The following is a 115343-nucleotide window of genomic DNA, read 5'->3' as shown; positions in this document are numbered from 1 at the left end:
GGGGCAGATCGCGTTGATGGCGATGTTCGGCCCGAGTTCCTTCGCGAGTGCCCGGGTCATACCGAGGATGCCCGCCTTGGCGGCGGCATAGGCGAAGCGACTGACCGCGGCGGTGACGCCGCCTGAAAGCGCGTTCAACGACGACATCGAGACGATGCGTCCGCCGCCCTGTTCCAGCATGTGCGGCGCGATGTGCTGGATATAGTTGAAACAGCTTTTCAGGTTGATGGCGATCGCCCGATCGAACTCGTCTACGGAGATGTCGAGAATTCCCTGTGGCGCGGATTTGCCGGCATTGTTGAGCAGGAAGTCGACGCGTCCGAAGCGGGCAATCGTCTGGCTGACGACTTCGCCGGCCCGCTGATGGCTGGCCACATCGGCGACGAAGGTCGCGGCCTCGACGCCCAGTGCCGCGATCTCGCCGGCCGTCGTTTCCAGTTCGTTTTCGAGCAGGTCGACCAAAGCGATGTTGTAGCCCGAGCGAGCCAGATCCAGCGCGCAGGCCTTGCCGATCCCGCGCGCCGCGCCGGTGACAATGGCCGTCTTGTGTTGTGACTGCATTCTTGAAACTGCTCCTTTTCAACGTCTCCCGAGCATGGTATGGCTCCCCTTGTATTCTTCAATAGGAATATGGTTCACATATATGAACAAAAATGGTGATTCCGACGTCAAGTCCGCGGTGCGGGTTCTGGAAATCCTCGAGCTTCTGGCGCGCTCCTCAAAGGCGTTGTCGCTGAAGACGATCGTTGCCGAGCTTGGCTATCCCAAGAGCAGCACCTTCAATCTCCTGGCCACGCTGGTGTCGCGCGCCTACGTCCTGCGCGACGAGGCGGACGCCTACCGCATCCATGATGCCTTCCGAAACGGGCCAGGCTGGTCGAGCGGCAACGAGGCGCAGTTGATCGCCACCGCCCAGCCACTCATGGATGCGTTGCGCGAGACCGAGGGCGAGACCGTCTTTCTCGGCGCGCGCCGCAAGGATGGGCGCGTCAAGCTTTTGGCCAAGAGCGTCAGCCACCGCGCGATCCGCTTCGATTCCGACTTGACCGGCTCCGATCCCGCCTTCTGCACCGCGATGGGGCGGGTGCTTCTGTCGCATTGGCGAGCCGACAAGGTGGCGGCCTATCTGGCGCGCGAGCGCATCGTGCAGATCACCGACCACACTGTGATCGACCGCGTGCAGATCCGCAGGATCATCGAGGCGGCGCGCGACAATGGCTATGCCATCAGCGACCAGGAGGCCATCACCGGCGGATCTGGCGTGGCGGCACCTGTCCGCGACGCCACCGGCGAGGTTGTCGCGGCGCTCAACATCGCCACCATATCGCCCCGCTTCGACGCCTGCCGCGATCGCATGATCGCGGCAGTGATCAGGAACGCGGCCGAGCTCAGCTATCGGCTCGGCTACAAGGAAACGACGACGAAAGATCAATAAAATGGACATTCATTTCGAGGGACAGCGCGTACTGGTAACCGGTGCCGCCCGCGGCATCGGGCGTTCGATCTGTGAAAGCTTTGCCGCCAACGGCGCGGCCGTGCTTGCCACGGACATCAATGAAGAGGCGCTGAAGCCGCTGCTAGACGAGGCAAGGCCGGCGCGTGGCGGCTCTCTTGCCGGCGAACGCATGGATGTCACCGACGAGGCCGATATCGCGGCCGTGGTTGCCCGGCACGCCGGAGACCATGGCTTCGATATCTTCGTGCATGTCGCCGGCGGCGTCCTCGGCCAGGCCCGCAAGCCCGTCGAAGAGGTGCCCGCGCGTGACTGGGATCGTATCTACGACGTCAACGTCCGCGGTGCCTTTCTTGCCGCAAAAGCGGTGGTTCCGGCCATGAAGCGCAGGCGCAACGGCAAGATCGTCCACATATCGAGCGGTGCGGGCCTAGGCGTCAGCCTCACCGGCATCCAGGCCTATGCCAGCGCCAAGGCGGCCCTGATCAGCCTGACACGGCAACTGGCTCATGAACTCGGCCCGTTCGGGATCAACGTCAATGCGGTTGCCCCTGGCTTCCTGCGCACCAGCCCCGACTACGAGCGGCAATGGGCGTCCTACGGCGAAGAGGGACAGCAGGCGATGATCAATTCAATCCCGCTTCGGCGGATCGGATTGCCCGAGGATATTTCCAACGCCGTGCTGTTCCTGGCTTCGCCCCTGGCCAGCTGGATTGCCGGCCAGACCTTGTCCGTCAGCGGAGGACCAAGCCTGTGAGCAGCATGAACGAAACACCGGTCCCGGCCTGGACTTGGCCGGAAGAACGGTTGCAGACGATCATGAACCGCGCCCGTGCCGGGCGGGGCCTCAAACCCGAAAGCTGGCCGCAGGGCGGCGCCTGCGCCGTGGCGCTGTCGTTCGATTCCGACCACGACACCTTCGAGCTGCGCGATGGCGGCCGCTCGATCTCGGCTCTGTCACAAGGCCAATTCGGCCCTAGGCAAGGCATCCCGCGCATCCGTAGCCTGCTGGCACGCGAAAGCATTCCGGCGACATTCTTTGTCCCTGCGGTGTCGGCGATCCATTATCCAGATGAGCAGCGAGACCTCGTCGCCAGCGGTCACGAGATCGGGCTGCATGGCTGGATTCACGAGCGCAACACCTTGCTGGATGCGCAGACGGAGCGTGACTTGCAATTGCGTGCCGCCGACACGCTGGAACAGATCACCGGCGTGCGTCCTGTCGGCATTCGCACCCCCTCATGGGATTTCAGCGATAACACCTTGCGCATCACCGCCGAGATGGGACTGCTCTACGACTCGTCGCTAATGGCCGATGTCGATTGCTATGAGCTTCTGCTGGACGGCAAGCCGAGCGGTGTCATCGAATTGCCGGTGGAATGGATCCGTGACGATGCCGCCTATCTGGTGATGGATCGTTGGGGTGGGCTGCGGCCGCAGATCGCGCCGCATGACATCTTGAAAATCTTCATCGCCGAGTTCGACGCCGCCTTTGACGAGGGCGGCATCTTCCAGCTGACTATGCATCCCGACATCATCGGCCATCGCTCGCGAATCTGGATCATCGAGGCGATGATCGCTCACATGCGCAGCCGCGGCAAGGTCTGGTTCGCCACCCATGCTGATGTCGTGCGCCATGCCAAAGCCGGATGAGCCTGACGAGCGAATATCAAAAAGCTGAATCACGTTCACATACGTGAACATGATTCAGCTTTTCAGACGTTGAAAGGCATATCAAGGTTGGCGTTGAGATTCCCGGTGTTCCTCTCCAGGCGACCGGGGTCCGACTTCAACCTGGGAACGAAAAAGAGAAAACAATGGCCTCAAGATCATCGCTGGCAGCCGCGCTTGCCATCATTGCATTGCCTCTGATGGGCGCCATCGCCACGGCAAAGGACTGGAAATCGGTTACCGTCGGCGTCGAAGGTGCCTTCCCGCCCTTCAACTCCGTAAACGCCAGCGGCGAGGTCGAAGGGCTCGATCTCGACGTCATGAAGGAAGTCTGCAACCGCGCCGCGCTCGATTGCAAGATCGTCGTGCAGGATTGGGACAGCCAGATCCCGTCGCTGCTGGCCGGAAAGTTCGATGTGGTTCTGACCATGGGGCCTAACCCCGAGCGCCGCAAAGTCATCGACTTCTCCGACCCCTACGTCATCACGCCTAACACCTTCCTCGTACCCGCCGATGGCCCGCTCGCCAACCTGCCGCACACGGGAGAGAGATTGTCGACCAATACGCCGGAAGGCCAGAAGGCCGTGGCCGATCTCAAGGAAGCGCTGAAGGGCAAGACGCTTGGCGCCTCCCTGTCCACGAGCCAGTTGCAGTTCGTCGAGGAGAACTTTGCCGGCGCTGTCGAAGTCCGGACCTACAAGTCAGCCGAACAAAGCCATCTCGACCTCGAGGGCGGCCGCATCGACGGCCAATTCGACAATGTCGTGTTCGTCAATGATCGCGCCAAGGGTAGCAACGGCGCGTTGAAGGCGAGCGGTCCTCTGCTGACGGGCGGCATCATGGCCACCAATGTCTGCCTTGGCATCCGCAAGCAGGAGCCTGAGCTCAAGGCAATACTCGATAAGGCAGTCGGGGCAATGCGCGCCGACGGCACGTTGGCCAAAATCTCCGAAAAGTGGTTCTCGATGGATCTAAGCCCACAGAAGTGACGACGGGGATGGTGGTGCACGTGTTTACGTTGAACCACCTGCCTTGATAACCGGCGTGGGGCGGCAGCCTTTTCCACGATCTTCACGAAGACTAAATCGCGCTTGTCGAGGATGCGCGTGGAAATGCGCGTCGGTTTCTTCAGCGAAATGGAGACGGCCGGCGCCTTGACGCCAGGAATGGGCAGGGAGAACTATTGTGAACGCGCTCTACGAAATCCGGTAGGTTGCCGGGCGGCGGTCCTTCAAGGGCGAAACCTCGAATCTCCCGCCTAGACGGTAATCGTCTTGTTGCGCGCGCTCGACGTGGACAACGGCAACCATGACGCCTTTCGAACGTCCGGAATTGCCTATTACGGTGCCGAGCGGATCGACAATCTGGCTGTGGCCGAGGAAGGTGGCGTCGCCCTCGGCGTCGGCCCGGTTGGCAACGAGGGGGTAGATGAAATTCTTCGTCGCGCGGACCCGCGTAAACTGCTCTGCCAAGATCGCCGACTGGACTGGCCAGTTGCTCGGCAAGGCAGCGAAGTTTGCCCCCGCCAGCGCGAGCGAGCCCATGATTTCGGGAAAGCGGATCTCGTAGCGGATTGCCACGCCGACCTTGCCCACGCGTGTTTCGAACAGCGACAATTCGGAGCCTGGCGGCTCGTCGACGAAACGGTCGGCGCCGAGGAACGGGAGGTGGCGCTTGCGGTGTACGCCGATCACGCCGGATGCACCACGACAGCGGCCGAATTGCAGAGCTTGTCCCCACTCGCCTCAAGGAAGCCAACGATGACCTCAACATGGTGCTTGCCGCACAAGGCGACGATCTCGCGTATATAGGAATTGCCGGTCGAGATAGCGCTGGCGCGGTCGGCGAACATGCAGCCTGACAGGTAGCGCACGGCGCTGCTGACCCGTCTGATCGCCCTGTTGGTCGTCGGCGCTAAGCGCGAAATGGCCTCCCTTTTCGCGAGACATGCCTTGCCGGCTTGAAGACCATCCCGGTCTAGTTACGCTCCTGGCGATCCGCTATTGGGCTACGCCAGGTCACCTGATCGAGTGTTGCCTATTAGAACTCAAACAGTTCCGACGCGCCGCAACTCGTTTCGAGAAAACAGCCAGGAACTATCTGGCCGTCGTTACTCTTGCCGCTACAATCCTATGGATCAGACAAGTGCCCACGAATCCTAAGGGTGCGGCAACCCAAAGCCCGGCAGTCTAAATCAGTTATGCTCCCGCAACTTATGCGTGGACTAGCTCACACGTGATTTGCCGCGACTTTTTCTTACCCAAGACACGCGAGAAAAGTCAGCCCGCCTTGATAAGACCGCCAGCAGAACGCTTGCCGGTGTGACGGCCTTGCTCGATCTCGTAATCGATTCTGGGGCGTTCAATGGTTTTCGAAAAAACCACGGTGCTCGGCGGCTGTAATGCAGGCGAAAACGCACCGTCCCCATGGTGCTTGATTGTGCCGTTTTCCGAGCATGGCGTCCATCGTCCTTCCTAATCACAAGCAGAATCTGCCCGGCCTCGGTCGCCAGAGGACCACTCCAGATATTCGCTATTAGGCAATTTTTTATGATAGATAATTCTCATATCCGAAAAATCGGATTGCTATTTTTTATGTGATATGCAATATCAGCTTACCAAAATTATGAGCGGAGCCACGACGTGAAGTCGCGACAGCTAGATCATACGGAAAAGCTCATTGTTCGGCTCTTGCAAGAGGACGGCAGGATGCCGACCGCGGAGATGGCGCGGAAGCTCGGCATCAGCGAGCCAACCGTGCGCAAGAAGCTTGGCCAACTCACTGAGGATGGCAGGGTTCGTATCCGGGCGGCCGCGGATCCAGTGGACCTCGGATATGAAGCATCAGCGTTCATCGGCATCGATGTCGAGCGCGACGCGATAACCAAGGTCGCCGCCGTTCTGCAGAAGTATCCCTTCGTGGACAGCGTCGCCGTCACGACCGGCCCTTACGACCTCATCATAAAGGCCTGCTTCGAGACGCTGCGTGACCTCTACGATTTTATCTTGATCGAACTCGCGACGGTGGAGGGGATCAAGGACTCCAATTCCCTGATGATTCTTCAGAACTTCAAGACTGATGGCCTGATCGGTGTCGCCGGACTGGATGTCGAGGCGATCCACAACACCACCCCTCAAAACCAGCAAAACAAACGTTAGTGGAGTTCAGAATGCCCGCCTTCTCGAAACAGGAAATGACGCGCCGGGTCGATGCCTTTCGGAGGAAGCTCGCCGAAGAGAACATCGACATGGCCTTCCTGCATACGGCCGATAGCGTCTTCTACATGAGTGGAGTCCCGTTGCTCTCGGAATGGGGTCGGCCCATGTGGGCGATCCTGCCAACCTCCGGCCCGAGCGCAGTCTGCGGCGCCGCGATTGAACTCGAGAACATGCAGGAACATAGCTCGTTCGACGAAGTCCTGAGCTACGGCGATGACGAGAACGTTGTCCAGGCGAGCTTGAAGCTTTGTGCGGATTTTATCGCGCGCCTCGGCTCGCCCAAAGTCAGAATTGGCATCGAAGAGGCCGTCCTGCCCGTCGGACTGTTCCGTGCGCTGAAGGACCATTTCCCGCAGGCGGAGCTCGTTGAGGTCGGCCCCAGGCTCGAGGAACTGCGGCTCGTCAAATCGGACGAGGAAATCCGCCTGCTGGAGTTAGGCTCGAGGCTCGCCAAGATTGGAGCGGACGCCTTCCTCGAGGCGATGACCGATAATGTCACCGAACTCACCGTCGCTGCGCACGCGGTTGCCGCGGTCAACAGGGCGATGGGTGCTCTTTCCGATAACGGGCTCACGAGCACTTACGCCTATGCGCAATTCGGCGACCATACCATGGTGCCACATCTCCACCCGACCAGCCGGAGGCTGAAGCGTGGTGATCTGGTCTCATTGAACATCTTCCCGGTGGTCTGGGGTTATTGCGCCGAACTCGAACGCACCTTCGTCTACGGCGATATGACCGACCAGATCAGGCGGCCGCTTGATGCCGTCAACGAGGCTTTCGAAGCCGGTAAAAGCGCACTCAAACCAGGTGTCGCCATGTCCGATATCGATAGGCTGACGCGCGACATTCTGCAGAAATACGATCTGGTTAAATACATCAGACACGGAACGGGCCATGCACACGGCATCATGATCGGCGCTGCCGGCCGTGAAGAAAAAGGCGAACTTCGCCCCTACAACTCCACGAAGCTGCTGCCAAACATGGCGAATTCGGTCGAGCCGGGTGTGTACATTCCGGGTATCGGCGGCTTCCGCCACTCGGATGTGTTGATCGTCACCGAGACCGGCGCCCGTTGCATCACTGATTTTCCGCGCGACATCGGGTTCTAGGGGGCAGATCGCCAATCTTGGCGGCCCACCTTCATACGCTCGCTGCCGTTGATTCAACGCTAAAACAGGGGCACAAAACAATGAACACCAGACATCCAAGCTCTAACTCAGTCAGCCGCCGCACTCTGCTCACCGTTGGTCTCGGCACGCTCGCGGTGGCGATAGCACCCAGCTTCGAGCAAGCATCGGCCCAGGACGGAGAGATCACTGTCGGCGCGCTGATGCCGCTCTCAGGCGCCGGCGGCAATTTCGGCCAGGAAATGCTTGCCTCCGCGAAGGTAGCGCTGGCCGAGATCAATGCAGCCGGAGGTCCGCTCGGCCGCCAGATTCGGCTGGTCGAGGAAAATGACGAGACCAGTCCCGAGGTGGCCGTGCGTGGCGCCCGCAAACTGGTTGACGTCGACAAGGTCGTAGCGATTATCGGAACGTGGGCGAGCAGCGTCACGCTGGCCGTCGCTCCAATAGTTCAGGACAAGGGCTTGATCCAGTTCTCAACCTCGGGAGCAAGCCGGATCACCGAGGCACAGAAGAAGGGGCATCTCTTCCGCACAGAGCCTGACGACCTTTTGTTCGGCAAGGCCTATGCCGAATACGCCAACCAGATGGGTTGGAAGCGTGCCGCCGTGCTCGGCCTCAACGTGCCCTTCACCGAGAAAACTGTTGACGCGTTCCGCCAACGCTTTGTAGAGCGCGGCGGTGAGGTGACGAGCTTCATCACCTATAATGAGGACCAGACCACCTTTCGTACAGAGGTGAGCCGTGCCTTCGCCGACAATCCCGATTTTGTCCACATCTCGGGTTACGAGCCAGACATTACGGCCATCCTCAAGGCGGCGTACCAGTCGGGTCTCACGGGACGCTTCATCGTGCCGGGCTTTGCTGTCAGCCCCGAGTTGATCAAGAATGCCGGTCCCGCCGCTGAAGGCCTTCTCCTTGTAGAAGAAGGCGTCGCCGAGGCTTCGCCTGCCTATCAAAGGCTTTCCAAATCGCTTGGCGGCGACCGCTACTATTCCTTCGGGGCGCAAGCCTATGATCAGATGATCCTGCTTGCGCTGGCGATCGAGACTGCAAAGTCGACCGACGGCACGAAGCTCTCGGATGTGGTAAAGAAGATATCGGCTCCCGGCGGCACCAAGGTCACGTCCTTCGCCGAAGGAATCAAAATTCTCCGCAAGGGTGAAGACATCGATTACGACGGAGCCTCCGGTCCGATCGACTTCGATGCGGATGGCAACATCGTCAAAGCCAACTTCCGGGTCTCGCAGGTGAAGGACGGCAAGATTACGCCCATCGGACAAATCACCGACGTCGCGTTCTGACACGCACTTTCACGCGGCAACCGACCAAGCTGGTGTCCGAACCGCGTCTAACCGGTAAGCAAGATGTTGTTCGACCTGAAAATCTATCTCGTCTCGGCGCTGATCTCGGCTGCAATCTGGAGTCTGCCGGCAGCCGGGATCTCCCTGATCTACGGCGTCCTGCGCTATCCGAATTTCGCAATCCCGGAATTCATGACACTCGGCGCCTATCTCGCACTCTTTCTGTGCGGGTTCTCCCTGCCACTCTGGCTCGCCGCACTTCTCGCGGCCTTGCTGACCGGTCTCATCGCACTCGCCTTCGACCAGACGGTGTTTCGCTTCGTACGCCATGCGGGTACGCTGCCGCCCGTGCTTCTGTCGCTCGGCCTGATGCTCTTCCTACAGAACACGGTACGATTCATCTGGGGCAACGGCGCTCTTCAATATCCGATTGCGCTCTCGCGCCCCTTTGTCTTCGCAGGCTTCGTCGTGACGCCGGTTCAGACCGCGGTCATCGGCGCCGTGATTCTTATCCTTGCGATCATCTTCCTTGCGCTGCGCATGACGAATTTCGGACGCGCCGTGCGAGCCACGTCCACCAATCCCGAGCTGGCGGTCGTTACCGGAGTCCGGCCTGAAGTGGTTTATGGCGGGGTTATCTTCGCCAGCGCCTTCCTCGCAGCGATTGGTGGTGTCGCGCTCGCCACGGAAACCACGCTGACGCCTCTCCTCGGCTGGCGAGTGCTGATCCCACTGTTTGCCGTCTCCATTCTCGGCGGTCTCGGGAGTGTCGTCGGCGCCGGGCTTGCCGCCTTGCTGCTCTCACTCGTGTCTGAATTTAGCCTGCTCGTGCTGCCCACGACCTACAAGACAGCGCTTGCCTTCCTAGTGCTGGCTCTTGTCCTGCTGGTCAGGCCGAGTGGCTTGGTCCGGACGGGAAACTGAGTCATGATCGACTATCTCATCGCGATCCTGATCTTTGCCGCAATTTATGGATTCGTGGCGCTCGGGCTCAACATCCAATGGGGTCTCACAGGCCTGATCAATCTTGGCCAGGTCGCCTTCTTCGCAGTTGGTGCCTACGTCACGGCTCTTGCCACTAAGGCGGGGCTGCCGTTCCTACCAGCGGTTGTCTTGGCCGCTCTCGCCAGTGGCATGCTCGGCGGGGCGGTAGCGCTGTTCACGCCACGGCTGCGGGAAGATTACCTGGCGATCGTGACGCTCGGTCTGAGTGAATTCGTTCGCCTTATCTTCCTGAACGAGAAATGGCTCGCCGGCGGACCGGACGGCGTAGCGGGCATTCCAAGACCAACCAGCATTGCGGGCCTCGGCTCGGAAATGTCCTTTTTGCTTATTGCGGCTGGAGTTCTTGCGCTCGCCTTCTGGTTCAGCCGACGGCTCGAGCGCTTCCCGATTGGCCGTACGCTCCGTGCGATCCGGGAGGACGAGGCGGTCGTCACCTCCGTTGGCAAGGTTACGCTCGCCTACAAGGCGTGGGCTTTCGTGCTGGGGGCTGCGCTTGCGGGGATCGGCGGTGCGTTCTTCGCAAGCTATCTGACCTACATCTCGCCGGACATGTTCGGTCCGAACGTCAGCATATATGTGCTTGCCGCCGTATTGCTTGGTGCCCAAGGCTCCAGTCTCGGCACGCTCGTGGGTACCACAGTCGTCGCAGCACTCCTCGAAGGCACGCGGCTGATCAAGGACTACATCACCATCGTCGACGGGGTGCAACTCGCAGCGCTGCGGCTGCTGGCACTCGGCTTGGCGCTGATGGTGATCGTGGCGATCCGCTACCGACGGAGGAGTGTGGCATGACCGCCATCCTGGACATAAGGGGCCTCAGTCGACGCTTTGGCGGGCTGCAGGCGGTGGATCGCTGCGATCTCTCGGTACAGACGGGATCGATTACCGGGCTGGTCGGCCCAAACGGGGCAGGCAAGTCGACCCTCTTCAACATTGTCAGCGGCTTCACGGCCCCGAACACGGGCGAGATCCATTTCGACGGACAGCGGATCGACGGCATGAGCCCACACCGCATCGCGAGGCTCGGTTTGCGCCGCACCTTCCAGATCCCGCGTGAACTGAAACGGATGTCGGTGCTCGAGAACCTAATGCTGGTGCCGCAAGACCAATACGGCGATCGCGTCCTTGCCCTCATATTGCCAGGCTTACAGGTTCGAAGGGACGAACAAGAGAACGCCAAAGCCGCGCGGAAAGTCCTTGAAACAGTCGGGTTGGGCGAAAAGGCCGACCTGCCTGCTGCACTTCTCTCCGGCGGACAGAAGAAGTTGCTCGAACTTGCTCGCTGTCTGATGAGCCGACCAAAACTGATGTTGCTCGACGAGCCGACGGCAGGTGTCAATCCAACCCTGATCCAACATCTGATGGGCGTAATGAAGGCAGTGCACGCCTCGGGCATCACGCTTCTGATCATCGAGCACAACATGAACGTCATCATGGACCTCTGTGAGCGGGTGATCGTCCTTGATCGGGGGCATGTGATCGCCGCCGGAACACCGGCCGAAATCCAACGGAACGCAAAGGTGCTCGACGCATATCTCGGCGGAGTGGCATCTTGAGCCGGCCTGAGATACTCGCCGCCGAAGGCCTCATTGCGGGCTACGGCGAAATGCAGATCCTGCACGGCGTCAACATTCGTTTGGCGCCTGGCGAGGTCGTCGCGGTGATAGGGCCGAACGGATGCGGGAAGTCGACTCTTCTAAAGACTTTGGCTGGACTGCTCCGCCCGAAGGCAGGCGATATCAGCCTTGCGGGTCAGGACATAACGGGGGCCTCGACGCGCGCTCGTATCCGAGCGGGGCTCGGCTATGTGCCGCAAGTGGGGAATGTTTTTGCGACAATGACGACCGAAGAGAATCTCCGCATGGGGCTGTTCGCCATATCAGGCTCCGTCGAAGAGCGGCAGTCGGCGGTCCGCAAGATCCTTCCGGCCCTCGACGGCTACTGGAATACACGTGCCGGGCGGCTAAGCGGTGGACAGCAGCAGATCGTGGCCATCGGCCGCGCGCTGATGGCTTCGCCCAAGGTTCTGCTCTTGGACGAGCCCAGCGCAGGGCTTTCACCCAAGGCGACGGACGAAGTCTTTCGGCACATCCGCCAGATAAGCAACCGGGAAGCTGTAGCCGTGATCCTGGTTGAACAGAACGCGCATAAGGCGCTTGCGATCTCGGATAGATGCTATGTACTCGCCGAGGGCCGAAACAGGTTGGATGGAACGTCCGCGTCAATCGCGGGTAATCCGGAAGTTGGCCGCATCTATCTCGGCGCGCCAGTAATGGACATTGACAGCAAACCCTGATTGTCAGGAATAACGCGTCACTCGCAAAAACACCCAATCAAATGCTTGAGCATCAGCCTAAATTATCCCCGGCCACCGGGGACTGTCCAATAACTTTGCATCGTTGACGTGTCTGATTTTGGGAGAGACCGGGCAATGAAGTTATCTATCGTAAGTCACAGCTCCTCAACGAGGAAAAATCACACCCAATCTGACAAGCGAGTTGCGCAGATGCGGACAATCTGGAAAACGGACGAGAAGCCCGGCTCCTCATCTCGCTAGCCAGCGTCAGAGTGGCTTGCGTGATATCGCGGCAACCGGTTTCTCCACGGCATTTCCCGTTCCAAGTCGGCCCCTACCGACAGGACGATATAATCTTGCGACGGGTGACCGACCAGTTGCACCCCGATCGGGAGACCAGACGAATGTATCGCAAAAGGCACAGACAACGCCGGTTGTCCGGTCAAGTTGAACGGCGCCAGATACTGAAGCTTTGTTAGCTCGTGCCAGTGAAACTTGTCCGGCGTCAAATCGACTTGCATACCGAACATGCCATGGTCTGGAGCTAGAATTCCAGTCGTCGGCAAGACCAGCAGATCATACGCCTGCATGAAATTGCCAATGTCGCGACGGAAACGGTTCAACTCGAAAATCGCCCTCTGGAAGAGCCCCGGATCCATGGTCCGGGCATACTCATAATAGTTCCAGGTACCGGCTTCGATCGTCGCCGTAGAGACCTTTCGACCAGCGGCTGCAGCAAGCTGATCCAGGAACTGGTCGAAACCGAAGCACCAGAGCGCCATGCAGATATCATCCACGCGCTTCAAGTCGATCGCTACCGGTGCTTCCTCGACGTAGTGGCCAAGCTTTTCGAGAGTCTTTGCCGTTAGCTCGACGGCGGAGGCGATCTCCAGGTCTATGGTCTCCCCTCCTCCGAGAGGTGCTCCTGACCAGCCGATCCTTAGGGGCCGAACCGGCTCGGACGCCAACTGCGCATGAAGTTTGGTCGGCCGTCTGGCAACAAAGGGATCCCCCGGTTTTGGCTGACCGAGGATATCCAGCATAGCGGCAGTATCCCGGATCGTACGTGTTAGAACGAAATGGCTGGTCATGCCGAAAAAGCCCTCCCCGTCCTGTGGTCCGCAGGATACGATGCCCCGTGACGGCTTGAGGCCAACCACGCCGCACCAAGCGGCCGGGCAACGAATGGAGCCGGCGGTGTCTGACCCGTGGGCGATCGGAACAATGCCTGCAGCGACAGCGGCGCCCGCCCCGCCCGACGAACCACCTGCGGATTTTCCCTCCATCCAAGGGTTAGTGGTTCTGCCATAGAGTGCGTTTTCGGCCGATCCGGCCATTGAAAATTCAGGTGCGTTCGTGCGCCCGAGAAAGCGGAAGCCGGCCTGCTGGAGCGCTTCGCCGAAATAGGAGTTGCTTGTGGCGGTGAGCCCCTGTGTCAGCCTGCTGCCGTAGTCCGTCACCATCCCCGCTAAGTGAAATTCGGCATCTTTCATCAGGAAAGGAACCCCGGCGAAGGCACCGCCACCGCTGCGCGACAACTTCGCTTCGCTCGCCTCGTCGAGACAATCGATGACGGCATTCAGCGACGGGTTGAAGGCAGCGATGGCGCTTCGCGCCGCCTTCGACAATTCTTGTCCGGATACTTCGCCTCGTGCCACGAGACCAGCCAGATCGATCCCGTCATACTGCGAATATTCCTTCAGGTTCATACCCTCTCCTTGTTTCGTCCCTTGTCCGACCCGTGCCGGTCACATGATCGTCACGCCACCGTCCACCACCATCACCGACCCAGTCATCATCCGGGCTTCATCGCTGGCGAGATGCAGTGCGGCATGCGCAATCTGCGAAGGGTCTATCATCCCGAAGAGTTGTGTATCGGCCGTCGCCCTAGTGGCTTCGTTCTCGCGCAAAATCTTCTCGACTCGCGGCGTCCGCGTCGCACCGGGCGCGATGGCATTCACTCGCACATTCTTCGAACCATAGGTGACGGCGAGTGAACGGGTCAGTGCAAGTACCCCGCCCTTGGCAGAGGTGTAGCTGTCATAGCCAGGCACCCCCATTAGCGCGAGATCCGAAATCATGTTGATCACAGAGCCGCCGCCATTGCGGACCATTTCGGGAATGGCGAAACGGCAGCCGAGGAATGTGCCGAACAGGTTGAGCCTTATGGCACGCCAGAACTCCTCGATGTCGACATCAACAGCCGAGCCGTCGCGGCTGGACGACCCTCCGGCATTGTTATGCATGATGTTCAGTCGGCCGTAGCGCTTGACAGTCTCCGCTACGAGCGCGCGCACGTCGTTGGGCTCGGTCACATCGACGGCAAGGGCGAAAGCTTCGCCGCCGCTGTTGCAAATCGCCTGCGCAGTCTCAGCGGCCTTCTGCCCGTCGAGGTCGGCGATTACCACAGCCGCGCCTTCGCCCGCGAAAATCTCGGCCGTCGATCGACCTATTCCGCTAGCCCCCCCGGTGATGATGGCCACCTTATCGCCCAATCTGTTCAATGTAGTCTCCGCTAGCCGATCAGCCGATACAAATGTCATGCGTTAACCCGAGTTTAGCTGTCGCTCTTAAGAGAGGGATAGTGGTGTATGAATGGATGTATTGTTCATACTGCATGTAACTAGCCTCGCTCTTTTGCTAGCCGGAAAGCTTCGCGCCCTGCTGACGGACAAGTTCAATCATCCCGTCGCGCTTCACCTAATCCGTCCTTGTCCTGACCAAGCCGAAGGGCCGGCGGGATCGAATATCCGCGCCGACCCTTCGTCATGCCCTGGGAGGAACGGCAGGCGAGCGAGATACCCTTTATTTCTGGATTTGGGTCCAGATCTTCGTGTAGAGCTCACGCGCCTCGGGCGAACACATTTTCTGCAGTTCGCCGCGCGCTTTCATCTCTTCCGGCACATTGATTTCGGGCGCCTGCTGCATGAAATCCGGCATGAATGCCGCCGACCCAGCGATGCCGTTGTTCGCGCCGTGGAATTCAGAAAGCTCTGCCGCGATGTGCGGATCCATTATGAAGTTCTGGAACAGCTTGGCATTCTCGACGTTCTTGGCGTCCTTGAGGACCACCACATTGTCGCTCCAGTAGAAGAAGCCTTCCTTCGGATAGCCGTAGCGCGCGGTCGGCTTGGCCTGACGGATGCGCAGCGCCGTACCGCTCCAGACATTCGTCGCCGAAAAATCGCTAGCCTCCATCTGCGGGATCGTATCGTACTGCATGGACACCCAGTTGTCCTTGGACTTGACAAGCAGGTCACGAACCTTGGCGAGTAGCTTCTTGTCGGTGGTGCACTGCTCTCCTCCGAGATATTTGATCGCCGCATAAATGACGCCGCTCAGTTCCGGAATGACATTCACTTTGCCCTTGAGTTCCGGCGGAGTGTCGAAAATGATACCCCAAGTATTGATATCGCCCTTGTAGACGGCCGTGTCAACGATAACGCCAGCAGTTCCCAGGTCGAAGGGAACTGAATACTTTCGCCCGGGATCGAAATCAGGATTGGCCCATTCCGGCGCAATATATTTGAAATTCTCCATCTTGTAGGGATCGGTTTGGAGGAGAAGGCCCTCCCCTATCCAGATCGGGATCTGGTCATGGGACGGCACGACGATATCGAAGCCGTGGCCACCTGCGCGCACCTTGGCTATGGCGGTGTCGCTGGAATCGAAGTCGGTGAGCGTCACCCTAACGTTGTATTTCTCCTCGAATTTCTTGATGACCGAAGGGCTGGTCAAGTTCCCCCAGTTGTAGATGTTGAGCTCGCCTTGCGCATGAGCAACGCAGGCGGAGGACGAGGTGAGGACCAGGCTCGTCAGGACTGACTTCCAGTTCATTCTGTTCCCTTTCTTTTGGTGGCATTTTTGTTGAGCACGAGCGACGTAGTGACGATCGCGATCGACAGGAGCAGGAAGCCGGTCGAGATCGCGTTAAATTGCGGGCTGGTTCCACGCCGGATCTGGCCGAGCATGTAGGTAGGTAGGGTGTCCTGGCCGCTCGATTTGATGAATTCGGTGATGACCACATCATCAAGCGAAATGACAAAGGCCAGCATCGATCCAGCGAGGATCGCAGGCTTTAACATCGGAAGCGTAACGCAGCGAAGTGTCTGCCAAGGCGTGGCGTAGAGATCAGCCGCCGCTGTTTCAAGAGCCCCGTCCATGGTCTGCAACCGCGCCCGGATCGGCAGGAACGCGAAGGGTATACAGAAGGCCGAATGGGCGGCGATGAGATAGCCGAGACCCGAATAGCCCGTGTAGACCTTGAGGGTGCCGAAGAAGATCAGCAGCGAGACACCAGTGACCACTTCCGGAACCGCGAGCGGCTGGTTGATGATAGCATAGAGCAGACGCAACCCGGAGAAAGGCCGGCCGCGCGTCATGGCGAGCGCCGCCATGGTGGCGAAAATAGTGGAAACCATCGAGGCAACGAATGCGATCCGCAGCGAGCGGCCGGCCGCATCGAGCACCTCCGCATTACGGCTCGCTTCGACGAACCAGCGCAGGGAAAACCCGCCCCAAGCCGAGATGGATGACGAGGCGTTGAAGGAGTAGGCCACCAGCACGAAAACCGGCAAATAGAGCGCCGCGAAGCAGACTGCCGCGATCGCACCGAAACCTGGGATATACCCAACTGAAGACCGCTTAGCCATGCAGCACTTCGTCCGTCCCGGCACTTTTGATGAACAGCGAGAAGGCCACCATGGCGATGGCAACAACCGTCAACGACAGCGCGGCGCCGAGCGGCCAGTTGCGTCCCGCGCCGAACTGCAACTCGATCAGGTTCGAGAGCATCATGTTTTTGCCTCCGCCAAGCACGATCGGCGTGACATAGGCACCGAGCGCGGGAACAAAGACCAAGATGCTGCCAGCAATCAAGCCGGGCTTGACGAGCGGCAGGATGATCCAGCGCAGCACCCGGCCGCGGGTGGCGTAGAGATCATAGGCGGCTTCGAGGAGCCGGAAATCCAGCTTCTCGATAGTGGCATAGAGCGGCAAGACCATAAGCGGCAGGTAGACATAGGTCATACCGAGCAAGATTGCCGTATCGGTATAGAGGATCTGTAAGGGACTGGAGATGATGCCTAGCTTGATCAACAGCACGTTCAGCAGGCCTTCATTGCGAATAATCTGAAGTACCGCGAAGGTGCGGATCAGCAGATTGGTCCAGAAGGGAATGGTGACGAGGAACATCCAGATTTCCCGAGAGTGGGGCGGCCTGGTCGCGATGAAGTAGGCTGTCGGAAAACCAAGGACGAGAGTAAACGCGGTCGTCAGGATGGCGAGTTTGATCGAGCGCCAGAAGATTTCAACATGCGCCCAGGCGAACGAGACGCTGTCATCGAAGATGTCCCGATCAAGAAAGGCGGAAAACCAGGCTTTTCCAGAAAACGTCCAGCTGATACCTCCATAGGGGCCAGGACTGAGGAAAGAATAGACAAGAACGATCAGGAGAGGACCGACGGCAGCAGCCATGATCAGGAGGATGGCAGGCGCAACGAAGAGCAGCCTGCCTGTTATGACACGGCGTTCCTGTCTCGCCGCTTCGCGTGCAATCGCGGACATTGTCTCAATCCCTCAAAATCTGCGCACCGGCGAGCGGCAAGGCAATACCGACGCGACTGCCAGGCATCACCTCCTCTATGTCGCAAGAATTGTTCTGGGCGCGGATCCAAAACACCTGCCCACCCTCGGTCTCCACACAAAGCACAGTGTCCGTGCCTATGAAATCGACATCCCGGACGGCGGCGATGAAAGCCTCGCTGCCGTCGATGGGCACTATCCGCAAATGCTCGGGTCGCAGGAGGACTGTTGCAGTTTCGCACGCCCCGAATCCCTCGGGCAGCGTCGCTGGTATATCGATCCGGTCGAGGATGCGCACGATTGCCCGGTTACCAGAGACCGAAACCAGCTTGCCCTTCACGAAATTCGTATCCCCGATAAAGGAGGCGACGAAGTGGTCCGCCGGGCGGCTGTAGATTTCCTTCGGCCCACCGATCTGGAGGACCTTGCCCGCCGACATGACGGCGATGCGATCCGACATGGCGAGCGCCTCTTCCTGATCATGGGTGACGAAAATGAAGGTGATGCCGGTTTCGTGTTGCAAGCGCTTCAGTTCGGCCTGCATTTCCTTGCGCAACTTGTAGTCCAACGCGGAGAGCGGCTCGTCGAGAAGCAGAAGCTTGGGCTTAGGCGCGAGCGCGCGAGCCAGTGCCACGCGCTGGGCTTGGCCGCCCGAAATCTGGTCCGTGCGACGGTCCCCAAACTGCTCCATCCGGACAAGCCGCAGCACTTCCGTCACACGCTCCTCGACGGCCGCTTTCGGCTGACCTAGCATTTCCAGACCGAAGGCAACGTTCTGCCGGATCGTCATGTGCGGGAAAAGCGCATACGACTGGAAGACCGTATTGACCGGTCGCCGGAAGGGCGGCTGAGCGACAATACTGTGGCCGTAAAGGCGGATATCACCATCTGAGGGAACATCGAAGCCTGCGATCAGACGCAGCAAGGTCGTCTTTCCGCAACCTGACGGTCCAAGGAGCGTGAAAAACTCGTTTTCGCGAATATCGAGTGAAACGCTGTCCAGCGCGAGGTAGGGATTCGATCGGTGACCGTACACTTTGCGAACAGCAGCGATATCAACCGCGATTTTCGGCCATTGTTGAGACAACATACCCCTCCATCGTCGAGGGGACAGCCGCTTGAGGGCACGGCTTTTATCCTCCCTTGGACTGTTCAGGTGATAGTCGGAACTCTCGGCAGCACAAATATTGGGGTGCTCAAGGATATATTTGCCGCAGGGAATGTTAATGGCAACCGAGCGTCTAAACGGGCATTAAGCGCAAAGAGCGACGCTGGCAGTAATGGCCAGAGCCACCTTTCGAAACTCAGGCGCGCCGTACCCATTCAGGATGTCAGCGTCATATTGTTGATCAGGAGTCTGCTAACTATGACATCCGAAGCGCAATTAAGTTGCGGACCAATCAAGATCGATTTCACGTCCCGGTGTCCTCAAAACTGAGCGACAGGCGCGGGTGAAGTAGCAACCCACTAGATAGTCCGTCAGTGCCCGAGAACTGACAAGTTGCGGAACAACTCCAGCGCCTCCGGATTGGCAAGCGCTTCCTTGTTCTTGATGGCGCGCCCATGCACCACGTCGCGCACGGCGAGTTCGGTGATCTTGCCCGATTTGGTGCGGGGAATGTCCGACACGGCGACGATCCTGGCCGGGACATGGCGGGGGCTGGCGCCGCCGCGGATCTTGGCACGAATGCGTTTTTCCAGATCCTCGTCCAACTGGACGCCCGCGGCCAGCCGCACGAACAGCACGACGCGCACATCATTGTCGAAATCCTGTCCGATGCACAGCGCTTCCAGGATTTCCGGCATCTGTTCGACCTGGTTGTAGATCTCCGCCGTGCCGATGCGCACGCCACCCGGGTTGAGCGTGGCGTCGGAACGGCCGTGGATGATCATGCCGCCATGCTCGGTCCATTCGGCGAAATCGCCATGGCACCAGACATTATCGAAACGCTCGAAATAGGCCGCCTGGTATTTCTTGCCGTCGGGGTCGTTCCAGAAACCGATCGGCATGGACGGAAAGGCCTTGGTGCAGACCAGCTCGCCCTTTTCCTGCCGGATCGGCTTGCCGTCGTCATCCCAGACATCGACCGCAAGGCCAAGGCCAGGGCCCTGGATCTCGCCGGTCCAGACCGGTTCGGTCGGCACGCCGAGCACGAAACACGAGACGATGTCGGTGCCGCCGGAAACCGAGGCCAGATGCACGTCCTTCTTGATGCCCTCGTAGACGAAGCGGAAATCCTCGGGCGACAGCGGCGAACCGGTGGAGGATATCGCCCGCACGGTCGACAGATCGTGGCTGCCGATCGGCTTGAGACCGGCCTTGCGCACGGAATCGATAAACTTCGCGGAGGTGCCGAAGAAGGTCATCTTCTCGACGTCGGCGAAGTCGAACAGGACATTGCCGTTGGGGTAGAAGGGCGAACCGTCATAGAGCAGCAGCGTCGCACCGGACGCCAGGCCCGACACCAGCCAGTTCCACATCATCCAACCGCAGGTGGTGAAATAGAAGAAGCGATCGCCGTCGACGAGCCCGGCATGCAGCCGGTGCTCCTTGACATGCTGGATCAACGTCCCGCCGGCCGAATGGACGATGCATTTGGGAATGCCCGTGGTTCCGGATGAAAACAGGATGTAGAGCGGATGCGAAAACGCCAGCCGCTCGAAGGTGACGGGCTTGACGACGAAGGGCGCCAGCGCCTCCTCCATCGCCACGGCCTTGTCGATGATCGCGGCCACGTCGGTCGAGGTGCCAAGATAATCGACGAGCAGAACCTTGCGGACACTGCCGAGCTTGGCCGCGATCGCCGCGACCTTGTCGGCGACCTCGATCGCCTTGCCATTGTACCAATAGCCGTCGGGCGCGATGAAGATGACAGGCTCGATCTGGCCGAAGCGGTCGAGCACGCCCTGCTCGCCGAAATCGGGGGAGCAGGATGACCACACCGCGCCGATCGAGGCCGCCGCCAGCATGGCCGCGACGGTTTCCGGCATGTTGGGCATCATCGCGGCAATGCGGTCGCCCTTCTTAACCTTGAGCGACAGGAAGAGCTGCTGCAGACGCGAGACCAGGCCATGCAGCTCATTCCAGGACAGCCGCCGCTCGACCTTGTCCTCGCCGCGAAAGACAATCGCCTCGCCGGCGCCGGTCTTCTTCAACAGGTTCTCGGCGAAATTCAGCGTCGCGTCGGGGAAGAACGAGGCACCCGGCATTTTGTCGCCATCGGCCAGCACGCGCTCGCCGCCATTGGTCCATTTGTCGCCGACGATGCCGGAAAAGTCCCACATCAGGCTCCAGAACGCCTTGCGATCCTCGATCGACCAGCGGTGAAGGTCGGCATAGGAAGAGAAGGGGTGTCCCGTCCTCGCTGAGGCCTCGATCACAAAGCTCGTCAATGGAGTCTGCGCAATCCGTGCCGGAGTTGGGATCCAGAGCGGCAATGATCGTTTGTCACTCACAGGCATTGCACGGCAAACTTAACATCGCGAAAAAGCAGTCGTGTTGAATTGATAAACGTGGACGCCACTACTCCAACACGCTCATTGCTCCAGAAAACAGCCTCAGCCGCAGACGTCTTGAAAGTTCACTGCATCAAGTTCGCCGTGCGGAGGGGAAACCTTGTTCACCCTCGGCGGCGTCTTTGTCCGCATCTGTGCCCAGGAAGTGCTGGCGATACCAAATCGCGGTATCCGAGATATCACGCAGTAGTGCAGCCTTGGCCGAGTCGGCACGGCCCTGACGAAGACCTACAAGAATTTCACCGTGGCGTAGAACGCCATTTCGAAAAACGACTGGGTCGTAACTGTCTGCCTTGAACGGCATCCGCAGCATCGGACCAGCCCGCACCCATAGGGTTTCGATCATTCCGCAAAGCAGTTGCCCTCCCGCCAGTCGGTACAGCATGAAGTGAAACTCCATGTTGGCATCGGTTACAGCTTCGGCATCACCTCTTTCGACGGCGAGCTCGAACCTTCGATTGGCCAGTTCCAGCTCGTCCAATTTTTGGGGGCGCAGCGGCAATTGAATAAGCCGCATCGCTTCGCCTTCCAGCATGAGACGGATACGAACGAGTTCCTCGAAATCCGGCCAGTCCATTTCAGGGACGCAGGCCGACCGGTTGCCTAACAGTTCCAATGAACGCTCCGCGACAAGACGTTGCAGGGCATCTCGCACCTTCCTGGCAACCTGTTACTGGGCCATCGCTCGAGTCGATTTCACAACGGCGGTCGCCGCGGCGTCCTAATGTGGCTCGGTCGTGCTGCTCATCTTTGTCGTTGGTGACTGGCTGGCGCTCGTCAGATGACAGGCCACCATCGACAATTACGAGTCCGATTGTGTCTCGCGAACATTCGTCCACCATCACGACATGGTGCAGATACCCTGACGAGAAAGGGGCCGAAGGACGTAGATTCATTTGTTGCGGTATGGTGAGCTTGGGCACTGGAACCGGGTCTGTGCTATCGCGAACAATGAACTCGACGGGCAATGCGGCCGTTGAGATCTACCGCCCTCGCCCCCATCGCCACCGCCGGAGTACGAACGGTTGTGATGGCCGGTCGGAAATATCGAGGTCGTTGAAGCCAACTAGAAAGATCCGCAGGGGTTCGCAGGCCGACCTCCATAGCCTGCTGCATCACTGAAGTACGTCAGGAATCAGTTATGGTATTGACGCCTTGGAAGTGCCGAGCTTTGAACTAACTCCTCTGGCAAGAATTACTATTGCGGGCAGCATCACTCACCCTGATGGGTTTCCTTGAGGCGCACCGACCAACATTACGCATTGACCAATCGTAGGCAAGGTGGCGCTGCATCCGCCAGGGAATCGGCGAGACCGATGTCAAGTCGCGGCGCAGGATTTCAGAGATCGAGCACGAGACGCCCCTCGCTCGCGCGCGATACGCAGGCCACAATGGCCTTGCCATCCTGCTTCTGTGATGCGCTGAGAAACTCATCGCGGTGATCGATCTTGCCAGAAAGCACGCGCGTGACGCACGTGCCGCAAATACCCATTTCGCACGAGGTGGTGACACGTACCCCATTCCTCCTCAGCGCTTGCACGATGGTCTCGCCCTGCCCGACCTCGATAACACGCCCGCTTTTCGCCAGTTCGACCAGGAAACCAAATCGGTCAGATTCTAAGGCAACTGTCGCGGCAAAGGCCTCGAAATATACGTTTGCCGTTCCGACCTTGGAGGCGAAACGTTCCACAGAGAAATTCAGGAAGCTTTCTGGACCGCAAAGGTAGATCTTTTCCTGTCCGTTAAGCTCCTGCGCGATCATCGATATCCTGGCCTGCGACCGAATGCCTGACTCTTCCGACGAATATTTGTGCAGCAAGCTGGACCACTCGTCGCAGATCAACTCGTCAAAGGTGTCGATATGGTGCTGGTGCCGGCAGAGATAGTAAAAAACGAACTCTCGACCCTGTTTCGACAGCTCGCGAGCCATCGACAGAAGCGGCGTGATCCCGATGCCGCCTGCGACCAATATCGACTTGTGATCGCCTGAGGCCATCCTGAAGGTGCTGACAGGCGCAGAGATTGAGATTTCTTCGCCTTGTTCAAGCCGATGGACTGCGGCCGAGCCGCCGTAAGATGGCGCGCCAAGGCGCACGGCAATGGTGTATTTTTCGAGATTTGCGTTATCACTTACAATGGAATATTGACGCGCAATGTGATCTGAGAGGAAGAGGGTCACATGGGCGCCAGCGTTAAATGCTGGTAGGAGTTTCCCCTCGGTTGAGACAAGCTCGAGAATCCTTACATCTTCAGCCGGCTGCCAAACGCTGCCTATCCGGACGCTCAATCTGACCGCAGCGGAACTACACATGGCGAATCATGCCAGCTTCAGCAATACGGTTGACAACCAAGCGAGCTCGCTCCGTGAAAGTACGGATACAGGTCGAAGGGAGCGCACCAAGGGCGAACGAAAACTTCGTATCCTGCACGCCGCTTCGGACGAGTTCATACTTCACGGCTTCGAGAAAAGTAAAATTGAAGAAATCGCCAGGAAGGCGGATGTGGCCGCGGGAACCGTCTACAATTACTTTCCAACGAAGGATCTTCTTTTGATGGAACTCGTCTCCTTCCATCGTGAACATTCGCCGAAGGCGCTTGCCAATCTCCTGGCAGATCCGCCTCGCGATCCCGTGAAAGCCTTCGTCGATTTTTACCGAATCATGGTTAGCGAAAGTATGCGCTATCTGGACAAGCCTCTGTGGCGCCACGCCATTGCCGCCTTCACTATCGCCGGATGGAGCGAAGCGTTCGAAAAGCGGCTGAGCCATGAGAAGGATCTGATCATCTACCAGACTTCGATTATGGACAAACTGCAGCATGTGGGCTTGCTTTCCCCAGCCCTGAATGCTGCCGATGTGGTAGAGCTTATACATTCGTGCGGCTATTTCTGGTTTCAGCAATTCCTGGTCGACGACGAGTTCACCTTCGAGGACCTGATCGAGCGCCTGCGCCAGAACATCGAGACCGCCTTAAGGCCTTATGTCGTGACTACCTTGGGCACATCGCGCCAGTAGAATGCGCGCTGGGTGAAGCCGGCAGCGGTATTTTCTTGCCGATGGCCGGAGTCTCCGTGCTGTGCGAAAGCCTGGGCGTTCAGTTCGATTCCGGCGGGAAGCCGCACCGTGACGTCTACGTTGGTCCTGTTGTGCACATCGCTTACCTGTCCGCGCAACATGTCGACCGCCGGCTTTGGTACCGCCGGGCTTTGGCCGTTGGTTATCGAGATCAGCTCGGGACGAAAGCCCAGTTCGAGCATATCGCCCGTGCGGGCGCGACCGAGCCCTAAGTCCAGTTGGACTTTCTGGTCGCCCGCCAACTCCATGGCGCCCCACTGCCCGTCGAAAACCTTGGCCCTCATCCAGATAATTTCGCCCGAGAACTCAGCCCCGAAGCAGGAAAAGGCCCTGTCGTACAGATCCTGGCCGATGCGCGACTGATGGACCCGGGCGAGATCGTACAATGTTCGACCCCGCGGGGTCGAAGCCTCTTCATGGTCATGCGTCACGATCAGCGTCGTGATGCGCACGTCCCGCAACACCTTGCGCAGCTCAAGTCGCAGTTGCGCCCGCACGGCGCTGTCCAGTGCCGACAACGGCTCGTACAACAGCAATATGTCTGGGCTCGGCGCGATTGCCCTGGCAAGCGCGACAAGCCCAGAAGCAAGCGAGAGGAAATAAAAATGCTGGATGCGGCTAGTTCTTGTTTCACGCGTCGGCATTCAGTCAACCAATCCCTCGTGCGACTTACAGCTGTTCTCAGGTTTCCACCAGATCGCCGACCCGCTCGAGGTAGTAGCGCGCGAATGCGTGCACCAAGACCTCCTGCTCCTGGTACAATCCGGGAATGCGCCGGCCATACGTGATGCCGCGCTGCTGGATCTCGGTGATCTCGATGTCCTCCTGGCTGACGATGTCGAAGCGCCTGAAATATCTTTCGGCGATTTCGTCGAAGTCGGGACGCGATGCATACCCGCCCGGGAAAGCATGGTTGACGACCAGCGTGCTGCTATTGACATCCAGGGGATAGAGGGTGATCCACCAGCACGCATCGATCGACATGGTCAACACAGTGTTCGGCAACAGAGTGATCAGCGTGTGCTTGGACGGCGTGTCGAGGCTGAAGCCGTCCATGGGGGGAAAACCGTCCTCGCCTTGTAGCACTCCGAGCCGACCAGCGAATTCCGCCCATTGAAGCAGGTAATTCTCGTGGGGCTCGTTAATCCACGTCGAACCCGGAGCGACCGGCTGCAGGCTCTGCGCGTGGACGCTCGCGACGTGATAAGCCTCGATGGAGTTGTCGATGTAGGACTTCCAGTTGGCTTTGATGGTGTACTGCTTCTGCCGCGCCAACCGCATGTTTTCCAGCTTGTATGGCTTGAGCAGATCCGCGGCGGCGCCAAAGACACCCGACACCGGCGGCGCGCTTGCGTCGAGATTGACGAAGATGAATCCGTTCCACACTTCACAACCCATGCTGACGAGCGGGAAATCCTGCTTGCGAAAGTTAGGGTTTAGGTCCATCTCCGGCGCCCCGATGAGCCGACCGTCAAGCCCGTAGGTCCAGCGGTGATAGGGGCAAACGAAAGCCGCCTTGTTTCCTTCGCCTTCGGCGATTAGCGCCCCGCGGTGACGACAACTGGGCGAGAACGCCCTGATGACTTGGTCACCACCCATCGCGACTAGGACGCATTGCCCGACGATATTCACGGTGAAGAAGTCGCCCTTGTTGGGAATTTGCTCGGAACGTCCGACAACAATCCAGGACTGCTCAAATATCTGCTTCTTTTCGACCGCAAACCATGCCGGGTCGATGTAGGCCTCGCTGGGAAGCATTGTTGCTTTGTGAAAATCGGTCAGGACCGATGAAAACCGGTCCGCGCGCTTCATCTCGACAATCATAGTGAATTTCCTTTGCGATAGATGCTACAGACGAGGAGCAACGTCTGTTTCCAAGCGTTGGCTCCACTCGCTGACTCTGGTCGCGAGATAGGTCTAATTCGGCCGGTATGTGAATTTCTTGGCTTCCTCTTCGGAGAACTTCGCAGGTCCACGCCATCAGCATCGCACCCCGGGCGCTGGCAGGAACCTCGCCGACGGCTTCGCAGTAGGTAGTCAAGTTCTGCGGCTCGAGGTGGAAGTTGAGATATTTCGCCCCCTTTTCCTTGTTCTTGCTCGATGACAGCGCCGCTCATCTGGTTGGAACCAGATAGGTGCTGAACCCACCCGTCTTAGTGATGTGAGCCACGGGCGCGTTCTTCGCGACATTGGTCCTGGCCCGCCAGGTGCCAGACCGAGGTCTCGCCGGCGGAACATTGAGTCCCGGGTCTGCCCGGCGGGGATCTGCTTTAGCGCGTCGACATATGGCCACGCCGCTGAATGCCAGCGACAACCTCGTCCGCCCTTGCCGCGGTCGATATCTCACGCCTTCCCGGCAGCAGCACGACGGCGGCCATCGTCGAAGACGGAAGCATTGATCGTCTGGTGATCGAAATCACGGCTCGCTCCCCCTTTTGTTGGCTCACATGAGTAGCCCACGAGCGTCCGGCAATCAATGCTTTCTGTATTCAACTTCAAATTTTTTTCCTTTATGTTGACGAGTCCTTTGAAAATATGGATTAAATGTTGAAGTCGACTCTAACTATGCGGGAAATGCAATGGCCGAATTTGCCTCGATGGGTGTCTTGGAGCGGCTACGCGCATATCGAACCCCCATCATCTATGATGCCATAGAGCGGTTCGGCGTGCGTCCAAAGGCGGAAGGCTATACGGATCAGTCCATCCGCAGCATCCTCCCCGAGGTCGGCAGTGTCGCCGGGTACGCGGTCACTGCTAAGCTCATCGGGGAATTTCCCCTGGCTGAGCAGGAAAGTCATCTGACCTTTAAACAGGTCTGGAGGCATTTCTCGAACGTTGGCACGACCAGCATAGCGGTGGTCCAGGATCTCGACACTCAGCCTGGACGCGCAGCCGCCTGGGGCGATGTCGCCGCCGCCATATTCAAGCGGTTGGGATGCGCCGCTGTGCTGACAAATGGAGCCGTGAGGGATATCCACGATATAGCGGGCATGGATTTCGGCCTCTTTGCAGCAAGCGTTAGCGTTGGCCATGCCAACGTCCGCTATATTGCCCTGGACACGCCAGTGCGCGTCGCCGGATTGGAAATCAACCCGCGCGACTTGCTTCACATGGACGATCACGGTGCGACAATCGTTCCCAAAGGCATCGATCCGGTGGAACTCATGCGGGTCGCGGATGAGATCATCGCCGAGGAAAACCGAGTCAAGCTCTACTGTCAGTCAGGCAAGTTCGACTTCACCCAACTCGATGCGATGCATGCGGCTTCCATGGGTGAGACGACGGCCAAGGAATAGAACTGGTCCACCCGGGAGATTTCAAATGCGATCAATCGAAGATCGTGATTGGTACGAGACGATCCGTATGGGGGACGGGATCACGCTCATACACGAGCCGTGGATCAAGCCTTTCTTCCGCTGCAACATCTGGCATGTGCGGGGTCGCGATCGCGACTTGCTGTTCGACAGCGGTCTCGGTCACGTCAGCTTGAAAGCCAATGTTGCGCTGACCTGCGAGCGCAAACTCGTCTGCGTGGCCAGCCATACCCATTTCGATCACATAGGCTGTCACCACGAGTTTCCAGACCGCTGCGTGCACCGTGCCGAGGCTGCAATCCTGGCCGACCCGCGCAATGACCGCACGCTCGCCGATCGCTACGCAACGGACGATATGTTCGATGCGAGACCTCGCGGCTGGAGCACGGCGCACTACCGCGTCCAGCCCGCGCCGGCCAATCGTGTGCTGGAAGACAGGGACGTTATCGATCTCGGCGACCGCGCGTTCGAAGTGGTCCACACGCCGGGCCATTCGCCCGGTGGTATCGCGCTGTTTGAGCAAGAAACGGGCATTCTTCTCTCGGGTGACATCATTTATGATGGCCCTCTGATCGATAATGCCTATCATAGCAGCGTGGCCGTCTACGTTGCCACGCTGGAGCGGTTGCGTGACTTGGCGGTCACGGTGGTGCACGGCGGGCACTTTCCCAGCTTCGGCAGAACTCGCTACCGCCAGCTGATCGATGAATACGTTGCCGGAAAGCGCAGGACAGGATGTCACATGCGATTCTAGTCGCTGTCGCAAAGGCTGCATCTGCATGTGGTCTCAACACGGACCATAGCGCGCCGACAGCCTAGAGATCAAACCCGAGCCCGTCTTCGAAAGGAGAGCCAGGTTCCTCCTACACCACGCAGGAATCCGCGCCAAGAGACGCAGCGGACGACCCGACGTTCACCGTCTTGTTGTATCAACACGCGAAAGCCCTGCGTTCATCCGGGCCAGCCTCCCGGTCCTTGGGCTCCACTACCCGTGCAGTTCGGCGATCGTGGCGCCTCTAATTTTGGAGACAGAATGGAGCTCGGCGCGATCGGATACTTCATCCAGACCAAGACCACTCACTTCGCCAGCTGAAGCAATTGTGGCGATCTTTGACCTATCCCCGCGCCGGTTTGCCCATGGTCTCTAGCGGATGCTCGGACGACGCCAGTCCAAAGTCACCATCAAGGGCGAAACGGTCGCCGGGATGGGTGAGATACGCCATGGCAACCGCCTGCTCGCGCTTGTAAACGCGCCTCTCCAGAACAATGCACGCCGCTCCAGGCTGAACCTGCAGCAACTTTGCCAGCGTGTCAGGGGCGTTTACTGCGGTCAGCCGGTGGCGCACCCAAGACCAGATGGCATTTCGAACGAGCCATCGGCTTGGCGGCTCAGCAGAAAAGTCGGCATCGGCGGCATCTGGCAATGCTTCGAGATTGATGAAGCGCCGCTCGTGCTGCGCGACCGTGTTGTCGGCATAGTGGATCACCTCCAGGTACAGGAAGCGAGATGTCGATCCGAGATCTGCCCACTGCAACGGCCCATGTCCGTTCTGGATGACCCTTCGTTCGAGGACAACGTACTCATAGAGCCCTCCGCGATCGATGATCTCGGTAGAGACATCACGCACAGGCATCGCGAAGCGCTCTCGAAAGCTCTTCGAAACGATTGTACCGGCGCGCTTGTTGCGCTCCAGAAGTCCTTGGTTGGCGAGCTCAGAAAGCGCCTTGCTGATGGTTTGGCGTGAGACACCATACTGCTCCATCAGTTCGGCTTCAGGCGGGATTCGGTCTCCAGGACCATAATCGCCGGCGACGATCCGCTGCATGATCTGCCGCTGAAATTGCTTGAAAAGCGGCCCGATGCCGTCGAGGTCGCCGTTGTTTGCCAAAGATCCGCTCCGTCCGTCGTGAAAGCCGTACCATAGCTGCCCTTCAATGGCACTACCAACGCCGTCGACCGCGGCGTACCGACTGCCGAAAATTTCAGCACTTATGTATCAAAATTTCCTCATAATGACCAATCAATAATTCATTTTGTATTTGCATTCTTTTTTGAAATATGGTCTTTTTTAGCTGAAACAGCGGCAAAGAGGGGCTTCATCGCGTATTCGATGTGGAGCATTAACTTATAATGTCTTTATCTTTTAATCTCATGAAGGATCCAGCCTCCCGGGTTCGTCTTGGAATAGGGCTCCGGGCGTTCGCCAATCCGGCAGTGGCAGGCTTGTTGAAGGCGGAAGCTGCGGATTTAGTCGAGATCGATGCCAGAGGGGACTGCACGACTGAAGCCATAGCCTCGTGCGCGATGCTGGCCAGAGCGCTGGGACTGCCCGCGATTGTTGCCATGCCTTCCCACGACCGGACTCTTTTTGGTCCGGTGCTTGAAGGCGGCGCACAGGGATTGCATCTGCCTGCTATCAGAGATGCATCGCAGGCTCAGAGACTCGTTCAGGCAACGAGGTACGCTCCTCTGGGCAGTCGAGGGACATTCGAGCCCGGGCCCCATAATGACTACGCGGACGATCCGCAGGACCTGCTGGCGATAAACGACATGCTGCATGTGGGGGTGGAAGTGGAATTCGGCCTTGATCGCGCCGAAACGGCGATGATCATGAGGGTCGATGGCATCGACGCGTATGCGCTGGCGGAGCCCGGAGCGGGTCGTTCCGAGGCATGGTGGGCAGGCCTAACCGAGCTTAGTGCCCTTGCGGTGTCGCATGGCAGGTCGACCTATGCGCGCACTGACTCGACGGATGACTTTGGTCGCATGCTTCAGTCAGGTGTGGCGACCATCGTGTTCTCGACCGAGGTTGCCGAACTCGCGATGGGCTTGGCTGAAATGTGTGCGACGCCATCTCCCAGGGCATTGTCGTCGCAGGTGATCTCGTGAGCAAGAGTGCTTCAACCTCCCTGCTTTCAAGGCCAAAGGCTCAGCTGGGCACCTGGATCATGATGTTCCGCGAGCGTGCGGCCTTGGCGGCGGCAGCGGATGCAGGATTGGACTTCGTCCGCTTCGACATGGAGCACACGCCGATTACGTGGGACACCGCGGGAGACCTGGCGGACATAACGGAGGAAATCGGCCTCGCCTTTTGGCTTCGACTCCCCGGTTTGAGGCCGCATTACATCGAAAAGGCGGTGAAACTCGGCATTCACAATCTCTATATCCCGCGCGTCGATGCTGCGTCACAGGCATTGGAGGCGGCAGCGGTCGCCCGAGCTTCCTCTTCCCAACCTGAGAAAGTCCATCTCACTGTAATGCTTGAGTCTCGACGAGCATTCGAATGCATCGACGAGATAGCGGCAGTCGACGGCGTCGACTGCCTTGCGATCGGACCAGCCGACCTTGCTCAGGATCTTGGTCTTTACGGGAACGGGTATGCCGACATATCGACGCTGGACTACAAGCTTCGCCTTCGCGACGCGGCGCTGCGGTTTGGCAAACAGTGGGAAATGGGCGCCTGGACACTTGAGGATGTTGCCTTTTGGCAGCGCCAGAACTGCCCACTCCTGACGTTTCAGACGGACACGATGGTCGTAAGACAGCGCTTCCGGCGTGCAAAGCGGGCCCTTGAAAGAGCCGCGCTGCGAGGGGCGGACGAACCAATCCAAGTACTGTGATCTCGTTCACGTGAACGCTCAATCCCACGGAGGAGTACCCATGAGTGAAGCAATTGAAGTGATGCCCAGCGGAGCGGCGCTTGGCGCGGAAATTCGCGGAATCGACCTGTCGCGTGGCCTTGATGAGCCTACTTGTGCTGCTATCAGAGAAGCCTTTCTTCGCCACAAGGTCATCTACTTCCGCGGGCAGTCGCTGGACGACCCACAGCTAATCGAGTTCAGCTCGATCTTCGGGGAAGTGCTGCGAGATGATCGTCCGGTCGACTACCATCGGGAACTGGATACCGACTTTCCAGGCATCGTGGATGTTGTCTCGAACGTCGAGATCGACGGAAAGCCAATTGGTGCCTTGGGTAATGGCGAGGCGATTTGGCACACGGATACGATGCCCATGCCGAATTCGGCGCTGATCCTGCATGGCCTTGAAGTTCCCGAGACGGGATCGAACACCCGCTTTGCGAATACCGCCGCAGCCTATGACACGCTGCCTGACATAATGAAGCAGAAGTTCGACCGCGCTATCCTGGTCCATGGTCGTAAGAACTACAACCTCGTCAAGTCGGATCACGTCGAAAACAATGACCCGTCGCAATCTCCGGGACCTTGGTTTCCGTTGGTCCGGAAACACGGACAAACCAATGAGAAAGCCTTGTTTCTTGGGCGACAGGGCGACGGCTATATCGTCGGGCTCCCGGTCGACGAGAGCAACGAGATTCTCCAGCAGATCTGGGAACATGTGCTCTCTCCAGAGTTCCGATGGGAGCACAGCTGGAAGAAAGGCGATGTGCTTGTCTGGGACAATCGTTGTACCGTCCACAGCCGCGGCGCGGTTACAGCCGGACGACGTCGGATGCACCGAACGACCGTGTCGGGTGAATGGCCATCCTGGTAAAGAGCGCATGCGACCGACAGGAGGCTGTCTGCCGTTCCCCTTAAACCCACCCACCCGAATGAGAAGCTATGTCTAGCCCGATCATAGAGTTCTCCAATGTCTCCAAGTCGTTTGGCGACTTCAAGGTGTTGGACAATCTTTCTCTGAGCGTTCAGCCCAGCGAGAAAGTGGCGTTGATCGGGCCTAGTGGCTCTGGCAAGACCACGATCCTGCGTATCCTGATGACTCTGGAATCCATCGATTCCGGAAGCATCATGGTGGACGGCGAATCCCTCCTGCAGCAGCGTTCGGCGAATGGTTCGTTTCTCCCTGCTGGAAACAAACATCTATCCCGTATGCGTCGTCAGATCGGAATGGTGTTTCAGCAGTTCAATCTGTTTCCGCATTTATCGGTGCTGGAGAATGTCACACTGCCCCAGCGCCTGACACAAAACGCATCCCGCGAGGCCGCCGAGGAACGTGCCATAGAACTTCTCAATCTGGTCGGTCTGCGTGAGAAGGCAGATGCAAAACCAGCTCAACTCTCGGGCGGACAGAAGCAACGAGTGGCGATCGCCCGGGCCTTGGCCTTGCGACCTCGGATAATGCTTTTTGATGAGGTCACTTCGGCGCTTGATCCGGAATTGGTCGAGGAAGTGCTGAGCGTCATGCACAAGCTCGCCGCCGAGACGGACATGACCATGCTGCTGGTCACTCACGAAATGAGCTTCGCTCACTCCTTTGCCGACAGAGTCTTGTTCTTCGAGAAGGGAAGAATCGTCGAGCAAGGCGATCCGGATCAAATATTTCAGGATCCAAAAGAAGAACGGACGCGCGCATTCCTGCGCAAAATCATAGCGGCCGGTCACGCGCTTTAGAGGGAGCGTTGCCGGCTTGGATCAAGAACAATCTCAATGGAAGGACAAACGAAATGCGCATTTCTCACGTTTTACTTGCACTCGCCATCTCCCTTGGATCGGTCGCGGCTCTGCCTTTTGCAGCGTTTTCACAAGACACGCTTGAGAATGCCCGAAAATCGGGTGAAATCAGTATCGCCATTGGGAACGCGCCGCCTTGGGCAGAACTCTCTGCAGACGGCAAGCCTCAGGGGGCGGCGCCCGAAGTGGCAGTCGAAGCGCTCAAGCGGCTCGGCATTCGGAACGTGAAAGCGACGATTGTCGATTACGGTGCAATGATACCAGCCCTGAACGCTGGTCAGTTCGACGTGGTCGCGGCTGGCCTTTATCTGAATCCGCAACGCTGCGCCGCAGTTGTCTTCTCTCAGCCCGATCTATGCGATGCTGCTGCCTTCGTCGTGAAGAAGGGCAATCCGCTCAACCTTCAAACCTACCGAGATGTAGCGGCCAATCCCAAGGCACGCCTTGCGACCTGTGGCGGCTGCGTCGAGGAGACCTATGCGCGCGACGCAGGCATTCCTGACGATCGTTTGGTTCTGATCGGCGACGAGCAAAGTGCAATTGAGCTCTTGCGCACGGGGCGCGTCGATGCCTACGGCTATCCCGCCGTTTCGTCCGTTACACTGGTGCGCAAAAACAAGCTTGAAAGCGAACTCGACATCGTATCGCCGATTAAAGACAAGGCGGTTGGTTGTGGCGGGGCGGTCTTCCGCAAGGCGGACCAGAGCTTCCGCGATGCTTACGACAAAGAGCTTGCCGCTATGAAGACCGATGGCACCTTCGACCGCATTCTCAACAAGTACGGGTTTCCTACAGACGAGCCGAAGAAAATCACCCGGGTCCAGCTCTGTGGTAGTGAAAACTGAAAGCCTGCGACGCTGCCGACCGTGATGGTCGGCAGCGTCGGCGAGCTATCTGAAAGGGGATGCCGATGGATTTGCACAGCCAAATGCGGCTGCTTGCTGAAGGTGCCAAGGTTACGGTTCTCCTGACCTTTGGTGGTATGGTAATCGCGCTAGCCTTCGCGTTCGCGGCAGGTCTCGCCCGGTTGAGTGCCTGGCGTTCGGTTCGATGGCCGGCAGTCGCTCTGGTAGAGTTTCTTCGGGGCACCTCGGTTTATGTCCAGCTTTTTTGGGTATTCTACGTAATGCCCTTTCTCGGCATGCGATTGCCTGCCATGGTCGCTGGAATCGTGGTGCTAGGCTTCAACGTCGGTGCGTTCGCTTCCGAGGTTGTGCGTGGCGGCATGCGCTCGGTGCCTGCAAGCCAACGAGAAGCGTGCGTTGCACTCAACCTCACGACTTGGCAGAGTTTCCGCCACATCATCTTGCCCCAGGCCTTGAGGATCATGTTGCCGCCGTTCGGCAATCAGGTTGTCGAGCTGACCAAAATCAGCGCCGTCGTGTCTCTCATCACTGTCGCCGACATCACCTTCCAGGCTCAGTTGATCCGATCCGCAACCGGCGACACGGTCATGCCCTATCTGAGCATCCTCGCCTTCTACTTCGCGTTCGCGATGAGTCTGGTCATCATGATGCGCACGCTGGAACGACGAATGGTACGTCGACTGGGAGAAGCCGCGTGAACTGGGACTGGAATTTCATCGCGAACTTCATGCCAAGACTGCTCGACGGCATGGTCGTGACCCTGCAAGCCACACTCGTGGGCAGTTTAATTGCGCTTCTATTGGGCATCTTGTTCGCAGTGGGACGTGGGATGCCCAACCGTTGGGCTCGATGGCCAATTGTGGCTGTTACGGACTTTATTCGCTCGACGCCGCTTCTGGTTCAGCTTTTTGTGTTGTTTTACATGGCCCCACAGTTCGGCCTGACGCTGTCGCCGTTTCAAGCTGGTGTGATCGGAATCGGCCTTCACTATGCGTGTTACATGGCGGAGGTTTATCGAGCCGGCATCGCCACAGTGCCACGGGGGCAATGGGAAGCAGCACACGCATGCGGCTTTTCGACTTGGCATACCTGGACCCGCATCGTCATGCCACAGGCTGTTCCACCAATCCTCCCGGCGCTTGCGAACTATGTCAACGGGATGTTTAAGGAAACACCCCTGCTTTCCGCCATCACGGTGGTCGAACTCATGACGCAGGCCCGTAACGTGGCCAACTTCAGTTATCGTTACATCGAACCCATAACCATGGCCGGAGTACTGTTTCTCGCATTAAGCATTCCCACAACGATCATCGTACACTTGCTGGACAGGCGTTTCGGTCGGGTTGAACATTAGCGAACACGCAAACGCTAGGAACGAGACCGACGGCTTATGACAGGCTGCCCATCCTTGAACCAAGAGAGCGATGTCCGAAGCACCGCAACAAAGCCAAGGAAATGTCGGACTACTGACGGAATAATCGAGCGACTGTTTGCCGCTCTCGCCCGCGAGGCCAGTCCGATCTCGAAGTGTTGTTTGTTGCGAATAAGCTGAGAACGCAAGGGGTTCAACGCGCGCGACACGATCACTTCGTGACCACCGGAGACGTACCACGCCTCGTAGGCTGCGATAATGCCGGCGACACAGGATTTGTCGCCATTCGGGGTCAGGAAGGCCGGGCGCTTATGTCCAGCCGCCAACGGGTGATTCAAACCACAGATCCTTCATGTCGTTGTCGACATGGACCACGACAAACCGCTGAGGTTCTTGGCCAAGCGCTTAGACACACGACCCGCATCATGGCGATCCCTCCCGATCGTTGAGAAACTGCAAGAGCGCCTCCGATCCGGTGGGATCAACAATGATGCCGCGGTCGATCCGCAACAGGGCCATGTGTTCGACATCGATAAAGGCCGGCACGACGGCGACAAGCCATCCTGCTTCTATTGGTGCCTGCGACGCGCCGTTAAGAAGCTCAGTGAAATAGCTCGAATTCGGCAGGTTGGAGCAGACCCACGGTTGCTTTGGCGTCCTCCAGGGTTATCGTCGCAGAAGCTTGAAGCTCGTTGCTGACATATGACTTCTCCGACAACGCGGGCGTCTCTAGCGTCCCGAAAACTTTGGAGGACGCCTTTCCAGGAAAGCGCGCGTGCCTTCAATGTAGTCCGTGCTGTCGGTGCATCGATCGATCAAGTGCTGGCAGCCCTTAATATCCCGGCGTGTTTCATCTGCCAGAGCCTGCCGAATAGCATAGTCGGCGGCTTGGATCGTCAGCGGGGCATTGCCTGAGATAGTCTCTGCGTAGCCGTCGACAAACGCGTCGAGTTCCGCCTCTGGCACAATCCGGTTGACCAGTCCCATTTCATAGGCTTCCCACGCGTGGAAATGGCGACCTGTGAACAGGAGTTCACGCGAGAAGCCTGGGCCAACCAGTTGCACAAGACGTTGAACGGCGTCATAGGAGTAGCCGATTCCCAGCTTGGCTGCGGGTATTCCGAACTTCGAATGATCCGAACAAATCCGGAGATGGCATGCCACCGCCAGACTGACGCCGCCGCCTAGGCAATAGCCGCTGATCTTGGCGATGATAGGCTTGCGATAGCCCTGAATGGTTTCGTAAATAGCCTCTTGCGTGTGGGTGTACTCTGCAGCCGCCTCCCGGGTTGCCCGCTCGTTCTCGAATTCCGAAATATCAGCACCGGAGACGAACGCTTTTTCCCCTTCCCCTGAAAGGACAACAACCAAGACGTCATCATCGGCTGCAAACTCCGTGAGGGCCCGATTGGTTAGCACCCACATTTCCTTTGAAACAGCGTTGCGCTTCTGCGGATTGTTGAAGACAATGCTGCCAACGCGGCCGCTCTTTCTCCAAAGCAGCTTCGCCTGGTGTGCCTGTTGAGCATCTTTCACTCCCATCAGACAATCTTCTCCTGATTGACATTGCCAGCCTGCACGGAGGCATAGCCGAAGCAGCCTCTGCTTGATCAATCCTAATGAGATCCAGCATAGGGCTCATTTATGAGCGTCTTGCTGGAAATCCTTGTTTGCCGCCAACAAGTCGTTGATGAAGTAATCCGAAGCCTTCGTCAAAGCGATGCCTTTAGGGCGTATCAGGTGTAGCGATACGGAATGGTTGAACCTGTCTTCCAATATAATGTGAAGTTTTCCAGCGCTGACCAGGTCCTTTGCCACGTGGCTTGGCAAATACCCGATATAAGATCCAGATAAAATCAAAATAAGCTCGGATTCCACGTCGTTGACAGTCGCGTCTGCACGGTCAAATCCGATGTTCGTGACGTCTCGCAGGTTCCAATATCTTTTTGAGATTATCCGATAATTGTGTAGCGTGCTCATCACTGTATCGACGTCTGAAATCCCGAAAAGCGGATGGCCAGCACCGCAATACATAAAGTGCTCCTCATCATATAGGCGATCGTAAACTAGTCCCGTGGTCAGCTTGGGGCTGAATCCGATTCCGAGATTGAGAGATCCATCGAGGACCGAAATCTCGAGCTGTTGGGGGCTCATCATTCTCAGGTTGAACATAACGCTGTGATCGCGCCGGCTAAAGCGACGAAGCGCTTCCGAAAGCGGGCAATTCAGATCACCGGCAATGTTGTCGATGATCCCGATATTCAGTTCACCCGATAGCTCACTCTTTAGATTTCGAACGTCGGTGCGGTAGGTGTCGATAGCTCCAAATAGTTTCTCAGCGGCGTGAAGCACCCGGATGCCCCGGTCCGTCAGGCGAAAGCCCGCCCTTCCACGACGGCATAATTTATATCCCAACCTCTGCTCGAGGGCAGCCATATGGTTGGAAATGGTGCTCTGGCTGACATTTAAGGTGGCTTCGGCTGCAGTGAATCCTCCAGACTTGGCGACGACCCAGAAAATTCGCAACAGTCGCAGGTCTAGGTCGTTGAAGCCATTCACGATTGCATTCCAGTATGAGAGCCGGTTCACCATTGTGCAAATGCCGGTCATCCTGTCTACGACTAAACGCGGGGCATGTGTTGTAAGCCCCGCTAAGGGCGAACCTGCCTACGGCAAGCCGCGAGGCACAGAAACCCAAGCGATGCGAGGGACAATGGCTTATTGAACCCGCCTCCCGGTTCCCATCGGCATGCAAATGCGTGTGGCGAGCGGCTGCCACTGCAAAGACAATCGCACGGGGCTTGAGCTTCTACCGCACCCAGCGGACGCGCGGCCGCCAGCCAAGGACCTCCTTTGCGCGGCGATTATCAATCAAGGAAGCAAAACGGTCGTTCTCGAACCGCTGGATGTCCCGCAAAGGGGGAAGCCGGCCGTAGACGCGACGGACATATTCAAGAGAGGGCACCGGCCCGTAGATGTCGTCGGCGCAGATGTTGAATATCGAGAACAGCGGCCCCTCGTAGTCGAGTGCGCGGCAGAACGCGTCGGCTGCGTCGTCGGGGTCGATATGTGCACGGCTGACGGGGAGCCCTTCACGGTATTGGCCGGTGCCGGCGCTGCCGATCCCATTCTCATGGGGCGTTTCGATGACCTCGCCAACATACTTGATGATCTCGGGGAACATTACATAGCAGGGCCGAATACAGATGATGCGCATCGAGCTGTCAAAGGCAACGGTGCGAGCCATCTGTTCGCCCAATTGCTTCGAAAGGCCATAGGTGCCCGTCACCATCGGCGGGTGAGCCTCATCGATTGGCAAGTGCATCGGGAAGTTGGTGGCATTGATGCCGATTGCCGAGCTGCTGGAACAGACGATCACCTGTTTGATCTGCGCGATACGCGCTGCTTCCAACACTTTCCACGTGCCCTCCACGTTCAATCGGAAGGTCGTCGCCGGGGTGCAATTCCAGGATGCGTCGGCACCGGCGAGATGGACAACGGCGTCCTGTCCGCGAAATGCCGCGCTCATCGCGTCGAGATCGAGGATATCGCCGGCTGCTATCGAACCGTTGAAGCCATGCGGAGGGACGGCCGGATCGACGACCGATATCTCGGCCTGACCCTCAAGTTTTTGAAGCACATACCTACCGAGGCGCCCGAACCCTCCCGTGATGACCACCCTGCGCATGCCATTTCCTTCGATTTGCGTAAGTTATGAGCCTTAGCAACATTGACCCGCCTGTCACATGGGGAACTGCCAATAGTTCCATTCACAGTCAGCCATCGGTCGGGTTTGTCTGAGGAGCTAGGATCACCTCCGGGCTGCAATATGGGTTGAAACGCTACTAGTTTGCAGGAGGGGTGATGGACAAAGTTGCTATCGTAACTGGCGGCGTGCATTGGTCGATCGACCGCCGAGCTTTTCGCCAGCGAAGGGGCAAATGCGGTCGTCGCAGACGTTGACCCGACGGAGGCGGAACGAACGGCTACAGGCATCCGCGGCAACGGCGGGGAAGCTTGCGCGATCGTTGTCGACGGGATCGACGCGGAAGCTGCTACGACTGCTACTCATCCGCCAAGGGCGGGGTTCTGGCACTGACCCGCTCGCTTGCCGTGACGTATGGAAAGGACAATGTACGCGTGAACGCGGTTGCGCCAAGGGCAACGCGGACACCACGAATTGAGAGAGTCCTCCGCGGGAATGATGCCACCAGGGCCACGGCGGACAAGCAGATGTTCACAATGATCGACCTGGCCCAAATCACGCATGCGGCCCTGCTCCTGGCCACCGACAAAGCCCGAATGATGACGGGATCCGTCATGATGGTGGATGGCTGCGTAACCATCATGTGAAGAAGGGCTCCAGTTTGGAAGGCTCCTTGGGCCTGGAGCCGCCACGGCAGCACCCCACTCTAGAAGTCTTGAACCGCTCGGACGCTATCCAATCCTAACCAGCGGGTCGCGGCTTCCATGGATACGGCAACAAGTAAGAATTCGCATCTGCTGATTTACAAGCCGGCAAAGGCCGATAATCTCTGGCCTAGAGCTTTTCAAATGTCAGCAATGCGGAGCCGGAATGGCCGGGTCTGCAACCAGGAAATTCCGTATGCAGCATCAGCGACTAGGGGGGGCGAGCGCGATCTCGAACTCAGGCGGTGTTACAATCTCGATCGATGCTGTTGAAGTCCGCTACGGGGCCGTTAGCGTTCTGAAAGGCGTGTCGTTGACCATTCCCAAAGGAGAAATGGTCGTTCTTCTCGGGCCTTCTGGCTCCGGAAAGACTACGCTGCTGAACGCCATAGCGGGTTTTGCCCGAGTAGGCAGCGGGAGAATCCTTTTCGGGGAACGAGAGGTCACGCACGTGCCGCCCGACCGGCGCGATATCGGCATGATTTTCCAGAATTATGCCTTGTTCCCGCATCTCGACGTCGCGGCCAACATCGCTTTTCCCCTGAAACTTCGCAAGCTCCCGCGTGCCGTCATCGATGAAAAAGTCCGAGCTGCTCTCGACACGGTTCGCTTGCGGGGGTTCGAGCACCGACGGATCAACCAATTGTCCGGCGGGCAAAAGCAACGCGTTGCCGTGGCGCGCGCGATCGTCTTCTCACCTCCGGTGCTCCTCTTGGATGAGCCCCTCTCCGCTCTCGACAAAAACCTCAAGGAGGAAATGCAGTTTGAACTGCGCAGAATCCACGAGGAAACCGGGGCGACAACTGTTTCGGTCACCCATGACCAAAGAGAAGCTCTGACCATGGGTGACCGTGTTGCGGTGATGCACGGTGGTGTGATCTCCCAAATCGACACGCCCCGCGTGATCTACGAGCGGCCCTCCACACGCTTCGTGGCTGAGTTTCTGGGTGACTCCAACATCATCCCGGTTACTGCCGGCTCCGGAGTCTTCACCAGCGGCCTAGGGACGTTTCACGCCCGCAACGGCGGGGCGATGCGCGGGGCCTGTTTTGTCGTGATTCGTCCTGAAAAGTTCCAGGTGGTGCCCGCAAGTGCCGAAGGGCCCAATATCCTCACCGGCCGGATTACCGAACAAGTCTACCAAGGCGACAGCACCATGGTGAAACTTCGGTGTGGCGACACGGACATCAAGGTCCGGATCCAGGCCGGGGCTACGCCATTCGGTCAACTTGTGTCATCGGGCCACAACCTGTCTGTCCAGGCCCGCGAGGATGACGTCGTTGCAATCCCGGGTTAATTGACAATGGTGAGCAAGTAGCAATGGTCAAGCAACGCCTGTTCCTGATCCTGCCGGCGATGCTGCTTGTCGGGGCGATCGCGATCCTGCCGCTCTGCTCGATCTTCGCGATTTCGTTCCTGGACCAGGGTCACCTGACGCTTGCACCCTACGTCAAATCGCTTTCCTCGGCATCCAACATTCGGATTATCACCAACACGTTTGTGATAAGCGGACTGGTGACGGTGCTTGCATCCGTCTTCGGGTATATTGTCGCGTACTTCATCTATAAGCGCCAACCTCGCATACAGCTGGCACTCTTTTCCCTGGTTATGTTGCCATTCTGGACTTCAGCGCTCGTGCGAACATATTCGTGGGTGGTCCTGCTGCAGAGGAACGGTCTCGTCAACGACGCGCTGATCTCGCTGGGGATTGTCTCGGAACCGTTAGATCTCGTATTCAATTTCACTGGCGCCATTATCGGCATGACCCACGTGACCCTGCCGCTTTTCGTCCTGCCGCTCTACAGCTCGATGCACTCGGTTGACACGAATTGCCTGAAGGCTGCGCGGAGCCTAGGGGCGAGCGAGACCAGAACCTTCTGGAGCGTATTCGTACCCCTGACGATGCCAGCGATTGCCGCCGGCGCCCTGATGGTGTTCATTTTTTCGCTCGGGTTCTTCGTGACCCCACAGATCCTCGGCGGGGGCAGGGTGATCATGATTTCGATGAAAATCCAACAGAGTGTCACTACCTACCCCAACTGGGAAACAGCATCCTCACTGGGCGTGATACTTCTGGCTCTGACCTTGCTGCTGCTCCTTGCCGCAGCGCGTATCAGCAAAAAATCGGGCGCCCAGTTTTCGGAGCTGCGTCAATGAGTCGAATCCTCTCGGTCGTTCCCGCGGTCCTGGCGGTTGTCACCCTGGTTTTTCTCGTTGGGCCGATCGTCCTGATCATGGCGATGTCCTTTTCCAACGGGGATTTCCTGCAACTGCCCACGGACGGGCTTTCCCTCCGCTGGTACGCGAATTTCTTCCAGTCTCCCGAGTGGATGGATGCGGCCTGGATATCGATCCGAGCCGGTTTTCTGACGATTGCCATCTCGGTGCCGCTGGGCTTCCTCGCGGCGCACGGACTGACAGGCATCGACACGCGTTGGCGCGGCCTCTTGATGGGATGGCTGTTGGTGCCGTTGATTGTGCCGACGATCCTGATCTCGATAGGGGTTTACGCGGTATTTGCCCGTATCGGCTTCGTCAACACATTGATCGGTCTGGCCTTAGCCCATTCGGCTCTGGCGATCCCGTTCGTCGTGGTAACCATGCTAGCCAGCTTGGCGCAAGTGGATATGCAACTGGAAAAAGCGGCGCGAAGCCTGGGAGCCCCGGCGTGGTATGCGGTGCTGCGGGTGACTGTTCCAATGGTCAAAGGGGGGCTTCTCGCCTCCTCTTTGATCGCCTTCCTGACATCCCTCGATGACGTGGTGATATCCCTCCTTATTAGCCTGGGTCAAAAGTCGACCCTCGCCCGACGAATGTTTATCAATATGCGCGACCAATACGATCCCACCATTGCGGCGATCTCAACCATGTTGATTGGGCTATCGTTGGCGGCCGCGTTGGTAAGCATTCGAAACAACGGGACCAAGCACTCTCCGTAGCCCACGCTGCGAACATGAGGCCCTGTCAATATAAGCTTTCAACGTCCGATATTGAAACAGGCAACGCCGGCTGCATTCTTCAGAGGCCTAGAAGTCATAAAGAAACCAGAGGGAAATTGGTATGAAACAGTTCTTGGCTAGCGCGCTCATCGCGAGCGCAATGGCGCTGACTGCAAGCACTTCCGTGTTGGCGGGCGGCACTGCGACCATCGCGAACTACGGAGGAGCATCCGGAGAAACCTTCTCGAAGGTCATCTGGCAACCGACCGCAAAGGAGCTTGGGATCACCATCAAGGAAGACAGCCTGTCCGGTGTATCCGACGTTCGAAACCAGGTAAACGCGAATGCGGTCGAGTGGGACGTTATCGAATTTGGCGTCGATGAATGCGCGGCGGGCGAAAAGGAAGGGTTATTTGAGAAGATCGATCGCAATGCGATCATCAAGATGGGCTACGCTCCGGAATTTGTGACCGACCACTACGTTCAAGTGAATACAGCGTCTTACATGATCGCCTATAACACCAAAAAGTATGGCGAGAACGGCCCGAAGTCCTGGGCTGATTTCTGGGACGTCAAGAAATTCCCCGGGACGCGCGCGTTGCGTGACAATCCGTCGGGCAATTTGGAAGCCGCCCTTTTCGCTGATGGCGTCAGCTTGGACAAAATCTACCCGATAGACCAGGACCGAGCATTCACCAAGATGAAGGAAATCAAGCCCTCGATACGGGTGTGGTGGAGTTCCGGGGCCCAGTCCGCGCAGCTCTTGCGGGACGGGGAAGTTGACATGATCGGAATCTGGAATTCGCGTTTCGAGCCGGTCGTCAAATCAGGCGCGCCCTATGCTTCGACCTTCAATCAGGGCGTCCTCATCGCTGACTGCATGGCGATACCGCGCGGGGTGAAGGATCTGTCGCTAGCGAGTAAAATGCTCATGAGCGGAGCAAGCCCGGACAAACAGGCCCAGGCCACGGTCTTGACGCCAAACTCACCCGTTTCGCTGCGGGCGTTCGATCTCGGCATAATCTCGCCAAAGCGCGCCGAGGAACTTCCGGGCTCCCCGGACAACGTGAAGAAGCAAGTCTACATGGATGGACCATGGTGGGCTCAGCATGGCGAAGAAGCACAGACGCGCTGGACCGAATTTATGCAAGAGTGAATTTTCGACAACTTTTTTTAACTACGAACCGCCGGCCACAGAGCCGGCGTTTTGTTTCAACAGTTGTTTCCAACAGACGGTGTCCTGCGACATATTTACGACGGTGAATTTAATGATTTCAACATTGGAATAGAAATCGCCAGGCCATCTCATCAGGATGACCTGGACGCTGATAATAGGCAGGAGAAGATAGTTGTAATGGGGGCACATCTCCAAGTCGTAACCGAGGGCGTCGTTGGCATCATTCGTTTTGTCAACCCGTCAAAGCTCAACGCGCTTTCCCACGATATGTGGCAGGAGCTAGGCGATTCACTGGACAGATTTGCGCAGTCCGATGACGTACGCGTTGCCGTCCTCTGCGGCGACGGCAGGCGGGCTTTCACCACAGGGGCCGACATTGGCAACTTCGCTGACTACGACCAGAACGAGTTCGACCGAGTGGTCCTGCATGCGCAAAATGCGCTGGATCGTTTTCCGAAGCCTGTCATCGCCCTCATTCACGGCTATTGCGTGGGCGGCGGCTTCGACATCGGGCTTCGATGCGACATCCGTTACGGAGACGAGAATTCCGTCTTCGGCGCCCCGGACCCCAAGCTCGGCACGGCTTGGGGAATGGGCACCAAGACACTGATCGATGCCGTCGGTGCAGCCCGCGCCAGGGAAATTATCCTTTCCTGCCGGCTAGTGCAGGCTGAGGAGGCGCTTCGCATCGGGCTCGTCGCAAAGATCGTGCCGGCGGACGAACTCGACGCTTTCGTATTCCAGGAAGCGCATCGCATCGCCTCTTATGCTCCGCTGTCATTGAAAGCTGCAAAGTACACGATTCGTGAATTGCTTCGCGCGCCCATCGATCGCGACGTGGAGGGTATCGTCGCCTCGGTTCACGAGTGCACGCAAAGCGGCGACTTTGCGGAAGGCCAGAGGGCATTTCTCGAGCACCGCAAACCCGATTTCAAAGGTCGATGACAGAACCTTATCCCGTTGAGAATGAAGCACCATGAATTCCTTATCACGAGCGATGATCGCCGGTGTCTTCGAATCGCCGCGCCGCAAAGCGCCGGGCATGCACCCTTTTGCGATCCATCACGAGGTCATCAGCGCCGCCTTGGCCGATGCCGGGCTGTCGATGCGCGACGTGGACGGGTTTTGCGCCGCGTGCGGTGACTGGAGCGAGGGCGGCGGCGTCCAGGACATCGTCGATCTCGCGGACTATCTCGGTATCCGGCCCACGTATTTTGACAGCACTGAGGTAGGAGGCTGCAGTTACCTCGTTCATCTTGGGAAAGCTGTGGCGGCAATCGAAGCCGGGTTGGCAAAGGTCGTGGTCATTTCCTATGCGGCAACGCCCCGGCAGTGGACGTTGACCTCCCCTCCCCTCGAACCCCTGTACCTCCCTGCAGGACCTGGGTTGTATGAAACGCCTCTCGATGCATCGATTATTGCAAGCTACGCGTTGTTCGCCCGCCGCCACATGGCCGTCTTTGGTACGACCGAAGAGCAAATGGCCGCTGTGGCTGTGGCCTTCCGGGCGCATGCAGGTCTCAATCCGGATGCCGCCAAGCGCGATCCTATGACGATCGACGTCGTTATGGGCTCGACGCCCATAGCCAACCCGCTAAAGGCGCTGGATTGCTGCCTGGTGACCGATGGAGGTGGCGCCGTGGTTGTTGCCAGGGGAGACATTGCCCGTTCCTCAGGCGCGGTCCCGATCCGGGTGGCCGGATACGGCGCGCAGATTCACCGAATGCAGCTTAGCCAGATGAACAAGGATCTCGTAACCCCCGGCAAGGTGTCTGGCCAACGTGCTTTCGCAATGGCAGGTATGGCACCGTCTGACGTTGACGTCGCCCAGCTCTACGACGCCTTTACGATTGTGCCTCTCTTAGCCCTCGAAGACCTGGGATTTTGCCAGCCCGGCGAAAGCGGACCGATGGCAGCCGATGGCCAGCTGACGCTTGGCGGGCGACTTCCCTGCAATACGGATGGCGGCGGCCTATCCTCCAACCATCCCGGCAAACGCGGGGTTTTCACCATTATCGAGAGCGTTCGCCAATTGCGCGGTACCGGCCCCGGTGTCCAAGTTCGTGATCCCGATGTCGCCCTTGCGCACGCAGTTGGGGGAACACTTTGTTCCGCGGCGACGGCCATCTTCGTGCGAGGTTGAGAATGGTTGCGGACGATGCGCTAAGCGCTTTTTTCTTTGAGAAATTGAAGAAGAACGAGCTCTACATCCAGAGATGCAGAGGTACCGGTGTGTTCCAATGGTACCCTCGCAACCACTCGCTGACCTCGGACAAAGGAGTGGAGTGGGTGAAAACGTCGGGGACCGGGAAGGTGTTTTCTTTCTGCAGGATGCATCGCGGACCGGCACCAGCATCGATCCGCTACGAAAAGCCGCTCCTTCTTGGCCTCGTCGAGTTGTCCGAAGGTCCGTTGATTTTGGCACGCCTCGAGGGGCCCGATGACGAGACCCCTGCCGTCGGGGACGAAGTCGTCATGTCCATGACCAAAACTACTGAACAGATGTATCCAGTATTCATATTTTCAGAGAGGCACAATGTCTAGCATATATTTGCAAAACCTTAGAGTTGGCGACCAGGCTAAATCGTCTCGCATTACAATTACCGAAACGCACATTGTGCTGTTTGCTGGGTTAACTGGTGATTTCAATCCGATGCATACGGATGCAGTCGCCGTCAAGGAAATGAAGTTTGGCCGCGTCATAGCGCACGGCATGCTGTGCGCTTCAATCAGCGCTGGCCTCCGTTCACCCATTGACGACTGGAAAATCATAGCCATGGCTGAAACGCGCCGCCGCTTCGTGAAGCCGGTTTTCGCGGGTGATACCGTCAACTTCGCTGCGGAAATCAAGGACATCAAGGACAAAGGCTCCGATCGCGGCTTCGGCCTGGTCACCCTGCAGGTCCGATTGCACAATCAGGATGGAGACGTGGTGCTGGATGGGGAAGACACCTTGCTCGTCGAGCGGCACAAGGAGGCAACGGCGTGAGCTCCAGACTAGATGGCCATACGGCGCTTGTGACCGGCGCTGGGGGCGGCATCGGCAGGCAGGTGTCTGCGCGTCTGGCCGCCGAAGGGGCCAAGGTCATCGTCACGGACTATGATCTGGAAAGCGCCCGGGCGGCGGCGGCGGTACTGACCTCCGATGGCAACGAGGGAGTGGTCGCGAGGCTGGATGTGACTGTCCGTGAAGAGTGGGACGCATTGCTTTCCCAGGTGCCCGAACCATTCCGCGACGTCGACATCCTGGTCAATGTAGCCGGAATAACGCGCGACCGCAGTTTGCGAAAGATGAGCGATAGTGATTTCCGCTCGGTGATCGACACCAACCTCTACGGCAGCTGGCTGGGCTGCCAGTTTGCCCTCCAGGTCATGCCGCCCCGGGGCTGGGGGCGCATCGTAAATTTCGCTTCTACGGCAATGTTCGGGGCCTTTGGCCAGTCCAACTATTCCGCGGCAAAAGCCGGCCTTGTCGGCTTGACACGGACTGTCTCAATGGAGGCAAGCCGCTATGGCATACTCGTCAATGCGGTCGCCCCTGGTTTCGTCGAGACCGAAATGACGGCGGCCGTACCAAGCAACGTCAAGGAAGACTGGCTTCGCCGCATTGCCCTCGGGAGAGCCGCACAGCCGGCGGAAATCGCCTCTGTGGTGGCGTTTCTTGCGTCGAACGACGCCAGCTATATTACCGGTCAAGCCCTTATTGTGGATGGCGGATCATCGGGCGCCTAAGACTGAGAGGAACAAGCGATGCACGACACGTCCCATATCATCAGAAAACGCGACGGTGGCGTTGCATGGTTCATCTTCAACCGGCCGGAGACCCGCAATGCGGAAACTGCCTGGATGGACGACGAACTGGTGCGTACCTGTGAGGAGGTCAACGCCGACCCGTCGATCAAGGCGCTGATCTTCACGGGTGTAAAGGCAGAGAAACCCTGCTTCACCTCGGGCGCAGACTTCAATCGACTGGGCGAAATCAACGACTACGAGGATATCCTCAAGCTTGAAGCAAGCGGCGAACGCTTGACCTCCGCGATCGAGTCGGTCCGGGTACCGACCATCGCAGCAATGGCGGGCGCCGCCATTGGCGGCGGCGTTCTGATTGCGGCCGCCTGTGACATCCGACTTGCCTCGCCGTCACTGCGTTTCGGTTTTCCACTCGCCCGCACATCCGGGTCTTGCGTGAGCATGCACAATATCGCCCGGCTGATGAGCCTCATAGGCTATCAGCGTGCCAAGCAAATGATCATGTCCGCACGCCTCTACAGCGCGGACGAGCTTTACCACGCCGGCGGTCTGGACGAGGTGGTCGCCGACGAAGATGAGCTGTTTCGAAGAGCACAGGAGATCGGTGACAGCTACGCGGACCTTGCGCCGCTGACGATCTGGGCCGCGAAGGAGACCGCCAGGCGGATCCGCGATTTCAACATCCCGCCCCATGCCGACGCCGATATCCTGTCCGCCTGCTATCTTTCGGAGGACTTCAAGCAGGGCGTGGCGGCTTTCAAGACGAAAAAGAAGCCTGTTTGGCAGGGCAAATGACACGCCGCGGGAACGCCTTTCGCCATGGAGACAACCCAAATGCCACCAATTGACGGCCCCCTCTCGAGATTTCGTGTTCTCGACCTTACCCGAGCCCTGGCGGGACCAGCTGCCGCACGGCAGCTGGCAGACTGGGGCGCAGATACCATCAAAATCGAGGTCCCGACCGACGATCCAAACCCGCCGGACGAGATGAGCCCTCGTTTAGGGTCCTATTTCCAGAATGCGCACCGCAACAAGCGATCAATTGCGCTGAACCTCCGCAGCGACGAAGGGCGCGAGATTTTCTATGATCTGGTCAAGGGCGCCGACGTCGTCCTGGAGAATTACCGGCCGGCCGTGAAGCATCGCCTCGGCATCGACTATGAGAAGCTGAGCGAGATCAACCCGCGGCTCGTTTACGGATCGATTTCGGCCTTTGGACAAGACGGCCCATACAGCGATCGGCCAGGTTTCGATCAGATTATCCAAGGCATGGGCGGGCTGATGGCTGTCACCGGCTTTCCGGAAAACGGCCCAACGCGGGCGGGCACCGCAGTTTCGGACCTGTCCGCAGGACTGTTTTGTGCCTACGGCGTGGTCGTTGCACTGCTGGACCGCGAGGTGACCGGCAAGGGCCGATGGGTTCGCACGTCCCTGCTGGAAGCAATGATCGCCATGATGGACTTTCAAGCCGCACGCTGGCTTTGCGAGGGCGAAATCCCCGGCCAGGTCGGCAACGACCACCCGACAAACTTCCCAATGAGCGCTTACAGGACTGCGGATTCCTCCATCAATATCGCCCCGATGGAAGACCCGATGTGGAAGAAATTCTGTTCGGTCATCGAGCGACCAGACCTTGTACAAAACCACGACTATAAAACCGAGCAGAACCGGGTGATCAACAAGGAGTCATTGCGCAAGGAGATCAACGCGGTGATTTCGACCAAGCCCACCACACACTGGATCCGCGAGATGAACGCGGCGGGCGTTCCGTGCGGACCGATCTACACCATGGACCAAGTATTCGCAGATGAGCAAGTGCGCCACCTTGGCCTCGTCGAAGATCTGGCACACCCTGACATCGCTCGGCTTCGGCTGGTTCGACAACCCGTGAGAATGGAGGACCATGCCCAACCGATCGCCTCCCCAATTCCGAAGCGCGGACAGCACACAACTGAAGTCTTGACGTCGCTTGGCTACAGCGAGAGCAAGATAGACAGTCTGAAGCGAGCCGGCGTGATTTGAGGATCGCGTACCGCTTCCCCTAACCCAGAGAGCTGGACATGAAGTCAAACCCACGTATTCCCTTTGTCCTCTCCTCGGAAGCGCCGAAGCTTCAGGCTCCCGAGGGTAAGTCGCTGATCATCCATGTTATCGTGAATGTTGAGTATTGGCCGTTCGATAAAAAGATGCCGAGAGGCATCGGAACCTCGCCGCACGGTATCCAGCCAAGTCCCGACGTATTGAATTTTAGCTGGTACGAGTATGGCATGAGGTGCGGTCTCCCGCGATTACTGCGTGGGCTTGGCAAGAGAAACCTACCCGCCACCTGCGCGATCAATGCCGGTGTGATCGACGTCTATCCGTCCTGTGCGGACGCGATGGCAGAGGTAGGATGGGAATTTATCGGGCATGCCTATGAACAACGTGCCTTGACGCTGGAGACCGAAGAGGAAGTGATCCAGCACACGGTCGACAGGATCAGCGAGTATACCGGCAAGAAGGTCAACGGCTGGCTTGGCCCCGGCCTCGTGGAGACGATCAATACGCCGGAACTTCTGAAGAAGGCAGGGATTTCTTATGTCTGTGATTGGGGATTGGACGATCTCCCGACGATGATGGAAACGCGCGAGGGTCCCTTAATCGCCATGCCGAGCAGTTGCGCCATAGATGACGGGCTTGTCTTTGGCATAGAAACAAGACCGTCGGACGAGATGTACACACGTTTGGTCTCCACAGTGAAAACGTTCGAGAAAGAGACGAGTCTTAACCCCCGGATTATCACAATTGGCCTGCACCCGCATTTGATTGGAGAGCCCCACCGTTACAACTACCTTGAGACCATGCTCGATTTCCTGACGGCAAGAGATGACGTGATTTTTCTCAACGGCACAGCTATTGCCGAGTGGTTCGGCCGCCAGGTTTCGACAGGATCACCGCGGTGAATAACCATTTTTTCAGTGCCTTGAGTGTCCGACTACCGCCGGCAGACCGTGTATTTTCTCGTTTTTCGGACGGAAAAGAGTTCACCTACGGCGAGCTGTTCGAATGGTCCGCGCGATACGCTAATGCCCTCAGACGTCTTGGCGTACAACCCGGCGACAGGGTCGCGGTCAAACTCGAGAAGAGCATCCATTATTTAGCGCTTTATCTCGGAACGCTCCGGGCCGGTGGCGTCTTTCTGCCGCTCAACACGGCCTACACGGCGGCCGAGGTTGATTACTTCCTATCGGATGCCGAACCGGCAGCGTTTATATGCAACCGTGTGGAACGAGAGACGCGGCCGTTCGAATTTGTTCATTCCCTTGAGTTCGCGGAAGCGACGAACGACTACTCCGGAAGCCTTTATGAGGCCGCAGCCGGAAGCTCGCCATCGTTCGAGAATATCGTTCGCGACGAGCATGACCTTGCGGCGATCCTCTACACTTCCGGGACCACCGGGCGTTCCAAGGGAGCGATGATCACACACGGAAACCTGGTTTCGAACGCCGTTACGCTCGTAGACTTCTGGCGCTTTACGACAGATGACGTGCTGATTCACGCCCTGCCCGTTTACCACACACACGGTCTTTTCGTGGCCACCAATGTCACGCTTTTTGCAGGGAGTTCCATGACCTTCCTTCACCGGTTCGACGCCAGATCTGTCCTGGATTGCATGGACAAAGCCACCTGCCTGATGGGTGTGCCGACTTTCTATGTTCGCCTGCTTGGGCACGCGGACCTTAATCCAAAGACGACCAGGAACATGCGGTTGTTCATCTCCGGCTCCGCACCATTGCTCCCAGAAACCCATCGCGCTTTCAAGGAACGCACCGGCCACACCATCTTGGAGCGTTACGGCATGACGGAAACAAACATGAACACATCCAATCCCTATGAGGGAGACCGTATTCCCGGCACTGTTGGGGTCCCGTTGCCGGGCTTGGCATTGCGCATCGTCGACCAGGAGACTGGGGGCGAGCTCCCCCACGGCGAGGTCGGAATGATCCACGTAAAAGGGCCCAATGTCTTCCGCGGTTACTGGAGAAACCCGGAAAAAACTGCTGCGGAACTGCTGCGGGACGGATTCTTTGTCACGGGCGATATCGGCAGGATAGACCAGCGCGGTTACGTATCCATCGTCGGTCGTGGGAAGGACTTGATCATAACCGGCGGATTCAATGTCTACCCAAAAGAAATCGAAGAGCAGATCGACCAGATTGACGGAGTTGTTGAGAGCGCTGTTATAGGCTGCCCCCACCCAGATTTCGGCGAGGCCGTGACCGCAATAGTCGTCGGAAATGGTTCGAACGCGCTCTTATCCTCAGAAATCATTGAACATCTGAAGGGCTATCTCGCAGCATACAAATTGCCGAAGTCAGTGATCTTCGTCGAAGAATTGCCGCGCAACGCCATGGGAAAGATACAAAAAAAACTACTACGCGAGACTTACTGTAATTTGTACAAGAGATAGGAAATTCGTCGGCTCTTTGTAGAGAGATTGTCGAAATCGACGAAATACGCCTAGCACGATATGTTTCCAATACTATCGCATCCGGATCGGACCAACTGGAGAATGCCAATGACCTTCGCTCTCAATCAGCCATTGAGTGGCAACGAGATGGCGCGTTTTTCTGGGCCGGCAACCATGATGCGACTGCCGTCGCGGCCAACCGCGGAAGGTCTTGATGCCTGTTTCGTAGGTGTTCCCATTGACATCGGCACTTCGAACCGCCCAGGGACGAGGCTCGGGCCCCGCCAGGTCCGTGCTGAGTCCTCGATGCTGCGCCCCTACAATATGGCCACCGGAGCGGCTCCCTTCGAGAGCCTCCAGGTCGCTGACATTGGCGATATTCCCATCAACACGTTCGACCTCAAGAAGACGATCGACATCATTACCGAAGCATATGACGACATACTGTCGTTTAACTGCATACCCCTGACCATCGGTGGCGATCACACGCTGACTTACGGAATTTTACGGGCTATCGCCCGAAAGCACGGTCCTGTTGCCCTGATTCACATCGATGCGCATGCAGATGTCAACGACGAGATGTTCGGCGAGAAGATCGCGCATGGCACACCGTTTCGTCGAGCTTTTGACGACGAGCTCCTCCAGAACGACAAGGTCTTCCAAATCGGCCTGCGGGGCACGGGGTATTCCCCGGACGACTTCAACTGGGCACGCAGTCAGGGTTGGACCGTGGTGCCGGCCGAAGAATGTTGGGGCAAGTCGCTTGCGTCTCTGATCTCCGGCATTCGTTCCAAGATTGGTGATGCTCCCACCTACATCACCTACGATATCGATAGCTTGGACCCCGCATTCGCGCCAGGAACAGGTACGGTCGAGATAGGAGGTCTCACGACATGGCAGGCACTGGAACTGATCCGCGGTTGCAAAGGCATCAATATTGTTGGTGGGGACCTGGTAGAGGTGTCCCCACCGTTCGACCCCTCCGGCAATACAGCCCTTATTGGCGCAAACTTGCTCTACGAAATGCTTTGTGTGCTGCCGGGCGTTAAGTGAATTTTGTACTGGGGTGAACGTGTGTCTTGCAGGTCGAGGTAATGCTCGAAAGGTTCTGACCATGTCGTGGGCGCGACTGGAAATCTGCTGACATACCTTCCCCCATACTGCATGAGAGATCTTCCCGGCGCCACTGCGCTGACCCAACTCTAGCCGCCCGCATCGGCAATATCGGCAGCTATTTGCGGAAGGATTACGACTTCAAGTTTTCGATCTATCGCTATCGCGGCAACGAACAGTTGACTTTTTTGATGGAGAGTGTGGATCCAGTTAGGTCTTTTCTTAGACACCTGCGGATCGGCCTCGATGTCCGTCTTCCCCGCTATCACGAGAACGTCCTTGCCGCGATCGAAGTGAGCACGAACAGCTATCGTGTGCGATATTAACGAGCATGCACCGAATATTTTTGGCCGAACTGTGCCGCAATAAATTGCATAGCTAGAGCGGTTCGCATTTTATCTGAATCAGGATTCCCAAGATTGAGCAAATCAGATTCGATGTTCTGACTGTTGGAGGTCGGGACAGATGGCCAAGCCTTATTCGATGGATTTGCGGGAACGGGCACTGGCTCGCCTTGAAGAAGGCGAGACGAGCCGAGAGGTGGCTGCGGCGCTGAAGGTGGCAGTTTCGAGCGTGATCAAGTGGGCGGCGCGCAAGCGTCGGCTGGGCAGTGCGGCACCTGGCAAGATGGGCGGTCATCGACCCTATCTGATTGACGGGGAGCATCGTGCTTTCGTCCTGAGCGAGGTCGAGCGGGATGCCAACATAACGCTTCATGAATTGACGGCCGCACTGGCTGACCGGGGTCTCATCATCCACCCCGCCAGCGTCGGTCGCTTCTTGCATCGCGAGGGCAAGAGCTTCAAAAAAAACCGTTCTGCCGGCTGAGCAGCTCAAGCCGAAGCTGATGCGTCGGCGCGCGCAATGGATGCGCTACCAGACCCGCATTGACTCCACACGCCTGGTCTTCCTGGATGAAACATGGGTCAAGACCAACATGGCGCCATTGCGCGGCTGGGGTGTGTGCGGCAAGCGGCTGATGGCTCACGCGCCATATGGGCATTGGAAGACGATGACCTTCATCGCCGCGCTGCGGCATGATCGGGTAGAGGCGCCTTGGGTCATTGACGGACCCATCAATGCGCAGGCCTTCCGGGTCTATGTCGAAACCGAACTCATCAAGACACTGAAGCCGGGCGACATTGTCATTCTCGACAATCTCGGGTCTCACAAGGGCCAAGCCGTCCGCGACATCGTCAGGGCCGCCGGAGCGCGGCTCTTCTTCCTGCCGCCCTACAGTCCAGATCTCAATCCAATCGAGAAGCTCTTCGCCAAGCTCAAGCACTGCATGCGACGCGCCGCCAAACGAAGCATCAAGGCCGTACACAACGCTATCGCCTGCACCCTCGACGACGTCACCCCAAATGAATGCAACAACTACATCCAAAGCGCTGGATACAAGTCAACCTAAATGCGAAACGCTCTAAAGGCCGGGGAGGCGGTGTGGCAAGGTCGAGGGTGACGTGCCTCCACGCCGCCCTCGCGTCAAGTGCGGGCGAGAGATTTTCTGATCTTTCGCCGTGATCGCCCGAGGGTTATTGCTGCATAAAAGTCAACCAGCGGCTTTGCACTTCGGCGCCTTTGTCTGCCCACCAGGGGCCCTGCATGACGACTTGGCCCGGTAGATTGTCCGGCGCTGTCGGAAGGGTTGGAAGCAGTTCTGGTTTGATTACGCCAAGCGTGAACGCGAGGTTTGAGATCGGAGAAATCGGTTTGAAGTTAGCCAGCTCACCCTGATATTTCGGAGAAGCAGCCAAAGGGAGTATCTTGTGCGCCAGCGCGCTATTTGGAGCACCCTTCGGAATTGCATAGCAATCAGCAATCATTACGCCGCCGTTCCACCCGAAGCTGTAGGGACTCTGCCCGCCATCCAGCACCGCTTGTAGCCGAGTATTCCAGATCCCGATCATGTCAACTTCTTTGTCGCGAACGAGCTGTGCCGCCTGTGCTCCCGAACTCCACCATACGTTAATGTGTGGTTTGATCTCATCGAGCTTGCGGAAAGCGCGATCCAGATCAATTGGATAAATCTTGTCGGCGGGCACACCATCCGCGAAAAGGGCAGCCTCTAGATTGTGAGCGGGCGCATTGCGAAGCGAGCGGGCGCCAGGAAACCTTTTGACGTCCCAGAAATCCACCCAGCTCTTTGGGCCGTTGTCGCCATACTTATCTTTGTTCCAAGCAATAACGTATGAGGCGGTGTTGATCAGGACGTATGTGTCGGTCAACGAAGAGGCATCGTAACCCATGTCCTTGAAGGCCGCATGGTCAAGTTTTTCGAAAAGTCCCTCCTTTTCCCCGACCGCGCAATCGTCAGTTGTCAATTCAACAATGTCCCACTGGACTGCCCCGGCGGCCACTTGACTCCGGACATCTGCGATGCCCGATGTCGAATCTCTTTTCAGGGTAAGTTGCTCTTGGGCGGCGATCGGGTTCCAGATAGCGTCGTCGCTGGCCTTAGCGGCGCTGCCGCCAGCATTCGCTATGGTAAGGCTGCCCTGTGCTAACCCCAGTCCCGAGCCGGCCGTCGCGAGGCTCGTTCCAATTGCCAATGCGAGGATGCCCTTTCGCCAGCGCTGTGAAACCGCCGAACGAGATTGAAAAATATTCGACATTTGTTTTTCCCCTTTGCTCAAGCTTGCCCGTTCCTCGCCCGAGGATAGGGGTGCAAACGATACGACAGCCTCGGCCAGCATCAATTTCATTGAGCCAAACCAACCATTGAGAACCTTCAATCTAAAGTCGGCCAGCAAGCGGCGGAATCCGCCTGACACCGAAAGCGAGCGACAGCCCGGTGGCGACGATGATGATGACTGCCACGATCTTGGCGATTGGTCCCTCGACGGATTCGAGGATTTGTTGAAGCGGCTTGCTTCCACGGCATGGGAAGAACCTGCCGCGTGAGCGGGCGCGATCATCATGGCCCCGCGACCGCGGCATTCCATCTATCGAGTGGCCGGCATTCACCGATGATATCGACGCCATTCTCGATCTGAAGCGGCGCTGCGCCGGGTATGGCTATTCGGAGAACTTCATTCTATAGGAAGAACTCTTTGGCCGAACAGAACTGATTACCTTGAGCCCCTCTCGCGACGACATTCCCAAACGCTCTTCGAGGGCGGAACTTCACCATGACGGCACCCACTGGCTGCTTGCACCGCAGGCAAGCGAACGCTTCGTAAAACAGCCGCCCGGATTGGTACCCGCGCTGGAGAATGCAGTTGCGATCCTGCAGTTTCTTAACGACACACCGCCTCATGAGGCGGCGCTCGTCGACCTTACCGCGGCGCTGGATATATCAAAGACCCACTGCCACTCGATTTTGAAGACGCTGGTGCATTTCGAGTGGCTGAAGTTCGATCCCAGATCCAAGACCTACCGTCTTCACTCTGGGCTTCTATCCACCGCGTCCAGCCTTCTCAATTCTCCGGTTCTGGATGCGGTGCGGCGCAGCCTCAGCGCGCTCGTGCAGCGCATCGACATCCCGTGCCTGCTGACCCAGCCTATGGACGACGATACCTTCATCGTCATCGACAAGTTCAACGGTCCGAAGTCGATGGAAATATCCTTCCCGATCGGACACCGGTTTCCGCGTGACGCCTGCGCCCAGATGCGAGCCTATCTGGGCTGGCAGACACCGCAGCGACTCGATCTCTGGATGCAGCATTGGACGCCTGCCCGCTATACCTCGAAGACGCCGCTTGACGCGAAGTCAATCCGGGCGTCCGTCGCTGCTACGCGCGAGCGCGGCTATGCGCTCAGCCAAGGCGAATTCACGGAAGGCATCATGGCGATCGCCCTGCCGATTTTCGACCGCGACGGACAGGTCTCTTTCATCTTTAACTGCTCTTTCATGATCGACAGCTTCCTCCCGGAGGAGAAGAAGGTGGCGTCCGAGATGATCCGGGCCGCCACCGAGATCCATCGCGCCACGCTGGCACGGCTACCGGAAAGTTTTCCCGTCCTGTAAAGACCCGCGGCAGGACGCGTCAGTAGGCGAGCTTATGGATGCCGGCAGCCAGCAGCCTTATGCCGGCGACGATGTCGGCGATGGAGGAGAACTCCTCGGGCGTATGGCTGCGGCCTTCCTTGCTGCGCACGAAAATCATGGCGACCTTTGCGATGGTGGCCATCTGCTGCGTGTCATGGCCGGCGCCGCTGGCCATGGTCAGAATTGGGATAGCCTGTTCGGCTGCGCATTTCTGCAACATGGAAACGACCGCCGGGTCGCTGCGGCATGGTCGGTGATCGATCTGCACCGTCCAGTCGAGGTCCAGGTTCCGGCGAGCGGCCACTTCGCGCATCGTTTCCTCATGGGTAGCATAGAGCCGTTCGCAGCGCTCCGGATCGGGATGGCGCGCATCGATGGTGAACTGCACGCTGGAGGGAATGACCGCTGTGGCGTTCGGCTCCGCGATCACGCGCCCGACGGTCGTTACCGCCGGACGGCCCCATCGATGCGCCGTATCGATGGCGCGCGACCCGATTTCCATGAAGCCGGCCATCGGATCGCGGCGGATATCCATCGGGAAGGCGCCGGCGTGGTTCTGCGTGCCACGCAATTTCACGCTGTAGTGCCTGATCCCTGTCACCGCGTTCACGACCGCGACCGGGATTCCCGCTTCCTCGAGTATGGGACCCTGTTCAATATGAAGCTCGATGAACGTATCGATGTCGCTGCGCCTGGCCTCCGGAATCCGCCTTGAGTCCAGGCCGACGGCCTGCATCGCCTCCGCCGCCGTCTCTCCGTCGAACCCGATCGTATTGTCGGGATCGTCGGCTTCGATGCGCCCGGTTATGGCGCGCGAACCCCAGAAATTCGCCGAGGGAAAGCGGCTGGATTCCTCCTCGCAGAATGCCACGGTCTCGATCGACCGGCGTGGTTGCCCAAACTGCTCCTTGAGCGCTTTGACCGCGATCAGCCCGGCAAGAGCGCCGAGCGCTCCGTCGTAGCGGCCTCCGGGCTTCTGCGAATCGATATGCGAGCCCGAAACGATGCTGGAGGACGCCGCGTCAGATCCCTGCAGCCTGCCCCAGACGTTGCCGACCGCGTCGCGGCTGACAGTAAGCCCCGCATCCCTGCACCACGAGGCGTACTGGTCGGTGGCCGCAACCCATTCCGGCGAATAGACCGTTCGCCATACCCCGGTGTCGCCATAGGAACCGTACGAGGCCAACGTCAGGATGTAGTCCTCGACGAGTTTGGGATCGATGATGATTTGGGCCGTCATGACCGTTGCGCCTCCAACTTTGCCGGACGAGTCCGCGACGATGCCGAGCCGCGATGGATGTACTTGCCGCGTCCGGTCGAGCCGATGAATGCGCCGCCCCGAATGATGACGTCTCCTCTCGATATCACCGTCTCGGGCGCGCCCAGGACCTCCATTCCTTCGAACATCGTGTAGTCGACGGCCGAGTGCAGGTCGGCTTGCGTCAGCCGCCGCCTGACCTCTGGATTCCAGATGACCAGGTCGGCATCGCCGCCGACCGCGATCGTCCCCTTGGCCGGGTAGAGCCCGAAGATCCTGGCGGGCGTCGTCGCCACCAGATCGACGAAGCGGTTCGGCGAGAGATCTCCGTTGGCGACGCCCTGCCAGACCAGCGTCATGCGTTCCTCGATGCCGGGAGCGCCGTTGGGAATCTGCCTGAAATCCTCCCGCCCGATATCCTTGCCGCCGTGGAAATTGTAAGGCGCGTGATCCGACGAGACGACTTCGAGATCGCCGCGCGCGATGGCGTCCCAGATGATCTTCGGCTGATGCCTGGCCCGCGGCGGAGGGGTAAAGACATATTTGCCGCCCTCGAATTCCGGAGCTTCGAATACGGCGTCGGTAATGTGCAGGTAATGCGCGCAGGTCTCGGCATGCACGGCCACACCGCGCTGCCGCCCTCGGACCACCTCCTCCAAGGCTTCGCCGCAGCTGACATGGACGATGTAGATCGACGCACCGACCAGTTCGGCAAGGGCGACGGCACGCGCCGTAGCCTCGGCCTCGACGCGTGGCGGGCGGCTGAGCGCATGGTAGCGCGGCGACAATTTACCCTGACCGGCAAAGCTGTCGCGCAGATATTCGACGGCCTCGCCGTTCTCGGCATGGACCATGACTAGCGCACCGTTCGCCCGCGCCTCCTGCAGCACCCGGATCAAGGTCCCGTCATCCACCATGGTGTCGCCCTTATAGGCCATGAACAGCTTGAAACTGGTGACGCCTTCGCCGGGCAGCGCCGACAATTCCGCCAGGGTCCGTTCCGAGGGATCGGAGACGATGGCATGCAGCGCGAAATCGATAACCGCCTTGGGATCGGCGCGGCGGCGATGCTCTGCCAGCGAGTCCAAGAGGCCGCGGCCTTTGATCTGCGGACAGAAATTGATGATGGTCGTGGTTCCGCCATGCGCTGCCGCGATCGTCCCGGTGAGAAAATCATCCTCGGTGTCGGCGAGCATGCCGGGCGTATCGAGGTGCGTGTGAACATCGACGCCGCCAGGCATCACCAGGCGCCCGGCCGCGTCGATGATCTGCGTCCCGCCGCCGCCGTCGATCGTGTCGGCGATCGCGCTGATGCGGCCGTTCGTGACCCCGATGTCGGCCGCGAACGTGTCGCACGCGGTGACGACGGTTCCGTTCTTGATTATCAGATCCACTTTTCCGTTCCTGTCTGCTTGGCGCATCGGGGCTGGGGATGCGCACGAATTGCTGGCGTGGTCAGCGGGCCGTGTAGCCGCCGTCGGCGACCCATACGGCTCCGGTCACGAACGAGGCTTCAGGCGACAGCAGGAAGGCTATGACCGGTGCAATCTCATCCGGCCGGGCGAGCCGCCCCAGCGGGATGTTCCTGACCGCGTCCTCGACCGTGAAGCCAAGGCGCTTCTGCTCGCGCTCCATCATGGGCGTATGCACACCGCCCGGAGCCACCGCGTTGAAGCGCACGCCACGCTGGGCATATTCCAGCGCCAGCACCCGCATCAGGTTGATGACACCCGCCTTTGCCGATGCATAGGCACTCAAACCCACCTGCCCGACGGTGCCGAGTTCAGAAGCCGTCGCGACAAAGGCGCCACGACCGGAATTCACCAGCCAGGGCGCGGTCGCCCGGGCCAGAAGATAGACGCCGCGCAGATTTACCTGCATGACAGCATCCCAATCCTGGGCCCCGGTCTGCTCCAGCCCCGCCGTGAAGCTTATGCCGGCATTGGCGACGACGGCGTCCACCCGGCCTTCGGCAGCGGCGAGGCGGGCGACCGCCTCGCCAAGCGCGGTTTCGTCGGCAATGTCCACCGCCACGCGCTGCAGCCCAATCAGTTCGGGCAGTGCGGCAAGTGCTGCCTCATCGCGGTCCAGCGCATGGACGCGATAGCCGTTGCCGGCCAGCAAGATGGCAGTGGCGGCTCCAATTCCGGAGCCGGCCCCGGTTACCAGGGCAACAGTCTGTGCGGTCACGTTTTTTGCGTCCTTCCATTTTGTGGCTTCGACTTCAGGCGGCTTCACCTTGCCCGGCAAGCATCAGCACAGCGTTGCGCTTTGACGCGCCCGACCATGCGAGAAAGAGACCCGCCGCCGCGAAGACGAATATCGTGAGGCCGAACATCAGGGCCGAAATCGCGGCGATATCTCCCTTCAGGCCTTGGCGCACCGAAGCCAGGATGTAGACAGGCAAGGGCGTGGTCTTCGCCGTGCTGACGAACAGCGAGACGATGACGTCATCGAAGGAGATGGTGAAGGCGAGCAGCCCTCCAACTACCAAGGCCGGAGTCAAGAGCGGAAGCGTAACCGTCATGAATGCCAGGCCGGGGCTCGCGCCGAGATCGGCGGCCGCTTCCTCGAGTCTCGGGTCGAGCGCGCTGAGGCGCGCACGCACGATGAACGCCACCAGCGCACCGCCGAACAGCGTATGCGCGATGATCATGCGCGCCAGCCCGGCATCGAGGTCGATCTTGACGAACCAGATGAGATAGGCGACGGCCTTGACGATCTCCGGAAAGGAGAGGACGACCAGCAGCAGCAGGCTGAGAGGGACGGCGACGGCTGCCGGCCGGCGCGCAAGAACGGTCCCGCACACGCAACCCAGAACAATGCTTGCGATCGCTGTGCCGAGCGCCACCGTGACGCTGGTGCGCAGCGTCGAAAGGATGTTCTGGTCGGAAAGCACGCGTCCGTACCAACGCAGACCCGCCCCCTTCCAGATGATCAGATAGTCGCCAACGTTGAACGAATAGGCCAGCACCGCCACGATCGGGGCAAACAGGAAGACGGCCACGAGAAGCGACCACAGGCCGAGCATGATGGATCTTGGTCCGGGCACGGTGCGGCTCATCGGGTCAACTTTCTCGCCAAGGCCGGCAGGCGCTGAATCGCCGATGCCGCTCCCGCCATGACGAGCACGCTGGCGACGACCACCCCCACCAGGGAGAGGGCCATTGCCGAGGCCAGCGGCCAGTTCTCGCCTTGCAGGAATTGCGAATAGATCAAGGTGCCTATCATCATGCCCTTGGCGCCGCCCATCAGTTCGGGGGTGACGTAGTCACTGGTCATGGTGATGAAGACGATCATCGCTCCGGCCGTGATACCGGGCGCCGTCTGAGGCAGCGTTATGCCGAGAAAGGTCTGCCAAGGCCGGGCATAGAGGTCTCGGCTGGCCTCGCGCTGATCCCTCGAAAGCCTGTCTATCGAGACGTAGATCGGCAGGATCATCATCGGCAGGAAATTGTAGACCAGGCCGAGCTGCACGGCGGTTTGCGTGAACAGCAGGCTTTCGCCCGTCCGCAGCAGCCCGACCGCTTGAAGCGCCTGCGAGACGATGCCGTTGCCGCCAAGCAGAATGCGCCAGCCGAGCATCCGCAACAGGTAGCTCGTCCAGAATGGCACCACGACCAGCACAAGCAGCCACGGCTTCAGCCGGTCGGGACAGCGCGTGCCGATGAAATAGGCGACGGGATAGCCGACAGCGATGCAGAGCGCTGTTCCGAGCAGCGCATTCTGCACGCTGGCGGCGAACACCAAGCGGAAGGTAGGCGTGAAGACGTTGAGATAGTTGTCGAAGGTCAGAGCGCCGGCGACTGCGTCGGCGCCGTGGCCTTCGCCATTGTAGGTGGCGAAGCTTTGCAGCGCGATGAGCAGGACCGGGACGATGAAGAATGCCGCATAGAACGCGAACGGCAGGACCACCAGCCACCAGTCGCGCACCATCCGCCCGAGGCGGCCCGAGACCGTGGGACTGTTTATGCCTTGATGCCGTTCGACTGCTGCGTGCACGGATTATCATTCCTTGAGACGGCCCGACGGCCGCTGCATCGCCGATGAGGCAAACGCAGCGGCGATTGGCGCGGACGGCTCGTTGCCGGGCCGTCCGCTGGTGCGGTCAGCCGCGCGAGGCCGCCGCCTTGATCTCGTTGAACATCTCGATTCGCTTCGAAGGGTTGGAGCCTTCGACCTGCTGGAAGACGAGCCGTTGCGCGACGCCGTCGGGGAACACGATCATGTCCTTGCGAACGAGGTTGGCGGGGAGTTTTTCGACCACGCCCTTCACACCGGTGTCGTAGCCGATGAAGGCCACTTCCTCGGCGGCAACGTCCGGATCGAGCATGTAATTGATGAAGGCGTGGGCTGCCGCAACGTTCTTGGAGCCGGTCGGCACCGCGTAGTGATCACTCCAGATCACGCATTGCGGAGTCGGGTAAACCCAAGTGTAGCTGTCCGGGTCCTGCTCGAAGATATGACGGCAGCTGCCGAGATAGCCCTGTCCCAGGACATAGTCGCCGTTCAGCATTCCCTGGACCGGGTTGGCGTCGAAGGCCTTCAAATGCGGAACCAGTTCCTTGAGCAATACGTCTCTGGCATGTTCCAGGCGCGCCACGTCACCGGTGTTGTAGTCCTTGCCCTCCCGCCAGAAGACCAGCCCAAAAACGCTCGGCTGGTCGTTGAGGACCGATACGCGGCCGCTGATATCGGACAGTGCCGCCACGCGGAAGAAATCGTCCCAGCTCTTGATCTCATCCTTGATGACGGTGTGATTGTAGAGGATGCCGATCGTGCCGAAATTCTTCATCACCGTGTAGCGGTTGCCGGGATCGAACGGAGGGTCGCGGAAATCGCTGCGGAGATTTTCGAGGTTCGGGATCTGTGCGTGGTCGAGCGGCTGGATAAGCTTGCGTTCGACCGTCTGCTTGACGTAGGCGTCGCCAAGCACGACGATGTCGTAGTCGGCGGAACCGGAGATTTCCAGCTTGGCGATGGCCGCTTCGACTGAATCGAAGGTGGCGACTTGGACCCTGGGGCCGGCGCCGGCGCTGAAACCGTCAAGCACCGCCGGGTTGGCGTAACCTGCCCAGGAGTAGATGAACAAGCTGTCGCCGAGCTTAGCGGTGCTTGCAGCCGCCTTGGCATGCGCCGGCAGATCGGTTTCGGCAAAGGCGGCCGAGATGCCGTTGACGCTCAGCGCCGCTGCGCCACCGGCCGTCGCCGCTAGGCGCAGGAAATTTCTTCGCGTCCATTCCTGGGAAGCAAGTATCCGGATAGTCCCATTGCTGTCGTTCATGGTCGGTTCTCCATCTTGAGGTTTGCTGAAACTCCCGGTTGATCCGGGATTATTGTGCTGTGATCGGGGTGCCAGGTGATCCAGACTTCGGCTCCGGGCACGACGGCCGGATCTGCAGCCCGGCTTGTGCAGGTAACCGTCTCACCACGTTTGGTCCGGGCCATGATGCAGTGGTGCGAACCGAGAAATTGGCGCTCAACCACCGTCGCGCCGACGCGGCAAAGATCGGCGCGCGGCTCGGCGCCTGGCGGCACCAGCTCGATACTTTCGGGACGAACAAGGACGGTGTTCGCGCCCTGCCCGCCATGGGCTGGAAGCCAGATGAATTCGTCCTCGGCGATCTCGATGAGGCGGCGGTCGCCGCGCGTCGATACGCACCCGGTAAAAAAGTTCGACTGGCCGACGAAATCGGCAACGAAGCGGCTCGCCGGGCGGTGGTAAAGATCGGCCGGGCCGCCGACCTGCTCGAGGCGTCCCGCATTGAGGATCGCGATGCGGTCCGACATTGCGAAGGCTTCGTGCTGGTCGTGCGTGACGAACACGAACGTGATCCCGACGTCCTGCTGGATTCGCCGCAACTCGGCCTGCATCGTCGCGCGCAGCTTTGCATCGAGCGCCGCGAGCGGCTCGTCGAGAAGAAGAACGCGCGGGCGGTTGACCAGGGCGCGCGCCAGCGCCACCCTCTGCTGCTGGCCTCCCGACAAGGCGGCAGGACGTCGTTTGGAGAGATCGCGGAGTTGCACGAGGTCGAGGACCTCCTCGACACGCCGGCGCCGTTCGACGCGCGCGACACCCTTGCGCCTCAGCCCGTATTCGATGTTGTCGTAGACGTCCATATGCGGAAACAGCGCATAGGATTGAAACACGATGTTCACGTCCCGCTTGTGCGGGGGGATGCCGGCTACCGGATTCCTGCCGAGCAGAAGTTCGCCGCCGGTCGGATGCTCGAAGCCGGCGATCATCCGCAGTGCCGTCGTCTTGCCGCATCCGCTCGGTCCGAGCAGCGAGAAGAACTCCCCTTCGCCGATCTCGAGGTTGAGCCTGTCAATGACCGGCGTAGCGCCTGCCCTCGAGTTGAAAACCTTCGAGATGTCCTTGAAGGTGATGGCCGCTTCTGCTTGCAATGCGTTCGCCTCGCCTGTCCTTTTCGAGAATGGATCGACGTACATTCAAAGCCCCCGGAAATGTCCGCCGCTGATGTTGAGCACGCTGCCGCTCATCCAGTCGCCGCCCTCGCCGAGGAGATGCAGAACGCCTTCGGCGATTGGCCGTGCGCCACCAAAGCCCAGCGGATGGGCGGCGAGATAGGCCTTCCTGCCTTCGCCGGAATAGGGCCGGCCGGTGTCACCTGTCGGCCCGGGAGTGATCGCGTTGACCAATATCCCGTGCGGCTCCAACTGGGAGGAGAGCGATACCGTCAGCCCGATCAGGCCCGCCTTGGCCGTCGCATAGGCGGGAGATAGCGTCGGCGAGCCAACGCGCGCGGCGAGGGAGCTTATGAATATGATCCGCCCGGCGCGGCTTTCCATCATCGCCGGGATAACCGCCCGCGAACACCACCACGCGCCGTTGAGATCGACCTCGATCACATGGCGCCAGTGGGCCTCGTCGATCGTCGCCGCCTGCCCGTGCGGCGCATCGAGGCCGGCATTGTTGACCAACGCGTCGATCCGGCCGTGAGCGGCGAGTGCGTCCGCGGCCAGCCGCATGGCGCTTGCGGGATCCGTGATGTCGACATGGCTATGGCTGGCCTGTCCTCCACCGGACCGGATCGCCTCGGCGACGGCGGCCGCTTCGTCGAGCAGGATGTCGGCGACGACGACATGGCCTCCTTGCGCGGCCGCTCGTTCAGCGATGCAGCGGCCGATGCCGCGCGCCGCGCCGGTGACGATGACGGTCTTGCCTTCGAGCCCGCCCATCAGGCAGCTGCGCCCCGCATGTCGCGCTCGAGCTGGCCCAGGACTTCGGCCAGAGGCAGAACGTCGGCGTAGCGGGCGTTGATGTCGAACAGATTGGCGACATGCGCCGAGGCGCAGCGGTCGCCGACGGCCTCTTCCGCGACAATCGCATGAAAACCGTAATCCAGGGCGCTTTCGCAGGTCGAGCGTATGCAGCCGCTCGTGCTGCAGCCGGTGACGACGACGGTGTCGATCTTCTTCGAAACCAGGATGCTCAGCAGATTGGTATTGAAGAAGGCGCTGGCGCGCGGCTTTTCGATGAGCGCCTCGTCATCGCGCCGCTCAAGGTCCGCAATCAGCCGGACGCGATCGGAGCCGCGTATCATGTTCCGGCTGTGCGGGGTCTTCAGGCGGGTCACCGCCGGCAGGTCGGACTGGCTGGCATCGTAAGCCATCGTGGTGAAGATGACCGGGACATCGCGCCGACCCCGCGCCACGGCGAGCAGACCCTTTATGGACTGGGTCACGCGGCCAAGGTCGGAGCCCAGCTCTTCATCGGTCCTCGTCCATGCGCCCGCCATGTCGATGACAAGGAGTGCCGGCCGCTCGCCCCAGCCGACGCGTCCGGCAAAGCCGGCCTTGCGGTATTGTTCGAGCAGCTCGGTGTTGCCGAGACGATGGACCATTTGTGTCGTTTGCATATCGTTTCTCCAGGGATGCCCCCTCGACCGGGGCGAAGTTCAGGCCCAGCGCAGCGCCGGCGGGGACAATTCGTCGGCCGTGCGGCCGGCCCAGTCGTTTCGCGGGATCGACGCCATGGCGCGCAGCTGCGCTTCGGCGAGGCGGCCGGCGGCGGCGGCATGGTCGATGGTGAGCACCTTGCCGTCGCGCACTACCGGCCGGCCATCGACATAGACGTGGCGCACGGCGCGGTCGGACGCGGAAAAGACCAGCGACCGCAGCGGATCCCGGCACGGCTGCATGGCGGGAGCTGTGCAATCGACAAGCACGATGTCGGCCTTGCATCCGGGCGACAGGCGGCCAATGTCGTCGCGGCCGAGCGCTTTGGCGCCGCCGATAGTGGAGGCCGCAAAGACGTCGGCAAGGCGCGCTTCCCGCGGATTGCCGGCCGTCAGCCGCGCCGCATAGATGGCAAGCCGCATCTCGTCGAGCATATTGTGCGGATAGACATCGGTGCCGATGCCGATGTTGACGCCGGCCTCGCGATAGCGCCCGAGATGATTGAGCGAGATACCGCGGCGCGCGAACACCGTTGGACAGTGGGCCACTGTCGCGCCAGCTTCCGCAAGCCGCTCCAGATCGCCGGTCCGCTCCCAATGCGTCCAGGGATGATGGTCGAGGAAGATGCCATGGCCGATGATTGTGCGTGGACCCAGAACGCCGAGCTCCGACAGCCAGCCGATCGGCGTGAGTCCGTGGCGCCGCGTGATCTCCTGGAATTCGATGATCGACTGGGCGGCATGCGTCTGGAACGGCACCGACCGCCGCTCGGCCTCGGCATAGGCGTCGCGCAACAGGCCTTCGCTGCAGGTATCGATCTGCGCTGGAGTGACCATGCCCGTCAGCCGGCCGCTCGGATGGCGTTCAGCCAGGTCGATCTCCTTCAGCGCGCGCTCGAAGGCCAGGCGGCCTGCCGGTTCGTCCCATTCGTATTCGACACGATGGCCATCGCGGGTCAGCCAGCGTCCGGAGCGGAACATCGGCGCCACGCAAACTCGAAGACCGGACTCCGCGTGGATGTCGAGCCATCCTTCGCTGGGGACCGCCAGGTCGCAAAGCGTGGTGACGCCGGAGAGCAGCAGCTCGGAAAGCGCAACGCCGTAACAGGCGCGCACGCTGTCGGCGTCACGGTCGAGCACGGTGAGATATTCGTAGAGCGAGGAGTTGTAGAGTCGCGGGCTGCCGACCTCATCCCACAGCCCCTTGTTCAGCGGCTCCTCGCCCGGATGCGAATGGATGTCCACCAAGCCCGGCATGACGAGATAGCGGCTCCCGTCGATCGTCTCGGCAGCGGGGCCGTCGTAGTTCGGCCCGACATGCAGGATGCCGTCCCGCGAGAAGACAACGTCGACGTCGCGCATATAGACGTGGCACCCGGCCTCCTGGTCCCAGCCGACCACGGTACGCGCCTGTTTGACATGCGTGACCCTTGCTCCTTCGGACGATCGGTCGGTAGTCATCAAAGTTCCCCGTTGTTCTTTATGTAGAACTATATTCTTATTACGGGACAGTGTGTTGCGTCGTCCCTTTGCTGTCAAGATGATTCTTGGCTGGCTTCAGTCTTTTCGGCAGCGGGCGCGGCGACCGCGCGAGGCAAGGCGAGAACGCCGCTGAGAGCTATCGCGGCTGTCCCCGCAAGCATCAGCGCGTCGGGAAATTCGCCGAGCAGAACTGCTCCGGCGATCAGGGCAAACGGGATGGCGCTGTAGCGATAGGGTGCGATCGCCGACAGCGGCACCGAACGCACCGCCACGATCATCAGCAGGTTTCCCGCAGCGACGAGCACGCCCAGCATGCCGATCAGCACCGCAGTCTCGAGATTGACCGCATGCCAGGTTTCGCCGGACAGCTGCGGGATGGAGATGACGGGAATGGCAAGGGTGGCGCAGGTAGCGATGACGAGCGAGGGAACACGCTGTGCGCTGCCACGGGTTATCACGTCGCGCGTGGTCAGGAGCGCTATAGCGGCGATGCCGAAGAGAAGGTGAATGCCGACGCCTTCCGCCGAGGGGCGCGTGATCATGACGACGCCAAGCAGCCCGATGGCCAGTGCCAGGCTCTGGCGGCGCGTCATCACGTCCCCGAACATCAGAACCCCGGCGACACTGGTCAGAATCGGCACGAGCTGAATGAGGGCGGTGATCGTCGCGACCGGCATGCCGACCAGAGCCATGACGAACATGACGCTCGCCATCGCATCGCATGAGGCGCGGAACAGGACGGCGGGGCGAAGGACCATCCAAAGCTGGCGGCCAACACCCAGCGTGAGGCTGAGGCCGAGCAATGCCGCGCCGCCGACACATCCGCGCAGCATCATGATCTGGGCAGGTCCCAGGCGCTCCGCTAGGATCTTGAGCGTCGCGTCGTTGGCGGCGAACAGAGCCATGGCGAGGCAGACCGCCGCGATGCCGCGGGTCTGCACCCCGCCAGGAATCATGCCACGCATGTCCCCGCTCAGTTTCGGTAGCCGGGATCGATCCGGTCTAGCAACCGCAGGTGGGCGGCCCACTCCAGTTCCAGATCGCCGTCGTCGAAGGAGACTTCGTCGGCCTGTCGTGCGACGAGATCCCTGATCTCTTGCTTCGGAAGGATGAGCGATTTGCCCTGGGAGAGCGTGGCGACCTGAATGTCGCAGGCAAGGTTCAAATAGTACATCAGGTTGAAGGCCTCGGCGACCGTGCACCCGACGGTCAGCAGGCCATGATTACGCAGGATCAGTGCGCGCTTGACTGCCAAGTCTGCGATGATGCGCTCACGCTCGTCGAGGTTCAGCGCGATACCCTCGTAGTCGTGATAGGCGACATGGGGCAGTATGCCGAGGGCGATCTGGTTGAGCGGCAACAGTCCTTCCTTGGTCGAGGCGACCGCTATTCCCGCCCTTGTATGTGTATGGATCACGCAGACCGCATCAGGCCTGGCCATGTGCACCGCGCTATGAATGACGAAACCGGCATGATTCACCCGGTGAGGCGTCTCATCCAGCTTGCGTCCTTCCATATCGACGCGGACCAGAGACGACGCCGTGATTTCGTCCCAGAGAAGACCATATGGATTGATCAGGAACTGATCGTCGCAGCCCGGCACGCGTGCTGTGGCGTGGGTATAGATCAGGTCGGTCATCCGAAAATGCGAGATCAGCCTGTAGCAAGCGGCAAGCTCCACGCGCATACGGGCTTCGCACTGGTGAGCATCGATCGTCATGCTGTGATCCTAGCCGACATCCAGTCGGCGAAGCGGCGGCAAGCCGTCTCCAAATCGTCGGGATCGCGCGCGAAGCAAAGGCGAAAAAAGCCCTCGCCGCCCAAACCGAACGCGGAGCCGGGGGCCAGACCGACATCGGCCTCTCGGATTAGCGCGCTGGCGAAAGCTGTGGAATCGCTCACACCGTCGACGCGGAAGAACAGGTAGAAAGCTCCGGGCGGCGCAAAGTCTATGCGCGGCAGTCGCGCCAACGCCCCGGTGACGATGTCGCGACCAGCACGCGCCCTTTCCATGAGCGCGGCGAGAGCGGCCTCGCCCTCATTCAAAGCCAGTGCGGCGGCGCGCTGCATGAAGACGGCCACCCCGGACGTGGCGTATTGGATCAGGTTTTCGATGGCAGGTCCGAGCGCTTCGGGCGCCTCGATCCAGCCGATCCGCCATCCGGTCATCGCCCAGTTCTTGGAAAAAGTGTTGACGAACAGTACGCGATCGTCGGCGGCGATAAGGCTGTGCAGCGAAGGCGTCGACAGCCGCGCCGGGTCATAGGTGAAGCGCGAATAGACCTCGTCCGCTATGATCCATAGGCCGCGGCGCCGGCAGAGATCGAGGATCGCGCCCAGCTCGGCCTCGTTCGCCGCCCAGCCGGTCGGATTGGAAGGCGAGTTGAGGAACAGCGCCCGCGTCCGCGGCCCGATCGACCGCTCGATGTCGTCGAGGTCCATGTGCCAACCGGTCGAGGCGAAATGCAGCGGCACTTGGCGCGCCACCGCACCCGCCACGCCGACGGCGGCGGCAAAGTTCGGCCAGGCCGGGGTCGGAACGATCACCTCGTCGCCTGCTCCGGCCGTGAGACGGATTGCGATCTGAATGGCCTGCATGCCGGATCCGGTCGCGAAGAACCGCTCGGCGCGGAATGGCACGCCGAAGAGCCCGCCATAGAGCCTGTCGTGATAGGCGGCGAGCGCGCCGCGCAGATCGGCCAGTCCCGCCTGTGGCATATAGAAGGTCTCGCCACGGGCGAGCGCGGCGGTGGCGGCCTCGCACAGGAAGGCCGGCGTCGGCTGGTCGCCCTCGCCGACCCAGAGTGGAATGATGCCACTGCGGCCGAAGCCATGGCGCATCACTTCGGCGATGCCGCTTGCTGGTGCCGCAGCCGCTTCAGCGCTCAGCCGCGCGCGCCAGTCGGAGGAGGAAAGTCCCGAGATCGACATCATTGGCCGGCTACCCGAAGTCCGTGGGATGTACCGCGCTCACCCGCCCGTCTGGACCGACGCCCCAGACGAGACGCCAGTGGTCGATGCAGGTGCAGGGGTGAGAAATTCCGAGCGAGACGATGTCGCCGACAGCGAGTTCCGCCCCTGGCGGCAGTGACATGAAAGCGTGCTGGTCGTTGAGCCTGTCGATCGTGTAGCCGGCGAGCGCCGCCGCGACGAGACTGCCATCGTGATAAAGCTCCAGCGGCACCGGCAGACCCTGGTCGACAGGAGCGTCCCTCATCCCGAAACCGAGGATCGCCAGGCCGGGCTCGGGTCGCGAAAGCACTTCCGCCCAGAGCTTCAGGGCGGGACGGAAAGAGCCGGAGGGGCCGTCAGCGTATCGGCGCGTCATCGCGGCCATGGCGCGGGCATAGATACCATGATCGTGAAAGAACAGGGCGCCGCTTCTGAGGACGAGGCGCGCCGGCGAGAGAACGGCAATCACTGGTGCGAGACGATGCACCACCAGATCGAAATAGGCCGAGCCGCCCGCCGTTACGGTCAGGGAATGGACCGGATCCATTCGGGCCCGGGCGTGGATTGCGGCATCGGCCAATCGATCGAGGAGCTCCGCGATCGAGGCCTCGACGGCCGGCACATCGAAACCCGGCAGTGCGGCAGCCCCTTCATAAGCAGCCACGCCTTCGAGATAGAGACCTTTCGTTCCGGACGTTCCGGCATTGAGCACGGCGTCGATCAGGGCCTGCGCGGCCTGTCGCGAACGCACGCCGCCCCGGCCCGTGCCGACCTCGACGGCGATGCCGAGCCGGGGAAGATCGGCGCGGTCGCGCCAGGCATCGGCCAGCGCCGCCAGACCTTCCGTCGAATCGACGAAGACCGTCAGCTCGGCCTTGGGATAACGGGCCAGGAGGGTTGCGAGGCGCAGTGCAGCGCCACGGCCACCGATCTGATTGGCCAACATCACACGCGTGATGCCGTGCGAGAGCAGTACCGCTGCCTGCCTCGCATCGGCGACCGTCATGCCGTCGGCCCCCGCAGCCAGCAGGCGCCGCGCAAGCGACGGCGCCATCGATGTCTTCAGGTGCGGAAGCACGCCAAGGCTATGGTTTGCGGCAAAGCCGAAAAAAGCCTTGGCATTGCTGTCGAATACCGCCTCGTCGAGCGTCAGCAGCGGCAGGCTCATCTGCCCCGCTGCCGGATCCAGACGCAGCGAAACCAGCTCGGCCGGGGTGCCATCTTGCATGGCTGCGGGCATGCCGCGTAGATGGCCGTCGAGCGTCACGCTGGTCATCGTCTATCCTTCGCCGAGGGCGATCATTGATGGTCGTAAGGATTTCCGCGCGTCACGAAGGGAGCGATGACGACCTTGCCGGAAGAATCGGCCGAATAGCCGCGCACGCCCGCATAGGCGACGCCATTGTCGTCCAGAAGCTTCTGGGCTTCCGCTTCCTTTCCGGCGGGCACATAAAGGAAGAAAATCCGTGTGCCGTAATCGGGCAGTTCATCGCCTGCCGACGATGCGGCTTTCCAGAACTTGACCTTGGCAGGATCAAGAACCTCTTCGACGTCGCCGATCTCGCGCGTCTTTCCCTTGGCGTCGATGACGACGATGTCGGGAAAATACTCGCCGCCATCGACCGGCACCGACCTTCGGCGAGCCGGGGTGTTGGTGAGCGTAATGTAGTCGGCAGGCCAAGTCTTCTGGCCTGGAAACGGAAAGCGGTTGTTCGCGACGAACTGCACGACGTCGTCATGGCTGGGAACGGGCATTTTGTTGCTCCTGTCGTTGAAGGAAATCAGAGAATCGACCATTCGCGCCCGCGGGGCGTATCCACCCATTCGGGCCAGTTATAGCCGGTCGGCGCCTGGAAGTCGGACGGCAGCAGCGGCGCCACCCATCTGGAACCGCCAATTCCGCCGCCGGTGCGCTCGCGGAACTCAGCTTGCGCGCGCCGCAGGATGGACGGATCGGTCATCAGGTCGAGGATCGTCGTCGAGATCACCTGCGCCGCCTTGCTCCACATCGGATCGATGCAATCCGGGTCGCCGTTCATCGCGTGGCGCAGCCACTCGGGATAGCGGGCGACCGAAGCCGGCGCCTTCAGCGTCGGCCGCGCCACGTAGAGGCGCACCGTCGGCGCATGCCAAGTGTAGTCGACATAGTCGTCGGCCGCGTAGTTCAGTTGCCAGGCCGGAAGCTGGCCGCGGAAAGCGGCCTCGGCTTCGGTGGGCGGCGTTAGGCGCGTCATGTTGTCGATGAACGGCTCCGGCATCGCTTCATGGCCAAGATGCCGCTGGCCCTGCCTTGCGAACTCCTTGGCCTTCTCGCTCCACTGCGGCGCGCCCACGCGTTCAAAGTTGCGGTACGTCGCTTCGGCCAGCGCATGGTTGGGCAATCCGGCGCGCGTCTTGGTGATCCAGGCCGAGCTTACCGAGCAATGCGTCATAGCCGCCACATGCGCAGCATTGCGATCGAGCACCGCGAAGGCGGCGGCGCACATGTCGAGGGTCGGCGCACGCATCGAATACTGGATCTGCGAATAGGCCGGAGCGAGATTGTCGGCGGCGGCCTGACCGGCGACAGGGATGAACTCATTCAGCGTCCAGGTGCCGGTGTGCGGCAGCATGGATTCCTTCATCAGCTTGGAATTGGTGTACATCAGACAGACCGCGTCGATGGCGCCGGGAGCCCGCGCGGTGGCGTGCGCATGGGCGACGCTGCCGCCATGGCCCTCATTCTGCCAAGTCTCGGGCGCCTCGCATTCGAAGGTGTAGATCTTGCTCCAATAGGGCGCGCTGGTCGTGTCCCAGAAGACGCCGTTGGTCAGGGCGTTGAAGGAGTGCGGGTGGAACGAGATCGCGGCGTCGAGCCCATCATAATAGCCGTGCGCCGCATGGACCGGCTTGGAGCCGCACATCTTCTCCGCAGGCTCGCCAAAGAATACGAGAGTGCCGGCGACGCCATGCGCTTCCATCGCATGCTTGGCGGCAAGGAAACCGGCAAAGGAACCCATGCCCAGCGCCGAATGCGGATCAGTATGTCCCGCGGCGTGCTTTGTCGTGCCCGGGCGCGGCGCACGGTAGGGGGCCGCCACCTGGGACTGGCCCGGCACCGCATCATACTCCGCATAGCCCGCCACCACGGGCCCGCGCGCCCCACCCGCCCGGTTCGTCCACCGCGCGCAGAATGCGGTGGGCATTCCTGCCGAGCCCTGTTCCACGTCGAAGCCTTCCGCCCGCAGCCGGTCGACATACCATTGCGACGACCGGTATTCCCGCCACGAAGGTTCGTGGAAAGACCAGATCGTCTGGTGATCGCGCGACAGCGCCGCATGGGAGGATGCGAGAAAGGAGAGCGCCGATTTCTGCGGAATGGAAAGAGCTTCGAAAGACATAATGCACCGTGTTCAGCGCCGCGCTGATGCCGCGCGGCATAACAATCCCCAACGCCGGCAGCAGGGGCATCCGGCGCTAGGCAAAACCGTCTTTTCAGGCGCAGGCCGCGGGAACTCGAAACCTGACGGCTGGAAGCTATGCCAAGAGCAAGCCTCTCGCAATAGAAATTTTGGAGTTGGATCTAAAAATGGAGCCGCCTCCTAATTTCCTGGCTGTGCCGAGGACGTTGTGACGCCCGACAGGACGAGCCGCAAATGCGGCAGCCCGATTTCACGCATGGTTTCCACCTGCATCGACGGCGACGTGACAAGCTTGGCGAGCGCGGCATTGCCGATCCCGATCAGGATGTCGCACAGCACCGAAATATCCACATCGACACGAATCCGACCCTTCCTCTGGTAGTCCGCGAGGATCGCCGAATACTGGCGTCGTATGATGAGGTCGAGTCGACGCGCCGTGCGATGCGCGACGCCGTCGGGGTCCACAAATTGCGCTGACATCACCACCCGCCAGCATTCCGGCGTCAAATGACGCACCGCCTGATCCGCTAGCAGTTTCTCGAATTCTATGATGCCTTCCATCGGATCGTTAGGCATGTTGGCGATAAATTCGCGTCGCTCTGGCACTGCCGCTCGGATGTGGCGCAGCGCGATCTCCATCAGCAGGTTCGGCTTGTTCTTGAAATAATTGTAGACGGTGGCCGAGGCGACGGAAGCCAGCTCGGCTATTTCCTCGATCTTGGTTTCTTCATAGCCCTGGTCGCGGAAAAGCGCGTCCGCCGCATCGAGCACCTGCTCGGTACGTCTAATCTTGTGCTTTTCCCAAAGACCCTTTGCCATCTGCCGCGCCCTCCGTGAATCAAATCGATCATCCTTAAACCACGTTCCATGGGCAATTATCTACCCTCTACTCGAATAATAGAGTTGACACTAAATTTATAGTGAGCAATATCAAAAGCGCCTAAACAACGCTTCCCAACCCGTAAAGGCACGCATGTTCAAGCTGATCGACAACCCTCCCGCATGGCCGAACGGAGCGCGATGCGCCGTCTGCTTCGCCTTCGATTTCGATGCCGAAAGCCTGCTGCACCTCTATTATCCGGAGGATTCGCGCCGTCGCATCACGCTGTCATCCGCCTTACGCTACGGGGCCCACGTCGCCGTACCTCGATTGGTCCGGATATGGCGGCATTTCGGTATTCGCCAGACCGTGTATGTGCCGGGATGGTGCATCGAGACCTATCCGCGCGCCGTGGAGGCTCTGGTCGAAGCCGGACACGAGATCGGCCATCACGGCTGGCTGCATGAACGCGTCAACAGCCTGACGCCGTCCGACGAAGCCAAGGTCCTGCGGGCTGGTATCAAGGCAATCGAGGCCGTGACCGGCAAGCGCCCGGCCGGCTATCGCTGCCCCTCGGGCGCGTTCTCGCCGGATACACTGAATTTGCTCCTGGACGAAGGCTTTGCCTACGACGCTTCGCTTTCGGGCGACGACGTGCCCTACCTGATCGAAAGCGACCGCGGCGCTTTGATCGAATTGCCGTCGGATCACGCGCTGGACGACTGGCCGCAATATATGAGCAGCCGCGACTTCAACCACCTGTTGCCAATCCAGTCTCCCGAACAAGCGATGAAAGTGTTCCGTGCCGAATTCGACGCGGCCTGGGCAAATGGCGGCCTGTGGTCGTCGGTCTGGCATCCATTCGTGTCGGGCCGTCCGGCGCGAGCACAGGCCATGGTGGACCTGCTGGAATACATGATCGCGAAGGGCGGCGTCTGGTTCGCCACCATGGAAGAGATAGCGGCCCATAGCCGAGGCCTGATCGGCCGGGGCGAGTGGTCGCCTCGTCGCGAGCGTCTGCCCTTCTGGGAGAAGCCGGTGCCGCAGATCGCGCGTCCGGTCTTGTGACGCATGAAACTGTCCGCCGGTGCGGGTGCCGGCGCAACAGAAAAACAAGCCTCCCGCGTCGTTCAGAAAAAAGGGGAACCTATGCTGAAACATATCATCGGACTCTCTACCGCCATGCTGCTCTCGACTGGGGCAGGCTGGGCGCAGCAACTGCCGGAACGCATCCTCCAGGCCGGCGTCATCAATGTCGGCATCGAGCGGGACCACCCGCCGATGGAATTCGTCGATCCCGCATCCGGCGAGCTTGTCGGCTTCGACGTCGACCTCATAAATGCCATCGCCAAGGAACTTGGTGTCAAACTCGAATATGTCCATTCCCGATTTGAGGGGCTGACACCAAATCTGCAGTCGAAGCGCATCGATCTGATCATCAGCGGCATGTACGACACGCCTGTTAGACGCGAGAATTTCGATTTCGTCGACTATCTCAACGCTGGCGCCGTATTCTTCACTCTCGACAAGAATACCGAGATCCAGAAGCCCCTTGACCTGTGCGGCAAGGTGGTGACGGCAAACCGCGGAACCTCATATCCGGGTTCGGTCGAGAAGTGGAGCACCGAAAACTGCATCCCTGCCGGTCTGCCGGCAATCCAGGTGATCACCGACACGGATATGGCGTCGGAATTCCTCTATCTCAATCAGGGACGGGCCGTCGGATCGGTCCAAGGAACCGAGGCAATCCCAACTGTCCTAGCCAGCAAGGAAGGCCCCTTTCGCACGCTCAGCGGACCCTTTACCAATGTGAAGCTGGGCATCGGTTTTCGCAAGGAAGATCCGGAATTGCGCGATGCGGTGTTGGCGGCTGCCGAAAAGGTGTTCACCGGCGGCAAATATGCCGAGCTGATCGCTAAATGGAACCTGGGCGCCAGCGCTATCGAAAAGCCCTCGCTGAACGCAGGGGCTGCGCCGTAAGGCGCCTCCAATCCCCGTGGTGCCAGGAAAGGGCTTGCCTTGGAAAGTGTTGACATATCCGCGCTTCCGCACGCGCGACCCCATCACTATGGACGCTGGTTCGGAGCGACGCTTCTTGTCGTCGCTCTGGGCTATATCGTATGGGCCTTTGCGGTCGGCAACATCGATTGGGCCACCGTCGGCGACTACATCTTCCATCCGCGCGTACTGCATGGCGTGGCGATGACCATCGTGCTGTCGGTGATTTCCATGGCGTTCGGCGTCCTTATCGGCACGGCTACGGCTATCGGACGTACGTCGCACAATCCGGTCATTTCGATGGCCGCGGCCTTCTACACATGGCTGTTCCGGGGAGCGCCGATCCTCCTGCAGCTTCTCATCTGGTACAATCTGGCGCTGATTTTCCCGGTGATCGGAATCCCCGGCCTCTGGCAGGCTCCGACGGTGGCGGTGATGACACCGTTCGTCGCGGCGCTGATCGCCTTCAGCCTGCATGAAGGCGCCTATACTTCGGAAGTCATCCGTTCGGGTCTCCTGTCGATAGATGCCGGCCAGCACGAGGCGGCAAAGTCGATCGGCATGGGCTATGCGTTGACGTTTCGCCGCATCGTGCTTCCGCAGGCTCTGCGCGTGGTCATACCGCCGCTCGGCAACGAATTCATCGGTCTCCTGAAAATGAGCGCCCTGGCTAGCGTGGTGGGTTTCCTGGAGCTGACCGGTACGGCGCAGGACATCTACTACGTCAACACCAAGATCATGGAGATGCTGTTCGTCGCCACGATCTGGTATCTGGTGGTCGTGTCCTTCTTCTCGATCCTGCAGATGTGGATCGAAGGGCGCGTGTCGCGGGGCTTCGTCAACGGAGGCAAACACTGATGGTCGTCGGCGAGCAACTTCCAATCGTGCGCGCGCGAGGCGTCGGCAAGCGATTTCAATCCTTCAATGCCCTCAGCGACGTGAACATGGATGTCATGCCCGGCGAGGTGGTCTGCATCGTCGGCCCGTCGGGCTCAGGAAAGACGACGTTCCTGCGCTGCATCAACCAGCTCGAGCGTATCGACTCAGGCTGCCTCTATCTTGACAATGAGCTGGTCGGCCATCGCGTGGAGGGCGGGGTCGTTCACAGGCTGAGCGAGCGAGAGATCGCCCGCCAGCGCCGCTCCACGGGCATGGTGTTCCAACGTTTCAATCTGTTTCCCCACATGACCGCACTGGAAAACGTGATCGAGGGGCCGGTGCAGGTCCTGGGCAGCCCCAGAGCCCAGGCCATTGCCGAAGCCGAAGCTCTTCTGGCGCGAGTTGGCCTCGCAGCAAAGGCCGCGAGCTATCCCGCGCAGCTTTCCGGAGGGCAGCAGCAGCGCGTGGCGATTGCCCGCGCGCTTGCGATGAAGCCGAAGCTCATGCTCTTCGACGAGCCGACTTCGGCGCTCGACGCGGAACTGGTCGGCGAGGTTCTGGCGGTCATGCGAAACTTGGCGAGCAGCGGGATGACGATGGTGGTCGTCACCCACGAGTTGAACTTCGCCCGCGAGGTTGCCGACAAGCTGATCTTCATGGTCGAAGGCAAGGTCGTCGAAACCGGCACGCCCCGGGAAGTGCTGGACAGTCCGGCGGAGCCCCGCACCCGCGCCTTCCTCTCCGCCGTCCTGTCGGGCAAGGCCGAGGCTGCGTGAGCGACAACGGCCGGAATGGTATCTGAGGCGGGTCCAAGAACAGGTGTTCAATGAAGCTGGAGATCAATCCTCAACGTCTCCTCGCGGACCTGCGGGAACTCGCGACCTTCGGCGCCTATCGCACCGGCGTTCACCGTCCGACATTCTCGCCGCAGGACATGGCGGCCCGTTACTGGATCATGGGTCGAATGGCGGCCGCCGGTCTCGATCCCCAGTTGGACGGCATTGGCAATGTTTTGGGCAAAGCACCAGGGCAGCGCCGCAGGCTGCTGGTCGGTTCGCATTCGGATTCTCAAAACCACGCCGGCTGGCTCGATGGTGCGATGGGCGTGGTCTATGCACTGGAGATTGCACGCGCCGTCGCCGAAAGCGGCCGATCCGATATCGCGGTCGAACCGGTGGACTGGGCGGATGAGGAGGCGCATTTCGCGAGCTTCCTCGGCAGCCGCTCGGCGCTCGGAGACGTTTCGGAGGAGGAGATCGATGCTGCCCGCTGCGCTACGACCGGGAAACCACTGCGCGAGGCACTGACGGAGGCGGGCCTGGTCGGACGCGAACGGTTCAGGATCGATCCGGAGAGATACGTCGGCTATCTGGAAGCACATATCGAGCAAGGTGATTATCTCGACGCTCACGGTCTTGCCCTTGGCGTCGTCACCACCATCGTCGGCATATGGCAGTATCGGCTCACCTTGCGCGGCCAGCGCAACCATGCGGGCACGGCGCGGATGGCCGTCCGCAAGGATGCGGGCGCTGCCCTGGTCGCCTTGATCCACCACATCGAGCAACGTTTTCGCGCACTGGCCGGTGAGCGTACGGTCTGGACGGTCGGCAACATCCGGTTCGAGCCCGGCCAGGTAAGCATCATTCCCGATCTCGCCGAGATGATGCTTCAGTTGCGCGACGCCGATCCAGAGGTGCTTCAGCGGATGGACGCGGCGCTGCGCGAGCTCGTGGAAGACACCAACGCCGCAGGCCCATGCTCGGCCGATCTGGAGTTGGTCAGCCGCTCGGCTCCGCATGCCATGAGCCCCCCGTTCAAGGAGGCGCTGGAAAGCGCCGCCAACGAGGTTGCGCCCGGCCGCGCCATCACGATGCCGAGCGGCGCCGGCCACGACGCCCAGATCCTCGCGCAGGTGATGCCAGCCGGCATGCTGTTTGTGCCTTCCATCGGTGGAATCAGCCATCACTGGGACGAGAACACCCGGGACGAGGATCTCGTGCTCGGGTGCCGCGCACTTGCCGGCGCCTGCGCCAAACTTTTGACGAAAGCGGCATGATGACAAGTTTCGCGACCTGGATCGTGCAAATGCTTGCCGCCAACGGCGTGGACACAGTATTCGGAATTCCAGGCGTGCATACGGTAGAGCTGTATCGAGGTCTCGCCGGGAGCAGCATACGACACGTGACCGCCCGGCACGAGCAGGGCGCGGGTTTCATGGCCGACGGCTATGCGCGGGTAAGCGGTCGCCCCGGCGTCTGCTTCATCATCACTGGCCCCGGCCTGACCAACATCGCCACGGCCATGGGGCAGGCCTATGGTGATTCCATCCCGATGTTGGTGATCTCGACGGTCAACCCCGCTGGATCGATGGGGTCGGGTGCAGGCCATCTGCATGAATTGCCGGATCAGCGGCAGCTCATGACGCAGGTTTGCGCGTTCAGCCACACTGTACTGACCATCGACGAATTCCCCACGGTACTGGCCCGTGCCTTCGCGATATTTGCATCAGCCCGTCCGCGACCGGTTCATATCGAGATTCCGGTCGACCTGCTGCCGGTCGACGCCTCGCGCCTGGGCCCGGCGCGCGCGCTACCTGTACCGGATCGCCCGGCGGCCGCCGAATCCGCCCTGGCGGCGGCAACGAAGGAGTGCGCGCGGGCCTCGCGGCCATTGATCATTGCAGGCGGCGGCGCGACAGCTGCCGCCGATGCCATCTTGGCGTTGGCGGAACGTCTCGATGCGCCCGTGCTGATGACGACCAACGCGCGCGGCATCCTGGCTCAGGATCATCCGCTGGCGCTGCCGATCTGGCCGGGAGGTGACGTCGGCGCATCGGTGATGGCCGCAGCCGACCTGATCCTCGCCATCGGGACCGAGCTCGGTCCGACCGATTTCGAGGACCGCCTGGCCGATCATCGTCAGCTGACCGGCCGTCTTGTGCGCTGCGACATCGATCCCGAACAGACAATGCGCGGACGTTTGCCCGAACTTGCGGTGGTTGCCGACGCACGCGATTTTGCCGAGCGCCTGGCGGAACGCATCGAGGGGCGGAAAGCCGGAGACGGCGCGCTTCGAACGGCAAAGGCGCGGGCGGCCGTCAGCAACAGCCTGCTGCGAAAGCAGCACGCTTGCCTCGATTTGCTGGACCTGTTGCGCGATAGCGCGACCAATGCGGTGATCGTGGGAGACTCGACCCAGCCGGCCTATGCGGGCTGCCTTGCCTTCGGTGCATCCGCTCCGTCGCAGTTCTTTTCCTCCGCGACCGGGTATGGCACGCTGGGCTATGCTCTTCCGGCCGCCATCGGCGCACGGCTGGCTCGACAAACGGACGCGCCGGTGTTTGCGCTGGTAGGCGACGGCGGCCTCCAGTTCTCTCTCCCTGAGATGGGAACAGCCGTCGAGGCTCAAGCCGGTATCGTCATGGTCCTCTGGAACAACCGGGGCTACGGAGAGATCAAATCCTACATGGAAGGCGCGGCGATCACGCCGCTCGGCGTGGATATCCACACGCCCGACTTCGGTTTGCTCGCCGAGGCTTACGGTTGGGCGCATATGGCAGCCGGTGATCCCGCGGCGATGGCGGCGGCTGTGACGGCGGCGCTCGCCTCACGCCGGCCGACAGTGATCGAGATCGATGAAGCAACCTATGTTGCGGCATTCGAGCGCCCCATGCTCCAGATCGAAGATACCGCACAGGCTGGCAGTTGACAGCAGACCGGCGTTTGGGCATCTTCCTTTAAAAGAACATTGTTCTTTATGAAGAACTTAGTTCTGCCTTTGCCCGATCCGTGCTGCGCCATCCAGATTTCGCGCAATGCCGGACTTGGGCTCCAATTTGAATGTCCCTGTAACCTGCTCCTGGAGCGAAGATGACCATCGAAAGACGCCACACCAATCAGCGAATGAGTCAGATCGTCGAGTTTCCGCTCTCGGGGAAAATGGTGGTCCTGGCCGGACAGGTTTCGTCGAATCCCGATCTCGATCTGTCCGGCCAAACCAGGAATATCCTGGACAGGATCGATGCTTTGCTGAGCGAGGCGGGAACAGACAAATCAGCCATCACTCACGCCTATGTCTGGCTTGCCCACGTCACGGATTTCGAGGCCATGAATGCAGTGTGGGACGCTTGGGTTGCGCCGGGCCACGCGCCTGCACGCGCCTGCGTGGAAGCTCGACTGGCCGATCCGCGGTTGCGCATCGAGATCCAGGTCTTCGCCGTAAAACCCTGATCCGGCGCGGCGTGTCGGACCGGCGTCGAAGTCGCTGTCTTTAGCGCCTGGGCTGGTGCGCGGCGACCGGATAGGCACGGCCGTTCGCTGCCGTTCAAGAGAATGCCCCGAAATGTCAGAGCACCTCGTCGCCAGATTCTCCACTCCGCTCCTGGCGGCCGCCGGCATTTCCCTCACCGCATTTTTTCTGATGACCGTGCAGGACGCTCTGGCAAAGGACGTGGTCAGCCGCGTTCCGGGCTGGACCATCCTCATGGTGCGTAGCCTGACGGTTGTCGCGGCGATCATGATCTTCAGCCGCCGACGCGCCGTTTCCAGCGTCCTGCGAAGCCACAGCAAGGGCGAACTCACCTTGCGAAGCATGATCATCCTGGCCGCATGGCTCTGCTTCTACCTCGCTGCCGAGACGCTCGCCTTCGGGCAACTCATCACCCTCTATTTTGTCGCGCCGGTGTTCGTGGCGCTCATGTCGGGACCGTTTCTGCGCGAGCCGCTCGCTCCGGCGCAGTGGCTGCCGGTCGGCCTCGGCCTGGCGGGCGTGATGATCGCCAGCGATGTGCCGACGCTGACCGTCACGATCCCCGTTCTACTGGCGCTTGCGGCCGCGATGCTTTGGAGCGTTTCCCTTGTCATGCTGAGACGCATGGCAGCGAAGGACAGCCCATTGGTGCAGGTGTTCTACACCAATCTCATATTCGTCGCCGCGACCGCGCCGACCCTCGCCTGGCTGCCCTACCCGGCGGATGCGAGAGATACATATCTCATGATCCTCTCGGGCGTCCTCGGAGGACTGGGCCAGTATGCGCTCTATTCCGCGGCAAAACGCGCGCCCGCGCACCTTGTGGCGACCCTGGAATATACGGCGCTGGTCTTCGCCTTCCTGGTCGGCTTCGTCGCATTCTCGGAAGTCCCATCGGTCTCCGTGACCCTCGGCGCGGCCATGATCCTTGTCTCGGGCGTGCTGATGGTCGCGCTCGAGCGCCGGCGGGAGGATCTGCCTGTCGTGAAACGGTGAGCGGCGCGGCATTGCGAAGTCGGGAGCGACGCCGGCGCTGCCATGGACGAGCAATGCTAGTGCTACCAGCTTACGTCGCCGCCGTTCGGCGAAAGGCTTTGGCCGATCATGAAGTTCGCCTCGTCTGAAGCAAGATAGACGTAAGCGGGCGCGATCTCATCCGGTTCGGCGATGCGCCGAATGGGAAGCTGTTCCGTCTTCCATCGCCTCCAATCGGCATCGCTGGCCCGCCATGTCGCCGTATCGGTGGGGCCGGGACAGACGCAGTTGACGGTGACGCCGTGGGCGGCAACCTCCTGCGCGACGGCAACGCTCAGCCCCACCACCGCGGCTTTGGTGGCGCTGTAGACGGCAGCGCCGGCCGCCGGCTTGTGCGCAAGTTGCGAGGCCGTATTGATGATGCGGCCGTAGCGCTGCTTTAGCATCGGCGGCAGTGCCTGTCGCATGCCGAAGGCGACGCCCCGCAGATTGACGTCGATCAGCCTCTGCCAATCCGTCCAGTGCAGCGTGAGGAAATCGCCCGGGGGCTGGCCGATGCCGGCATTGTTGACCAATATGTCGATGCGGCCATGGCGGTCGATGGTCTGTCTTACTGCCGCCGCCACATCGGCTTCGACGGTCACGTCGCATTGAAGGGGAAACGCTTCGGCTCCGGCCGCCACGACCGCGGCGACAGCTTCTTCCCGGTGCTGAACCTCGCCGCAATCGGCTATCGCGACGCGCGCCCCTTCCCTGCCGAAGGCGAGAGCGACAGCTCGCCCAATTCCGATGCCGGCACCGATGACAAGGGCACTGCGACCGCCTAGCCGTTGCATTCTCGAAACTCCGCAATAACGCGCTAGGTGAGAGATTCTTCACGTCCGCGTACGAGTTGCGACAGGGCCACCGCGATAACCAGGGCGCCCCCATAGAAGAGATCCTGAACGAACGTATCGATTCCGAGGATTGAAAGTCCGGTGATGCCGGTGACGAGGAGATAGACGGCAATCACCGATCCCATCGGGTTGAAACGTCCGGGGGAAATCGAGGTCGCGCCCAGATAGGCCGCGGCGAAAGCCGGCAACATCAACTGCGTACCGGAATTTGGATCAGCCGAGCCGGAGGTTCCGGCATAAAGCACACCAGCTATGGCGGCGAAGACACCGGAAGCGAGAAAGCAGATCAGGCGCATACGCGTGACGGGGATGCCGGACAAGCGAGCCACGTCCCGGCCGCGGCCGACGAACAGCGCCTTGCGGCCCAGAGATGTGAATTCGAAGACGTAAAGCAGGAGCAGCGCGAGGGCGAGCGCGTAATAAAACGCCAGGGGAATGCCCAGGAAGCGGGTCAGGATGACGGCGTTGACGAGGCTCCAGTCGATGCCGCCGATCGTGCGCGAATTGCTGATCCACAAGGTGATCCCATGCAGGAACGTGCCGGTTCCAAGGGTCACGATCAGCGAATGAATGCGGAAGTAGAGCGTGAAGAACGCATTGAGCAGGCCGGTGAGCAAACCGGCGGCCAAGGCGACCGCGATCGCCCAGCCGATCGGCCAGCCGTGGCCGACATTGAGGACGGCAATCACCATCGACGAGAGCGTCAGGACCTGCGCGACGGAAAGGTCGATGTCGCCCGCCGTCAACGGGATGATCAGGCCGAGGGTCAAGATCACCAGAACGGCCTGCGAGCCGAATATCGTCGAAAAGTTCGGCCAGGTCAGGAATGCATCCGGGGAAATGATGCCGAAGATAGCGATGATGACAAGCCAGGCGATGAGCAGAGCGAACCGCTCCAGTTCCCTCAGGAAACCGCGGCGCCAATTACCCTGGACCCCGCTCATATTCGATTTGCTCGTGGCGGCGTGGGTTGCTTCCATCATGGGGAATTCTCTTTGAGAAGGACAGGTTCGCCTGCGAGCACACCGCCCAGGCTGTCGAGACACCGCTCGGTGATCGCGGCCTTGGTCACTTCGCGACCCGACAGGCTTGCCGCGACGCGGCCGTGACTGAAGATGAGCACGCGGTCGCAGATCATCTCCAGCTGTTCATGATCGGAACTGGCGCAGATAATGGCGGCGCCGCGTTCGGCAGCAGCACGAATGAAGCCATAGACCTGATGGCGCGCTCCGACGTCGACCCCTTGCGTCGGTTCGTCGAGCAGGATCACGCGCGGCTCGGTTTGAAGCCATTTGGCGAGCACGACCTTCTGCTGGTTGCCGCCGGAGAGATCACGTATCAACCGGCCTGGGTCAGGTGGGCGCACGTCGAAATTCCGTACAAGATCGGCAGCGTGTTGGACAATCTTGCGCCCCGTCACGAAATAGGTCGGCAAGGACCGGCCGAATGCCGGCACCGCCAGATTTTCAGCCACGGTGAGGCCTTCGACGATGGCAGCTCTCTGCCGATCGGCCGGAACCAGCACCATGCCGTGGCCTATGGCCCGAGCGGGCGTCATCGCCGCCAGCGGCAAGGCAAGATCGCCAAGCCGCAGATTGCCTGCCGTCGCAGGCATGGCACCAAAGAGGTGGTAGGGGATCCTGTCGTAGCCAGAGCCTATCAGGCCGGTCAGGCCAAGCACTTCGCCTGTCCCAACCGCGAGATCCAAAGGTGGCAGGCTTTCGCTTGCCAGGCCCTTCACGACAAGCGCCTCGGCGCCGCCTCGATACACCGGGGACAGGCGCTCCATCGCCAGATCGCGGCCGACGATCGCGGCGATGAATTCGGCTTTCGAGGCTTGCGCGGTGGTGAGGCTAGCCGCGATGCTGCCATTGCGCAGCACCGTGGCGCGGTCGGTCAGCTCCTTGACCTCGTCGACGTCGTGCGAAACGAAGATGACGCTCGTGCCTCGCTGCGCCAACGTTCGTACCAATGAAAATAGATGATCGACATCGTCTCGCGACAGGAATGGCGTCGGTTCGTCGAGGATCAGCAATCCGCCGTCGCGGCCGGATGTTTCGGCGATTTCCTGGAACGCGCGCACGATCGCAACGAGGGCACGCTCGACGGGCGCGAGATTGGCGACCGGCGTTTCGGGGTCGATGGCGAGACCATAGTCGGCGAAAATCTTTCGAGCCTCGCGATGCGCGCGCCGCCACCGGATCATCGGATTGGGTGTGCGGACCAGACGGCGCGCTAGCAGGTTTTCGGTGACCGAGAGCGACGGCACCAGACCGAGCGCCTGGTGGACGACTGATATGCCGTACCGGTTGAACTCGCCGGGAGGCAGCGGTAGCGGCAGTTCGCGCCCGCCAAGCGTCACGCGGCCGCCGTCCGGCGCGTAGACGCCGGAGAGCATTTTGATCAGCGTGGACTTGCCCGATCCGTTATGACCGAGCAGACCGTGGATCTCTCCACGGTTCACGGTCAGCGTGACGTCGTTCACGACCTTGACGCCACCGAAGGACTTGGTCAGCCCCTCGATGACCAGATTGGCGACACTTCCGTCGGTCGCCACCCGCGACATCATTCCAGGCCCCAGAGCTTGCGATAGCCGGCGACATAGGCGTCGCCGTAACCGGTGGAGATCTGCGGAGGCGTGCCGGCCGTGCTGGCGTTCGATGCATCGAATATATAGAGCGGCACCTTCGGATCCTTCACCGCCGGCAAACCGCAAAGCATCCTCATCTCGGCGTCGACGATCGCATGCGCCACCCAGTCGATGCTTTCGCCGATATCCATCTCGACGCTGCCCTGCTGAACAAGCTGCAGCACATAGGGGCTGCCGTTGAAGGTGGCGATTTTGACCCGGTCCGCGGACTGGGTGAGTTCGACGGCAGGAACGACGAACTGCGCCATGCCGTCATAGATCGGCAGGATGTAGTTTATCGAGGGATCGCGCAGCAGTGCTGCCTGCACCGTCGACTGCATGCGGGTCGCCCAGTCGGTGACCGGCACGTTGAGGTACTGGACCTTGCATTCCTCGCACTTGTCCATGACCTCCTTGATGCCGTTCTTGAGCGAATTGGCGGAGAAGGAATCCTCGGCGACGATGGCGAGCACATTCGCCTTGCCCTTGGTCTTGAGAACCGCCCACTGAGCCATCAGGCGCCCAGCCTGAGTGTAATCGATCTGTACGTTCTGGAACGGCGCAGGGGCGGGAGTGTCGAACCCGGACGCATGAGCGGCCACGATCTTGACCCCTGCCTGATCCGCCTGCGTTGCCTGCGGAACGAGAACCCGCGGATCGGACATCAGCACATCGACGAGATTGTAGCGCTGCGTGATCGCCTGGTTGATACCTTGGATCCATTGCGAGGGCTGGCCCTGCGTCTGGTAGTGGTCGTACTGAAAACCGATCTCCTTTGCGATCTCCGTCATGCGGTTCGCTACCGCACCGGTGAACTCGACCGCGCTCGAGAAGGGCACGACCATCGCCTTCTTGCCGCTCATGCAGGTCTTGGCATCAAACGCCTCGCCAGGCGCAGTGAAGGCCGGCAATTTCTGGTGCTCGGTGATGCTGGCCTGAATGGCGTCCAAGTCGGTTGCCGCGGCTGGAGCCAACGCTGCAAGGCCGAAGACCGTTGTGAAGCCGGCAAGACCGGCAATGTATTTGATCATGGTATGCATCCCTCTCTGGATGGACCCGCCTTCGGCGGATTTGTTGTGATTACTGGCCTGCTCGAGACGGGACCGGATTCTGCCCGTCAGCGGTTGAGCAGTTCGCAGTTTCTTGCGCAGGTCAGGATCGTGGCGCCGGACATTTCACGCAACCGAATTGATTTGAAGCGGAATCTTCATATTTTCTGATGTGAGCCACTCGGCATAGGAACGAATGCCGCTCACCAGATCGATCGCAGGCCGCCAGCCCAGATCCCGCGGCGCGGCATCGAGTTCGTAAGGGCCTTGCGGATCCGAAAGCGGGTCCTCGGCGGCGTCGACGGCAATCGGGGGACCGGGCACGATCTCCCGGACGAGATCGGCAAGCGCGCTCAGCACAATGCCCTGATCGGCTGCGACCGTGTAGGCAGGCGCGCCCAAGGACGGTGCATGAACGGCGGCGCTCAGCGCGGCCGCGGCATCGTCGACATGAACGTAGTGGTAGCGCTGGTCGCGGCCGAAAGGCAGCGTCAACCGCTCCTTTTTCAGCCCGGTGAGGATCATGTCACGGATGACGCATGCCGTTCGACGCCCAGGGCCGTAGACCGCCGCGATACGCAGGCTAACGCCAGAAATATCGTATCGCCGGCAGTAGGCCTCTAGGAGCGCTTCGCCTGCAATCTTGCTGGCCGCATAGATCGAGGACGGATGCAGGGCACGTTCCTCGCTCACGGGAAGATCCGTCGGTGAACGGCCGTAGACACTTGCCGAGGACGCGAAGACGAAACGCGAAATCGATCGTTTCCGGGCAAATTCCAGCAGATTCACAGTGCTTAGGATATTCGTCCAGGCCACCCGGTCGGGCTCGTCGCGGTACAGCGAAGGGCCTGAGATGGCGCCGCAGTGGACGATCGCTGCAAAGTCCTGCGACGGCACCGCGCCCCACAAGCGCTGCCGATCGCAAAGATCGCAGGCGACGACGTTGCTATCCGCATCCGGTGACATATCGAGGCCGACAACATAATAGCCGCCCAGCCTCAGAAGCTCTGCCGTTCTTGAGCCGAGAAACCCGCCGGCGCCGGTTACCAGGACCGCTCGACCCATTGTCGTTACCGGAGCCGCGGCGGGTGCGTGGCCCGCCAATGTTCGGCGATGTCGATACGCCTCGTCACCCAGACGTCGTCGGCGGCCGCGACATGGTCGAGGAAACGCTCCAGGTCCGCCGCCCGGCCAGGCCGCCCGACAATACGTGTGTGAAGGCCGATGCTCATCATCCTTGGCGCGACCTGTGCCTCCCGCCGCAAGAAATCGAAGGCCTGGACCAGGTAGGCGGAAAAGCTCGCCGACTGATAGCCGTAGGTGTTGACATAACGTCCATCGTTGTTGTCGAGCGTATAAGGGACTACGAGATGGTCCTGACCGCCCACGTCGACCCAATATGGCAGGTCGTCGGAAAATGAATCGGCGTCATAGGCGAACCCTCCGGATTCAACGATCAACCTGCGCGTGTTGATGCTCATCCGGCCCGTGTACCAGCCGGTCGGCCGCGATCCCGTGACTTCGGTATGGATGCGGATGGCTTCGGCGATCTGCGCGGCCTCCTGCTCCTCCGGCATTTCCGCGTATTGGATCCAGCGCAAGCCATGCGAAGCGATCTCGAAATTCGCTTCCTTCATTGCGGCCACGGCCTCGGGATTCTTTTGCAGCGAGGTTGCTATCCCGAAGATGGTCACCGGCAGCTTGCGCTCGGTGAAGAGCCGGTATAGCCGCCACCAGCCGACACGGCTGCCATACTCATACTGGGACTCGACATTGATGTTGCGGATGTTGGCGAAGGCGACAGTTGGCTCCTCGGTGAGAAAAGCCTCGCTCTGGCGATCTCCGTGCAGGATCGAATGCTCGCCTCCCTCCTCGTAGTTGATGACGAATTGCACCGCGAGCTTCTTGCCGCCAGGCCACATTGGGTCCGGTGGATTACGGCCATAGCCGGCCAGGTCGCGCGGGTAGGTCATGGGCTAGCTCCTCTTCAATAGGCAAGCGCGTGAAGGCCAGCGGCGAGCACGCTAATTCCGGCGACGATATCCTCCAGCGAGGAAAATTCCTCCGGCGTATGGCTGCGTCCGTCCTTGGAGCGGACGAATATCATCGCAACCTTGGCGATGGCGGCCATCTGCTGTGAATCATGACCCGCGCCGCTCGCCATCGTAAGGAACGGCACGCCTTGCTCGGCGGCGGCGCGCTGCAAGGTGGCGACGATCCCGGGATCGGAGGGCGAAGGTTCATGGTCGATCATGACCCGCCAGTCGACGCTGAGACCCCTGCGGCCAGCGACCTCGCGCATCAGCCCTTCATGCATTTCGTAGAGCCGCCTGCGGGCCGCCGCGTTGGGATGGCGCGCATCGATGGTGAACGCCACCTTGGCCGGAATGATGCCGGGAAAATTCGGCTCGACCAGCACCCGGCCGACGGTCGTGACCGCCGGCCGACCCAAGCGGTGGGCCGTGTTGATGAGCCCGGAAGCGATTTCTGCGAAGCCGGCCAGTGGATCATGACGTATGTCCATCGGGAAGGCACCGGCGTGGTTCTGCACCCCGGCGAGCTCGGCGCTGTAATGGCGAATTCCGGTGATCGCATCGACGACGGCGACAGGGAGCCCTGCCTGTTCGAGGATCGGGCCCTGCTCGATGTGAAGTTCGAGGAAACTGTCTATGTCATTGCGCCGCGCTTCGGGAATGCGCTCGGGATCGAGCCCGACCGAGCGCATCGCTTCGGCGATCGTCTCGCCCGAAAAGCCAATTACCCGCTCCGGGTCGCCTGGGGCGATCCTACCGGTCACCGCCCGTGAGCCCCAATAATTGGCATTGGGAAAGCGGCTCGATTCCTCCTCGCAGAAGGCGACAGCTTCCAGGGTGCGTCTTGGCGTACCAAACTGCTGCTTCAGGACCTTAATCGCGACCAGGGCCGCCACGGCGCCAAGCGCCCCGTCGTAACGGCCGCCAGGCGTCTGGGAATCGATGTGCGAGCCGGAGACGACCGCCTTTTCGTCCGTCGTTCCGAGGAGCCGTCCCCATACGTTGCCAACGGCATCGCGATGCACATCGAGCCCAGCTTCGGCACAGCAGCGACTGTAGTAATCGGTCGCACCCGCCCATTCGGGCGAATATACGGTGCGGGAAACACCTGTCTCCCCAACGGCACCGTAGGAAGCGAGTTCGAGAATGGTCCTTTCGACGAAAGCCGGATCGATCTCGATGGTTTTGGCTGAATTGATCACGGTTCCTCACTCAGTGTCGATACTCAAATCTGCTCAGCCGAACTGCGCGGGCGCGGCTGTCGTGGCTCACGCATCAATGTCACGGGCAATATGCCAGGAAAATCGAATTATTTCGGTGGAGATGCATCAGAAAACCTGAAGTAATAGAGAGGAGGAGCGGAGGACCGAATTTGAACCACCGGCAGATCGAAACCTTCTACTGGGCTGCCCGCCTCGGCAGCTTTGCACAGGCCGCGCTCAGGTTGAATGCGACCCAATCCGCGGTTTCGATGCGCATACAGGAGTTGGAAGCGCGCATCGGCGTGCCGCTGTTCGACCGTTCCCAGCGTACAGCCCGGCTGACGTCGCAAGGGGCCCTGTTGATGCCGTATGCCGAGGAAATCCTGCTGGCTTCGGATCGCTTTCTGCATGCCGTGGCCGAAAAGGAGGAAATCGTCGGCTATATCAAGCTCGGGGTTGCCGAGATCGTCGCCCTCACCTGGTTGCCAGCGCTCATCCGCTTCGTGCGGCAGACCTACCCTCGCCTGCAGCTCGAACTTGAAGTGAGCTTGTCGCACCTCATCGAGGAAAAGCTATATGCCGGCACCCTCGACGTCGCTTTCGCAGCCTGCGAGATGCCGCAGTCGCGCTTCGCCTCAAATCCCATCGAGATGATCCAATTCGCCTGGATGTGCAGTCCCGAACTACCAGCCATTCCCGAGGTGCTGACGCCCCAGAGGTTGAGCGAACTCCCCGTCATCGCGACATCACGCGAGTGGCAGTTTCGCGGATCGACTCTGAACTGGCTGACGACGAACGATGTACATTTCCGCAATCTGACGATCTGCAATACGTTTCGCACAGCAGCAAGCCTTGCAATTGCCGGCCTTGGCCTCGCCTACCTTCCCGAGCATTTTTATCGGGTGGAGGTGGAATCTGGGCGCCTGCGGCGCCTTCGTTCCGACCCGGCACCATCCCCCTTGCAGATCTACGCAATTCGACCGCTCGCTGGCACCGCGCCAATTCATCTGTTGCTAGAGAAAGCGGCCGAAGCCGTGCTTGCCGATCAGACGAATAATAGACGTGAGAGTATAGACATAGAGTCTGGGGCAAGCCAATGACGAACGTTGCCTTCACTGCTCCTACGATCACGATCTTGAGAGCGGACCGTGGAGATTCACTTGGGCTTATCGAAGAACATGCGTCTTTATCTCTGTAGATTTAGCTCCCAAGTGGCGGACTATTCGTTGACACACACCAGTGCACGGGGCGAGTACTTTCCTAGTGGCGGCACATTAATCCTAGAGGCGTATTTGCGCGAGCATCCTTCGGACCAGATCTGTTGCCCCGGGAAAGAACGTCGGACCGACCGATCGGCCCGTGTGTTTTGACGATTGACCTACGCAACTGTTCCTGGCTCGGATCTGCCGCCGGCGTACCTTGGCTACGTCGACCTAGGAACTGCGCATGAAATGCGCGACTCTTTACGTAGAACAGGGATGCTCGAAGCAAAGCCCCTGCTCCAGTCTTGGCGGTCTGCATCCTTCCGACATCGCCAAGCTGATAAATCATTTGCCGTTCCGGTCTGGAAGCACACTTTTGTGCAGCTTGGATGATGAAGCGGCGGCGGTTGACGCGCTCGAGGAGGTTGAGGGGTTGGCGGGAAATATTGCACTCGCAGCACGTGATAACACTGCATCCCAAAGCATTCGACCCTCGCCTTCCAGCCTTCCTGCCGAAGCAGAGCTGTGATCCGCCGATAGCCATAGCGGCCGTAGGCCGAAGTCAGTCGGACGATATCCGCTGTCAGATGCTTTTCATCGGATCGTGGCTAACGTCGGCGCTGGGTCGATCAACGCCGTCATTGACCCTGCCAGCGGGCCGGCTCTTTCGATTGCCCGCAAGGTCTTGGTCTCGCCTGTCTCGACAGTCGAACAGGTAGAAACCTTCCGCCATCAAGGGGCAGGTGGTTTGCCCGTGACGAGGCCACGAAACGACTGGACACAGGCTGCTGCGGCGCCTGCCAGAAGTCTGACGTCATTGCTGACTGTAACAAGATCGAAACCCCATTCGACAGCCCTCGCTGCGTAGGCTGGAGTTCCGCAATGCAGGGCGGCCTTAATGCCGGCCCCATGGGCTGCCGACAGAACCTTCTGTATGGCCGCGACCATCTCGGGGCTCTGCCTCTCCTCCATTCTCATGATTCACGATGCGGTACGCGCGGGCGCCGGCGCCGCCGTCCTACCGTTGTCGCTTGTGGCCAGGGACGTCGATGCCGACACCCCAGGCCGTTGGAGTCGTGTGCTCAATCGGCCCATCGAGGTCTGGATGCCCCACGCGGCCCAGCGGCTGTCCAGTCGTAAGGTTACAACGTTCATGCCCTTCATCGCCGCGCAGTTCCGCGATGGGGTTTTGAAGTTGTAGGCGTCTAGGCCGTACCCTTGCGTCGAGGAAGCCTAGGCCGTGGTGCTTCTTCACCTCTCGGTCAAGGTCCCGAAATGGGTTGGATGTTGCTGTACCGGCGTCAGACACAGGGGGCGGCGGGTCATCCGTTTCAGTCTTTGCAAGGCGCCCGTGCGATGGTTGATGTGGCACGTCGCCCCCGGGCGGAAAGAATAGAGACCTTGAAGCGAGAGGAGGGAGGAACGCCCAAATTCGCTGTGACAAAATCGCTACACCATATCAAAACTTGATTGTTGTTCTCAATTTTCATATGAGCCTCGTGGCACATTTTCGCGATGTAATATCAGCCACTTAGCGAAGGACGCATTTCCATGACGATGTGGTTTTAGAACTCCTCTAAATTATTGAGATTGCGAGAGTTTTGTCGATAACGTAACCGCCTCTCAATCCCATCAGGCAAGGTGGCCAAGCGTATCAACCCAGACCAAGGTCCGACAGGTGAACACCAGAGCGATCGACATTGCTGGCTTGTATACGACCGAGAAGGGACGGCTGCGTCGTCTCGTCAACCGCTTGGTTGGCAACAGGGCCACGGCTGAAGATCTCGTCCAGCAATCGTTCCTCAAACTGATCGCAGCTGCCGAATGCGGCAACCTCGAAAATTGCCCTGCCTACCTGACCTGCGCAGCGCGTAATCTTGCGCTCAATTATATACGTGACCGGCGACGCCGAGGCGAAACGGACATTCCAGACACCGAATTGCATGCGATTCCCGATGGCCACCCCTCGCCTGAGGAAACGACCATCTTCAAATGTGAGCTGCGGCGCGTACTGAAGGCCGTGGCCGCGCTTCCGCCGCGCCGTCGTGCGGTCTTCATGCTGAACAAGTTCGAAGGCATGGGCTATGACGAGATCGCCTTGCGTCAGGGCGTGAGCCGCAATACCGTCATTTCCCACATCGTCATCGCGCTTGCCGACCTTGATCGCCAGATGCAGCGAAAATAATCTACCGCTCCGGTTCATTACCTTTCCGTTCTCGGGTGTGATGCAGGATAGAGGCACCGCTTCGCCGGCAAGAGCAAAGTACCTGAATGGCAATGAGGCGTATGACGGACGAAGCCGCAGACCCGATCATGATGGAGGCCCTGGAATGGTTCGTGCGCATGCGCGACGACAAGGCCACGGCAGCGGATCGCCAGGCCTTTGAAACATGGCTGGCGGCCGACGAGGCGCATGGCGCAGCGTGGCAGCGGGCCGAAGCGCTGTGGAAGCGCCTCGACATCGTCCAGCCTGAGCTCGACCGCATCAGGCGCTCCGGAGCAATTCTGTCGCGGCGCAACTTCATCTCCGGATCGGTCGTCATTCTTGCCGGAGCCGGAGGACTTTACGCTTACAACCGGCCCGATCTCTTTTCGCAATACACAACCGACATCGGCGAACGACGCACGATCGCCCTAGCCGATGGCAGCACGGTCGAGCTGGGCAGCTATTCGGCGCTGTCCGCCCGCTTTACCGAGAGCGAGCGTCATGTCGATCTCTTCCGTGGCGAGGGATTCTTCAACGTCACTTCCGATCCGGCGCGTCCTTTCGTGGTCCACGCAGCCGGAGGCGCGGCACAGGCGCTCGGAACAAAGTTCGACGTAAAATATGTCGATGAGCTCGTGACGGTCGCCGTGACCGAACATGCTGTCAGCGTCAGCTCGTCCGGCTTTCCGGTGCGGCTCGATGAGGGCTGGCAGGTCAGCTACGACCGTGACGGCGTGGGGACGCCCATCCAGGCGAATGTCGATACGGTCGAGGCATGGCGACGGGATCGCATCGTTTTCCAGGACGTGCCTTTGCGCCGCGTCCTGGCGGAGCTGGAGCGCTATCGCCGCGGCAAGATCGTTTTGATGGACAGCAGCATCGGCACCATTCCCGTGACCGCAATCTTCGATACCGGGCAGGCGGAGAGCGCCCTGCAGACCATTGCGGACACCTTGCCCATCCGCCTGATCAACGCCACGGGCTATCTGGCGATCGTCTATCCCGCAGGGTGAAAGGCCTCTTTCCCGAGTTTTTTTGAAAAGCCGTTCATTAGTTTGGCCCTCCCAGGTGTCAAAGCCTATGAGGGCGCGTTCCGCAGCCCTCTTTGGACAGCAATTCCCGCCTTGCGCGGGGCGATGCGCAGGTGGGGCCATGCAGGACGTTTCGGCGAGTAACGGCGTTTCACGAACGATGGGGGGCAAAAGGAAGAGTGGACGGTCGCTGTTCCTGACGCTGCTGATGACGACCGCCGTGGCGGGACTGCCGACGCTTTCCGAGCCGGCTTTCGCCCAGGCCAAGTCCAGCACGGCGGCGAAGACCAGCTTCAACATCCGCCCGCAGCCGCTTGGCCGGGCGCTGGTGCAGTTCTCGAACGCGACGGGCGTGCAGTTGTTCTTCAACGCCGATCTAGCACGCGGCATCAATTCGCAGGGCGCCCAGGGGACACTGACGCGCACCGAGGCGCTCAACAGTATCCTGGCCGGCTCGGGCCTGACCTACAAATTCACGAATGCCACCACCGTATCGATCCAGAAGCCCGGCGCTTCTGCCGATGCCGGTGCGGCTACCGTGCCGGGCGTGATCGCGCTCGAGACGATCAATGTCACTGGAGGAGCGACCACGACGCCGCCCTACGCCGGGGGCCAGGTCGCCACCGGGACACGGCTTGGAATGCTTGGAAACCGGGACGTGATGAACACGCCCTTCAACGTGACGGGCTATACGGACAAGACAATCCGCGATCAGCAGGCGCGCAGCGTCGGCGACGTCGTCAAGAACGATCCCTCCGTGCGCACGACATGGGCCGACGGGAGCTATTCCAACCAGTTCTTTATCCGCGGCTTCCCAGTGGGAAATCCGGATATGACAATCAACGGCCTGTACGGCCTGGCGCCCTATCAGATGGCCGGCACTTCTTGGGTGGACCGCGTGGAGGTCCTGAAAGGCCCCAGCGCGCTGCTCAGCGGCATAGCTCCCGGCGGCAGCATCGGCGGGGTCATCAATCTGGTGCCGAAGAGAGCGGATGACGACCCCATCACCCGGTTGACCGCCGGTTATGTCTCCGACAGCCAGTTTGGCGGCGGCGTCGATCTTTCCCGGCGCTTCGGCGACAACAAGGAGTTCGGCGTACGCTTCAACGGCACGTATTCGAACGGCGACACAGCGGTGGACGGCCAGTCAAACGAACTGGGAAGCGCCGCGCTGGCCCTGGACTATCAAGGCGAAAAGCTGCGTCTGTCGGCAGATCTCATCTACCAGAAGAACTACTCCGACGATCCCGTACGTCCAGTCTATTTCCGGTCGGGTTTCCAGATACCGAAAGCGCCAGAGGCGTCGGCCGATCTGGGTCAAGATTGGTATTACGCCCAAGGCAAAGATTATATCGCCAACGTTCATGGCGAATACGACGTCAACGAAAACATTACCGCATACGCCACCTTCGGCGCGCACCGGAACGAACTCCTCGGCCTCTACAACTTTGAGTACATAAGGAATTCCGCCGGCGATTTTGACGCGAACAATTATTATCAACCGACTTACAACACCGTCTATACGGGCGAAGTCGGCACACGCGCGAAGTTCGAGACGGGTTCCGTCCGGCACGAGTTGACCGTAAGCGCGAGCAGCCTCTACAGTGAGCTCGGCAACCGCCCGCAGGTCATTTCAACCTATTCATCCAACATCTACGACCCCGCCGTCATTCCGATGACGGACCTGTCGGGCTGGCTCGATTCCACGCCCAAGACCAGCGCGTCGACGCTCAGCAGCCTGGCGGTCGCCGACAGCGTTTACATGCTGGACGACCGCCTGCAATTTATCCTGGGCGGGCGATACCAGACCGTACGCCAGAAGGCCTGGAACGTCACGACGCGCGCGCAGACCGCCGACTATGACGAAAACGCATTTTCTCCCGCGCTCGGCTTGGTCATCAAGCCATGGGAGAAAGTCACCTTCTACGCCAATTACATCGAGGGCCTCAGTCAAGGTCCCACGGCGCCGGCCGGCTCCAGCAACGTCGGCGAGACCTTCTCTCCCATAAGGTCGAGGCAATATGAAGCCGGCGTCAAGGTCGATTTGGGACGCATCACCGCCACCGCCAGCCTATTCCAGATCGAGCAGCCAAGCGGATATCTCAACACAGCCACTAACACCTATGGCGTGAACGGCAGAACCCGCAACCAGGGCCTGGAACTGAACGCCTTCGGCGAAGTGACCGACCAAATCCGGCTGCTCGGAGGCGTCGCGTTCATGGACGGGGTCCAGACCAGGACGCAGAATGGAACGCTTGACGGCAAGAAGGCCATCGGCGTTCCCGACGTCCAGCTCAATCTGGGAGCGGAATGGGATACACCCTTCGTGCCGGGCCTGACGCTGACCGGTCGCGTGATCTACACCTCGTCTCAATATGCGAGCGCGGACAACACGCAGAGCATCCCGGACTGGACGCGTTTCGATCTCGGCGCGCGTTACACGTTCAACCACGAAAACGGCAAGCCGGTAACGGTGCGCGCCAGCGTCGAGAACGTCTTCAACAAAAGCTATTGGGCAGCGGCTTCATCCAATTTCGGCCTCGCCCGAGGCGCGCCGAGGACGTTCCTGCTGTCCACCTCGTTCGACTTCTGACGAAACACTGGAACATTCCAGGCGGGGTTCGGGAAGCCCGCCTGGAACTACAAGGTTCTGAATGCTGGTATCGGCTCGATCCGCAAATCTGACCCGCCGCCATCTCATGGCGGTTTTTGCGTTTGCGGCGGCCAGTCTTTCATCATCGGCCGCCCGGGCGGAAACGGCCCGCAAAGTCGTGGCCACCGACTGGGCGGCCGCAGAGAGCCTCCTTGCGATTGGCGCAGTCCCGTTGGCTGTCCCCGATACGGAGGTCTACCAGCAGTGGTTGCCGGGGATTGCCCTTCCCTCCGAGGTCTTGAATCTCGGTTCCAGAGCGGAGCCGAACCTCGAACTGATCGCGTGGCTGCAACCCGACAGCATCCTGATTTCGAACTGGCAGGCGAATCTCGCCGGACAGCTCGGACGCATCGCGCCGACGCTGAAGGTCACAATCGTCGACCCGCCCTCTTCACCCCTCGAAAATGCCCGGCGCGCGCTTCGCCAGATCGCGGAGCTTGTCTCGAAGGCAGGCGCGGCCGAGCGCTATCTCGCCGTTTTCGACGGAGTATTGGCCCAGACCCGCGCCGAACTGCAGGGTGAAAAGTCGAGGGACGTCATGATTGGCGTGCTGCACGAGAACGGCAGGCAAATCTACGCCTATGGCAAGGGAAGCTGGGTACACGAAATTCTCGGTCGGCTCGACCTGAACAACGCGCTGGGCGTGCCACCGTCGCGGTTCGGAAACGCGCTGATCGATCTCGCGCAGCTGGCCGAAAATTCCAACGCGCGACTGTTCTACCTCGATCAGGGGGACCGCACCAGACGGGCCGAGCATGCGCTTTCCCACAGCACGCTGTGGCGAAGCCTGCCCATCGTGCGCGAAGGGTGCGTGCATCCCATCCCGGTTTTTTATCCCCTTGGCGGAATCCCCTCTGCGATGAGGTTCGCGCAGGTTCTCACAGCCGCCATCATGCAGTCGCGGGAAAGCAAGGGATGAGCGAACAGGCTTCCCGCCATCGGTCCGGCAGCAGCTGGTTGCTTCCTATGGTCATGCTCATCGTGGCATGCTTTGCCCTTGCGCTGTCGATGCGCACTCTGACGGACCTTCTGCCGCCCCCGCTGTGGGGGGCGAGCCTTGTCGCGCCCGGTATCGATGTGAAGGCGCTGGTTTTCGCGGAAGTGGCGGTACCCAGGATCGCCATGAGCCTGCTGGTCGGCGCCGGCCTTGCCCTTGCCGGAGCCATCCTCCAGCAGACATTGCAGAATCCTATCGCAGATACGACGACCGTCGGTATCTCGGCCGGTGCGTATCTGGCTCTCGCCGCGGCCTCCCTGTGGGCTCCCTCATTCCTGAATGACCACACGGAACTCGTCGCGTTGGCAGGGGCGGCCACCGCTGCGGTCCTTGTGTTAGCAGTTGCGGGCAGAGCGGACTTCTCTCCGGTTTCGGTCATCGTCTGCGGGCTGATTTTCAGCCTTTTCTTCGGCGCGCTCGGTGCCTTGCTGACACTTCTGAACCATGACTATCTGGCCGGACTTTCTATCTGGCAGAGCGGAACGCTGGTCCAGAACGGCTGGAGTTCCGCTGGTGACCTCTTGCCGCGTATCGGCGTGTGCGCCACCGCGGCAGTCTTGCTTCGCCGCCCGCTCTCCCTGCTGTCGCTCGGTCCCGGGCAGGCACGTGGCATAGGTCTCAACGTTCCAGCGACGAGATTTGCGGGGATGGCGGTCGCCGTGGCGACCGGATCATTCTGCGTCAGCGCGGCTGGCGTCATAGGCTTTGTCGGTCTGGCCGCGCCACAGATCGTCTCTTTGCTGGGAGCGCGGCGTTTCGGAGAGCGGCTTTTGTGGTCGCCAATTGCCGGGGCCCTTCTCCTCTTGCTCACGGATCAATGCGTCCAGCTTCTTGGATTTCGCCAGGAAATCCCCACAGGCGTTGCCACGGCCGTTGCCGGCAGCCTTTTGCTGTTGTTCGTCGTTTTCCTCCAGAGACTGCGCGACGGCCCCATGACGCTGGCTGGGCATAGCGGACCAATACGCGACGTACGGCCGATCCGCTCAGGCATATTCCTGCTGTTCATTCTGGTTGCAGCCGTCGCGCTGGGACTGGGATTTGGCAGAACACCCGCCGGATGGGAATGGCTATCTTCGGATATGGCGCAGTCCGTTCTGCCTTGGCGGACCCCCCGGGTGATCGCCGCAGCCTCGGCCGGCGGCATGCTGGCTGTCGCAGGCGTGCTCCTGCAGAGGTTGACGGGGAATCCGATGGCCAGCCCGGAAGTGCTCGGCGTTTCTTCCGGCGGATCATTGGGCATCATTTTTCTGCTATTGCTGGTGCCCGGCTTTTCCGACCGGCTTGCACTCGCTGCCTGCGCCGGCGGAGCGCTACTAATCCTTCTTGTCCTCTTTGCCCTCAATTGGCATTCGCGCTTTTCGGCTAGCAGGCTTCTGCTCGTTGGAATCTCGCTTGCGACGTTGACGAGCGCCTTCACCGGCGTGGTGCTGACCAGCGGAGATCCACGCGCCGCCATTCTCCTGACATGGATGTCTGGCTCGACCTATCGAGTGACGGCGGCGACCGCGTCCATCGTGGCGGTGGTTGCCGTTCTTGCAATCCCCGCCAGCTGCCTTCTCTCCCGGTGGCTTGCATTGATATCACTCGGCGCCGACATCGCCAGCGCATCGGGCGTCAGCCTGTTGCGCGCCCGCCTCGTCATTCTGGCCGCCGTCGCGCTGCTCACCGGACCCGCGACGGCGGTTGTCGGCCCTCTCAGCTTCACGGGGCTTATGACGCCCCATCTCGTGCGCGCGCTGGGAATAAGGCGGCCATTCTTGCAAATTCTCGCGGCCGCCGCCATCGGCTCCAATCTGCTGATCGCGGCGGATTGGCTTGGCCGAAACCTCGTTTACCCCTGGCAGATACCGGCTGGACTGGTGGCGACCCTGGTCGGTTCGCCCTATTTGCTGTGGCTGCTGCGCGCAAGGTCCGCGCCATGAACGGCTGTCGCGTCCAACCGGGTGGCGGACAGGTTTTCGTCGAGGCAGGTCGCCTTCTTCGTCCGTTCTGGCGGCTTGTTCTGCTTGCGACATTTGCGGGGATCGTCGCGGGTCTGGCTACGGCGTGGCTGCTGGCGACCATCAATACCGGGCTCCACGAGGACGGAGCGACATGGGAGCTTTTGACGCGTTTTGCCGGCCTGTGCCTGTTGAGCGCGGGCGGCACGGCGATCGCAGGCGTCGGCAACAGCGTCGTCGGCCAGAAGATCATCGCGAACCTGCGCAAGGACATATCCGCGCGCATCCTGCGCGCGCCGATCGCCGCCCTGGATGCCCATCGGCCTCATCGGCTCATGTCGGTGCTGACCGGCGATGTGGATACGGTTTCGGCCTTCACCTTCAATTTCTCGGGCTACGCCATCGCGCTGGCGATCACCATCGGCAGCCTGGTCTATCTGTCCACCCTCTCGCCTATCGTGTTCCTTCTGGCGATCGCCTCGCTTTGCGTCGGCATTGTCATCAACGCCATCTCCCGGCGCGCCTGGATACGCGACTATGAGGGCGTGAGGGTCGCCCAGGACGACCTGCACAAGCAGTACCGGGCGATCATCGACGGAGCCAAGGAGCTGAAGATCAGCCGGCAGCGCCGCGGCCGTGTGCATGGTCTTCTGCTCTCCGGGCACGCCGACCGCATCGCCACACTCAAGAGCCGCGCCATGCGGCAGCATTGGCTGGCCAACGCCGGCGGGTCGGCCGTGTTCTTCGTCGTCATCGGCCTGCTGCTGGCAGGGCAATTTCACCTCGGCATCGACACCAGCGTAAGCAGCGGCGCGGTGATCGTGCTTCTCTACATCAAGGGGCCTGTCGAGACGATCGCTGGCGCGTTTCCGGTCTTCGACCAGGCCCGGATTTCGTTTGCACGGATCGCCATGCTCTCGGCCGAGCTGGATCAGCGTGAGCCGAATATTGCAATCAGCGGAGCGGATAGCGGCTTCGGCACGACTTCGATCAGGTCGATCGAGCTGCGCGGCGTCACCTATGCCTTTCCCACGACAGGCAGTGTCGCTCCCTTTGTGCTGGGACCAGTCGACCTGATCGTTCATGCGGGCGAACTTCTGTTCATCGTCGGCGAGAACGGCTCGGGCAAGACGACATTGATCAAGCTGTTGCTCGGCCTCCATGCCCCGCAGAAGGGATTGGTCATGTTGGACGGCGAGCCCGTCGGCGCGGAAAGACGCGACGACTACCGCCAGCTCTTCGCCACGATCTTTTCCGACTACTACCTATTCGACGATCTCGCCTACGGCGCGCTTCCCGGCGAGGCGCAGCCGCAGCTTGAGCGCCTGGGCATCGCCCACAAGGTACGGCTCGAAGGCGATCGCTTCACGACCACCGACCTGTCGACAGGGCAGCGCAAGCGCTTGGCGCTGGTGCAAGCCTATCTCGAACATCGGCCCATTATCGTCACCGATGAATGGGCCGCGGACCAGGACCCCGACTTCCGCCGCGTCTTCTACGAAGAGCTGCTGCCGGAGCTTAAGGCGCAGGGCAAGACCCTGATCGTGATCAGCCATGACGACCGCTACTTCCATGTCGCCGATCGCGTCGTAAGTATGGCGAACGGACGGATCGTTCGTGACCATCGTGTCCGAGAGACGGTCTTTTTCGGTGGCGGGAGTTGAGCGAGCCGCCGGGCGACGTCCCGGACGGAACCGCACATGGGGCAAACGAGCCGGAGACATCGGATTCCGGCGCAACGGCATGAGACAACGAGATGCGTAGCAGGTACGCCATCTCGCCACTGCCGGAAAAGGAAAAGGCCGAGGCCATGCTGGCAACGCCGCCTCCGCCGAGGCCGAAGGTTCACAAGAAGAAGCCGCCCAGGAACCACCAGGCCGAGCGCAAGAAACCGATCGGTCCCGACAAGCCCAGGCTGAAGCAGACGACGGCGCCGCCGAGAACCTTGGCGACCCGTGCCAATCGCGCCGCCGCCCCCTCGTCCGGATCGGATTCGGCCCCCTCGGTCTCCCCGGCGATCTGGAAGAACTCGCTGATGGCCCACCTCATCCGCTACAAGCGCTATCCCGCCGGGGCGAGCGCTACGGGCACCGCATCCGTCGCCTTCACCATCGACCGCGCTGGCCGCGTCCTGTCGGCCCGGCTGATCGGCTCGTCAGGCGATACCGCGCTCGATGCGGAGGCCGCATCCCTGCTGCGACGCGCCAGCCCAGTTCCGGCTCCGCCCGCCAATCTTGGCGGCGGCTCCATCACCCTGACCGTTCCCATCCGGTTCGGCCGCTGAGGCCGGCCCGAAAAGAGATTGCCGTGAGATCGCCGTGAAGCTCGTTCCCAAACCAGAAGCACCGGCCAGCGGGCGCGCCGCTGTTCGAATGGGGCGTTGTCGGTATTGTGGGCGTCGATGCGACGAGTAAGCCAATGGTTCACTCATCGGAACGCCTCGACACGCCCGGCAACGATGCCACGTATGGCGTCTTCGGCGGTCTTTGCAGCTCCTGCCCCCAGTCGCTCGGGCAAAGCCACGCCGGATGCTGCTTCCCCCAGACGTATAGCCAGCTCCGACATCACCGCCTCGGCTCGCGCGGCCGGCAGATCGATGGTTCGAGCAAGCATCAGAAAGTCCTGACGTGTCAGGCGATCGTCCTTACCATTGAGCTTTAGCGCCATACGGTCTCCTGCGAGGCCGGGGAATACCCGGGTTGTGACCGCATCATAGAGCGGTGCAAATCGGACAATCGCGAACTGACGCGTTCCAAGTTCGGCGATCTTCAAGAGCGCCAAGTTCTTCAGGTGCATGTCGCCATCTGCGATGAACCAGGCAAACAATGCACGTCGGAACAGGATTTCGAGATCGGCCATCGGGTCAGTCGAAAGCGGCCGCAGTCCCCGCGCCATGCGTTCGATCGTGCCATCATGTTTGGCAGATGTCGGCAGATCGAGGATCGCGCAGAAATCCTCCATTGCCAGCATTCGGTGGTCATCGGAGCTACGTCGGATATCGAACCGTTCGACCACGAGCGCAGGCGGCATGCCATCGGGCATCTCTATCAGGGTCGCGGCGGGAACCTCGAAGCCGACCGTTCGACCAAGCTCCAGGCAAAACCACTCGACAGCGGGCAGCGTCTCAAAGCCGGCCGTGCCCGCCGGTTTGAAGATATGCGTGAACGGTTGGTCGACCGCTGGCACTAGCGTCCCTTCAGTCGTCAAGCACATGGGCGCCTTAATCTGGACTCCAGACAAGCGCGGCGTTTGCGACTGAGCAAATAGCCGTGCGAGATTCTGCTCGAACGTCTCTTCTATCTCTCCCTTTCCGGGCCCTTTATAGCGACCAGTGAAGCGACCGTTTTTCGAGAAGGTCGCAAGTTTGCCCTGCAGCACGTCTGCAGGAAGTTCCTTAAGCTCCTCATCATTTTTGACGATTGCGATGTTCGAAATGTAGCGCTTGCCGGATCGCAGCACGTCGCGTTCGTCGCGCTGATGCAGGACCTGGGCGAGCCATCCTTCCGGCAAAAGCGACTCGATAAACGGGGGCAGTTTTCCCGGTATCGTTTCGCGAATGAGCGGCGGGCCGCTACCTCGTCTTGAAGATTTCCATCGCCACTCGAAGCCGTCATGGGTCAGATGCCCAAGCGGTGTTCCATGCCAAGCAACGAGAAACTCCAGAGCTGCCTTGTTACCTACGATCTTGTCTGCCCTCGGTCGGGCCAGCAGATAACGCGCTGCCCCCTCTCCTTCCCGATACCAGTTGTTCTCACGGGCGAGCGCCCAAATCGCGTCCGCTGCGGCCTGAGGTGTCCCCAGCTCTTCAACGAGGCGCGCCGCCATCTGCGCGCGCATCGGCTCGGTAATCGCGGTCGCATGCTCGCTGCGCAGCCGGAAGGCTTCCAGAAAGCGCTGCCGCGGAGACGACGCCTTGGCTCTCAACTCACCCATGTCATCGCCGATGACGACACTTACCGTCGATGGATGCGCCGGCGCCTCATTCTGGACGATCTCCAGCGTTCGCAGGCGCGTGCGCTGATTGCGGCGCCCGCTGATAAACAATCGCCCATCGGGAGTCGGCCCCAGGAGATTCGCGCTTGCCGATGACAAATAGGCGGCCGGGTAGAGATAGCGCACGATCCGCACTCCATGGCCGAGTATCGTGGCCTCGATGTCATCCGTCGAATCGACATACACCCCGCGGACGAGCTGAACCAGCTCCCCTGCTTGCGCACGCAGATGAGCGCGCTTGGCGTCTATGGTCTCTCCAACAAGGTGCAACACTGAATTATCCCGCATTTCAGATGCGTGATAATTCCTCCGCTAACGCCGAGATGTCAAGGAATATCGCGCATCTGAAATGCGCGATATTCCTTAAGCCACCGCGCCTTGGGTGTCAGACTAGCTTGTATCGACACACGAATACCAAGGAGCGCGCCGGCCGCTGGCTATAGACGGACTGCAATCCGCCAGATCGCGAGCACCAGAACGGCCAAGCCGACACAGACATGAATATTCGCGTTGAAGAGTCGCCAGCTGCCGGCTCAGTGCCACGCGAGAACGCCCGGTGGGCCGGCTTGATGTCCTACCGATTAATAGCTGCAGGACGATCAGCACCGCGATAGTCCAATGCAGCAACATCTGGGTACCAGTGTATCAGGCCGGCTCGTTGGCAACAGTCATAGACGAGAACCTTCCTACCTCGCTGCTTATGCGACAATCTTGATCTAGGACAAGTCAATTTGCCGTCCCCAAGAGCTTTCACAGGCCTCGAAACTCGACCCTGGCCGACAGCCAGTTGTCAGCTTGGTCGTAGGATATTGCATCCCAAGCGGCTCAGATGGGTTGCCTCTGCAAGGTTCAACGTGGAAACACAATTCCGATGAAACAGATTGCACGTCAATTTTGGTGATCGCCGCCTCCGGCGTTTATGTTTGGGATCAGCCCGGTAAACGGCCAGCCGACGATGTGTTTGGTTCTGCGCTGCCGGCCGACGCGACAGAGGTGCCCGCCGCAGCCGCGCCGATGTTCCGGACCTTGCCGGCTGCTTTCGCGAAGGCGGCGATGGAATTCAACGCCGCGGCTGAAAAAGCGATCGACGCGGACAAAAGGGAAACCCTGCGACGGTGTCCAAGCGCGCGCGATCCAGATGCAAACTGCCCATTCCAAGTCCCCAACAAAGTCGCCGCATTGACCATCGCGCGGTCTCTATTGATGGAGACGATCCGGACTCCCGAACCCGAAATTTCAGCTGATTTTATGACGTCCTCCTGCAGCAGCATAATGCCGCCAATCAGGTTGATCGGGCGACACCTTGCCGACGTATCGGAGACAGGGCATCGCTCCTGCTTCTCGCGTCGACCAAGGCGATTGCCGTGCATGGGGTGCGACCGGCATTTCTCTGGGATTTATCGAGGGGAACTTAGCGGCGGAGGCTGCCTACACAAAGGCCAGATATGTTGTGGCCACTCTGCGATCTCTGGACTGAGCGGAGCCGCCATCGGGACGCTCGGCCAGGCAGCGCCTTCGCACATGCGATATACAAATTGTGCATTGCAATATCAGCGGCTATCGGTATGATCCTCTGGTCGGCCATCTACTCCTCCCAGATGCGATGCCGGCGCCGAAGGCGGCGCACCTCCTCCCGCGCTGCATTTCAAATCGAGCCCGCTGTCACCTTCTCCCGGCAGCGGGCTTTTCCTTTGTACGAGGGCAATTCGGCCGTGGCCAACATTGGCGTCTAGGCGAGACGAATGGCCCGGACTTCCAGGCCTCTCTTGCCCTGCCCACATTCGACGACCACCTTCTGACCCTCGACCAGCACGCTGAGCCCTGAGCGGGACAGCGCGGTGGCATGAACGAAGACGTCCTTCTCACCGTTGTCAGGTGCAATGAAGCCGAAGCCCTTTTCGGGATTGTACCACTTGACCGTGCCTCCGCTCTCGAGCTGCCCATCCGGTCCGGCGATGGATTCTCCAGCGAGGTGCGCATGTGCGGGAGGTTTCGCGATTTGATCGCCGATCTCCAGCACTTGCGTGACCTGATGACCCCTTTGGCTGTCTTCGACCGTGACCTTGAGACGCGCCCCCTCGGAAACACCGCGGCTTCCGGCTACCTCCAGCACTCGGATATGCAGATAGGCCTCGGTGCCGTTCGACAGTTTGACGAAGCCAAAACCCTTGCTGGCGTTGAACCACATCACCTCTGCGTCGACGGGGTCTGCAGCCACGGCCGCTAGGCGCTGAAAATAGCTTGGCTCGGAAGTCCGCTCCGAAAAGGAAACGGGGGCATCGTCATATCGACGCCTGCGTGGCTCGCGTTGGTCTCTATACTTTCCCATGATCGCCTCGACTGGCATGAAGGCCACACTGCGCTTCCGTCATGATAATATCACCGTCGGGCGACACGGTCGTGTCAAATGGCCATGATGGCGAATATCTTGCTGTCGAGATGATGAAATCCGTGATCGGTCGTTCGAGAGTCAGGCCTTCCGAGCGTCTGGCCTCTCACCTGAAAATGGCGGACAGAACATTCCAGAGCCGCTGCTGAAGCACATCTCGCCGCTGAGTTGGGAGCATATCAACCTGAACGGCATCTACACATGGGATGCGGAGCGTCAAATTTCTGAAGACCTCCGGTCACTCAGACTTCTTATCCCAATCCGGCGAGCAGTATAGGGTTCACGATCTGCAAGATTCGAACCGCTCTGGCCCTGACCCCAAATATGATCACTCATCGGTCACAATGCCGACCTTTGAACATGATACTTTCTTCAGAGAAGAAGACGGCTTCATGTCGTCGGCACCTTACCAGGGATTTTGCAACGGAATCCGGCGAACGGATGCCTCGCCCGCTGTCGAATGTTCTTTCGCCATCAGTACAGCATCGATCAACTTACGGGTCGAAAGATGGGTCGCATTGGCAATGATGTCACCAGCATCAAGGGTTTCGACCAGACTGCCGGCCTCCATGACGGCGATCCGGTCACAGAAATATTCAATGACTGGCAAATTGTGGCCGACGAAGACATAGGTGAGATTGAATTGTCTGCGCAGGTCGAGCAACAGGTCGAGCAGTTGCGCCTGCAACGAAACGTCCAGGGCCGAAGTCGGTTCGTCCAGGATCACGAATTCCGGCCGCACCGCAAGTGCCCTTGCGATGCCGATGCGTTGCCGCTGCCCTCCCGAGAACTCATGCGGAAACTTGTCCAGTGCATTTCTGGACAGACCGACACGCACGAGCGTTTCGGCGGCAATGGCCAAAGCCTCGCGTCTGTTCGTGGCAGCGCCGAGCCGGAGAATCGGAGCGCTGAGCTGATCACCGATCGAACGACGCGGATTGAGGGACGACGTGGCGTCCTGAAACACGACTTGCAACCTGCGGCGGAAGGCGCGCAGGCGCTCACCGGCAAGACTGGCGACGTCCTCGCCGTCGAAGCGTATGCTGCCCTCGGTGGGATCAATGAGACGGGCAACGAGCCTAGCAAGCGTCGACTTGCCCGATCCCGATTCCCCGATTATCCCCACGATCTCTCCGGCGCCGACATCGATGTCGACGGACTGAACCGCGTGCACGTCCCGCGTTCGCCGCGCGAGGAAACCTTGTTTGAGTTGAAATGTTTTGGAGAGACCCCTGACTTCCAGAAGAACCTTGCGTCCCGCGACTGCGGGCCTCGTGGCAGCCGGCTCGCCAGCTTCGGCCCGGGCGTTTCTCTTCTTGTCTCCCAACCGCGGCACCGAACGCAGCAGGCGTTCCGTATAGGCGTGTCGAGGCGCGGACAGAATTGAGGACGTTGGACCCTGCTCGACGATCTCGCCGTTCCGCATGACGGCGACTCGGTTGCTGAGGTATGAAACCACGCCGAAATCGTGGGTAATCATCAGGATCGCGGTGTTGTACCTGGCATTGATGTCTCTCAGCAGATCGAGAATCTGCTTCTGGATGGTCGAGTCCAGCGCGGTCGTCGGCTCGTCCGCGATCAGCAGTTTGGGCCGCCCCATCGCAGCGAGCGCGATCACCACCCTTTGCCGCATTCCGCCGCTCAACTGGTGCGGATAGGATTTCAGCACACGCTCGGGATCGCGGATACCGACCTGTCCAAGCCAGTCCAGAGCTTCCTTTCTCGCCGCGGCGCCGTCGAGCTTCTTGTGGTGGCGGGCGGTCTCTTCGAGCTGCGCCCCGATCCGGAATGACGGGTCCAGCGAGGTTAGCGGGTTCTGGAAGATCATCCCTATGCCGCTACCCCGAACAGCGTTGAGCGTGACCTCCCCCTGCCCGACCAGTTCTTGGTCCTCGAAGCGGATGCTGCCGCGGGACACGGCCTTGCGAGGCAGAAGACCGATGATCGATGCGGCCGTAACACTCTTGCCCGAGCCGGATTCACCCACCAGGGCAAGAACATCACCTGTGGCGATATCGAAACTTATCCCGCGGACGGCGTTGTGGATCTTACCGCGGCTTGCGAAATCGACTTCCAATCCCTTGACGCTCAAAAGGGGCATATTTAACTCCGCGACCGATCGGATCATTTGTGGGCATCGAAAACGTCACGCAGGCCATCGCCGAGCCAGTTGAAGGCAAGGGCGACGAGAACGATGACGATGGCTGGCAATGTCGCGATATGAGGAGAGCCGAGGATCATCACCTTGGCACCTTCGGCGACCATCCTGCCCCAGTCCGCCGTTGGGGGCTGAACGCCAAGGCCCAGGAAGCTGAGCCCAGCGAGGAAAACGATCATGCCGCCGACGAGGGTCGTCCCGTAGACGATGGCGGACGTAGCGACATTCGGAAGAATCTCGGTAGCGATGATCTCGGTATCCGAGGCACCGAGCGCACGGGCGGCTTCCACATATTCCTTATCGCGTTCGGATTTCACGTCGGCGTAGACCACCCTGGCGAGATAGGGCGCCGCGCTGAAAATGACCGTAAGGCCCACCGTCCAGACGCCCGGGCCGAGTACCGCGGCGAGGCCGATGGCGAAAAGCACCATCGGAAACGCAAAGAGGAAATCGATGATCCGCATCATGAAGGCGGAGAGCGACCCGCCCCGGTAGCCGGCGACGAGGCCGAAAGCCAAGCTGAGCACGACGGCGATGAAAACCGGAATCACGCTCGCGAGAAGCGAATAGCGCCCGCCCCATATCAGTCGGCTCAGAATGTCACGACCCTGCGCATCGAGCCCGAAGAGATGCCCCGGCGTACCGATCGGAGCGAGTCGACCGGACGGATCGGCCACGTTCGGGTCATAAGGCGCGATCCATGGCGCAAAGATAGACACGGCGATGACGAGGAGAATGAAAAGCAGGCTCGCGACGGCCAACTTGTCGGCGGTGAGCCTGTACCAGAAAACCTTCCAGCGACTGGCGGGAAAGTCCACGTCTTCCGCCAAACCATTCCCGCTTACGTCTGTATAGTCGATTTCAGCCATGTTCGTTTCTCCAGCCGCCTCATTCAGTCAGGCGCGGGTTGAGCCAGTCGACGATAAGATCCGTGAAAAGGTTGACCAGGACGAAGCAGATGGTGATCAGCATCACGCTCGCCTGGATCATTGGGTAGTCCTGCCCGGCAACGGCGTTGTAGATCTGCGTGCCGACCCCGGGCCAGTTGAAGACGTTCTCGACGAAGATCACGCCGCTCAGCAGATAACCGATCTGAAGGCCGGTCATATTGACGACGGGCGCGGCGAGGTTTCGTCCGACATGCCTGCGAATGATATGAGCTCGCGAGAACCCCTGCGACCGGAAGGTCCGGATGTAGTCGGTGTTCATGATGTCGATCACGTTCGAGCGCACAAGGCGGGCGAGGATCAGCATCGAAATGATGGCGGCGGCGAGGGACGGCAGTACCAGATGGTGCAGGAGATCCAGGAGCCCGCGATCCCCCCTAGCATTGTACATGCCGGCGATCGGAAACCATTTCAGGTTGACTCCGAAAATCCAGATCAGAAACAGGCCGAACCAGAAGATCGGCAGATTGTTGCCAACCTGGATGATAGCCATCGTCACTCGGTCGACCGCCGATCCGGCTCGCAATCCGCTGACGAGTCCGACGAGAACGCCAAACACGAGGCAGATGACGACGGCCGAACCGGTCAGGATGAGCGTATTGACGAATGCCTTGCTCAGGACCGCGTACACGGATGTCTTGAGGACGATCGACTGTCCCCAGTCCCCGCTTAGAAAGCCGCGCAGCCAGTCGAAATACTGGGCGAGAACCGGCTTCTGCAACCCGTATGTAGCCTTGATGTCCTCAAGCGCCTTCCCCGATATCTGGAGACGAAGCGCGTTGCTGACCGGATCTCCCGGGATCATCTGGGAGATCAGAAAAACCAGCACCGAAATCACGAAGAGCAGCGGTACGAGCTGGAGCAGCCGGCTGACGAACGTGCGGGTCATTGCTTGATCCACACCGGCCTTAGATCATAGAAGTTCTGCGCTGGAACGTTAAAGCCGCGGATGCTCGCGCCGCTTGCGAAATAGTGGGTGAACCCGATCAGCGGGACAATACTTGCATCGGCTTGCAGCAGCCCATTGGCCCGCCGCCATGTCTCGATGGCCTTCGCTTGGTCGACCTCGGTGACAGCGGCCTGGATCAGCGTCGCAATCTCCGGCGAGACGTAGTCCTTGCCGCCGTAGAAGCCGATGTAATAGTCGTAGACGACCTTGAGCCAGAACGGCGTAATGAAGCCCCACTCCATGATGGCCAGCGCAATATCGTCGTCCGGATTGCCGAGGTTGGTTGTGTAAGTCAGCCATTCCTGCGAGAGGATGCGAACGGTGATGCCGACCTTTCCAAGGTCGCGCTGCAGCCATTCGACGAGCGGCTGGTTGGCTTCATCGGTTGCGATTGTAAAATTGACTTCGCCGTCGCCGAAGCCCGCGGCCTTGATCAGTTCGCGCGCTTTCTCCGGATCATAGGCATAGTCCTTCTGGCTGGGATCATAGGCCGTATTGCTGAAATTCAAGATGTTGTAGGACGGCTTTGCGTATCCCTTGTAGAGGATCTTGGTGATGTTCTCGCGGTCGATCGCGTGGATGATCGCCTGGCGCAATTGTTTGTTTTGCGCAAAGCGGTTCTTGAAGATCCAGTTCAGATAGACTTGACCGGCGTTGTCGCTCTCGTGAACCGTCGCGCCAAGCCCTTTCAGCAGATCGACGGCATCAGCCGGAACGCGGGTGAGGATGTCGATCTCGCCGGCCTGGAACGCAGCCAGCCGCGTTGAGTCGTCCTGGATCGGCCTGAAGATGATGCGCTCCACGTAGGCCTTCTCGCCCCAGTAGTCATCGTTGCGCGCAAGCTCCGTCTTCTCGCCTCGTGTTCGTGAGACGAATTTGAACGGCCCGGTGCCGTTCGGATTCTCCGCAAGGCCGCTCTGGCCGTAAGTCTGCAGCGCCTTGGGGCTGAATATGCCCGAAACGTAGTTGCCCTGCGGCAGGAGACGCGGAAACTCCGGAAAGGGTTCGCTGAAGACGTACTGCACGGTGTATTCGTCGAGCGCCTTTATCTCGGCAAGGTTCGCGTAAATGGTCGACATGGAGCCCTTCGCGCGAAGGTCGAAGAATTCGAAGCTCGGATCGGTGAAGCGGCGAACGTTGAAGCGTACGGCCTCCGCATTGAAGTCGGTGCCGTCATGGAACTTGACGCCACGCCGAAGCTTGAACGTGAAGACCCGTGCGTCGTTGCCAACCTCCCAGCTCTCAGCAAGCGCTGGAACGAGTTCGGGGGCGCCTTCAGAAGCCGGCCGCGAGAGATTTTCAGCGATCAGCGATTCATAGATGTGCTTGTCCAGCCGATAGGTTTCCCAGGAATACTGGTAGTTCGGATCAAAGACCGTAGGCTCCTGGTACTGCCCAACGACCAGCGTGCCGCCCGTCTTGGGTGTCTCATCCTCAGCAAAGGCCGTACGGGGAAAAGAGGACAGAAGGGCAGCGCCGATGGCGGTCGTTCCCCACAGGAAGGAGCGACGATTTATACCGAGATGAAGAGGGACTTGCGTAGGCTTATAGCTCGACATGATACGGTTCCTGAATATGAATGATGGACTTCAAATTGCTGTTTTCAGCCGTTTGTTGAGGTACCAATCGCCAGCGCGGTGATATTTCCAGCGGATCGGATCATGGGTCGTGTGGGTTCGCGAATCGCGCCAGAAGCGGTGGAGATTCACCGTGTCGGAAGTAGATCGCGCTCCGGCGAGCGATATGATCTCGCTTGCCAGCCGTTCGGCGGCCTCCCCTGCGAAAGCGCTTGCTTCGGCCACGGTGACGGCCGCCTCCCAACTGGCGATATCCGTATTCTCGGCCTCGGCGCGGGTCAGGGCGCGAGCCGCGTCCTCGACCAGCGTCTCGGCCGCATGGAGGTGAGTGGCAAGCTTCCCAAACTGGTAGATGGTCAACGGATCGTCGCCGGCCGCCTGAACGTTGGCAGCACCCCATGGCCGGCTTTCGCCGACGATGAAATCGCGCCCGGCAGCAAGAGCCCCCTTGCCTATGCCGATATCGACCGCCGCGTGCATCAGGATGGCATACGGGCCGAACGTGCCGGGCGCGGTGAAGCCGGCCCAGGGCACCAGGCCGTAAAGGCTAGGGATCCGGACATCATCCAGCTTCACCGTGCCACTGTGTGTCGCCCGCTGACCCATGGCGTCCCAGTCGTTGACGACTTCAACGCCTGGCGCATCGCGCGGTATGAAAACAAGCGCCGTCTGGCCGTCATCGGCTGTCGCGTAGACTGGGATCCATTGAGCCGTCAGCGCCCCGGTTGAATAATACTTCACGCCTGAGACGGCATAGCCGTTTTCGGTGACCCGGATGCGGGTCGTCGGGAGCGATAATACGGGCTGTTTTGTGCGCTCGCTCAACGCGTTGCCGAAACGTTTGCCGTCCAGAATCTCCTTCGCGAAGAAACGTTTCTGCTCCTCAGTGCCGTCCCGGAAGATGGCGTCGATCAGATGAAAATGGTTCTGCGGTATCTGGCCGAGCGATCCGCTGGCGGCGGACAGAATCGTGAACACCCGCACGACTGTGAGGTAGCTAACCTCCGCGCCACCACGGGCCTTCGGCACCTTTATGCCCAGAATCCCGCTTTTCGCGAGCAGATTGAGCTCGTTCAAGGGCAATTCGCGGCTTCGGTCGATATCGGATGCTGTCGTTGCGAAGGCTACCGCCAATTCGCGCGCGACCGAGATCGCCTCTTCATCGGAGCGGATCGTCCTGGCGGCAAAACCGGCCACGTCTGTTTCTCGTGCAACAGAAGACAAGATTTCAGTCCTTCAGCCAGCCGCCGCTCACGCGGCGGACGGAGCTTCCTGCTCAGTGGAAAAGGTAAGGCGATGCGTTTCGGTCGTCTCGGCCCATGGCCGGAGCCTGCGGGCGGGATGACTGTCAGGCAGATGGGGCCCGCTGCGGAAAAGTTTCTCGCGCAGCGTGCCAGGCGCGTATTCACGCTGCATCAAGCCGCGCTTCTGGAGCACAGGCACGACATGGTCGACGAATTCCGGCCACCAGCCCAGCGTCGTGACGGGGACGACATTGAAGCCGGCAACGCCCGCCGCCGCCCACCGTTCGACTTCGTCCGCGATCTGCTCGGGCGTGCCAGCGAATTGCGCCGAAATCGTCTGACGCAGCACGTCAGCAAAAGTGACAGCCGACGTTGGAGCGGCATCGATGAACGCCCGCACCGTCCCCCGCGTGCCATTCTGCCTCCGCAGTTCCGTAAGCGGCGTATCAGGATCGATCGCGGTCAGGTCCACCCCGATGCCCCCGCTCCAGAACGCTTGCAGGGCCTCGATGCTGAACCAGTCCAGAATTTCCCTGCGACGCGCGCGAGCCTCCGCCTCAGTGCTGCCAATCACCGGAGAAAGCATGGCTATGGCACGGACATCTTCCGGATCCCGGCCATGAAGCCTCGCCCTGGAGCGAACATCCGCTATGTCGACGGCCGCGCTTTCAGGTGTGCGCGCTGCGAGGAAGGTCACTTCCGCATGGCGGCCAGCAAAGCTACGCCCGGCTTCCGAAGAGCCCGCCTGGAACAGAACAGGGGTGCGCTGCGGAGATGTCTGTACGATATGAGGTCCTTCGACCCGATAGCGCTCCCCGACGTGATTGATGGCATGGACCTTGCCGGGATCAGCATAGACGCCGGCCTCGGCGTCAAGCCGCAGGGCGTCGTCCTCCCAGCTTCCTTCCCAAAGCTTGTAGGCCACGGAGGCGTATTCGTCCGCCCATATGTAGCGGTCGTCATGCTTTACCAGGCCATCGAACCCGTAATTGCGGGCCGCATTGTCGAGATAGGACGTGACGATGTTCCATGCGATCCGCCCCTCGCTTAGATGGTCAAGCGTGGACATCTTGCGGGCGAAAGAGAAGGGATGCTCCTGCAGGACCGAACTCGTCACCGCAAAACCAATATTCTCCGTGGCTGCGGCGAGCGCCGAAACAAGGCTGGCCGGATCATGGCTTGGAAATTGCATCCCTGAGCGGATCGCCTTGTCCCGCTGCCCGCGCGAGGTTTCATAAACTCCCGGGACGTCGG

The 115343-nt window shown here is 60.2% G+C and carries 107 protein-coding genes and 1 pseudogene (2 of these 108 only partly in view); 55 read left to right on the top strand and 53 right to left on the bottom strand.

All coding sequences use genetic code 11. The features are described from left to right. On the bottom strand, positions 1-561 hold the 5' portion of the coding sequence (locus AC07UC_RS35440; RefSeq protein ID WP_494909390.1) for an SDR family NAD(P)-dependent oxidoreductase. Its footprint begins 189 nt before the window's first position; only the first 561 of its 750 coding nucleotides appear in the window; the start codon lies at positions 559-561; the stop codon falls past the left edge of the window. Positions 562-643: 82 nt separating this feature from the next. Here AC07UC_RS35440 and AC07UC_RS35435 point away from each other — a divergent pair, with 82 nt between their 5' ends. The 4 genes from AC07UC_RS35435 to AC07UC_RS35420 all read left to right on the top strand — a co-directional run bounded on the left by AC07UC_RS35435 (position 644) and on the right by AC07UC_RS35420 (position 4113). Continuing rightward, the gene (locus AC07UC_RS35435) at positions 644-1435 is read left to right on the top strand and encodes an IclR family transcriptional regulator (protein WP_494909389.1); all 792 of its coding nucleotides are present in this window, start codon (positions 644-646) and stop codon (positions 1433-1435) included. 1 nt (position 1436) lies between these two features. Continuing rightward, positions 1437-2210: an SDR family NAD(P)-dependent oxidoreductase gene (locus AC07UC_RS35430; RefSeq protein WP_494909388.1), complete on the top strand. Its 774-nt coding sequence runs from the start codon at positions 1437-1439 to the stop codon at positions 2208-2210. 5 nt (positions 2211-2215) lie between these two features. Next, positions 2216-3106 carry a polysaccharide deacetylase family protein gene (locus AC07UC_RS35425; RefSeq protein ID WP_494909487.1) on the top strand — a complete coding sequence of 297 codons (891 nt, stop codon included), beginning with the start codon at positions 2216-2218 and terminating at the stop codon, positions 3104-3106. A 164-nt stretch (positions 3107-3270) separates the two neighbouring features. Beyond that, a complete protein-coding gene (locus AC07UC_RS35420; RefSeq protein WP_494909387.1) occupies positions 3271-4113 on the top strand; it encodes a transporter substrate-binding domain-containing protein in 843 nt (280 codons plus the stop codon). A 207-nt stretch (positions 4114-4320) separates the two neighbouring features. Here the strand turns inward: AC07UC_RS35420 and AC07UC_RS35415 are convergent, their stop codons facing one another. Both AC07UC_RS35415 and AC07UC_RS35410 read right to left on the bottom strand, forming a co-directional pair. Next, complete coding sequence (locus AC07UC_RS35415) at positions 4321-4818, bottom strand: carbon-nitrogen hydrolase family protein (RefSeq protein ID WP_494909386.1); 498 nt, start codon at positions 4816-4818, stop codon at positions 4321-4323. After that, positions 4815-4997, bottom strand: a complete 183-nt coding sequence (locus AC07UC_RS35410; RefSeq protein WP_494909385.1) for a hypothetical protein — start codon at positions 4995-4997, stop codon at positions 4815-4817. Before AC07UC_RS35410 ends, AC07UC_RS35415 begins: the two co-directional genes overlap by 4 nt. 769 nt (positions 4998-5766) lie before the next feature. Between AC07UC_RS35410 and AC07UC_RS35405 the strand changes: the two genes are divergently transcribed. The 7 genes from AC07UC_RS35405 to AC07UC_RS35375 all read left to right on the top strand — a co-directional run bounded on the left by AC07UC_RS35405 (position 5767) and on the right by AC07UC_RS35375 (position 12074). Continuing rightward, positions 5767-6282, top strand: coding sequence for an Lrp/AsnC family transcriptional regulator (locus AC07UC_RS35405; RefSeq protein WP_494909384.1), 516 nt, complete (start codon positions 5767-5769; stop codon positions 6280-6282). An 11-nt stretch (positions 6283-6293) separates the two neighbouring features. Then, positions 6294-7454 (top strand): M24 family metallopeptidase, encoded by a 1161-nt coding sequence (locus tag AC07UC_RS35400; RefSeq protein WP_494909383.1) that lies wholly within the window; start codon positions 6294-6296, stop codon positions 7452-7454. Positions 7455-7471: 17 nt separating this feature from the next. Further along, positions 7472-8773, top strand: a complete 1302-nt coding sequence (locus tag AC07UC_RS35395; RefSeq protein WP_494909382.1) for an ABC transporter substrate-binding protein — start codon at positions 7472-7474, stop codon at positions 8771-8773. 63 nt (positions 8774-8836) lie between these two features. Further along, positions 8837-9697 carry a branched-chain amino acid ABC transporter permease gene (locus AC07UC_RS35390; protein WP_494909381.1) on the top strand — a complete coding sequence of 287 codons (861 nt, stop codon included), beginning with the start codon at positions 8837-8839 and terminating at the stop codon, positions 9695-9697. A 3-nt stretch (positions 9698-9700) separates the two neighbouring features. After that, positions 9701-10570, top strand: a complete 870-nt coding sequence (locus AC07UC_RS35385; RefSeq protein ID WP_494909380.1) for a branched-chain amino acid ABC transporter permease — start codon at positions 9701-9703, stop codon at positions 10568-10570. Next, positions 10567-11334 carry an ABC transporter ATP-binding protein gene (locus AC07UC_RS35380; protein ID WP_494909379.1) on the top strand — a complete coding sequence of 256 codons (768 nt, stop codon included), beginning with the start codon at positions 10567-10569 and terminating at the stop codon, positions 11332-11334. Before AC07UC_RS35385 ends, AC07UC_RS35380 begins: the two co-directional genes overlap by 4 nt. Beyond that, positions 11331-12074, top strand: a complete 744-nt coding sequence (locus AC07UC_RS35375; RefSeq protein WP_494909377.1) for an ABC transporter ATP-binding protein — start codon at positions 11331-11333, stop codon at positions 12072-12074. Before AC07UC_RS35380 ends, AC07UC_RS35375 begins: the two co-directional genes overlap by 4 nt. A 257-nt stretch (positions 12075-12331) precedes the next feature. On the opposite strand, the gene AC07UC_RS35370 is transcribed toward AC07UC_RS35375, so the two are convergent. From AC07UC_RS35370 to AC07UC_RS35330, 9 genes are all read right to left on the bottom strand, one after another. Next, entirely contained in the window at positions 12332-13783 is a 1452-nt protein-coding gene (locus tag AC07UC_RS35370; protein WP_494909375.1) for an amidase, read from the bottom strand. A 39-nt stretch (positions 13784-13822) separates the two neighbouring features. Then, entirely contained in the window at positions 13823-14578 is a 756-nt protein-coding gene (locus AC07UC_RS35365) for an SDR family NAD(P)-dependent oxidoreductase (RefSeq protein WP_494909374.1), read from the bottom strand. A gap of 301 nt (positions 14579-14879) precedes the next feature. Beyond that, complete coding sequence (locus AC07UC_RS35360) at positions 14880-15911, bottom strand: extracellular solute-binding protein (RefSeq protein ID WP_494909373.1); 1032 nt, start codon at positions 15909-15911, stop codon at positions 14880-14882. Then, positions 15908-16726, bottom strand: a complete 819-nt coding sequence (locus AC07UC_RS35355) for an ABC transporter permease (RefSeq protein WP_494909372.1) — start codon at positions 16724-16726, stop codon at positions 15908-15910. The genes AC07UC_RS35360 and AC07UC_RS35355 overlap by 4 nt, the downstream gene beginning before the upstream one ends. Next, positions 16719-17639: an ABC transporter permease gene (locus tag AC07UC_RS35350; RefSeq protein WP_494909371.1), complete on the bottom strand. Its 921-nt coding sequence runs from the start codon at positions 17637-17639 to the stop codon at positions 16719-16721. Before AC07UC_RS35350 ends, AC07UC_RS35355 begins: the two co-directional genes overlap by 8 nt. Positions 17640-17643: 4 nt before the next feature. Then, positions 17644-18747: an ABC transporter ATP-binding protein gene (locus tag AC07UC_RS35345; RefSeq protein ID WP_494909370.1), complete on the bottom strand. Its 1104-nt coding sequence runs from the start codon at positions 18745-18747 to the stop codon at positions 17644-17646. A 389-nt stretch (positions 18748-19136) separates the two neighbouring features. Next, a complete protein-coding gene (locus AC07UC_RS35340) occupies positions 19137-21119 on the bottom strand; it encodes an acetoacetate--CoA ligase (protein ID WP_494909369.1) in 1983 nt (660 codons plus the stop codon). Between the two features lie 127 nt (positions 21120-21246). Further along, positions 21247-21789, bottom strand: a complete 543-nt coding sequence (locus AC07UC_RS35335; protein ID WP_494909368.1) for an FCD domain-containing protein — start codon at positions 21787-21789, stop codon at positions 21247-21249. Positions 21790-22512: 723 nt separating this feature from the next. After that, the gene (locus AC07UC_RS35330; protein WP_494909367.1) at positions 22513-23352 is read right to left on the bottom strand and encodes a flavin reductase family protein; all 840 of its coding nucleotides are present in this window, start codon (positions 23350-23352) and stop codon (positions 22513-22515) included. Between the two features lie 130 nt (positions 23353-23482). Between AC07UC_RS35330 and AC07UC_RS35325 the strand changes: the two genes are divergently transcribed. Beyond that, on the top strand, positions 23483-24187 hold the full coding sequence (locus tag AC07UC_RS35325) for a TetR/AcrR family transcriptional regulator (RefSeq protein WP_494909366.1): 705 nt from the start codon (positions 23483-23485) through the stop codon (positions 24185-24187). Here AC07UC_RS35325 and AC07UC_RS35320 read toward each other — a convergent pair. Together AC07UC_RS35320 and AC07UC_RS35315 are read right to left on the bottom strand one after the other, a co-directional pair. Beyond that, positions 24151-24891 carry an ATP-binding cassette domain-containing protein gene (locus AC07UC_RS35320; RefSeq protein WP_494909365.1) on the bottom strand — a complete coding sequence of 247 codons (741 nt, stop codon included), beginning with the start codon at positions 24889-24891 and terminating at the stop codon, positions 24151-24153. The two genes, AC07UC_RS35325 and AC07UC_RS35320, sit on opposite strands and share 37 nt — an antisense overlap. A gap of 37 nt (positions 24892-24928) precedes the next feature. After that, positions 24929-26071 (bottom strand): aromatic ring-hydroxylating oxygenase subunit alpha, encoded by a 1143-nt coding sequence (locus AC07UC_RS35315; RefSeq protein ID WP_494909364.1) that lies wholly within the window; start codon positions 26069-26071, stop codon positions 24929-24931. A gap of 755 nt (positions 26072-26826) precedes the next feature. On the opposite strand from AC07UC_RS35315, the gene AC07UC_RS35310 reads away from it, so the two are divergent. Together AC07UC_RS35310 and AC07UC_RS35305 are read left to right on the top strand one after the other, a co-directional pair. Next, positions 26827-27543, top strand: coding sequence for an RraA family protein (locus AC07UC_RS35310; protein WP_494909363.1), 717 nt, complete (start codon positions 26827-26829; stop codon positions 27541-27543). Between the two features lie 25 nt (positions 27544-27568). Next, complete coding sequence (locus tag AC07UC_RS35305) at positions 27569-28315, top strand: MBL fold metallo-hydrolase (protein WP_494909362.1); 747 nt, start codon at positions 27569-27571, stop codon at positions 28313-28315. A 361-nt stretch (positions 28316-28676) separates the two neighbouring features. On the opposite strand, the gene hutC is transcribed toward AC07UC_RS35305, so the two are convergent. After that, the gene (hutC, locus tag AC07UC_RS35300; protein WP_494909361.1) at positions 28677-29450 is read right to left on the bottom strand and encodes a histidine utilization transcriptional repressor HutC; all 774 of its coding nucleotides are present in this window, start codon (positions 29448-29450) and stop codon (positions 28677-28679) included. 242 nt (positions 29451-29692) lie between these two features. On the opposite strand from hutC, the gene AC07UC_RS35295 reads away from it, so the two are divergent. From AC07UC_RS35295 to ehuD, 7 genes are all read left to right on the top strand, one after another. Further along, entirely contained in the window at positions 29693-30451 is a 759-nt protein-coding gene (locus tag AC07UC_RS35295; protein ID WP_494909360.1) for an aldolase/citrate lyase family protein, read from the top strand. Beyond that, positions 30448-31182 carry an aldolase/citrate lyase family protein gene (locus tag AC07UC_RS35290; RefSeq protein ID WP_494909359.1) on the top strand — a complete coding sequence of 245 codons (735 nt, stop codon included), beginning with the start codon at positions 30448-30450 and terminating at the stop codon, positions 31180-31182. The genes AC07UC_RS35295 and AC07UC_RS35290 overlap by 4 nt, the downstream gene beginning before the upstream one ends. A 40-nt stretch (positions 31183-31222) precedes the next feature. After that, positions 31223-32074 carry a TauD/TfdA dioxygenase family protein gene (locus tag AC07UC_RS35285; RefSeq protein ID WP_494909358.1) on the top strand — a complete coding sequence of 284 codons (852 nt, stop codon included), beginning with the start codon at positions 31223-31225 and terminating at the stop codon, positions 32072-32074. Positions 32075-32142: 68 nt separating this feature from the next. Then, positions 32143-32931, top strand: coding sequence for an ectoine/hydroxyectoine ABC transporter ATP-binding protein EhuA (ehuA, locus tag AC07UC_RS35280; protein WP_494909357.1), 789 nt, complete (start codon positions 32143-32145; stop codon positions 32929-32931). 53 nt (positions 32932-32984) lie between these two features. Then, the gene (ehuB, locus tag AC07UC_RS35275) at positions 32985-33836 is read left to right on the top strand and encodes an ectoine/hydroxyectoine ABC transporter substrate-binding protein EhuB (protein ID WP_494909356.1); all 852 of its coding nucleotides are present in this window, start codon (positions 32985-32987) and stop codon (positions 33834-33836) included. Positions 33837-33895: 59 nt separating this feature from the next. Continuing rightward, entirely contained in the window at positions 33896-34555 is a 660-nt protein-coding gene (gene ehuC / locus AC07UC_RS35270) for an ectoine/hydroxyectoine ABC transporter permease subunit EhuC (RefSeq protein WP_494909355.1), read from the top strand. After that, entirely contained in the window at positions 34552-35211 is a 660-nt protein-coding gene (gene ehuD / locus AC07UC_RS35265) for an ectoine/hydroxyectoine ABC transporter permease subunit EhuD (RefSeq protein WP_494909354.1), read from the top strand. Before ehuC ends, ehuD begins: the two co-directional genes overlap by 4 nt. 747 nt (positions 35212-35958) lie before the next feature. Here the strand turns inward: ehuD and AC07UC_RS35260 are convergent. The 3 genes from AC07UC_RS35260 to AC07UC_RS35250 form a co-directional block, all read right to left on the bottom strand. Beyond that, positions 35959-36771 (bottom strand): enoyl-CoA hydratase, encoded by an 813-nt coding sequence (locus AC07UC_RS35260; RefSeq protein ID WP_494909353.1) that lies wholly within the window; start codon positions 36769-36771, stop codon positions 35959-35961. A gap of 96 nt (positions 36772-36867) precedes the next feature. Further along, complete coding sequence (locus AC07UC_RS35255) at positions 36868-37788, bottom strand: LysR family transcriptional regulator (protein WP_494909352.1); 921 nt, start codon at positions 37786-37788, stop codon at positions 36868-36870. A 250-nt stretch (positions 37789-38038) separates the two neighbouring features. After that, complete coding sequence (locus AC07UC_RS35250; protein WP_494909351.1) at positions 38039-38917, bottom strand: NAD-dependent epimerase/dehydratase family protein; 879 nt, start codon at positions 38915-38917, stop codon at positions 38039-38041. A gap of 329 nt (positions 38918-39246) precedes the next feature. Between AC07UC_RS35250 and AC07UC_RS35245 the strand changes: the two genes are divergently transcribed. The 16 genes from AC07UC_RS35245 to AC07UC_RS35170 all read left to right on the top strand — a co-directional run bounded on the left by AC07UC_RS35245 (position 39247) and on the right by AC07UC_RS35170 (position 54479). Then, positions 39247-39582: an SDR family oxidoreductase gene (locus tag AC07UC_RS35245; protein ID WP_494909350.1), complete on the top strand. Its 336-nt coding sequence runs from the start codon at positions 39247-39249 to the stop codon at positions 39580-39582. 253 nt (positions 39583-39835) lie between these two features. Continuing rightward, positions 39836-40936 carry an ABC transporter ATP-binding protein gene (locus tag AC07UC_RS35240; RefSeq protein ID WP_494909349.1) on the top strand — a complete coding sequence of 367 codons (1101 nt, stop codon included), beginning with the start codon at positions 39836-39838 and terminating at the stop codon, positions 40934-40936. Between the two features lie 23 nt (positions 40937-40959). Continuing rightward, on the top strand, positions 40960-41796 hold the full coding sequence (locus AC07UC_RS35235; protein WP_494909348.1) for an ABC transporter permease: 837 nt from the start codon (positions 40960-40962) through the stop codon (positions 41794-41796). Then, the gene (locus AC07UC_RS35230) at positions 41793-42578 is read left to right on the top strand and encodes an ABC transporter permease (RefSeq protein ID WP_494909347.1); all 786 of its coding nucleotides are present in this window, start codon (positions 41793-41795) and stop codon (positions 42576-42578) included. Before AC07UC_RS35235 ends, AC07UC_RS35230 begins: the two co-directional genes overlap by 4 nt. Positions 42579-42699: 121 nt before the next feature. After that, complete coding sequence (locus AC07UC_RS35225; RefSeq protein WP_494909346.1) at positions 42700-43734, top strand: ABC transporter substrate-binding protein; 1035 nt, start codon at positions 42700-42702, stop codon at positions 43732-43734. A 198-nt stretch (positions 43735-43932) separates the two neighbouring features. Beyond that, the gene (locus tag AC07UC_RS35220) at positions 43933-44700 is read left to right on the top strand and encodes an enoyl-CoA hydratase-related protein (protein ID WP_494909345.1); all 768 of its coding nucleotides are present in this window, start codon (positions 43933-43935) and stop codon (positions 44698-44700) included. Between the two features lie 31 nt (positions 44701-44731). Continuing rightward, positions 44732-45898 carry a thiolase C-terminal domain-containing protein gene (locus AC07UC_RS35215; protein WP_494909344.1) on the top strand — a complete coding sequence of 389 codons (1167 nt, stop codon included), beginning with the start codon at positions 44732-44734 and terminating at the stop codon, positions 45896-45898. 2 nt (positions 45899-45900) lie between these two features. Next, positions 45901-46299, top strand: coding sequence for a Zn-ribbon domain-containing OB-fold protein (locus AC07UC_RS35210; RefSeq protein WP_494909343.1), 399 nt, complete (start codon positions 45901-45903; stop codon positions 46297-46299). Continuing rightward, positions 46292-46744: a MaoC family dehydratase gene (locus AC07UC_RS35205; RefSeq protein ID WP_494909342.1), complete on the top strand. Its 453-nt coding sequence runs from the start codon at positions 46292-46294 to the stop codon at positions 46742-46744. The genes AC07UC_RS35210 and AC07UC_RS35205 overlap by 8 nt, the downstream gene beginning before the upstream one ends. Beyond that, complete coding sequence (locus AC07UC_RS35200) at positions 46741-47487, top strand: SDR family oxidoreductase (RefSeq protein WP_494909341.1); 747 nt, start codon at positions 46741-46743, stop codon at positions 47485-47487. Before AC07UC_RS35205 ends, AC07UC_RS35200 begins: the two co-directional genes overlap by 4 nt. Before the next feature lie 18 nt (positions 47488-47505). Continuing rightward, on the top strand, positions 47506-48300 hold the full coding sequence (locus tag AC07UC_RS35195; RefSeq protein WP_494909340.1) for an enoyl-CoA hydratase: 795 nt from the start codon (positions 47506-47508) through the stop codon (positions 48298-48300). 39 nt (positions 48301-48339) lie between these two features. Next, positions 48340-49527: a CaiB/BaiF CoA transferase family protein gene (locus tag AC07UC_RS35190; RefSeq protein WP_494909339.1), complete on the top strand. Its 1188-nt coding sequence runs from the start codon at positions 48340-48342 to the stop codon at positions 49525-49527. A 38-nt stretch (positions 49528-49565) separates the two neighbouring features. After that, a complete protein-coding gene (locus AC07UC_RS35185; protein ID WP_494909338.1) occupies positions 49566-50447 on the top strand; it encodes a polysaccharide deacetylase family protein in 882 nt (293 codons plus the stop codon). Beyond that, positions 50444-51955, top strand: coding sequence for a malonate--CoA ligase (locus tag AC07UC_RS35180; RefSeq protein WP_494909337.1), 1512 nt, complete (start codon positions 50444-50446; stop codon positions 51953-51955). Before AC07UC_RS35185 ends, AC07UC_RS35180 begins: the two co-directional genes overlap by 4 nt. Positions 51956-52063: 108 nt before the next feature. Further along, positions 52064-53008, top strand: a complete 945-nt coding sequence (gene speB, locus AC07UC_RS35175) for an agmatinase (protein WP_494909336.1) — start codon at positions 52064-52066, stop codon at positions 53006-53008. Between the two features lie 525 nt (positions 53009-53533). Next, a protein-coding gene (locus AC07UC_RS35170) for an IS630 family transposase (RefSeq protein WP_494909335.1) occupies positions 53534-54479 on the top strand; the annotation gives its coding sequence in 2 pieces (ribosomal slippage) (positions 53534-53872 and positions 53874-54479; 945 coding nt in all). A 124-nt stretch (positions 54480-54603) separates the two neighbouring features. Here the strand turns inward: AC07UC_RS35170 and AC07UC_RS35165 are convergent. Both AC07UC_RS35165 and AC07UC_RS35160 read right to left on the bottom strand, forming a co-directional pair. Further along, a complete protein-coding gene (locus AC07UC_RS35165) occupies positions 54604-55683 on the bottom strand; it encodes an ABC transporter substrate-binding protein (protein WP_494909486.1) in 1080 nt (359 codons plus the stop codon). Positions 55684-55815: 132 nt separating this feature from the next. Further along, positions 55816-55989: pseudogene (locus tag AC07UC_RS35160) on the bottom strand (TrbC/VirB2 family type IV secretion system protein); the annotation flags it as partial. A 275-nt stretch (positions 55990-56264) separates the two neighbouring features. On the opposite strand from AC07UC_RS35160, the gene AC07UC_RS35155 reads away from it, so the two are divergent. After that, on the top strand, positions 56265-57038 hold the full coding sequence (locus AC07UC_RS35155) for an IclR family transcriptional regulator (protein WP_494909334.1): 774 nt from the start codon (positions 56265-56267) through the stop codon (positions 57036-57038). A 19-nt stretch (positions 57039-57057) separates the two neighbouring features. Here AC07UC_RS35155 and AC07UC_RS35150 read toward each other — a convergent pair whose 3' ends face one another. The 17 genes from AC07UC_RS35150 to AC07UC_RS35070 form a co-directional block, all read right to left on the bottom strand. Then, entirely contained in the window at positions 57058-58299 is a 1242-nt protein-coding gene (locus tag AC07UC_RS35150; protein WP_494909333.1) for a hydantoinase/carbamoylase family amidase, read from the bottom strand. After that, the gene (hydA, locus tag AC07UC_RS35145) at positions 58296-59711 is read right to left on the bottom strand and encodes a dihydropyrimidinase (RefSeq protein ID WP_494909332.1); all 1416 of its coding nucleotides are present in this window, start codon (positions 59709-59711) and stop codon (positions 58296-58298) included. Before hydA ends, AC07UC_RS35150 begins: the two co-directional genes overlap by 4 nt. A 61-nt stretch (positions 59712-59772) precedes the next feature. Then, on the bottom strand, positions 59773-60507 hold the full coding sequence (locus AC07UC_RS35140; RefSeq protein ID WP_494909331.1) for an SDR family NAD(P)-dependent oxidoreductase: 735 nt from the start codon (positions 60505-60507) through the stop codon (positions 59773-59775). Between the two features lie 34 nt (positions 60508-60541). Further along, positions 60542-61381, bottom strand: coding sequence for an ABC transporter permease (locus AC07UC_RS35135; protein ID WP_494909330.1), 840 nt, complete (start codon positions 61379-61381; stop codon positions 60542-60544). After that, entirely contained in the window at positions 61378-62319 is a 942-nt protein-coding gene (locus AC07UC_RS35130) for an ABC transporter permease (RefSeq protein ID WP_494909329.1), read from the bottom strand. Before AC07UC_RS35130 ends, AC07UC_RS35135 begins: the two co-directional genes overlap by 4 nt. Positions 62320-62425: 106 nt before the next feature. After that, a complete protein-coding gene (locus AC07UC_RS35125) occupies positions 62426-63601 on the bottom strand; it encodes a polyamine ABC transporter substrate-binding protein (protein ID WP_494909328.1) in 1176 nt (391 codons plus the stop codon). Further along, complete coding sequence (locus AC07UC_RS35120) at positions 63598-64770, bottom strand: ABC transporter ATP-binding protein (protein ID WP_494909327.1); 1173 nt, start codon at positions 64768-64770, stop codon at positions 63598-63600. Before AC07UC_RS35120 ends, AC07UC_RS35125 begins: the two co-directional genes overlap by 4 nt. Continuing rightward, positions 64771-65520, bottom strand: a complete 750-nt coding sequence (locus AC07UC_RS35115) for an SDR family NAD(P)-dependent oxidoreductase (protein WP_494909326.1) — start codon at positions 65518-65520, stop codon at positions 64771-64773. It lies immediately after the preceding gene. Next, the gene (locus AC07UC_RS35110; protein WP_494909325.1) at positions 65520-66200 is read right to left on the bottom strand and encodes an isochorismatase family protein; all 681 of its coding nucleotides are present in this window, start codon (positions 66198-66200) and stop codon (positions 65520-65522) included. The genes AC07UC_RS35115 and AC07UC_RS35110 overlap by 1 nt, the downstream gene beginning before the upstream one ends. Positions 66201-66239: 39 nt before the next feature. Further along, on the bottom strand, positions 66240-67700 hold the full coding sequence (locus tag AC07UC_RS35105) for an amidohydrolase family protein (RefSeq protein ID WP_494909324.1): 1461 nt from the start codon (positions 67698-67700) through the stop codon (positions 66240-66242). Positions 67701-67774: 74 nt separating this feature from the next. Beyond that, positions 67775-68686, bottom strand: coding sequence for a DMT family transporter (locus AC07UC_RS35100; RefSeq protein WP_494909323.1), 912 nt, complete (start codon positions 68684-68686; stop codon positions 67775-67777). A gap of 8 nt (positions 68687-68694) precedes the next feature. Then, positions 68695-69441, bottom strand: a complete 747-nt coding sequence (locus tag AC07UC_RS35095; RefSeq protein WP_494909322.1) for a class II aldolase/adducin family protein — start codon at positions 69439-69441, stop codon at positions 68695-68697. Next, complete coding sequence (locus AC07UC_RS35090) at positions 69438-70655, bottom strand: pyridoxal phosphate-dependent aminotransferase (protein ID WP_494909321.1); 1218 nt, start codon at positions 70653-70655, stop codon at positions 69438-69440. The genes AC07UC_RS35095 and AC07UC_RS35090 overlap by 4 nt, the downstream gene beginning before the upstream one ends. Positions 70656-70662: 7 nt before the next feature. Next, a complete protein-coding gene (locus AC07UC_RS35085; protein WP_494909320.1) occupies positions 70663-71949 on the bottom strand; it encodes an alanine racemase in 1287 nt (428 codons plus the stop codon). Positions 71950-71972: 23 nt separating this feature from the next. After that, positions 71973-72428, bottom strand: coding sequence for a hypothetical protein (locus AC07UC_RS35080; RefSeq protein ID WP_494909319.1), 456 nt, complete (start codon positions 72426-72428; stop codon positions 71973-71975). Between the two features lie 26 nt (positions 72429-72454). Beyond that, positions 72455-74053 carry a zinc-binding metallopeptidase family protein gene (locus AC07UC_RS35075; RefSeq protein WP_494909318.1) on the bottom strand — a complete coding sequence of 533 codons (1599 nt, stop codon included), beginning with the start codon at positions 74051-74053 and terminating at the stop codon, positions 72455-72457. Positions 74054-74254: 201 nt separating this feature from the next. Next, complete coding sequence (locus tag AC07UC_RS35070) at positions 74255-74845, bottom strand: TetR/AcrR family transcriptional regulator (protein WP_494909317.1); 591 nt, start codon at positions 74843-74845, stop codon at positions 74255-74257. 202 nt (positions 74846-75047) lie between these two features. Between AC07UC_RS35070 and AC07UC_RS35065 the strand changes: the two genes are divergently transcribed. The 8 genes from AC07UC_RS35065 to AC07UC_RS35030 all read left to right on the top strand — a co-directional run bounded on the left by AC07UC_RS35065 (position 75048) and on the right by AC07UC_RS35030 (position 83015). Continuing rightward, on the top strand, positions 75048-75962 hold the full coding sequence (locus AC07UC_RS35065) for a polysaccharide deacetylase family protein (RefSeq protein WP_494909316.1): 915 nt from the start codon (positions 75048-75050) through the stop codon (positions 75960-75962). Positions 75963-76043: 81 nt separating this feature from the next. Beyond that, positions 76044-76874, top strand: coding sequence for an ABC transporter substrate-binding protein (locus AC07UC_RS35060; RefSeq protein WP_494909315.1), 831 nt, complete (start codon positions 76044-76046; stop codon positions 76872-76874). Between the two features lie 39 nt (positions 76875-76913). Further along, entirely contained in the window at positions 76914-77750 is an 837-nt protein-coding gene (locus AC07UC_RS35055) for an amino acid ABC transporter permease (RefSeq protein ID WP_494909314.1), read from the top strand. After that, entirely contained in the window at positions 77750-78547 is a 798-nt protein-coding gene (locus tag AC07UC_RS35050; protein WP_494909313.1) for an amino acid ABC transporter ATP-binding protein, read from the top strand. The genes AC07UC_RS35055 and AC07UC_RS35050 overlap by 1 nt, the downstream gene beginning before the upstream one ends. 50 nt (positions 78548-78597) lie before the next feature. Beyond that, entirely contained in the window at positions 78598-79827 is a 1230-nt protein-coding gene (locus tag AC07UC_RS35045; protein ID WP_494909312.1) for a hydantoinase/carbamoylase family amidase, read from the top strand. Next, positions 79824-81479 (top strand): 5-guanidino-2-oxopentanoate decarboxylase, encoded by a 1656-nt coding sequence (locus AC07UC_RS35040; protein ID WP_494909311.1) that lies wholly within the window; start codon positions 79824-79826, stop codon positions 81477-81479. Before AC07UC_RS35045 ends, AC07UC_RS35040 begins: the two co-directional genes overlap by 4 nt. Before the next feature lie 161 nt (positions 81480-81640). Continuing rightward, the gene (locus tag AC07UC_RS35035; RefSeq protein WP_494909310.1) at positions 81641-82000 is read left to right on the top strand and encodes a RidA family protein; all 360 of its coding nucleotides are present in this window, start codon (positions 81641-81643) and stop codon (positions 81998-82000) included. A 112-nt stretch (positions 82001-82112) separates the two neighbouring features. Next, positions 82113-83015, top strand: a complete 903-nt coding sequence (locus AC07UC_RS35030; protein WP_494909309.1) for a DMT family transporter — start codon at positions 82113-82115, stop codon at positions 83013-83015. Between the two features lie 62 nt (positions 83016-83077). Here AC07UC_RS35030 and AC07UC_RS35025 read toward each other — a convergent pair whose 3' ends face one another. The 7 genes from AC07UC_RS35025 to AC07UC_RS34995 form a co-directional block, all read right to left on the bottom strand. Then, positions 83078-83830 carry an SDR family NAD(P)-dependent oxidoreductase gene (locus AC07UC_RS35025; protein WP_494909308.1) on the bottom strand — a complete coding sequence of 251 codons (753 nt, stop codon included), beginning with the start codon at positions 83828-83830 and terminating at the stop codon, positions 83078-83080. 23 nt (positions 83831-83853) lie between these two features. Further along, positions 83854-84873, bottom strand: coding sequence for an ABC transporter permease (locus AC07UC_RS35020; RefSeq protein WP_494909307.1), 1020 nt, complete (start codon positions 84871-84873; stop codon positions 83854-83856). Beyond that, on the bottom strand, positions 84870-86459 hold the full coding sequence (locus tag AC07UC_RS35015) for a sugar ABC transporter ATP-binding protein (RefSeq protein WP_494909306.1): 1590 nt from the start codon (positions 86457-86459) through the stop codon (positions 84870-84872). The genes AC07UC_RS35020 and AC07UC_RS35015 overlap by 4 nt, the downstream gene beginning before the upstream one ends. After that, positions 86456-87550 (bottom strand): sugar ABC transporter substrate-binding protein, encoded by a 1095-nt coding sequence (locus AC07UC_RS35010; protein WP_494909305.1) that lies wholly within the window; start codon positions 87548-87550, stop codon positions 86456-86458. Before AC07UC_RS35010 ends, AC07UC_RS35015 begins: the two co-directional genes overlap by 4 nt. 144 nt (positions 87551-87694) lie before the next feature. Beyond that, positions 87695-88633, bottom strand: a complete 939-nt coding sequence (locus AC07UC_RS35005; RefSeq protein WP_494909304.1) for an NAD-dependent epimerase/dehydratase family protein — start codon at positions 88631-88633, stop codon at positions 87695-87697. A gap of 5 nt (positions 88634-88638) precedes the next feature. Further along, positions 88639-89541: an allantoinase PuuE gene (gene puuE / locus AC07UC_RS35000; RefSeq protein ID WP_494909303.1), complete on the bottom strand. Its 903-nt coding sequence runs from the start codon at positions 89539-89541 to the stop codon at positions 88639-88641. Between the two features lie 14 nt (positions 89542-89555). Beyond that, a complete protein-coding gene (locus tag AC07UC_RS34995; RefSeq protein WP_494909302.1) occupies positions 89556-90803 on the bottom strand; it encodes a hydantoinase/carbamoylase family amidase in 1248 nt (415 codons plus the stop codon). Positions 90804-90973: 170 nt separating this feature from the next. On the opposite strand from AC07UC_RS34995, the gene AC07UC_RS34990 reads away from it, so the two are divergent. The 9 genes from AC07UC_RS34990 (at position 90974) to AC07UC_RS34950 (ending at position 103116) form a co-directional block, all read left to right on the top strand. Next, positions 90974-91903 carry a LysR family transcriptional regulator gene (locus AC07UC_RS34990; RefSeq protein WP_494909301.1) on the top strand — a complete coding sequence of 310 codons (930 nt, stop codon included), beginning with the start codon at positions 90974-90976 and terminating at the stop codon, positions 91901-91903. A 1036-nt stretch (positions 91904-92939) separates the two neighbouring features. Next, entirely contained in the window at positions 92940-93206 is a 267-nt protein-coding gene (locus AC07UC_RS34985; RefSeq protein ID WP_494909300.1) for a hypothetical protein, read from the top strand. 477 nt (positions 93207-93683) lie between these two features. Further along, positions 93684-94190, top strand: a complete 507-nt coding sequence (locus tag AC07UC_RS34980; protein ID WP_494909299.1) for an RNA polymerase sigma factor — start codon at positions 93684-93686, stop codon at positions 94188-94190. Positions 94191-94291: 101 nt separating this feature from the next. Beyond that, the gene (locus AC07UC_RS34975; protein ID WP_494909297.1) at positions 94292-95224 is read left to right on the top strand and encodes a FecR family protein; all 933 of its coding nucleotides are present in this window, start codon (positions 94292-94294) and stop codon (positions 95222-95224) included. Positions 95225-95246: 22 nt separating this feature from the next. Next, a complete protein-coding gene (locus AC07UC_RS34970; RefSeq protein WP_494909296.1) occupies positions 95247-97835 on the top strand; it encodes a TonB-dependent siderophore receptor in 2589 nt (862 codons plus the stop codon). A gap of 61 nt (positions 97836-97896) precedes the next feature. Continuing rightward, the gene (locus AC07UC_RS34965; protein ID WP_494909295.1) at positions 97897-98814 is read left to right on the top strand and encodes an ABC transporter substrate-binding protein; all 918 of its coding nucleotides are present in this window, start codon (positions 97897-97899) and stop codon (positions 98812-98814) included. Between the two features lie 47 nt (positions 98815-98861). After that, a complete protein-coding gene (gene fhuB, locus AC07UC_RS34960) occupies positions 98862-100814 on the top strand; it encodes a Fe(3+)-hydroxamate ABC transporter permease FhuB (RefSeq protein ID WP_494909294.1) in 1953 nt (650 codons plus the stop codon). Then, complete coding sequence (locus tag AC07UC_RS34955; protein WP_494909293.1) at positions 100811-102496, top strand: cyclic peptide export ABC transporter; 1686 nt, start codon at positions 100811-100813, stop codon at positions 102494-102496. Before fhuB ends, AC07UC_RS34955 begins: the two co-directional genes overlap by 4 nt. Before the next feature lie 92 nt (positions 102497-102588). Next, a complete protein-coding gene (locus tag AC07UC_RS34950) occupies positions 102589-103116 on the top strand; it encodes a TonB family protein (RefSeq protein ID WP_494909292.1) in 528 nt (175 codons plus the stop codon). Positions 103117-103259: 143 nt separating this feature from the next. Here AC07UC_RS34950 and AC07UC_RS34945 read toward each other — a convergent pair whose 3' ends face one another. The 9 genes from AC07UC_RS34945 to AC07UC_RS34905 form a co-directional block, all read right to left on the bottom strand. Further along, on the bottom strand, positions 103260-105113 hold the full coding sequence (locus AC07UC_RS34945) for a type II toxin-antitoxin system HipA family toxin (protein WP_494909291.1): 1854 nt from the start codon (positions 105111-105113) through the stop codon (positions 103260-103262). A gap of 641 nt (positions 105114-105754) precedes the next feature. Further along, positions 105755-106195 (bottom strand): hypothetical protein, encoded by a 441-nt coding sequence (locus AC07UC_RS34940; RefSeq protein ID WP_494909290.1) that lies wholly within the window; start codon positions 106193-106195, stop codon positions 105755-105757. Positions 106196-106554: 359 nt separating this feature from the next. Then, entirely contained in the window at positions 106555-107172 is a 618-nt protein-coding gene (locus tag AC07UC_RS34935; RefSeq protein WP_494909485.1) for a cold-shock protein, read from the bottom strand. A gap of 448 nt (positions 107173-107620) precedes the next feature. Further along, a complete protein-coding gene (locus tag AC07UC_RS34930) occupies positions 107621-109342 on the bottom strand; it encodes a dipeptide ABC transporter ATP-binding protein (RefSeq protein WP_494909289.1) in 1722 nt (573 codons plus the stop codon). Beyond that, on the bottom strand, positions 109339-110241 hold the full coding sequence (locus AC07UC_RS34925; protein ID WP_494909288.1) for an ABC transporter permease: 903 nt from the start codon (positions 110239-110241) through the stop codon (positions 109339-109341). The genes AC07UC_RS34930 and AC07UC_RS34925 overlap by 4 nt, the downstream gene beginning before the upstream one ends. Positions 110242-110260: 19 nt before the next feature. Further along, on the bottom strand, positions 110261-111208 hold the full coding sequence (locus tag AC07UC_RS34920) for an ABC transporter permease (protein WP_494909287.1): 948 nt from the start codon (positions 111206-111208) through the stop codon (positions 110261-110263). Then, entirely contained in the window at positions 111205-112827 is a 1623-nt protein-coding gene (locus AC07UC_RS34915; protein WP_494909286.1) for an ABC transporter substrate-binding protein, read from the bottom strand. Before AC07UC_RS34915 ends, AC07UC_RS34920 begins: the two co-directional genes overlap by 4 nt. 30 nt (positions 112828-112857) lie before the next feature. Further along, positions 112858-114042, bottom strand: coding sequence for an SfnB family sulfur acquisition oxidoreductase (locus AC07UC_RS34910; RefSeq protein ID WP_494909285.1), 1185 nt, complete (start codon positions 114040-114042; stop codon positions 112858-112860). A gap of 54 nt (positions 114043-114096) precedes the next feature. Beyond that, positions 114097-115343, bottom strand: partial view of an NtaA/DmoA family FMN-dependent monooxygenase gene (locus AC07UC_RS34905; protein ID WP_494909284.1) — the 3' portion only. It continues 172 nt past the right edge of the window; the window shows 1247 of its 1419 coding nt (coding positions 173-1419); its start codon lies beyond the right edge, outside the window; the stop codon is at positions 114097-114099.

The organism is Mesorhizobium sp. GW821-FHT04C10, assembly GCF_059420305.1.
This window is presented reverse-complemented; position numbering and strand designations above follow the sequence as displayed.

Coding starts and splice junctions, on each gene's coding strand:
- AC07UC_RS35435 (WP_494909389.1), top strand. CDS start 644: ATGAACAAAAATGGTGATTCCGACGTCAAGTCCGCGGTGCGGGTTCTG.
- AC07UC_RS35430 (WP_494909388.1), top strand. CDS start 1,437: ATGGACATTCATTTCGAGGGACAGCGCGTACTGGTAACCGGTGCCGCC.
- AC07UC_RS35425 (WP_494909487.1), top strand. CDS start 2,216: ATGAACGAAACACCGGTCCCGGCCTGGACTTGGCCGGAAGAACGGTTG.
- AC07UC_RS35420 (WP_494909387.1), top strand. CDS start 3,271: ATGGCCTCAAGATCATCGCTGGCAGCCGCGCTTGCCATCATTGCATTG.
- AC07UC_RS35400 (WP_494909383.1), top strand. CDS start 6,294: ATGCCCGCCTTCTCGAAACAGGAAATGACGCGCCGGGTCGATGCCTTT.
- AC07UC_RS35390 (WP_494909381.1), top strand. CDS start 8,837: ATGTTGTTCGACCTGAAAATCTATCTCGTCTCGGCGCTGATCTCGGCT.
- AC07UC_RS35385 (WP_494909380.1), top strand. CDS start 9,701: ATGATCGACTATCTCATCGCGATCCTGATCTTTGCCGCAATTTATGGA.
- AC07UC_RS35380 (WP_494909379.1), top strand. CDS start 10,567: ATGACCGCCATCCTGGACATAAGGGGCCTCAGTCGACGCTTTGGCGGG.
- AC07UC_RS35370 (WP_494909375.1), bottom strand. CDS start 13,783: ATGAACCTGAAGGAATATTCGCAGTATGACGGGATCGATCTGGCTGGT.
- AC07UC_RS35360 (WP_494909373.1), bottom strand. CDS start 15,911: ATGAACTGGAAGTCAGTCCTGACGAGCCTGGTCCTCACCTCGTCCTCC.
- AC07UC_RS35355 (WP_494909372.1), bottom strand. CDS start 16,726: ATGGCTAAGCGGTCTTCAGTTGGGTATATCCCAGGTTTCGGTGCGATC.
- AC07UC_RS35350 (WP_494909371.1), bottom strand. CDS start 17,639: ATGTCCGCGATTGCACGCGAAGCGGCGAGACAGGAACGCCGTGTCATA.
- AC07UC_RS35345 (WP_494909370.1), bottom strand. CDS start 18,747: ATGTTGTCTCAACAATGGCCGAAAATCGCGGTTGATATCGCTGCTGTT.
- AC07UC_RS35340 (WP_494909369.1), bottom strand. CDS start 21,119: ATGCCTGTGAGTGACAAACGATCATTGCCGCTCTGGATCCCAACTCCG.
- AC07UC_RS35325 (WP_494909366.1), top strand. CDS start 23,483: ATGGCGAATCATGCCAGCTTCAGCAATACGGTTGACAACCAAGCGAGC.
- AC07UC_RS35320 (WP_494909365.1), bottom strand. CDS start 24,891: ATGCCGACGCGTGAAACAAGAACTAGCCGCATCCAGCATTTTTATTTC.
- AC07UC_RS35315 (WP_494909364.1), bottom strand. CDS start 26,071: ATGATTGTCGAGATGAAGCGCGCGGACCGGTTTTCATCGGTCCTGACC.
- AC07UC_RS35310 (WP_494909363.1), top strand. CDS start 26,827: ATGGCCGAATTTGCCTCGATGGGTGTCTTGGAGCGGCTACGCGCATAT.
- AC07UC_RS35305 (WP_494909362.1), top strand. CDS start 27,569: ATGCGATCAATCGAAGATCGTGATTGGTACGAGACGATCCGTATGGGG.
- AC07UC_RS35295 (WP_494909360.1), top strand. CDS start 29,693: ATGTCTTTATCTTTTAATCTCATGAAGGATCCAGCCTCCCGGGTTCGT.
- AC07UC_RS35285 (WP_494909358.1), top strand. CDS start 31,223: ATGAGTGAAGCAATTGAAGTGATGCCCAGCGGAGCGGCGCTTGGCGCG.
- ehuA (WP_494909357.1), top strand. CDS start 32,143: ATGTCTAGCCCGATCATAGAGTTCTCCAATGTCTCCAAGTCGTTTGGC.
- ehuB (WP_494909356.1), top strand. CDS start 32,985: ATGCGCATTTCTCACGTTTTACTTGCACTCGCCATCTCCCTTGGATCG.
- ehuC (WP_494909355.1), top strand. CDS start 33,896: ATGCCGATGGATTTGCACAGCCAAATGCGGCTGCTTGCTGAAGGTGCC.
- AC07UC_RS35260 (WP_494909353.1), bottom strand. CDS start 36,771: ATGGGAGTGAAAGATGCTCAACAGGCACACCAGGCGAAGCTGCTTTGG.
- AC07UC_RS35250 (WP_494909351.1), bottom strand. CDS start 38,917: ATGCGCAGGGTGGTCATCACGGGAGGGTTCGGGCGCCTCGGTAGGTAT.
- AC07UC_RS35240 (WP_494909349.1), top strand. CDS start 39,836: ATGCAGCATCAGCGACTAGGGGGGGCGAGCGCGATCTCGAACTCAGGC.
- AC07UC_RS35235 (WP_494909348.1), top strand. CDS start 40,960: ATGGTCAAGCAACGCCTGTTCCTGATCCTGCCGGCGATGCTGCTTGTC.
- AC07UC_RS35230 (WP_494909347.1), top strand. CDS start 41,793: ATGAGTCGAATCCTCTCGGTCGTTCCCGCGGTCCTGGCGGTTGTCACC.
- AC07UC_RS35225 (WP_494909346.1), top strand. CDS start 42,700: ATGAAACAGTTCTTGGCTAGCGCGCTCATCGCGAGCGCAATGGCGCTG.
- AC07UC_RS35220 (WP_494909345.1), top strand. CDS start 43,933: ATGGGGGCACATCTCCAAGTCGTAACCGAGGGCGTCGTTGGCATCATT.
- AC07UC_RS35215 (WP_494909344.1), top strand. CDS start 44,732: ATGAATTCCTTATCACGAGCGATGATCGCCGGTGTCTTCGAATCGCCG.
- AC07UC_RS35210 (WP_494909343.1), top strand. CDS start 45,901: ATGGTTGCGGACGATGCGCTAAGCGCTTTTTTCTTTGAGAAATTGAAG.
- AC07UC_RS35205 (WP_494909342.1), top strand. CDS start 46,292: ATGTCTAGCATATATTTGCAAAACCTTAGAGTTGGCGACCAGGCTAAA.
- AC07UC_RS35195 (WP_494909340.1), top strand. CDS start 47,506: ATGCACGACACGTCCCATATCATCAGAAAACGCGACGGTGGCGTTGCA.
- AC07UC_RS35190 (WP_494909339.1), top strand. CDS start 48,340: ATGCCACCAATTGACGGCCCCCTCTCGAGATTTCGTGTTCTCGACCTT.
- AC07UC_RS35185 (WP_494909338.1), top strand. CDS start 49,566: ATGAAGTCAAACCCACGTATTCCCTTTGTCCTCTCCTCGGAAGCGCCG.
- speB (WP_494909336.1), top strand. CDS start 52,064: ATGACCTTCGCTCTCAATCAGCCATTGAGTGGCAACGAGATGGCGCGT.
- AC07UC_RS35165 (WP_494909486.1), bottom strand. CDS start 55,683: ATGTCGAATATTTTTCAATCTCGTTCGGCGGTTTCACAGCGCTGGCGA.
- AC07UC_RS35150 (WP_494909333.1), bottom strand. CDS start 58,299: ATGACGGCCCAAATCATCATCGATCCCAAACTCGTCGAGGACTACATC.
- AC07UC_RS35135 (WP_494909330.1), bottom strand. CDS start 61,381: ATGAGCCGCACCGTGCCCGGACCAAGATCCATCATGCTCGGCCTGTGG.
- AC07UC_RS35125 (WP_494909328.1), bottom strand. CDS start 63,601: ATGAACGACAGCAATGGGACTATCCGGATACTTGCTTCCCAGGAATGG.
- AC07UC_RS35120 (WP_494909327.1), bottom strand. CDS start 64,770: ATGTACGTCGATCCATTCTCGAAAAGGACAGGCGAGGCGAACGCATTG.
- AC07UC_RS35115 (WP_494909326.1), bottom strand. CDS start 65,520: ATGGGCGGGCTCGAAGGCAAGACCGTCATCGTCACCGGCGCGGCGCGC.
- AC07UC_RS35110 (WP_494909325.1), bottom strand. CDS start 66,200: ATGCAAACGACACAAATGGTCCATCGTCTCGGCAACACCGAGCTGCTC.
- AC07UC_RS35105 (WP_494909324.1), bottom strand. CDS start 67,700: ATGACTACCGACCGATCGTCCGAAGGAGCAAGGGTCACGCATGTCAAA.
- AC07UC_RS35100 (WP_494909323.1), bottom strand. CDS start 68,686: ATGCGTGGCATGATTCCTGGCGGGGTGCAGACCCGCGGCATCGCGGCG.
- AC07UC_RS35095 (WP_494909322.1), bottom strand. CDS start 69,441: ATGACGATCGATGCTCACCAGTGCGAAGCCCGTATGCGCGTGGAGCTT.
- AC07UC_RS35090 (WP_494909321.1), bottom strand. CDS start 70,655: ATGATGTCGATCTCGGGACTTTCCTCCTCCGACTGGCGCGCGCGGCTG.
- AC07UC_RS35085 (WP_494909320.1), bottom strand. CDS start 71,949: ATGACCAGCGTGACGCTCGACGGCCATCTACGCGGCATGCCCGCAGCC.
- AC07UC_RS35080 (WP_494909319.1), bottom strand. CDS start 72,428: ATGCCCGTTCCCAGCCATGACGACGTCGTGCAGTTCGTCGCGAACAAC.
- AC07UC_RS35075 (WP_494909318.1), bottom strand. CDS start 74,053: ATGTCTTTCGAAGCTCTTTCCATTCCGCAGAAATCGGCGCTCTCCTTT.
- AC07UC_RS35065 (WP_494909316.1), top strand. CDS start 75,048: ATGTTCAAGCTGATCGACAACCCTCCCGCATGGCCGAACGGAGCGCGA.
- AC07UC_RS35060 (WP_494909315.1), top strand. CDS start 76,044: ATGCTGAAACATATCATCGGACTCTCTACCGCCATGCTGCTCTCGACT.
- AC07UC_RS35050 (WP_494909313.1), top strand. CDS start 77,750: ATGGTCGTCGGCGAGCAACTTCCAATCGTGCGCGCGCGAGGCGTCGGC.
- AC07UC_RS35045 (WP_494909312.1), top strand. CDS start 78,598: ATGAAGCTGGAGATCAATCCTCAACGTCTCCTCGCGGACCTGCGGGAA.
- AC07UC_RS35040 (WP_494909311.1), top strand. CDS start 79,824: ATGATGACAAGTTTCGCGACCTGGATCGTGCAAATGCTTGCCGCCAAC.
- AC07UC_RS35035 (WP_494909310.1), top strand. CDS start 81,641: ATGACCATCGAAAGACGCCACACCAATCAGCGAATGAGTCAGATCGTC.
- AC07UC_RS35030 (WP_494909309.1), top strand. CDS start 82,113: ATGTCAGAGCACCTCGTCGCCAGATTCTCCACTCCGCTCCTGGCGGCC.
- AC07UC_RS35025 (WP_494909308.1), bottom strand. CDS start 83,830: ATGCAACGGCTAGGCGGTCGCAGTGCCCTTGTCATCGGTGCCGGCATC.
- AC07UC_RS35020 (WP_494909307.1), bottom strand. CDS start 84,873: ATGATGGAAGCAACCCACGCCGCCACGAGCAAATCGAATATGAGCGGG.
- AC07UC_RS35015 (WP_494909306.1), bottom strand. CDS start 86,459: ATGATGTCGCGGGTGGCGACCGACGGAAGTGTCGCCAATCTGGTCATC.
- AC07UC_RS35010 (WP_494909305.1), bottom strand. CDS start 87,550: ATGATCAAATACATTGCCGGTCTTGCCGGCTTCACAACGGTCTTCGGC.
- AC07UC_RS35005 (WP_494909304.1), bottom strand. CDS start 88,633: ATGGGTCGAGCGGTCCTGGTAACCGGCGCCGGCGGGTTTCTCGGCTCA.
- puuE (WP_494909303.1), bottom strand. CDS start 89,541: ATGACCTACCCGCGCGACCTGGCCGGCTATGGCCGTAATCCACCGGAC.
- AC07UC_RS34985 (WP_494909300.1), top strand. CDS start 92,940: ATGGCCGCGACCATCTCGGGGCTCTGCCTCTCCTCCATTCTCATGATT.
- AC07UC_RS34975 (WP_494909297.1), top strand. CDS start 94,292: ATGACGGACGAAGCCGCAGACCCGATCATGATGGAGGCCCTGGAATGG.
- AC07UC_RS34965 (WP_494909295.1), top strand. CDS start 97,897: ATGCTGGTATCGGCTCGATCCGCAAATCTGACCCGCCGCCATCTCATG.
- fhuB (WP_494909294.1), top strand. CDS start 98,862: ATGGTCATGCTCATCGTGGCATGCTTTGCCCTTGCGCTGTCGATGCGC.
- AC07UC_RS34955 (WP_494909293.1), top strand. CDS start 100,811: ATGAACGGCTGTCGCGTCCAACCGGGTGGCGGACAGGTTTTCGTCGAG.
- AC07UC_RS34950 (WP_494909292.1), top strand. CDS start 102,589: ATGCGTAGCAGGTACGCCATCTCGCCACTGCCGGAAAAGGAAAAGGCC.
- AC07UC_RS34945 (WP_494909291.1), bottom strand. CDS start 105,113: ATGCGGGATAATTCAGTGTTGCACCTTGTTGGAGAGACCATAGACGCC.
- AC07UC_RS34940 (WP_494909290.1), bottom strand. CDS start 106,195: ATGCACGGCAATCGCCTTGGTCGACGCGAGAAGCAGGAGCGATGCCCT.
- AC07UC_RS34935 (WP_494909485.1), bottom strand. CDS start 107,172: ATGCCAGTCGAGGCGATCATGGGAAAGTATAGAGACCAACGCGAGCCA.
- AC07UC_RS34930 (WP_494909289.1), bottom strand. CDS start 109,342: ATGATCCGATCGGTCGCGGAGTTAAATATGCCCCTTTTGAGCGTCAAG.
- AC07UC_RS34925 (WP_494909288.1), bottom strand. CDS start 110,241: ATGGCTGAAATCGACTATACAGACGTAAGCGGGAATGGTTTGGCGGAA.
- AC07UC_RS34920 (WP_494909287.1), bottom strand. CDS start 111,208: ATGACCCGCACGTTCGTCAGCCGGCTGCTCCAGCTCGTACCGCTGCTC.
- AC07UC_RS34915 (WP_494909286.1), bottom strand. CDS start 112,827: ATGTCGAGCTATAAGCCTACGCAAGTCCCTCTTCATCTCGGTATAAAT.